This window comes from Peptostreptococcus russellii (assembly GCF_900110295.1).
Lineage (GTDB): Bacteria > Bacillota > Clostridia > Peptostreptococcales > Peptostreptococcaceae > Peptostreptococcus > Peptostreptococcus russellii_A.
Genome location: NZ_FODF01000008.1, coordinates 1 through 98,909, shown reverse-complemented (window position 1 = coordinate 98,909; position 98,909 = coordinate 1). Strand labels below are relative to the sequence as shown.

At 30.5% G+C, this 98,909-nt stretch carries 90 protein-coding genes and 2 riboswitches; of the genes, 19 read left to right on the top strand and 71 right to left on the bottom strand.

Annotation, left to right across the window (positions count from 1 at the left end):
- The 17 genes from BMY82_RS06245 to nrdD all read right to left on the bottom strand — a co-directional run.
- On the bottom strand, positions 1–1,128 hold a 1,128-nt coding region (locus BMY82_RS06245), incomplete at its 3' end, for an aminopeptidase P family N-terminal domain-containing protein (protein WP_180366749.1).
- 28 nt (positions 1,129–1,156) lie between these two features.
- Positions 1,157–2,512 (bottom strand): peptide MFS transporter, encoded by a 1,356-nt coding sequence (locus BMY82_RS06240; protein ID WP_091975701.1) that lies wholly within the window; start codon positions 2,510–2,512, stop codon positions 1,157–1,159.
- A gap of 440 nt (positions 2,513–2,952) precedes the next feature.
- A complete protein-coding gene (locus BMY82_RS06235; RefSeq protein ID WP_091975700.1) occupies positions 2,953–4,404 on the bottom strand; it encodes a carbon starvation CstA family protein in 1,452 nt (483 codons plus the stop codon).
- A gap of 241 nt (positions 4,405–4,645) precedes the next feature.
- Entirely contained in the window at positions 4,646–5,071 is a 426-nt protein-coding gene (fabZ, locus tag BMY82_RS06230; protein WP_091975704.1) for a 3-hydroxyacyl-ACP dehydratase FabZ, read from the bottom strand.
- Positions 5,072–5,202: 131 nt separating this feature from the next.
- Entirely contained in the window at positions 5,203–6,435 is a 1,233-nt protein-coding gene (fabF, locus tag BMY82_RS06225) for a beta-ketoacyl-ACP synthase II (protein ID WP_091975699.1), read from the bottom strand.
- 11 nt (positions 6,436–6,446) lie between these two features.
- Entirely contained in the window at positions 6,447–7,199 is a 753-nt protein-coding gene (gene fabG / locus BMY82_RS06220; protein WP_091975698.1) for a 3-oxoacyl-[acyl-carrier-protein] reductase, read from the bottom strand.
- A gap of 40 nt (positions 7,200–7,239) precedes the next feature.
- Positions 7,240–8,202, bottom strand: a complete 963-nt coding sequence (locus tag BMY82_RS06215; RefSeq protein ID WP_242938931.1) for an ACP S-malonyltransferase — start codon at positions 8,200–8,202, stop codon at positions 7,240–7,242.
- The gene (gene fabK, locus BMY82_RS06210) at positions 8,171–9,118 is read right to left on the bottom strand and encodes an enoyl-[acyl-carrier-protein] reductase FabK (protein WP_091975696.1); all 948 of its coding nucleotides are present in this window, start codon (positions 9,116–9,118) and stop codon (positions 8,171–8,173) included. The genes BMY82_RS06215 and fabK overlap by 32 nt, the downstream gene beginning before the upstream one ends.
- A gap of 28 nt (positions 9,119–9,146) precedes the next feature.
- Entirely contained in the window at positions 9,147–9,368 is a 222-nt protein-coding gene (locus tag BMY82_RS06205) for an acyl carrier protein (protein ID WP_091975695.1), read from the bottom strand.
- A 67-nt stretch (positions 9,369–9,435) separates the two neighbouring features.
- Positions 9,436–10,461, bottom strand: a complete 1,026-nt coding sequence (locus BMY82_RS06200; protein WP_091975694.1) for a beta-ketoacyl-ACP synthase 3 — start codon at positions 10,459–10,461, stop codon at positions 9,436–9,438.
- Entirely contained in the window at positions 10,451–10,927 is a 477-nt protein-coding gene (locus BMY82_RS06195; RefSeq protein ID WP_091975693.1) for a MarR family winged helix-turn-helix transcriptional regulator, read from the bottom strand. Before BMY82_RS06195 ends, BMY82_RS06200 begins: the two co-directional genes overlap by 11 nt.
- A 14-nt stretch (positions 10,928–10,941) precedes the next feature.
- A complete protein-coding gene (locus tag BMY82_RS06190) occupies positions 10,942–11,679 on the bottom strand; it encodes a carboxyl transferase domain-containing protein (protein WP_091975692.1) in 738 nt (245 codons plus the stop codon).
- Position 11,680: 1 nt separating this feature from the next.
- A complete protein-coding gene (gene accD, locus BMY82_RS06185; protein WP_091975691.1) occupies positions 11,681–12,529 on the bottom strand; it encodes an acetyl-CoA carboxylase, carboxyltransferase subunit beta in 849 nt (282 codons plus the stop codon).
- 7 nt (positions 12,530–12,536) lie between these two features.
- Positions 12,537–13,898 carry an acetyl-CoA carboxylase biotin carboxylase subunit gene (gene accC, locus BMY82_RS06180; protein WP_091975690.1) on the bottom strand — a complete coding sequence of 454 codons (1,362 nt, stop codon included), beginning with the start codon at positions 13,896–13,898 and terminating at the stop codon, positions 12,537–12,539.
- Positions 13,899–14,393: an acetyl-CoA carboxylase biotin carboxyl carrier protein gene (locus BMY82_RS06175; protein WP_091975689.1), complete on the bottom strand. Its 495-nt coding sequence runs from the start codon at positions 14,391–14,393 to the stop codon at positions 13,899–13,901.
- Between the two features lie 365 nt (positions 14,394–14,758).
- Complete coding sequence (gene nrdG, locus BMY82_RS06170; protein ID WP_091975688.1) at positions 14,759–15,274, bottom strand: anaerobic ribonucleoside-triphosphate reductase activating protein; 516 nt, start codon at positions 15,272–15,274, stop codon at positions 14,759–14,761.
- A 318-nt stretch (positions 15,275–15,592) separates the two neighbouring features.
- Positions 15,593–17,713: an anaerobic ribonucleoside-triphosphate reductase gene (gene nrdD, locus BMY82_RS06165; protein ID WP_091975687.1), complete on the bottom strand. Its 2,121-nt coding sequence runs from the start codon at positions 17,711–17,713 to the stop codon at positions 15,593–15,595.
- A 1,053-nt stretch (positions 17,714–18,766) separates the two neighbouring features.
- Between nrdD and BMY82_RS06160 the strand changes: the two genes are divergently transcribed.
- On the top strand, positions 18,767–19,264 hold the full coding sequence (locus BMY82_RS06160) for a prolyl-tRNA synthetase associated domain-containing protein (protein WP_091975686.1): 498 nt from the start codon (positions 18,767–18,769) through the stop codon (positions 19,262–19,264).
- A 96-nt stretch (positions 19,265–19,360) separates the two neighbouring features.
- Here the strand turns inward: BMY82_RS06160 and BMY82_RS06155 are convergent, their stop codons facing one another.
- From BMY82_RS06155 to mutS, 4 genes are all read right to left on the bottom strand, one after another.
- Positions 19,361–20,644 (bottom strand): methionine gamma-lyase family protein, encoded by a 1,284-nt coding sequence (locus BMY82_RS06155; RefSeq protein ID WP_091975685.1) that lies wholly within the window; start codon positions 20,642–20,644, stop codon positions 19,361–19,363.
- A gap of 211 nt (positions 20,645–20,855) precedes the next feature.
- On the bottom strand, positions 20,856–21,782 hold the full coding sequence (gene miaA, locus BMY82_RS06150; RefSeq protein WP_091975684.1) for a tRNA (adenosine(37)-N6)-dimethylallyltransferase MiaA: 927 nt from the start codon (positions 21,780–21,782) through the stop codon (positions 20,856–20,858).
- A 214-nt stretch (positions 21,783–21,996) separates the two neighbouring features.
- Positions 21,997–24,048, bottom strand: coding sequence for a DNA mismatch repair endonuclease MutL (mutL, locus tag BMY82_RS06145; protein ID WP_091975683.1), 2,052 nt, complete (start codon positions 24,046–24,048; stop codon positions 21,997–21,999).
- Positions 24,049–24,066: 18 nt separating this feature from the next.
- Positions 24,067–26,892, bottom strand: coding sequence for a DNA mismatch repair protein MutS (mutS, locus tag BMY82_RS06140; RefSeq protein ID WP_091975682.1), 2,826 nt, complete (start codon positions 26,890–26,892; stop codon positions 24,067–24,069).
- A 144-nt stretch (positions 26,893–27,036) separates the two neighbouring features.
- On the opposite strand from mutS, the gene BMY82_RS06135 reads away from it, so the two are divergent.
- Positions 27,037–27,603 (top strand): HD domain-containing protein, encoded by a 567-nt coding sequence (locus BMY82_RS06135; protein WP_091975681.1) that lies wholly within the window; start codon positions 27,037–27,039, stop codon positions 27,601–27,603.
- A 132-nt stretch (positions 27,604–27,735) separates the two neighbouring features.
- On the opposite strand, the gene BMY82_RS06130 is transcribed toward BMY82_RS06135, so the two are convergent.
- From BMY82_RS06130 to BMY82_RS06085, 10 genes are all read right to left on the bottom strand, one after another.
- Positions 27,736–29,601: a cell wall-binding repeat-containing protein gene (locus tag BMY82_RS06130; RefSeq protein WP_091975680.1), complete on the bottom strand. Its 1,866-nt coding sequence runs from the start codon at positions 29,599–29,601 to the stop codon at positions 27,736–27,738.
- Positions 29,602–30,187: 586 nt separating this feature from the next.
- Positions 30,188–30,907, bottom strand: coding sequence for an ABC transporter ATP-binding protein (locus BMY82_RS06125; protein WP_091975679.1), 720 nt, complete (start codon positions 30,905–30,907; stop codon positions 30,188–30,190).
- Positions 30,882–31,904 carry an ABC transporter substrate-binding protein gene (locus BMY82_RS06120; RefSeq protein ID WP_091975678.1) on the bottom strand — a complete coding sequence of 341 codons (1,023 nt, stop codon included), beginning with the start codon at positions 31,902–31,904 and terminating at the stop codon, positions 30,882–30,884. The genes BMY82_RS06125 and BMY82_RS06120 overlap by 26 nt, the downstream gene beginning before the upstream one ends.
- Before the next feature lie 40 nt (positions 31,905–31,944).
- Positions 31,945–32,706, bottom strand: a complete 762-nt coding sequence (locus tag BMY82_RS06115; protein WP_091975677.1) for an ABC transporter permease — start codon at positions 32,704–32,706, stop codon at positions 31,945–31,947.
- Positions 32,681–32,971, bottom strand: a complete 291-nt coding sequence (locus tag BMY82_RS06110) for an MTH1187 family thiamine-binding protein (RefSeq protein WP_091975676.1) — start codon at positions 32,969–32,971, stop codon at positions 32,681–32,683. Before BMY82_RS06110 ends, BMY82_RS06115 begins: the two co-directional genes overlap by 26 nt.
- Positions 32,972–33,127: 156 nt before the next feature.
- A complete protein-coding gene (locus BMY82_RS06105; RefSeq protein WP_091975675.1) occupies positions 33,128–33,742 on the bottom strand; it encodes an NUDIX hydrolase in 615 nt (204 codons plus the stop codon).
- Positions 33,743–33,808: 66 nt separating this feature from the next.
- Positions 33,809–34,384 carry a recombinase family protein gene (locus tag BMY82_RS06100; RefSeq protein ID WP_091975674.1) on the bottom strand — a complete coding sequence of 192 codons (576 nt, stop codon included), beginning with the start codon at positions 34,382–34,384 and terminating at the stop codon, positions 33,809–33,811.
- Positions 34,385–34,813: 429 nt separating this feature from the next.
- Entirely contained in the window at positions 34,814–36,433 is a 1,620-nt protein-coding gene (locus BMY82_RS06095) for an ABC-F family ATP-binding cassette domain-containing protein (protein WP_091975673.1), read from the bottom strand.
- 341 nt (positions 36,434–36,774) lie between these two features.
- Positions 36,775–38,148 carry an NCS2 family permease gene (locus BMY82_RS06090; RefSeq protein WP_091975672.1) on the bottom strand — a complete coding sequence of 458 codons (1,374 nt, stop codon included), beginning with the start codon at positions 38,146–38,148 and terminating at the stop codon, positions 36,775–36,777.
- Between the two features lie 96 nt (positions 38,149–38,244).
- The gene (locus tag BMY82_RS06085) at positions 38,245–38,913 is read right to left on the bottom strand and encodes a response regulator transcription factor (RefSeq protein ID WP_091975671.1); all 669 of its coding nucleotides are present in this window, start codon (positions 38,911–38,913) and stop codon (positions 38,245–38,247) included.
- Positions 38,914–39,103: 190 nt separating this feature from the next.
- Between BMY82_RS06085 and BMY82_RS06080 the strand changes: the two genes are divergently transcribed.
- Positions 39,104–39,394: a Dabb family protein gene (locus BMY82_RS06080; RefSeq protein ID WP_091975670.1), complete on the top strand. Its 291-nt coding sequence runs from the start codon at positions 39,104–39,106 to the stop codon at positions 39,392–39,394.
- A 340-nt stretch (positions 39,395–39,734) separates the two neighbouring features.
- Here the strand turns inward: BMY82_RS06080 and BMY82_RS06075 are convergent, their stop codons facing one another.
- The gene (locus tag BMY82_RS06075) at positions 39,735–42,026 is read right to left on the bottom strand and encodes a heavy metal translocating P-type ATPase (protein WP_091975669.1); all 2,292 of its coding nucleotides are present in this window, start codon (positions 42,024–42,026) and stop codon (positions 39,735–39,737) included.
- A 447-nt stretch (positions 42,027–42,473) separates the two neighbouring features.
- On the opposite strand from BMY82_RS06075, the gene typA reads away from it, so the two are divergent.
- Positions 42,474–44,315 (top strand): translational GTPase TypA, encoded by a 1,842-nt coding sequence (typA, locus tag BMY82_RS06070; RefSeq protein ID WP_091975668.1) that lies wholly within the window; start codon positions 42,474–42,476, stop codon positions 44,313–44,315.
- A 172-nt stretch (positions 44,316–44,487) separates the two neighbouring features.
- On the opposite strand, the gene BMY82_RS06065 is transcribed toward typA, so the two are convergent.
- Genes BMY82_RS06065 through BMY82_RS06055 form a run of 3 tightly spaced genes read right to left on the bottom strand, consistent with a single transcriptional unit; the run spans position 44,488 to position 47,990 of the window.
- Positions 44,488–45,183, bottom strand: coding sequence for a hypothetical protein (locus BMY82_RS06065; RefSeq protein ID WP_091975667.1), 696 nt, complete (start codon positions 45,181–45,183; stop codon positions 44,488–44,490).
- An 11-nt stretch (positions 45,184–45,194) separates the two neighbouring features.
- The gene (locus BMY82_RS06060) at positions 45,195–46,130 is read right to left on the bottom strand and encodes a magnesium transporter CorA family protein (RefSeq protein ID WP_091975666.1); all 936 of its coding nucleotides are present in this window, start codon (positions 46,128–46,130) and stop codon (positions 45,195–45,197) included.
- Positions 46,131–46,157: 27 nt separating this feature from the next.
- Complete coding sequence (locus BMY82_RS06055) at positions 46,158–47,990, bottom strand: tetratricopeptide repeat protein (RefSeq protein ID WP_242938930.1); 1,833 nt, start codon at positions 47,988–47,990, stop codon at positions 46,158–46,160.
- A gap of 326 nt (positions 47,991–48,316) precedes the next feature.
- Between BMY82_RS06055 and BMY82_RS06050 the strand changes: the two genes are divergently transcribed.
- The 3 genes from BMY82_RS06050 to BMY82_RS06040 all read left to right on the top strand — a co-directional run bounded on the left by BMY82_RS06050 (position 48,317) and on the right by BMY82_RS06040 (position 50,319).
- Positions 48,317–48,883 carry a chromate transporter gene (locus tag BMY82_RS06050; RefSeq protein WP_091975664.1) on the top strand — a complete coding sequence of 189 codons (567 nt, stop codon included), beginning with the start codon at positions 48,317–48,319 and terminating at the stop codon, positions 48,881–48,883.
- Positions 48,880–49,428 carry a chromate transporter gene (locus BMY82_RS06045; protein ID WP_091975663.1) on the top strand — a complete coding sequence of 183 codons (549 nt, stop codon included), beginning with the start codon at positions 48,880–48,882 and terminating at the stop codon, positions 49,426–49,428. The genes BMY82_RS06050 and BMY82_RS06045 overlap by 4 nt, the downstream gene beginning before the upstream one ends.
- A 318-nt stretch (positions 49,429–49,746) precedes the next feature.
- The gene (locus BMY82_RS06040) at positions 49,747–50,319 is read left to right on the top strand and encodes a hypothetical protein (RefSeq protein ID WP_091975662.1); all 573 of its coding nucleotides are present in this window, start codon (positions 49,747–49,749) and stop codon (positions 50,317–50,319) included.
- A gap of 224 nt (positions 50,320–50,543) precedes the next feature.
- On the opposite strand, the gene thiW is transcribed toward BMY82_RS06040, so the two are convergent.
- Positions 50,544–51,044: an energy coupling factor transporter S component ThiW gene (gene thiW / locus BMY82_RS06035; RefSeq protein WP_091975661.1), complete on the bottom strand. Its 501-nt coding sequence runs from the start codon at positions 51,042–51,044 to the stop codon at positions 50,544–50,546.
- Positions 51,045–51,098: 54 nt separating this feature from the next.
- Positions 51,099–51,200: riboswitch (TPP riboswitch) on the bottom strand.
- Positions 51,201–51,435: 235 nt separating this feature from the next.
- Between thiW and dapB the strand changes: the two genes are divergently transcribed.
- Positions 51,436–52,191, top strand: a complete 756-nt coding sequence (gene dapB, locus BMY82_RS06030) for a 4-hydroxy-tetrahydrodipicolinate reductase (protein ID WP_091975660.1) — start codon at positions 51,436–51,438, stop codon at positions 52,189–52,191.
- A 113-nt stretch (positions 52,192–52,304) separates the two neighbouring features.
- On the opposite strand, the gene BMY82_RS06025 is transcribed toward dapB, so the two are convergent.
- The 19 genes from BMY82_RS06025 to BMY82_RS05935 all read right to left on the bottom strand — a co-directional run bounded on the left by BMY82_RS06025 (position 52,305) and on the right by BMY82_RS05935 (position 68,890).
- Entirely contained in the window at positions 52,305–53,102 is a 798-nt protein-coding gene (locus BMY82_RS06025; RefSeq protein ID WP_091975659.1) for a 7alpha-hydroxysteroid dehydrogenase, read from the bottom strand.
- Positions 53,103–53,273: 171 nt separating this feature from the next.
- Positions 53,274–53,753 (bottom strand): hypothetical protein, encoded by a 480-nt coding sequence (locus BMY82_RS06020; protein WP_091975658.1) that lies wholly within the window; start codon positions 53,751–53,753, stop codon positions 53,274–53,276.
- A 193-nt stretch (positions 53,754–53,946) separates the two neighbouring features.
- Positions 53,947–54,255, bottom strand: coding sequence for a hypothetical protein (locus BMY82_RS06015; protein WP_091975657.1), 309 nt, complete (start codon positions 54,253–54,255; stop codon positions 53,947–53,949).
- 372 nt (positions 54,256–54,627) lie between these two features.
- Entirely contained in the window at positions 54,628–54,894 is a 267-nt protein-coding gene (locus BMY82_RS06010; protein WP_091975656.1) for a type II toxin-antitoxin system HicB family antitoxin, read from the bottom strand.
- Between the two features lie 300 nt (positions 54,895–55,194).
- Positions 55,195–55,458 carry a TIGR03905 family TSCPD domain-containing protein gene (locus tag BMY82_RS06005; protein WP_317316698.1) on the bottom strand — a complete coding sequence of 88 codons (264 nt, stop codon included), beginning with the start codon at positions 55,456–55,458 and terminating at the stop codon, positions 55,195–55,197.
- Positions 55,459–55,698: 240 nt separating this feature from the next.
- Entirely contained in the window at positions 55,699–56,262 is a 564-nt protein-coding gene (locus tag BMY82_RS06000; protein WP_091975655.1) for a thymidine kinase, read from the bottom strand.
- A 10-nt stretch (positions 56,263–56,272) separates the two neighbouring features.
- Positions 56,273–56,773, bottom strand: coding sequence for a DUF2628 domain-containing protein (locus tag BMY82_RS05995; RefSeq protein ID WP_091975654.1), 501 nt, complete (start codon positions 56,771–56,773; stop codon positions 56,273–56,275).
- Complete coding sequence (gene ftsH / locus BMY82_RS05990; RefSeq protein WP_091975653.1) at positions 56,757–58,691, bottom strand: ATP-dependent zinc metalloprotease FtsH; 1,935 nt, start codon at positions 58,689–58,691, stop codon at positions 56,757–56,759. Before ftsH ends, BMY82_RS05995 begins: the two co-directional genes overlap by 17 nt.
- Before the next feature lie 34 nt (positions 58,692–58,725).
- Positions 58,726–59,577: a 4-hydroxy-3-methylbut-2-enyl diphosphate reductase gene (gene ispH / locus BMY82_RS05985; RefSeq protein ID WP_091975652.1), complete on the bottom strand. Its 852-nt coding sequence runs from the start codon at positions 59,575–59,577 to the stop codon at positions 58,726–58,728.
- 181 nt (positions 59,578–59,758) lie between these two features.
- Positions 59,759–60,364: a lysophospholipid acyltransferase family protein gene (locus BMY82_RS05980; protein WP_091975651.1), complete on the bottom strand. Its 606-nt coding sequence runs from the start codon at positions 60,362–60,364 to the stop codon at positions 59,759–59,761.
- Positions 60,365–60,378: 14 nt separating this feature from the next.
- Positions 60,379–61,032, bottom strand: coding sequence for a (d)CMP kinase (gene cmk / locus BMY82_RS05975; protein ID WP_091975650.1), 654 nt, complete (start codon positions 61,030–61,032; stop codon positions 60,379–60,381).
- 115 nt (positions 61,033–61,147) lie between these two features.
- Positions 61,148–62,404, bottom strand: coding sequence for a BaiN/RdsA family NAD(P)/FAD-dependent oxidoreductase (locus BMY82_RS05970; RefSeq protein WP_091975649.1), 1,257 nt, complete (start codon positions 62,402–62,404; stop codon positions 61,148–61,150).
- 10 nt (positions 62,405–62,414) lie between these two features.
- Positions 62,415–63,065 (bottom strand): histidine phosphatase family protein, encoded by a 651-nt coding sequence (locus tag BMY82_RS05965; RefSeq protein WP_091975648.1) that lies wholly within the window; start codon positions 63,063–63,065, stop codon positions 62,415–62,417.
- 101 nt (positions 63,066–63,166) lie between these two features.
- Entirely contained in the window at positions 63,167–64,042 is an 876-nt protein-coding gene (locus BMY82_RS05960) for a MurR/RpiR family transcriptional regulator (protein ID WP_091975647.1), read from the bottom strand.
- A gap of 198 nt (positions 64,043–64,240) precedes the next feature.
- Positions 64,241–64,813 (bottom strand): tRNA 5-(aminomethyl)-2-thiouridylate-methyltransferase MnmM, encoded by a 573-nt coding sequence (locus tag BMY82_RS05955; protein WP_091975646.1) that lies wholly within the window; start codon positions 64,811–64,813, stop codon positions 64,241–64,243.
- A 9-nt stretch (positions 64,814–64,822) separates the two neighbouring features.
- Positions 64,823–65,539 carry a pseudouridine synthase gene (locus BMY82_RS05950; protein WP_091975645.1) on the bottom strand — a complete coding sequence of 239 codons (717 nt, stop codon included), beginning with the start codon at positions 65,537–65,539 and terminating at the stop codon, positions 64,823–64,825.
- Positions 65,540–65,616: 77 nt separating this feature from the next.
- Positions 65,617–66,363, bottom strand: coding sequence for a tetratricopeptide repeat protein (locus BMY82_RS05945; RefSeq protein ID WP_091975644.1), 747 nt, complete (start codon positions 66,361–66,363; stop codon positions 65,617–65,619).
- 245 nt (positions 66,364–66,608) lie between these two features.
- The gene (gene gltA, locus BMY82_RS05940) at positions 66,609–67,997 is read right to left on the bottom strand and encodes an NADPH-dependent glutamate synthase (RefSeq protein ID WP_091975643.1); all 1,389 of its coding nucleotides are present in this window, start codon (positions 67,995–67,997) and stop codon (positions 66,609–66,611) included.
- Positions 67,997–68,890 carry a sulfide/dihydroorotate dehydrogenase-like FAD/NAD-binding protein gene (locus BMY82_RS05935; RefSeq protein WP_091975642.1) on the bottom strand — a complete coding sequence of 298 codons (894 nt, stop codon included), beginning with the start codon at positions 68,888–68,890 and terminating at the stop codon, positions 67,997–67,999. Before BMY82_RS05935 ends, gltA begins: the two co-directional genes overlap by 1 nt.
- A gap of 832 nt (positions 68,891–69,722) precedes the next feature.
- On the opposite strand from BMY82_RS05935, the gene BMY82_RS05930 reads away from it, so the two are divergent.
- The 5 genes from BMY82_RS05930 (at position 69,723) to BMY82_RS05910 (ending at position 75,278) form a co-directional block, all read left to right on the top strand.
- The gene (locus BMY82_RS05930) at positions 69,723–70,589 is read left to right on the top strand and encodes a sulfurtransferase (RefSeq protein WP_091975641.1); all 867 of its coding nucleotides are present in this window, start codon (positions 69,723–69,725) and stop codon (positions 70,587–70,589) included.
- A 208-nt stretch (positions 70,590–70,797) separates the two neighbouring features.
- Positions 70,798–71,922: an efflux RND transporter periplasmic adaptor subunit gene (locus tag BMY82_RS05925; RefSeq protein ID WP_091975640.1), complete on the top strand. Its 1,125-nt coding sequence runs from the start codon at positions 70,798–70,800 to the stop codon at positions 71,920–71,922.
- Between the two features lie 26 nt (positions 71,923–71,948).
- A complete protein-coding gene (locus BMY82_RS05920; RefSeq protein WP_091975639.1) occupies positions 71,949–72,623 on the top strand; it encodes an ABC transporter ATP-binding protein in 675 nt (224 codons plus the stop codon).
- 3 nt (positions 72,624–72,626) lie between these two features.
- Positions 72,627–73,886 (top strand): ABC transporter permease, encoded by a 1,260-nt coding sequence (locus tag BMY82_RS05915; RefSeq protein ID WP_091975638.1) that lies wholly within the window; start codon positions 72,627–72,629, stop codon positions 73,884–73,886.
- Between the two features lie 120 nt (positions 73,887–74,006).
- Positions 74,007–75,278, top strand: a complete 1,272-nt coding sequence (locus BMY82_RS05910; RefSeq protein WP_091975637.1) for a dihydroorotase — start codon at positions 74,007–74,009, stop codon at positions 75,276–75,278.
- Positions 75,279–75,372: 94 nt separating this feature from the next.
- On the opposite strand, the gene BMY82_RS05905 is transcribed toward BMY82_RS05910, so the two are convergent.
- On the bottom strand, positions 75,373–75,888 hold the full coding sequence (locus tag BMY82_RS05905; RefSeq protein ID WP_091975636.1) for a rubredoxin-like domain-containing protein: 516 nt from the start codon (positions 75,886–75,888) through the stop codon (positions 75,373–75,375).
- A gap of 315 nt (positions 75,889–76,203) precedes the next feature.
- On the opposite strand from BMY82_RS05905, the gene BMY82_RS05900 reads away from it, so the two are divergent.
- Positions 76,204–77,127 (top strand): polysaccharide deacetylase family protein, encoded by a 924-nt coding sequence (locus BMY82_RS05900; RefSeq protein WP_091975635.1) that lies wholly within the window; start codon positions 76,204–76,206, stop codon positions 77,125–77,127.
- Positions 77,128–77,182: 55 nt separating this feature from the next.
- On the opposite strand, the gene BMY82_RS05895 is transcribed toward BMY82_RS05900, so the two are convergent.
- The 3 genes from BMY82_RS05895 to BMY82_RS05885 all read right to left on the bottom strand — a co-directional run bounded on the left by BMY82_RS05895 (position 77,183) and on the right by BMY82_RS05885 (position 80,230).
- On the bottom strand, positions 77,183–78,166 hold the full coding sequence (locus tag BMY82_RS05895; protein ID WP_091975634.1) for an ornithine cyclodeaminase family protein: 984 nt from the start codon (positions 78,164–78,166) through the stop codon (positions 77,183–77,185).
- A 24-nt stretch (positions 78,167–78,190) separates the two neighbouring features.
- The gene (locus BMY82_RS05890) at positions 78,191–78,982 is read right to left on the bottom strand and encodes a TrmB family transcriptional regulator (RefSeq protein ID WP_091975633.1); all 792 of its coding nucleotides are present in this window, start codon (positions 78,980–78,982) and stop codon (positions 78,191–78,193) included.
- A gap of 192 nt (positions 78,983–79,174) precedes the next feature.
- Positions 79,175–80,230, bottom strand: coding sequence for a DUF2232 domain-containing protein (locus BMY82_RS05885; protein ID WP_091975632.1), 1,056 nt, complete (start codon positions 80,228–80,230; stop codon positions 79,175–79,177).
- A 136-nt stretch (positions 80,231–80,366) separates the two neighbouring features.
- Between BMY82_RS05885 and BMY82_RS05880 the strand changes: the two genes are divergently transcribed.
- Positions 80,367–81,239 (top strand): NAD(P)-dependent oxidoreductase, encoded by an 873-nt coding sequence (locus tag BMY82_RS05880; RefSeq protein WP_091975631.1) that lies wholly within the window; start codon positions 80,367–80,369, stop codon positions 81,237–81,239.
- A gap of 84 nt (positions 81,240–81,323) precedes the next feature.
- On the opposite strand, the gene BMY82_RS05875 is transcribed toward BMY82_RS05880, so the two are convergent.
- Positions 81,324–81,731: a type I restriction enzyme HsdR N-terminal domain-containing protein gene (locus BMY82_RS05875; RefSeq protein WP_091975630.1), complete on the bottom strand. Its 408-nt coding sequence runs from the start codon at positions 81,729–81,731 to the stop codon at positions 81,324–81,326.
- 243 nt (positions 81,732–81,974) lie between these two features.
- Positions 81,975–82,442 carry a type I restriction enzyme HsdR N-terminal domain-containing protein gene (locus BMY82_RS05870; protein WP_091975629.1) on the bottom strand — a complete coding sequence of 156 codons (468 nt, stop codon included), beginning with the start codon at positions 82,440–82,442 and terminating at the stop codon, positions 81,975–81,977.
- 204 nt (positions 82,443–82,646) lie between these two features.
- Between BMY82_RS05870 and BMY82_RS05865 the strand changes: the two genes are divergently transcribed.
- Complete coding sequence (locus tag BMY82_RS05865; RefSeq protein ID WP_091975628.1) at positions 82,647–83,687, top strand: DUF1002 domain-containing protein; 1,041 nt, start codon at positions 82,647–82,649, stop codon at positions 83,685–83,687.
- A gap of 209 nt (positions 83,688–83,896) precedes the next feature.
- On the opposite strand, the gene BMY82_RS05860 is transcribed toward BMY82_RS05865, so the two are convergent.
- From BMY82_RS05860 to BMY82_RS05825, 8 genes are all read right to left on the bottom strand, one after another.
- The gene (locus BMY82_RS05860) at positions 83,897–84,712 is read right to left on the bottom strand and encodes a MetQ/NlpA family ABC transporter substrate-binding protein (protein WP_091975627.1); all 816 of its coding nucleotides are present in this window, start codon (positions 84,710–84,712) and stop codon (positions 83,897–83,899) included.
- Between the two features lie 191 nt (positions 84,713–84,903).
- On the bottom strand, positions 84,904–85,557 hold the full coding sequence (locus BMY82_RS05855) for a methionine ABC transporter permease (protein ID WP_091975626.1): 654 nt from the start codon (positions 85,555–85,557) through the stop codon (positions 84,904–84,906).
- Positions 85,547–86,515, bottom strand: coding sequence for a methionine ABC transporter ATP-binding protein (locus tag BMY82_RS05850; protein ID WP_091975625.1), 969 nt, complete (start codon positions 86,513–86,515; stop codon positions 85,547–85,549). Before BMY82_RS05850 ends, BMY82_RS05855 begins: the two co-directional genes overlap by 11 nt.
- Positions 86,516–86,582: 67 nt before the next feature.
- Positions 86,583–86,678, bottom strand: a riboswitch (SAM riboswitch).
- A gap of 70 nt (positions 86,679–86,748) precedes the next feature.
- The gene (locus tag BMY82_RS05845; protein ID WP_091975624.1) at positions 86,749–87,138 is read right to left on the bottom strand and encodes a hypothetical protein; all 390 of its coding nucleotides are present in this window, start codon (positions 87,136–87,138) and stop codon (positions 86,749–86,751) included.
- A 146-nt stretch (positions 87,139–87,284) separates the two neighbouring features.
- Positions 87,285–88,589, bottom strand: a complete 1,305-nt coding sequence (brnQ, locus tag BMY82_RS05840; RefSeq protein WP_091975623.1) for a branched-chain amino acid transport system II carrier protein — start codon at positions 88,587–88,589, stop codon at positions 87,285–87,287.
- A 667-nt stretch (positions 88,590–89,256) separates the two neighbouring features.
- Positions 89,257–91,848 (bottom strand): ATP-dependent chaperone ClpB, encoded by a 2,592-nt coding sequence (gene clpB / locus BMY82_RS05835; RefSeq protein WP_091975622.1) that lies wholly within the window; start codon positions 91,846–91,848, stop codon positions 89,257–89,259.
- A gap of 147 nt (positions 91,849–91,995) precedes the next feature.
- Positions 91,996–92,586, bottom strand: coding sequence for a hypothetical protein (locus BMY82_RS05830; RefSeq protein WP_091975621.1), 591 nt, complete (start codon positions 92,584–92,586; stop codon positions 91,996–91,998).
- Between the two features lies 1 nt (position 92,587).
- Complete coding sequence (locus tag BMY82_RS05825) at positions 92,588–93,040, bottom strand: replication/maintenance protein RepL (RefSeq protein WP_242938929.1); 453 nt, start codon at positions 93,038–93,040, stop codon at positions 92,588–92,590.
- Positions 93,041–93,339: 299 nt separating this feature from the next.
- On the opposite strand from BMY82_RS05825, the gene BMY82_RS05820 reads away from it, so the two are divergent.
- From BMY82_RS05820 to ispG, 3 genes are all read left to right on the top strand, one after another.
- Positions 93,340–94,500, top strand: a complete 1,161-nt coding sequence (locus BMY82_RS05820) for a 1-deoxy-D-xylulose-5-phosphate reductoisomerase (protein ID WP_091975702.1) — start codon at positions 93,340–93,342, stop codon at positions 94,498–94,500.
- Between the two features lie 102 nt (positions 94,501–94,602).
- Complete coding sequence (gene rseP, locus BMY82_RS05815) at positions 94,603–95,610, top strand: RIP metalloprotease RseP (RefSeq protein ID WP_091975619.1); 1,008 nt, start codon at positions 94,603–94,605, stop codon at positions 95,608–95,610.
- A 198-nt stretch (positions 95,611–95,808) separates the two neighbouring features.
- Entirely contained in the window at positions 95,809–96,864 is a 1,056-nt protein-coding gene (gene ispG, locus BMY82_RS05810; protein WP_091975618.1) for a flavodoxin-dependent (E)-4-hydroxy-3-methylbut-2-enyl-diphosphate synthase, read from the top strand.
- A 73-nt stretch (positions 96,865–96,937) separates the two neighbouring features.
- Here the strand turns inward: ispG and BMY82_RS05805 are convergent, their stop codons facing one another.
- Entirely contained in the window at positions 96,938–97,717 is a 780-nt protein-coding gene (locus tag BMY82_RS05805; protein WP_091975617.1) for a phosphatidate cytidylyltransferase, read from the bottom strand.
- A 9-nt stretch (positions 97,718–97,726) separates the two neighbouring features.
- The gene (locus tag BMY82_RS05800) at positions 97,727–98,458 is read right to left on the bottom strand and encodes an isoprenyl transferase (RefSeq protein WP_091975616.1); all 732 of its coding nucleotides are present in this window, start codon (positions 98,456–98,458) and stop codon (positions 97,727–97,729) included.
- Positions 98,459–98,909 lie beyond the last annotated feature (451 nt).

Sequence of the window (98,909 nt, the reverse complement as noted above, 5' to 3'; positions counted from 1 at the left end):
GTGACACATAGCTGCATGTTCACCATATGAGCTTATTGGAGCAAAAGACTGCCACTTGTAACTTGGATGTTCTTTTCTCAATGATTCAAGCTTATCACTTGCGCTCATTTCTGTTGCACCTTCCTTAAGGGCATCATTCTTTAACCAATACATAAATTTAGCATGTGTTATAGAGTCCATAACTTCAGCCTTCTTTATGTTTTCTATTTCTACTTCATTCTTCATTGCCTTAAATAAAACTGTAGGGTTCATTTCTTCCACTACCTTAACATCCTTTGAGATGTTGTTATATAGGGCATAGTTAAGTCTTCTAGGGTCTATAAGTATTGTGTCTCCCTTTCCAAATTCCTTAACATCTTCATATATATCATTGTAAGGTCTTAATTCTACATTGTCCTTTGCAAGAATTGCCTTTATTTCATCACTTACCTTTGATTCTTCTATGTAAAGTATAGCCTTATCTTCAAGAACCATTGAATAACATAATATTAGAGGGAAGAATTCAACGTCATTTCCTCTTATGTTAAATAGCCAACCTGAATCGTCAAGAGTAGCTATAATATGAGCATTTGCTCCATTTTTAGCCATTACTTCTCTTACTCTTTTAAGCTTATGAGCTGTAGATTCTCCTGTATATTTTTCTTCAAGATAGAATATTGGTTCTTGAGAAAGAGGAGGTCTATCTGTCCATATTTCAGCGATAAAGTCGTTTTCATATGAAATTTTACCGTTCTTTCTATTTATTATTCCATCGTATTCTTCACCTTCACCAACAGATACTACTCTACCGTCAAATCCGATAGTACCACCTTCAGGAAGGACACTTTCTATGTATTCTGTTACAGTTGGAACTCCTGGTTCACCCATTTTTCTTAGTTCTACTCCAGTTCCCTTCATCTGCATTTCAGCCTGTATAAAGTATCTTCCATCAGTCCACATCCCTGCTTCGTCCTTTGTAAATACTGCTGTACCTGCAGAACCTGTAAATCCAGTAATAAATTCTCTTGATTTAAAATGTTCTCCAACATACTCACTCTGATGATAATCAGCAGATGGAACAACATATACGTCTATGTTCTTTTCTGCCATTTTCTTTCTAAGTACATCAACTCTTTCTGAAACTTTCATAAAAAACCTCCATTAACTTAAATATTTTCTAATCCTCAACCAATGAAGACAATCGTTTATCTAGTAAAAATAAGAGTATTGCTGATGCAAAAGCTATTGCTGCAACTATAAAGCAAGCTGTAGTAAATTTAAACTTACCAGCAAATAGATAACCATATGCGTATCCATATAGTTTAGCTGATATAAATACTGCAATTCCCCACATTGACATCATTAAACCAAGATACTTACTTGGAGAATATTTACTTATAAATGATGAGCCCAGTGGTGAGAAGAACATTTCTCCTAAAGTAAGAAGTAGTGCAAATACTATCAACCAAAGCACACTTGCCTTTGCTCCGTGACGCATAATATCTATCATTGCATAGAATATATATCCTACACCTATAATTCCTATTCCTATACCAGTTTTTCTAAATAAACTCATGTCACCCTGTGGTCTTTCAGCAAGCTTCATCCAAAGAACTGCCATTGTTGGTCCTAGTATAACACAGAACAGTGAATTTGCTGCATCAAACCAAGTAGCAGGAATCTGATAACCAGCTATTACCCAGTTCATGTTTTCTGACCAGTAATAGTATACTGGTAGATATGCAAGATACCAGAATATCCAGAAAATTATTGAAAAAATTGAAGCAAGTATAATTGCACCGATTCTTTTCTTTTCCCTTGTAGTAAGAGGTCTATTGTCTTTATTCTTGAAAGCTTCTTCTTTTTCTAATTCTAATTCTTCTTTAGTTTTTTCCATCTTAAACGGACGTGTACCGACTTTTCCCATAGCTTTCCAACAAATAGTTGCATAGTAAATAGCTCCTATTATCATTACAAGAGCTGCGAGCTTAAAACATGGAGCAAAACCATATACTCCGTTTTTAGCAAAAACATCCTTGTATAGGATACCAACTGCAAAAGTCCCTATTAGAGCTCCTACATTTACTAATGTATATCTAATTGAAAAAGCAGAGTCCATTTGTTCTTTGTCTGTGATAATACGACCAAGCAATGGTCCGTTTTTAAATAGACCAAGACCGACACTTACAAGAAGTATCATAAGATATATCTGCCCTATTCCAGTTGCTATAGCACCCATATAATAACCTATACCTGTTATTACCATGCCAACTGGAGTTGTATATTTAGCACCTATAAACCTATCTACTATCACAGCGCCAAATATAGAACCTAAATATGAAAATGCAGTTAAATTGGCTTGCATATTTGCTCCTACTTTGTCAGACAAGCCTAAACCACCATTCACAACTGCTGTAGTTATAAATATCAGAATAAGTGATCTACCTAAATAATAAGACAGACGCTCAAAAATTTCTGAACAACTACACAGCCAAAAAGCCTTTGGAAAACCTTTTCTTATACTTTTTTCCATAATTGATAAAAACCTCCATTAATCTTATAATTTATAATAAGCAATTTCTTGCTTTATTATCTAAGAGATTGAGAATTACTACAATGGTTATTTTTTTAACTTTTGATATTTTATTTCTTGAAATTTATATATTAAAAACAGTATTAGGATATGTATTAATAGCCTATACTATGCTGTATCTTGCATTATTAAATTTGTATTTTAAAGAATTTTCTAAGTGAATTTTTTTACTCCTCTAATATAACATATTGTAAAGGCAATTTCAACAAAATTTATTAAGTTCTGATAATTTTGTTGAATAACCCGATTCTAAATTATAAAAAAATAATTATAACCCTTGCTATAACAAGCAAAAGTTATAATTATTCTCAATGCTATATATTTATATAACAAAATTTATTATATAGGAATTATTTATATGAAATAAACAGTTTAATTTTTTATGCTAATCTTTCTTTATTTTCTAGAGCCTTTTTCCCAGTTCTTATAATGGCGATTGCGTATATTAGAGCAAATATAACTCCAATTACATTTGCTGTATTCTGTGGAAGATTGAATCCAATCTTAGCTCCTAATAAGTATGCTGATATTACATATGCATAGAACATACCAGGTATTAATGTAATCATATATGGTTTCTTTAACTTATATAGATAAAGAGTAATCATAGCAAATGCAAATATTGCTATCGTCTGATTTGCCCATGCAAAATACTGCCATAATATATTAAAACCTTCTGGAGAAAGTTTTGCAAATACAAGTATAAGCGCCACTGGTAGAAATATACAGATAGATAGCTTTATTCTATTTGCAGGTTTAGATTGATCGTATCCAATTGCATCTGCAATCATCAATCTTGCTGCACGTAAAGATGTATCTCCTGAAGTTATAGGAAGAACTATAATACCAAGAACAGCTATTAGTCCACCAATCTTACCAAGCATATCATATGCTACTATACCAATTACTTGTGGCTTACCTACAAGTTGTGGAGCAACACCTTTGTTGTATATTCCCATTGCAGCTGCAGCCCATATCATAGCAATAAAACCTTCTAATATCATCATATCATAGAAAGTCTTTCTACCTTCTTTTTCATTTGAAACAGATCTACCTATCAAAGTAGCCTGAGTTGAATGGAATCCAGAAACTATACCACAAGCAACTGTTACAAAGAATACTGGTAATAGAGGTACTTTATTTGGGTGAACACCCATCCAATTTGTAGAACTTAAATTAGTTAAGTGATATCCTCTTACAAATAATCCAAAGAAAATACCAACAGCTGATAATAAAAGTATTATACCAAATATAGGATAGATTTTTCCTATTATTTTATCTATAGGAAATAATGTGGCCGCTAGATAGTAAGCAAAAATACATCCGTAAACAAGCCAAACAACAGGGTTATTTACAACTGACTGCTGCTTTAAAAGACTACCTACTATAAGATCTCCTGGTGTATATATAAATACTGCACCGACAAGTATCATTAAGAATATAACGAATATATTGTATACTTTGTAAACCTTTGAACCAAGATGATCTTGAATAAGTGCGGGCATCTGCTTTCCACCGCTTCTAATAGATATCATTCCAGTTAAATAATCGTGTACAGCACCACCTAGTACACATCCAATAGGTATTAATATAAATGCAATTGGTCCAAAAAGAATTCCCTGTATCGGTCCAAGAATTGGTCCTGTTCCTGCAATATTTAGTAATTCAATAAGTGCGTTTTTACGTTCTTTCATAGGTACATAGTCAACTCCGTCATTGATTTCTACGGCTGGAGTTGGTCTGTCATCTGGACCGAAGATTTTTTCAACGAATCTACCGTAAAGTATTCCGCCAATTAACAAAATCGCAAGTCCGATTAAAAATGTAATCATAATATCCTCCAATTTAAATATGAATTTTTAAAACTGTATTTCTTAATCCCTATTTTTAATATTATACACAAAATTATGTATTTGTAATACATAATTTTGTGTATTTTTTTCTATTTTTTTAAAACTCTAGTTTTTTCAAGGCTTGGAGAATTGAATTTTTTTAAACTTCTAAACCGCGAATACAAAAGATAGCGGAGTACAAAATATATTGTTCTGTACTCCGCTGTCTGAAATATACATATTATTCTCCAAGAAAGAAGCTAATTTCTCCTTCAACACACAATTCTCCATCGGAGTATATCTTTCCCTCTCCAACTCCAAACTGCTTCCTCATTTTTATTATATTTACAAAAATATCAATCTTATCTCCTGGACGAACTTCTTTTCTAAACTTAGCATTCTTTATTCCTGAAAAAAATGCAATTTTACCCTTATTTTCCTCAATAGACAAGATAGAAACTGCACCTGCTTGTGCCATAGCCTCTATTAACAAAACTCCTGGCATTACATTGTACTCTGGAAAATGGCCCTGAAACCAAGGTTCTGTAGCAGTTATGCACTTTACGGCATGACAGCTCTTTCCTATTTCCATATCTACAACATTATCTATTAGTAAAAATGGATACCTATGTGGTATTATCTTTTTAATTTCTTCTATATTAAGCATTTCTACTCCTTCATATTCCATAAAACTAAAATCACTAATATAATATTTTTTGTATACATTATCAAATAGCCTTTAAAGTTTTTAAAAAGCAATAACGTTTTTTAAAATTTTATCATTAGGGAAAATAGTGTTTATTCAAATTTTTTAAATAATAAAGATGAATTATGACCACCAAATCCTAGTGAATTAGATAGAGAATACTTGATATCTTTATATCTAGTTCCTTCAACTACATAATCTAAATCACAATCACTGTCTTTTTCTTTATAATTTATTGTAGCTGGTATAAAAGATCTATTTAAAGCATAGCAGCAAATCAAAGCTTCTATAGCACCAGCTGCACCTAGCATATGACCAGTCATACTTTTTGTAGAGGAAATTGCTAGATTATAGCTATGCTCTTTGAATAATTTTTTGATAGCTTCTGTTTCAATTGAGTCATTCATTTGAGTACTTGTGCCATGTGCATTAATATAATCTACATCTTCTACTTCTATACCTGCCTCTTCAATTGCATATTTCATAGAATACATTGCACCTTCTGCATCTGGCCTAGGTGCTGTAATATGATATGCATCACTTGATTGACCAAAACCTACTACTTCACAAATTATATTTGCATTTCTTTCAATGGCTGAATCTAAAGACTCTAAAAGCAGTACTGCTGCTCCTTCTCCCATAACAAATCCATTTCTATCTTTGTCAAAAGGAATTGAAGCTCTTTTAATGTCATCTGAAAAGCTCAAAGCTGACATAGCCTCAAAACCTGCTATTCCCAAATCACATACACTTGCTTCACATCCTCCTGCAAATACTAGATCCTGATATCCATCTTTTATTAGTCTATATGCATGACCTATAGAATCTGTACCTGTTGCACATGCAGTAACACTAGATGTACATACCCCTCTAGTTCCAAGCTCTATTGAAAGATGACCTGCAGCCATATTTATAATAGCCTTCGGTATAAAGTGAGAAGAAACTTTCTTAGGTCCCTTATTCATAAATTTTTCAAATTCACTTTGTATGGTAGCTAGTCCACCTATTCCACTTCCCATTACTATACCTGTTCTGTGTTTATTGCTTTCATCTATTACAAGTTCGCTGTTTCTCAATGCTTCTTTTGATGCAGCTATTGCAAATTGGACAAATCTGTCCTTCTTTTTGGAAGCATCTACTCCATAATCTTTGGGATTGAAATTTTTCACTTCTGCTGCTAGTTTAGTTTTATATTGAGAGTTGTCAAATAGGCTTATATAGTCTATTCCATTTTTACATTTAATAATATTTTCTATAAAATCTTCAACATTATTTCCTACTGGAGATATTACTCCAGCACCAGTAATTACTACTCTTCTACTCATAAACATCCTCTCTATATTGCAGATAAACCACCATCTATACTTATAACTTGTCCAGTTATATATCTTCCTGAATCACCTACAAGAAATGAAACAGCATTTGCAATATCTTCTGGATAACCAATAGATTTAAGTGGTATCGAATTAATAATTTTTTCTTTTATATTGTCTGATAAAACATCTGTCATATCAGTCTTTATAAAACCTGGTGCAATTGCATTTACAGTTACACCATAAGATCCAAGCTCAGCTGCCAAGGTTCTAGTAAGACCTATAACTCCAGCTTTTGATGCTGAATAATTTACTTGACCTGGATTTCCAACTATTGCAGATATTGACGATATATTTATTATTCTACCATTTTTTTGTCTCATCATTTTACTTGCAACTTGTTTAGTGCAATTAAATGTGCCTTTAAGATTTATATCTATTACATCCTCAAAATCATTTTCTTTCATTCTAATAAACAACTTATCTTTTGTTATACCTGCATTATTAACCAAAACATCTATAATTCCTATTTCATTTTGAATTTTTGAAATAGCACTTTCTGTTTCTTTGTAATCACCAACATCAAATTTAAGACAAAAAGCATCAATTCCATTTGACTTTAGTTCTGACACAAATTCATTGGCTTTTTCTTCTGAATTAACATAGTTAAAACCAACTATAAATCCATCTTTGCCTAATTTTTCTACTATTGCTCTACCTATGCCTCTTGAACCGCCTGTTACAAAGGCAATTTTTTTATTTTCTAACTTATTCATAAATCCTCCTTATGAACTCCTTTACAAATTATCGTGTAATTTATAGCTGATAGTTTTCTATATCTTCTATATTTTGGATATTATAAACATTAGCTTTACGATCAATTTTTTTAACAAAGCTTTTTAAAGTTCTACCTGGTCCTATTTCGATAAAATCATTTACTCCATCTTCAAGCATGTTTCTAATTATTTTTTCAAAATATACTGGCGAATACATCTGTTTTTGTAATTTTGACGAAAACTCAATAATTTCTAAATACTCTTTAGCATCATAATTTGAATACACCTTATATCTAGGCTTTTTATATTGAATTTTATCAAGAATTTTAGCAAATTCAACAGAGGCTTCTTTTAAAACTTCTGTATGAAAAGGTCCTTCTACATCTAAGTCTATTATAGACTTTATTTTACTTTCTAGACACTTTTCTTTAAACTTTTCAAGAAGATTAAACTCTCCACCTACAACTATCTGTGCTGGAGAGTTTAGATTACAAATATCGATTACTCCCTTGTTTTCTTTTTTAACTTCTAATATTATATTGGAAACAGTTTTAAAATCAGATTTCATTACTGCCAACATTCCACCTTTTCCTGAAGCGGCTGTTTCCATTATTTTACCTCTTTCTTTTATTAGATTGATACCTTCTTCAATATCAAATACTCCACTTGAACAAATTGCTGAGTATTCTCCTAGACTTAATCCTGTTGAGCTTACTACTTCAATATGCTCACCATATCTATTCATAAACTCATCGCACAATAATACACTATCTAAAAAAATTGCTAATTGTGCATATCTTGTTTTAGATAAATCTTCTTTTTTGGCATCTAATATTATTTGAGCAGTCTCCATATCTGTCAGTATGTCCAACTTCTTATATATATTAGCTATTTCTAGATTAGAGTTGATTATATCCTTTCCTATGCCCTCATACTGAGATCCTTGACCAGGAAAAAGAAGGGCAACTTTTTTAGTCATTGATTGATATAACCGTCCTTTCATACATATTTATTAGATCTTCTATAATAGCCTTACAAGACTTTCTTTCTTTCACTAGCCCTGCAATTTGTCCTGCCATTATAGAACCATTATCTATATCTCCTTCTACTACTGCTCGTCTTAGGCTACCTGAACTGAAAGCTTCAAGTTTCTCTATGTCTGCATTTTCATCTTCCATTTTTTTAAACTTTTTTGCGAATTTATTTTTTATTACTCTAACTGGATGACCTGTTGAGTTGCCTGTTACCATTGTAGCTGTATCTTTTGCCTTAAGAACTTTTTCTTTATATGAATCTGCTGCATTACATTCATCTGCAACTAGAAATCTAGTTCCAACTTGAACAGCAGATGCACCCAAGCAAAAACTTGCTGCCATCCCTCTTCCATCAGCAATACCACCTGCTGCTATTACAGGAATATTTACTGCATCTACAATTTGAGGAATTAAAGACATAGTATTTGTTACACCTATATGACCTCCAGCTTCAGCACCTTCAGCTATTAGTGCAACTACTCCATCATTTCTTTCCATTCTTATAGCCTGAGCCACAGAAGGTACTACTGGTATTATTTTTACACCATGTTCGTTTAGTTTTTTAAAATACTTACCAGGATTACCTGCACCAGTAACTACTATTTCTACTTTTTCTTCTATTACTGCATCTACAATATCCTCTACAAAGGGACTTAATAGCATTACATTTACTGCAAAAGGTTTGTTAGTTTTGGCTTTTGCCTTTCTTATCTCTTCAACGATCCATTCTTTTGGAGCATTTCCTGCAGCAATTATTCCTAATCCACCTGCATTTGAAACTGCTGCAGCTAAATCGGCATCTGATACCCATGCCATCCCTCCTTGAAAAATAGGATACTCAATACCTAACAAATCACATATATCATTATTCTCTATTTTTCCCATATCATACTCCTTATCTTTTGAAAGCTCTTTACTTTCTCTTTAAATATTCTTCAATTTTTGCGGGAGTTCTAAGATTTTCAATTTCCTCATCTTCTACTTCTATATCAAACTCTGCTTCAATTTCAGTCATTATATCCATAACATCTAGAGAATCTGCTCCTAGATCTTCCTGAATATCACTATTATCTTTTACTTCCTCTAATTCAACATCTAACTGTTCTGCTAATATTTCTTTGATTTTTTCTAACATTTTATTACCTCTTTTCTAAGTTTTTTATAAATAAATATTTATTAATATAGCCATCTATTTTTAATAGCTAATTAATTTTCAACAAAGACGCTCCGTAGCTTAAACCGCCACCAAAAGCCAATATAATAATATATTTTCCTTTATTACTTTGAAAATCAAATTTCCCCAAAGCTTCATCAAGGGCTATAGGAACACTTGCAGACGAAGTATTTCCATACTTTTCCAAGTTTACAAACCATTTTTCAATTTCTATTTTACTTTTAATCGCTAGTGTTTCTATTATTCTTTGATTTGATTGGTGTGGTATTATCAAACATACATCTTTTTTATCAATATTGTTTTTTAATAACAATTCCTCTATAACTTTCACACCTATTTCTGTAGCAAATTTATATATCTGTCTACCATTCATTCTAATAAAGCTATCGCTATCTTTCGGGCTTAATTTTGAACTAATAGTTAGATATCTATTTTGATCATATTTGCCACCTAATACACTATCTATAAGTTCTAAGGCTAACTTTTTATCTGAAATATTGTCTTCTTCATTAACTTTGTTATCTCGCTTATTTAAATTCTTTTCATAGCAAGTATTTTCTAAAATTGTACAACCTGCTCCATCACCGAATAATATACAGGTAGATCTATCTTTCCAATCAACATATTTAGATAGTCTCTCTGCACCTACTAATATGGCATACTTTATATTTGTAGATTCCATAAAAGACTTTGCAACTGCCAAAGAATATACAAATCCACTACAAGCTGCATTTAAGTCAAAACATACTGCACTTTCAATACCTAGTTTCCCTGATATTGTAAAAGATGATGATGGAACTACTGTATCGTTTGAAATAGTAGAGCTAATTAACAAACCCACCTCATTTATATCGATATCTATTTTATCAAGTGCATTTTTACAACTATTATAGGCAAGTTCTTCTGTAGTTATATCTTCAGCAATATATCTAGTTTCTATTCCTGTCCTTTCTACTATCCATTGATTGTTTGTATCTACCATTTCAGATAACATATGATTGTCTAAAACTTTTCCTGCAACATATGAACCTATTGATATTATTTTAATAGACATTTTTACCTCCATATTCTTTTAGGAAAAATTCATTGATATTTTTTAAAGCGTTAATTAAAGCCTGATCCTCATCTAATTTTAAATCAACCATTACATGATCAATCATTTCATCATGGAAGTTTTTGTGTATTTTATCAACTAATTCTCCTTTTTTTGTCAAACTTGCCAAGACTACTCTCCTATCATTAGGATCTTTACTTCTATAAACATAGTCTTTACTTTCCAGTCTATTAATACTTATAGTCAGTGTTCCCATTGTAATATTAAGTGCTTCTGCAATTTCTGACATAGTTTTGTAGCTACCTTTACCAATAGCTTCAATTGTATGTATTTCAGTCATTGAAAGATCTCTTATACCTCTGTTTCTCAAAGACCTTTCTTCTATAGTTAAAATATTTTTAAAAAGCTCAACTATTATATCATTAATTATTTTTCTACTATTTTCATAGTTTAACTTATCATCCAATTCATTCACCTCCACTAGCCTAAGATTCTTCTGTATTTATCATATCTTTTCTTTATATATTTGCTTGCAGAAAGCGAAGAATATTTTTCCAAATATTTTAAAATTTCAATTTTCAAGTGGTATATTTGTCCACCATCTTCTTTAATTATCTTGTCTATAAAGCCATCCTCAAGTAAATCATGGCTAGTCATTCTCATTAATTCTGCTGCTTCTTCTTTTCTACTTGGGTCCTTCCAAAGAATACTAGAAAATCCTTCTGGTGATAAAATAGAATACACACTATTTTCTAACATCCATATTTCATCTGTTACTCCTAAAGCCAAAGCCCCACCACTGCCTCCTTCACCTATCACAATTGATAATGTAGGAATTTGTAGATTAGCAAACTCTAATAAACAGTTTGCAATTGCTACAGACTGTCCTCTTTCTTCTGCCTCTATGCCACAGCCTGCTCCTGGAGTATCTATAAGTGTTATCAAGGGGAATTTATACTTTTCTGCATATTTGGCAAGTCTAAGAGCCTTTCTATATCCTTCTGGATTTGGCATTCCAAAGTTTCTATCTTTTTGTTGAGCAATAACCATTACAGAATACTCATCTATCATAGCAATACCAGCAATTATAGTATCATCATCAGAATATAACCTATCTCCATGAAGTTCTATAAAAGGCTCACACATATATTCAATATAATCCTTAGCTTTTAGTCTTTGAGGATGTCTCGATGCTCTAACTTTATCCATTGCTTTCATATTATTTCCCACCCTTTTTCTGCCTATTATGGATTTTCAATATATTGCTCAAAGTTTCTTTAAGTTCATCTCTTTTTACTATCATATCTATCAATCCATGTTCTAATAAAAATTCTGCTCTTTGAAATCCTTCAGGTAAGTTTGTACCTGTAACCTGCTTGATTACTCTTTGCCCTGCAAATCCAATTAATGCACCTTTTTCTGCAATAATAATATCTCCAAGATTAGCAAAACTTGCACTTACTCCACCAGTAGTAGGATCTGTCATCACAGAAATGTATAACAAATCTTTCTCTTTTTGTTTGGCAATAGCTTGAGATGTCTTTGCCATCTGCATTAGAGAATACATTCCTTCTTGCATTCTAGCTCCACCTGATGCAGTAAATATAATTAAAGGCAACTTTTTCTTTATAGATAATTCTATACTTTTAGTTATTTTTTCTCCTACTGTACTCCCCATACTTCCCATCATAAAATAGGGATCCATAACTGCAATTACAACTTTATGACCTTCTATTTTACCTATACCGCAAACTACTGCTTCATCATTTCCAGTAGTTTTTCTGAGAAGATTCTGCTTATCTTTATATTCTGGAAAATCAAGAGGATCTCTAATTTTCTTTTCTTTAAAATATTCAACAAAGCTTTCACTATCTAATAAACTTTTTATTCTCTCTTTGGCAGTCATTTTCAAATACTTATCACAAGAGGGACAGATTTTAAAACTTTTTGATACATCATTTTTTAGTATCATACTTCCACATTCTGGACACTTGGTCAACATATCTGCTTGTATATTTATCGTTTCTACAGGTTTATATTTTTTTCTTTTAAAATGCTCTAATATCATATAATCACTATTCTCCTTCTCTTCTCACCTTATCTTCTAAAAATGAAGTAGAATAATTATTTTGAATATAGTCAATGTCGTTCATTATCATTTTGTTAAACTTAATATTTGTTTTTACACCCTCAACTATAAATTCATCTAAGGCTCTGTCCATTATATTAATAGCCTCTTCCCTTGTTTTACCAAAGCAAATTACCTTAGCCAACATTGAATCGTAAAAAGGTGAAATATCATAACCTTGGTATATAGAACTGTCTACCCTTACTCCATATCCTCCAGGAATATTCAAGCAATCAATTTTTCCTACACTAGGAATGAAGTTTCTATCAGAGTCATATGCATTTATTCTACATTCTATTGCACAACCTTCTATTTTTATATCATCCTGTTTGTAAGATAACTTCTTTTTTGAAGCAATATTTATTTGCTCCTTTACTATATCAATACCTGTTACCATTTCTGTTACTGGATGTTCTACCTGAATTCTAGTATTCATTTCCATAAAGAATACTTCATTGTTTTCAGACACCAAATATTCAATTGTACCAACATTGCTATATCCTACATATTTAGCGGCTTTTATAGATATCTCATAAAGTTTATCCATTATTTCTTTTGAAATAGCAGTTGGAGGAGCTTCTTCAATTACCTTTTGATGATTCATCTGAATAGAGCAATCTCTAGCACCTAAATGAATAACATTTCCAAACTCATCTGCCAAAATTTGAACTTCAATGTGTCTCGGTTTTACAATATATTTTTCAATATACAAAGCTCCATCACCAAATGCGTTTTCAGCTTCTTTTTTAGCAGCTTTAAAACTATTTTCCAACTCATCTTCGGAATTTATAATTCTCATTCCTTTTCCGCCACCACCAGATCTTGCTTTCACAATTACTGGGTAGCCGATTTTTCTTGAAATTTCCTTTGCCAAAGCAACTGTTTCCACAATCCCATCGCTTCCAGGAACAACTGGAATATCTATACTTTGCATCATCTTTTTAGATACATCTTTATTGCCCATAAGTCCTATTACCTTACTGCTTGGACCTATAAATTTTATATTATATATTTCACACAGCTTAGCAAATTCAGGATCTTCTGCTAAAAATCCAAAACCAGGATGAATTGCATCTGCACCAGTAACAATTGCTGCATTAATAATTTGTATTTTATTTAAATAACTTTCTTTTGCATTTTTAGGACCAACACATATACACTCATCAGCAATTCTAGTATGAAGGGACTCCCTATCTACTTCTGAAAATACAGCCACGCTCTTTATTCCCATATCTTTTAAGCTTCTAATTATTCTTACAGCTATTTCGCCTCTATTGGCTATCAACACTTTTTTTATTTTATTCGGCAACTAAATCACCTTCACTTCAAATAGAGCCTGTCCAAACTCAACTACTTCCTCATCATCAGCTAAAACCTTCTTTATTTCACAATCAAAGGGAGACTTCATCTCATTTAATAATTTCATTGACTCTATAATTCCTATGACATCACCCTTTTTGACCTTGCTTCCTACTTTGACAAACTCTTCTTCATCAGGGGCTGGTTTTCTATAAAAAGTTCCTATCATATTTGCTGTTATTTTTTCTGTATCTAGACCTATATCTAAATCTTTCTTTAAACTAAAATCCACTTCTTCATTTTTATTTTCTATAGCATTTACTGAAGCAATATCCACCTTATCATTAGAATCACTTTGACCCTTAAAATGTTTTTCATTTTCATGAGCTTTTACTTCAATATTCTTTACCAATCTAATTCTTTCATTACAAGAACTATACTCAAGTTCTTGTATATTCTTGTCATTTAATATAACTGCTAATTCATTTATAAAATCTATATCCATAAAATCCTCTCCTTTTTATTTTGAGTATCAAAATATTCTAATTGGATTATAATACCTAAGAAAAAATATGTCAACCTCTATTTTTATATTTTAAAATATGTTTTTATTAAGTTCTAATTAAGATTTCATTTAGATAAGCCTTTATAATCTAGAGCTTACAAGGATTATAGAGTTTTGATTAATATATTCTATAAAAATATATTTTACATATTATTTTTAATCATATATTTAAAAAACAAATTAAAAATAAATCGCTTCACAGAAATAGTTTTGTTAGCAAAGTATTCTTAGAAAGTTTTTATAAAATCAAAAAAATAGTAGAGATAAAATAATTACTTCTATCTCTACTATAAAACAATTTATATTTATACATTTTCTTTTACTTTATAATTTACTATCTCACCTTTTTTAAGTGTTTCCTGAACATCTATTACTCTCTGGTTTTCAGATCCTCTGTATTTCAATTTAATATTTCTCAGTTCTTTTTTAAATGGTCCATCTATTAATACGTCTACATACTCTATAATCTTTTTCTTTTTATCATTTTCCATAGCTTCTTCAAATAAATCTCCTGTCCATAACCAGATAGTTTTTTCTGGAAATTCTTTTTTTATTCTTTTAAGAAGCTTTACCAAACTGTCGTCCATAGTCTGTTGTAGTGGCTCTCCACCAAGAACATTTATTCCAACAACCATTGGATTGGAAACATACTTTACAAATTCATCTTCTGTTTTATCAGTCCACAAATCGCCATGTTCAAAATCCTGAAGTTCTTTGTTAAAACAATCTTCACAGTTATGAGTACAACCTGAAACAAAAATAGTAGTTCTTACTCCTGGACCATTTGTAACATCATATTTTCTTATTTTACTATATCTCATCTAAATCCCCCTAAGTTAAAATCGGATAAAATTTTTATCTGATTTTTATACCTTTTAATTATATGTCAACACTCTTTTTGCTAAAAGCAGCAAGTTAAACGCATCTTTCTAGATTATACCATGTCTTTTTAAGATTTTTTTTCATTTATATTAATTTCAAATAATATTTATAGTAATACTTTTAGCAGGCATGGTATTTTTCATATGTAAAAAGGGTACCTCGTTATTAAACTCTGTACCCTTTTTGTTAAATTTTCTTTGTTCTTTTAAGTTTTTGTTTTTCTATTCGCTATATTGTTCTATGTTTTTTAATCGTTTTTATAAGTGAAGTACTCTATCTCCTATTTCCTGAGTACGTCCCTTGTTCCAGAAATTAGTTCCAATATATCCACAAGTACGTCTCATAACCTGCATTTCATCTGGATTTCTATTTCCACATGAAGGACAATACCATTCAAGATTTTCATCTAACTGTATTTCACCTGTATATCCACAAGAGTAGCATACGTCTGGCTTAGTATTTATTTCAGCGTACTGAATATTATGGTATATAAAGTTAATTATCTGTTCTACTGCGTCTAGATTCTTACTCATATCAGGTACTTCTATATATGATATACAACCACCAGTAGATATACCATGGAAAGGAGCTTCAAACTTAAGTTTACTGAAGGCATCTATTTCTTCACATACATTTACATGATATGAATTTGTATAATAAAGTTTATCTGTTACACCTTCTATTTCTCCAAATCTTGCTTTATCTATTCTACAGAATCTATATACAAGTGATTCTGCTGGAGTTCCGTATAAACTAAATCCAAGTCCTGTTTCTGTTCTCCATCTATCACAGGCATCTTTCATATGCTGCATTACATCCATTGCAAATTTCTGTCCTTCAGGAGTTGTGTGGCTCACTCCAAGCATTGAGTACACCATTTCATAAATACCTACATAACCAAGAGATAAAGTTGAGTAACCGTCCATTAGAAGCTTGTCTATTTTTTCACCCTTATTTAATCTTGATATAGCTCCGTGTTGCCAGTGTATAGGAGATACATCTGATAAAGTTCCTTTTAGCATATTATGTCTGCATAAAAGTGCTTCCTTACACAATTCTAGCCTTTGATCAAATATATTCCAGAACTGTCCCATTTTACCATCTGATAAAATAGCTATCTGAGGAAGATTTAAAGATACAACCCCCTGATTGAATCTTCCATACCACTTGTAGTTTCCGTTTTCGTCCTTCCAAGGTGAAAGGTGTGATCTACAGCCCATAGGTGGGAATGTACATCCTGCATAGTTCTGTCTCATTATCTTTGCACTCTGATAGTCTGGAACTAATCTCTTAGCAGTACACTCTGCGGCTAACTTTGTTATATAGTCATACTTTCCACCTTCTAGACAATTATTTTCATCTAATAGGTAAACTAACTTAGGAAATGCCTCTCCGACATTTTGTCCCTTATAGTTTTTCATTCCCTCTAGTCTCTGGCGTATCATTTCTTCGCAAATAAGTGCCATTTCTCTTTCATATTCACTACCTTCTTCAATTTCAAGATATATAGTTGCAAATGGTGCTTGACCATTAGTTGTCATTAAAGTAGATAGCTGATATCTTATTGTCTGAACACCGTCTTTTAAATCTTTGAACATCATGTCTTCAGATATTTCTTCAGCTAATTTTTCATCATTATATTTCTCAAAGTATAGTTTATAAAACTTTTCTTTTGTTCTTCTTAGATAAGGGGCAAGATGCTTGATAGTGATACTCTGTCCACCATACTGATTACTTGCTACCTGAGCCATTATCTGAGTAGTTACAGTACATGCAGTAGAAAATGACTTTGGGCTTTCTACCATTTTTTCATTTATTACTGTACCGTTATCTAACATATCTTGTATATTTATTAAACAGCAGTTAAATATAGGCTGTAGTGTATAGTCCATATCATGCCAGTGTATAGCACCTTCATCATGAGCTTGAACTATATGTGGTGGTATTAACTTTCTTCTAGCAATGTCCTTAGATACTTCCCCTGCAATTAAGTCTCTCTGTGTAGAACATATTACAGCGTTCTTGTTAGAATTTTCCATCATTATGTCTTCATTTGATTTTCTCATTAGTTTCATAATTGATTCGTCAGTAGTATTTACTTGTCTTTTAAACTGCTGAACAGCTCTATAACCTTCATATGCTCTAGCTGTTTCACTATGATCATAGTGAATTAGTCTATCGTAAACATATCCTTCTATTTTATATATTGTAGGTGTTTCATTTAGCTCTAAAAAGTGACTTTCGCAATCTCTTGAAACAGCATCTGCTATGTCTGGATGATAAAGACCACTCCCATTTTTCATAGCCTTCTCTACTGCTATTCTTATTTTAGACCTGTCAAAAGGAACAGAAGTTCCATCTCTTTTGATTACATACATTAATACTCACTCGCTTTCTTAAATACTTATGGCTGCTTTCAAATTTTTTATAAAAGTTAATAATTGCATATTTTTTGAAAGCATATTCATTTTTGTTTTTATATTGATATTTTAACTTTTTTTGTAAAAATAAATCTTATTTTTTACATGTTAATAATTCATAATAAATGAAAACACTCTTACAGCTATTTTACGCTTAGATACCATCAAAATGCCCATGGTATGTGTTGTCAACTATTATGAAGCACTACACAATATATAGAAGATTTTTCATCTCTCAATACAATATGTTGTGTCTCTACGCTATTAAGTATACGTTATTTTCTAGAATAAAACAAGAGCGTTTTTTCCAATTTTTCATTTGACAAAACCTAAAAACTTAATCTATATGGTATCAATATTATATGAACATATAGTATTAAAGATATATCCCTTTTTAGACCTTAAAATACATAAGAAAAATAACTTCAAAAAAAAATAAAAAATTTATTTTAAACTTTTACACATATAGTGGCTCTTAATATAAAAAGACCAGTTATCAATACTATATATAGTTTTATGCAAAAATATATCCCTTTGATTTTGCCATCTTATTAGCAATGTGTGTATATTTTGAATAAACACACTACTTATAGATATTTTGCAAGTTTATTTTTAAATCTTTCATTTTTACACTTATAATTTTGCATAGATTTGTTCTTGCTTGATTATAGCATTATTTTACAGATCCCTAAAATCTGTTTTTTACTATCTTATAATACATATATATATTTTTACCCAAAAATTAGAACTTTATAGTCAAAGTAGACTTTTAGCTATAATAGTTGTATATTCTTAGAAAAAACTGTTATTTATCCAACATTTTTTCAAAAGTATTTACTAAATTTTATCTTATAATATATACTATTTTTCTCTATTTCGATAAAAATACATAGCTTTTTATGTGGTTTAGAGTTAATTTTCTTCATTGTATCTTATAATGCAATATGTTATAATTTCATTATAAGTAAAATTTAACAAAGTAATTATTAATTAATTTATAGGAGGCAATACATGGAAATTTTAGAAAATGAACAAAAAGTTTATGATAAGCTCGATGAACTTGGTATCGAATACTCTGTTATCGAACACGATCCAGTTTTTACGGCTGCTGAGTTAGAGTCTATTAAAGATAGAACTCATGGTATACACTGTAAAAACTTATTTCTAAGAAATGCAAAAGGAAATAAGTATTACCTTATAACTGCAGAAGATACTGCAGAGGTTGATATCAAAGATGTAAGAGACAAAATTGGCTCTACTAGACTATCTTTTGCATCACCAGAAAGACTTATGAAGGTACTTAATCTTACTCCAGGATCTGTAAATCCATTTTCTCTGATTAATGATACAGAAAAACAAGTTACTTTTTATTTAGATAAAAATGTAATGAATGGAGAGGATTTAAATTTCCATCCTAATGTTAATCACAAAATGGTTACCATATCTTTAGATGGTTTAAAGAAATACCTTGCAAGTATTGGAATAATAATAAATCCGATTGAGTTATAAAATTTTAAAACCATATAAATCAATAAAAAGCCGATTATTTGTTAATCGGCTTTTTATATATTAATTAATAATTAAAGCTATAATTAAATTCATAATTTACTCTTTGTCAAGTATTCCCATTCTTTCAAGTGCTTTTAAAGAACCCATCTTAGAGTGATCATATGTCATACCACCTTGGAAGTATACATTATATGGTTCTCTTATAGGAGCATCTGCACTAAGTTCTATTGAAGAACCTTGAACAAAGGCACCTGCAGCCATTATTACCTCATCATCATATCCCGGCATAGCCCATGGAATAGGTGTAACGAATGAATCCACTGGCGCTGCTGCCTGTACTCCCTCACAGAATTTAATAACTTCTTCTGCACCATGAAGCTGAACTATCTGTATAATGTCACTTCTTTCATCATCGTACTTTGGATTTACCTTATATCCTAATTTTTCATACAATCTAGCACAAAATACTGCTCCCATAACAGCTTGAGAAACTACATACGGAGCTTGGAACAAGCCCTGTAATATGTTTCTTGTTGTACCAAACATTAAACCACATTCCTTACCAATACCTGGTGAAGTAAGTCTATATGAAATTAATTCTACTAATTCCTTTTTACCTACAATATATCCTCCTGCAAGAGCTAGACCACCTCCTGGATTTTTAATTAAAGATCCAGCGATTACATCTGCTCCTACATCTGTAGGTTCTTTTGTTTCAAGAAATTCACCATAGCAATTATCTACCATTACAATTAAATCTTCTCTTACTGATTTTACTGCCTTTATTGCTTCTTCAATATCTTTGATACTTAGTGATTTTCTCCATGCATAACCCTTTGATCTCTGAAGTATAACAAGTTTAGTTTTTTCATTAATAGCAGCTTTAGCTCCTTCAAGATCTATATTTCCATCTTCTAAAAATTCTACCTGTTTATAAGTTACTCCAAACTCTTTAAGACATCCTACTTCTTCTCTAATACCTATTACTCCCTGAAGAGTATCATAAGGTGCAGATGTAATTGAAAGAATCTCATCTCCAGGTCTCACAATTCCCTGTATAGTAAGAGAAAGAGCGTGAGTACCATTTACTATCTGAGGTCTTACTAAAGCATCTTCTGTGTGAAATACCCTTGCATATATCTCTTCAACTTTTTCTCTACCTAAGTCATTATAGCCATATCCAGTAGTCCAGTTAAAGTGATTGTCACTTAATTGAGCTTCCTGCATTGCATTTAAAACCTTAAGCTGATTATACTCTCTTATCTCCCTCATCTTATTAAACTGAGGCTGTATATCCCGATCTACTTCCTTAGAAAGTTCAAATATATTCCTATCTATTCCGTAATTTTTCAATAATAATTCTTCTGTTTCTTTAAGCATTTTTATCCCCTTTTATCTTTATTTCGGCTTTAACTTTATTTTTGCATGTCTAAAATTCCTAAACAATACATCAAATATAAAAATACAATGTAATACTTAGGAATTTACTTTATTTATATGTATAAATAATATTTGCCGATTTTCTATTTATTTTGACAAAATTAAGACTTATAGGTTTTCCTATAAGCTTAATTTATCAATAACAAAGCAATTACTTTGCTATATATTCTTTTATTAATTTTATTTCTTCTTCAATATCTGTTATTTCATCTAAATCTATACAAAGAGCATCTTTATACTTTCTAAACCAAGTTAACTGTCTTTTAGCATATTTTCTTGAACTCTGTTTAATAATATCTTTTGTAGTTTCTAAATCTGCTTTTCCATCAAAGTAATCAAGTACTTCCTTGTACCCTATACCCTTCATTGAAACCATATCTTGAGTATATCCCATATCTTTTAACTTGCTTACTTCATCTAATAGTCCATCTTCAAACATAAGATCAACTCTTAAATTTATTCTTTCATATAAAATCTTTCTATCTCTATTTAATATTACTATCTTAGCATCTATTTTATCGTTTAATCTAAGGTCTTTTGAAAAGTCCCCTAATTCTCCGCCAAGTTTGTATATTTCAATGGCTCTGATAACCCTTTTAACATTATTGGGATGTATTCTCTCTGCTGATTCTGGAGAAAGTTCTTTAAGCATATTATGCATATATTCTTTCCCATTTTCATCATACAGTGCATACAGATCTTCTCTTAACTTTTCATCAGAATTAGAATTTCCAAAATCCATATCATATATAAGCGCATTTAAATAAAGACCTGTACCACCTGTTATTATAGGCAAATGACCTCTATTATGTATTTCTTCAATTAATCTTTCAGATTGCTCTTTAAAATCAGAAACTGAAAATTCTTCATCTGGATCGATAATATCTATCATATAGTGCTTTACACCTGACATTTCATCTTCTCTTACTTTGGCACTTCCTATATCCATATGCCTATATATCTGCATAGAATCCGCTGAAATAATTTCACCATCCAGTGCCTTTGCAAGCTCTACTGACAACTTTGTTTTTCCAACAGCAGTAGGTCCTGTTAATATAAGAACCGGTATCTTATTCATATTATCACCATCCTTTCTTATATATCTCCACTTTTATATTTTACTACATTTTTAAACTTTTACAATCCATTTGCCAAATTTCATAAAAACAATATATTTTTAGCTAAAATTAATATGTATATTGGATATATTTATCTATATTAAAATAGCAGCTTTTCTTCTTAATTTATAAATATATAAGCTATTTAAACATTTTTCTTATTTATAGTACTGTTTACATTTTTCTCTTAAACATCTTTTCAATATCGTATTTTGTCATCTTTACCATTATAGGTCTTCCATGCGGACAAGTATATGGATTGTCGCATTCTTTAAGTTGATTTACAAGTTCTACTGCTTCTTGATAACTAATTTTATCATTTGCTTTAATAGCTGATTTACATGCAATTTCAGCAATTTCATCATATTTAGTATCATAAATACTGCCTATTTTTTCTATATTATCTATAATTTCATAAATAAATCTCTGACTTTCAGGATTGCCAAACGTATTTGGAACCCCCCTTATACTAATATTTCTATGACCAAACTCTTCGATTATAAACCCAAATCTTTCAAAAAGATCAATGTTTTTTACTGTAATTGCCATATCACTTGGAGATAACTCCATAATAATCGGCTCCATAAGCATTTGTATACTTAAGGTATTACTTTTGAATTTTTCCATATATAGTTCAAATCTTATTCTTTCATGTGCAGCATGCTGGTCCATCATTATCATATCATCGCCTTTTGTAAAAAGAACATAAGTATCAAAAGCAATTCCCGTAAATTTAAGATTTTCAAAATCAGTATTTTTAGCAGCTTCCTCTTTAATAAAAGCTAACTGTTCTACTTCTTCTGAAGATTCTTTTATATCTTTCTCAACTTGACCATTTAAATTAACAAGTTTCTTTGTTTGATTTTCTAAATCAAAATCTGTAAATAACTCAGAATTGTCTTTATCAAACAATTCTTCTTTTTGGATTTTATTTTCATAATCAGAAAGACTTGTAAAACTATTGCTTTTTATTTCGGATAAATTCTCTATTTGCCCTTTTACTTCTTCATTTAAAAGATCATTTTTTATATGATTTTCAGTACTGCTATTTATATTTTTAGTATTCTTTGTTTCTATAAGGCTTTCTTCCTTACAAAGTTCATTAACTTCCTTTTTAGGGGTTACTAAAGTATTTATCTTTTCGTCTACACCACTATAGCTAAAACTATTAAAGCTTGCAGCCTTCGAGCTTGGACTATAAAGCCCGCTTTCTGACTTATTATACTTGCCTATAAGACTATTTTTCAACAAAACTCCCCTTATATAATCTTGTAATTCTGATAAAATCTCATTTTCCTTATTAAATTTAACCTCTAATTTATTAGGATGTATATTTACATCTATTGTTCCAGGATCCACTATTATATTTATAAAATATATTGGGAACTTATTTATAGGTATAATTGCCTTATAAGACTCATTTATTACATTCATTATGTTATTGCTTTTCACATATCTGCCATTTATAAAAATATGTTGTAAATTTCTATTTGAACGATACACATTATTGTTAGCAATATAACCCTGTATTTTAAAATATGTAGATTCATAATCTAGTTTTATAACATTGCTACTTACATCTTTACCATAGATTAGTCTAATCAAGTTAAAAAGACTTCCATCTCCAAGAGTTTCAAATACAGTTTTTTTATTGTTTATATACTTAAACCTTACTTGAGGATTACCTATAGCTAATTTATTCATAAGATTGGTTATAGCTAAAGCTTCAGATTGATTGGATTTTAAAAATTTTCTTCTTGCTGGTGTATTAAAAAATAAAGATTGAACACTTATTTGAGTTCCAGAATTTGCAGCTATAGCTTCTTTTAAACTGATTTTTCCGCCTTCTAGTATTATCTTTGTCGCTAAAAGAGCATCTTTTGTTTTTGTTATCATCTCTAATTTAGAGACAGCTGCTATAGAGGCTAGTGCCTCACCTCTAAATCCAAGAGAGTGAAGATCATAAAGATCTTCAGCTCTTGAAATTTTACTAGTTGCATGTCTCATAAAAGCCTTATTTATATCGTCATGCTCAATTCCACATCCATTATCTATTATTTTTATTAAATCTTTCCCACCATTTTCTATTTCTACAGTTATAAAATCAGCTCCTGCATCTATTGAGTTTTCTACAAGCTCTTTTATAATAGATGAAGGTCTTTCTATTACTTCACCTGCTGCTATTTTATTTATAGTACTATCATCTAAAACATTAATTTTCGGCATATATCCTCCTTAATTCAATTAATTACTAGATATTTCCTTTGCCTTTTTCTGCAAAGCATACATTTCGTTCATAATATCCAGTGGAGTTGAGTTCATCATATCTATAGAAAGTATTTCTTCTACAAACTCTTTATATTCTTTGTTTCCATCTGAACAAATTTCTTCAAAACTTATCTGCATTTCATTTACTTCAGCTTTCTTCTTTGCTTTTGTAGATTTCTTTTTATTGCTATCTTCAAATTTATCTATTTCTTTATTTTTTTCTTCTTTTTTCTCAAATTCTTTAATTACTTCTTTTCTAATATCTTCTTCTATTTCTTTTCTTATAGATTTTTTCAAACTTTCTATTCTATCAGCTTCTTTTTTATTTTCTAGAAGATGCGACTTTTTCTCTTGCTTTGAATTACTTATGCTAGATGAGTTTGATATATGATTTTTTTCTAGCTCTGTAAGTATGGAGTCTGCTCTATCTAAAACTTCATCAGGAAGCTTTGCAAGCCTTGCTACATAAATACCATAACTTCTATCTGCTGCAGACTGAACTATCTTTCTTAAGAAAACTATATTTTCTCCATCTTCTTTAACTTCTATAGAGTAATTTTTTATGGTGTCATATTTTCCCTCTAACTCAGTCAATTCGTGATAGTGTGTTGCAAATAGAGTTTTAGCACCTATTTTATCATGTATATATTCAACTATAGACCATGCAAGAGAAATACCATCATATGTACTTGTCCCTCTTCCAACTTCATCTAAAATTATTAAACTATTCTTGCTAGCATTTCTTAAAATATGGCTTACTTCATCCATTTCTACCATAAATGTAGACTGTCCCTGTGACAGATCATCACTTGCTCCTACTCTTGTAAAAATCCTATCTAGTATTGGTATGTCTGCATCACTTGCTGGTATAAAGCTTCCTATATGAGCCATAAGAGCTATTAGTGCTGTCTGTCTCATATATGTTGACTTACCCGACATATTAGGTCCTGTAATAATATTAATTATATTGTCTTCTGTAATTTCAGTATCATTTGATATAAAATTTTCTGAACCCATTATCTGTTCTATAACTGGATGTCTACCATCTTTTATCTTTAGTACACCTTCTGTATTTATTTTAGGTTTAACATAATTATTTTTACCTGCTACAATAGCATTTGAAAGATAAACATCTAATTCTGCTATTATAGCTGCAACTCTTTGTATTCTTTCTATATTATTATATATAATTGTTCTTATTTCTTTGAACATTTCATATTCTAAATTCTTTATTTTTTCTTCAGCATTTATTATCTTATCTTCTATTTCTTTTAATTCCGGTGTTATAAATCTTTCTGCATTGACAAGAGTTTGCTTTCTTATATAGCTTTCATCTAGCTTGGCTTGAAGAAGAGCTGCCTTAGTAATTTCGATATAATATCCAAATACTTTATTATATCCTATCTTAAGAGCTTTTGCCCCAGTTTTTTCCTTTTCTCTAAGCTCTATTTCTTTTATCATAGATGCACCGTTTTGAGAAATATTTCTAAGCTCTGAAAGTTCTTCACTATATTCACTCTTTATTATATTACCATCCTTTAGATTTAATGATGGTTCTTCCAAGATAGCCTCTTCTATTACTTGATAAATATCAACTAAGGGATCAATAGTTTCTGTAAAATTCACAAGAATTTCTGAACTAGAATTTTTTATAGTTTCCAAAACAGGCGGAATCATATTTATACTATTTTTTAAGTTTATAAGATCCTTTGGAGAAACTCTATCATAAGCAATTTTTGCACAAATTCTCTCTAAGTCAAATATATTAGATAGTCTGTCCTTCAGCTCTTCTCTTAATATAAAATCATTTTTTATAGCATCAGTTATCTCAAGTCTATAATCTATTTTTTTCTTATTTGTAAGAGGTTGTTCTATAAACTTTCTCAACATTCTCGCTCCCATTGGAGTAGACGTACTGTCTAATACCTGTAAAAGAGAGCCTTTTTTCTTTGAGCCTCTCATAGTTTTTGTAAGTTCCAAGTTCACTCTTGTAAACATATCTAGCGTCATATAATCACTAGAATTATAAACACTTATACTATTTATATTAGTAGAATTCAACATTTGAGTTTCTTTTATATAGTTTAAACATATGGATATTGATTTCTCTAACAACTCATCTCCTAAAATATCTTTTTTCTCAAGATAGTCGTCTTGAAAAATATCGTGGAGTACCTTTGTATCAAGTAGTCTATTATTAAAGTTTTCATTTCTAAATATATTTGCCATTTCACAAAGGCTTTTTATATCATCTATAAATATTTCGTCATTAGAAATAATTTCTGCGGGAGAAACTTTTGCTATTTCATCTTTTACTTTTTCTTTCTTTATCTTTGTTACATTAAGTTCTCCTGTACTAATGTCCACATATGTAATTGCAGCATCATTTTCTTTAAAGTAGACACTCATAAGATAGTTGTTTTGAGACTTTTCTAAAGAATCGTCATCTAATAATGTTCCTGGCGTTACTATCTTTACAACTTCTCTCTTTACAATTCCTTTTGCAGTTGCAGGATCTTCTACTTGTTCGCCTATTGCAACCTTGTAGCCTGCCTCTATTAATGTAGTTATATATGAAGATGCAGAATGGAAAGGAACTCCACACATAGGTGCTCTTTCTTCCAAACCGCATGCTTTTCCTGTCAATGTAATATTAAGTACTTTGGAAGCTAAAAGGGCATCATCAAAAAACATTTCATAGAAATCACCTAATCTATAAAACAAAATACAATCCTCGTACTCTTCCTTTGTTTCTAAATACTTCCTCATCATAGGAGAAAGCTTGTCTTTATCTATGTTCATCCTCTACCTCCGTATAGTTTATCTCGATATTATATTATACCATATAAGGGCAAACTAAATCACTTTGCTATGTTTAGAACTTGCTTTTATACTTGTCTTTGGTTTAAACTATTATATATAATTAAAATTTTGGAGGATAACTTTATGAAAGCCAAAAAACTACTTGAAATAGTAAGTTTAGCTGAAAAACTTAAAAACACCACTCGTCATTGTTATACATCTAGTGGTAGACATGAAAGTGTAGCAGAACACAGTTGGATGATGACTTTAATCGCCTTTTTTATGAAAGATGAATTTCCAGAAGCAGATATAGATAAAGTTATAAAAATGTGTATTATCCACGATTTAGGAGAATGCTTTATAGGTGATATTCCAGCATTTGAAAAGTCAAAAAATCAAGATAAATTAGAAGAAGACCTGTTATTTGACTGGCTAGAAAGCCTTCCTAGTGAATATAGACTAGAATTGAAAGAGCTATATACAGAGATGATTGAAAGAGAGACTATTGAATCTAAAATATATAAGGCAATAGACGGAATAGAAGCTGTAATACAACACAATCTATCTGATTTGTCTACATGGACCCCAGAAGAATATGATTTTAACCTTACCTATGCTAATGATAAAGTTGAATTTTCCAAATATATGATTGAATTAAGAACTTTAATAAGAAATCAATCTATTGAAAAAATTAATAAGGCAAAAAAATAAAACGGAAACTTTGATATGTGCTATCTTTACTCTATAAATTAGTTTAGATAGTGCATACTTTCAAATATCCGTTTTATTTTTATAATTTTTTTGTATTTTGTATATGAGCCTTGCTTTCTATAATAGATACTACTAAAGTTTATATAAAGATGATAAATCTTGATCAACTCTATCTATTAATCCCTCAGAATATGGATCATTTTCAACAACTAACATTTTCTTTTCAATGTCGCTTTCTGAAATTTGTGATAAGTCATTATGATCCATCTCACACCAGTTTGTATAGCCAGAAACATTAAATACTTCCCACTGTCCATCACAATATATCATAGTTTCCATATGACCTACACCATCTATATCTGTTCCCTCTATCTGGTATGCAGGTATTCCTAATAATAACATCGCTTGATTGTAAGTATATGTAAAAGCTTCACATACTCCAGTTTGGTACTTTGTTATTGAATATGGACTTCTTGCTCTTATATGATCGTGTACGTCTTTATTATATGGATATTTAACCTTTAGATATTGAGCAAACCTTACTGCCTTTTCTCTATCGCTTTTAAGATTTCTAACTCCAGAGTTATCTATTAAAGTCGCTACTTTTTCCATATTTCTAGCATATTCGTCTTTATCATACTTTTCTTTTGTATAATACTCCTGTCTAACTGACATCTTAATACTCATTTTATTAAATTGATCATGACCTTCGATTAATTTTTGTTTCATAGTAAATCCCATTCCATCTACTATTCTTTCAAGATTACTATTCGGTCTTATAGAATTAGTTACAACTACTTCGCCTGTTTCTAAGCCATTTTTTAAACCATTGAATATATATCTATTGTATTCATCTTGATTATTTAATACTATAATATCTTTTTTTGCTACATAAATTTTATTTAGAGTGTTATCAGATTTTAGATTTTTAATTTGATTTACGTCTGATACAAGTTTGTACCCACTCGGTAAATTACTTTCTATTTCTTTTAAATTATTATTGTAAACTTCAAATTCAGAATTTCTTAAATGTGCTCCAGATATATCAATAAAAACACACTTATAATTTGTTCTTGCTCCTTTTAAAAGTATACTTCCTTTAAAATTTCTTGCTTTTTCTATTTCTGATATTGTTTCATTAGATAATTGTCCACCTATTATATACTTAGATTGTATATTCGATAAATATCGTTCCTGATTAGGACTTAAATCCTTAACTAGCATCAAAGATACCTTTCCCCCAGAGTTGACTAGATTAATAGCTGATAAGGCATCGGCATAGTTCTCCCCTGTTGTAAGAGCTACTTTTTCAACACCATCACCCAGTTCCTTATTAATTACTTCACTAGTCGCGTATCTATTGTCTCCAGCCAGTCTTTTCCCGCCATTTTGTTTAACAGAATTCTCTCCGCCATAAGTATATACGACTTCTCTTTTCACCTTATATGGCTTTGAACCATCTACTAATTGAAGTCCTAAACCCTTATTTTTCAAAAGACTTGAGGCTGCTAAAGCATCTGGATAGTTTCTTCCATCTGCCACCCCTACTTTGGTATAATTAGCCTCTTTAAGAGTTTTTTCATTAGTCTCATATCTGTTATTCCCAGAAATTCTCACAACATTTGACACACTATTACGAATATTGTCTACAACGTGACCTCCCAGTGAGGCCTCTCCGCCAATTAAATACACTTTTTCAGGCTTAACATCGTCTAACAAGCCTGTTAAATCTGTGTTGTTACTTACTAAAATCAGCTTAGCATTATGACCGCTGGCAATATTATAAGCACTTAATGAGTCTGCAAACGAATAGGCACTGGCAACTACCATTATCTTTGAATCAACTAACTTAGAAGACTCAATAGAAGTTTCCACTCTTCCTTTTCCCCGTATTATTGAAGTACTTGAATCTGCATTTACACAGTTTCCAAATACAAGCACAGAAGTCATGGCAAGCGTTAAGGTCAAAACCTTTACAATATTTTTACTAACTTTCATCAACCTTCCCCCCAATTTTAACAAACATAATATAAATCTGATCAATTCAAGTTGAATAACATGTAGCAAAACATTAAGTAATTAATTTTATTAATTTCTATATTATAATATTTATCTAGCTTTTATGATTAAATTATAACATTTTAAAATTGAACTTTCAAGCTGATTTCCTATTTTTTTAAAACATATTGATGTTTTTGTTTTTGAATATATAGACATATTGCAATATAGCAATATTTATACATTTTAATTTCTTATTTAACTTAATATATTTATATATTGTAATATTGTACATTGAGATATGCTTTGCTAACACTATAATCTTTATTAGTCTTATTAATCATTTTTTTAAATATATTCTGATATTTTTTACAAATTTTAATTTAATTATAAATATTATTTTTTATTAATTAAAGATACTCACCTTAAACTTTTCTTCTAATCATCGATACTTGAAGATTTATTTATTTTTATATATGCCTATACTCTCTGCTATAAATTGTAATTAGAAAATAATTACTATATTTTTAACATAGTTCTTTGAAATAAAAAAGCAACCCATCATAACATAAGGGTTGCTTTTTAACTATTTAAGTAGTTCAATTATTTCTTCTTTTAATTTTTCTTTTTCCAATATATCTTTTTTATTAATATCTTTTACAAGATTAAATTCTTTTTTTACTGATGCTGGCTTACTAGATAAAACATATATTCTATCTGACAACATTATGGCTTCTTCGATATCATGAGTAATTAAAAGTATAGTTGAATTTACTTTCTTTCTTATATCTAAAAACCATTTTTGCAATGACATTTTTGTTATAGAGTCCAATGCCCCAAAGGGTTCATCTAGAAGCATTATGTCATTAGAATATACAAAAGTTCTTAAAAAGTTGGCTCTCTGCTTCATTCCACCTGATAGTTCATGTGGATAGCTATCTTCATAGCCTTCAAGATCGAAACTTTTAAAATACGGTCTCAACTCTTCCCTTGCAGTTTTCTTCTTAACTCCCTTTATTTGAAGGGGGAGTGCTACATTATCTAATATGCTCTTGTAAGGAAGAAGAAGATCCTTTTGATACATATAGCTTATCTCTCCGTCTTTTGAAAGCTCTCCTGATTCATATTCTGTAAGTCCAGTTATAATATTAAAAACAGTACTTTTACCGCATCCAGAAGGGCCTAGCAAAGAAACTAGTTCCCCTTCTTTCAAGCTTATATTTATGTCTTTTAATATTTCAGTATCTCCATATTTCTTACATATATTTTTTAATTCCAGTTTATTTCTGTTCTGGTAAGAATTCATTCGTAAATGCCTCTTTTATATTTAGATCTTTCTTTATTAATCCATTATCCTTCATGAACTTAGCATAGTTTTCCCATACAGAAGCCTTCATTTCACCCCATCTTGGAGCATCTGCCTTATACTGAGTAGATAAAAATTCCTGACTTGGTATTACAAGATTCTTATCCAGCTCTGGTACTTCCTTCATTAAAATCTCAGCAGATTCCTTTGGATGTTCTATTGCAAAATTATATCCTTCCGCAGTTGCTTTCATGAACTTCTTAACTAACTCTGGATCATCCTTTATTAGCTTGTCACTTGTTATAATAATTGGTGTGTAATAATCAAGTGCAGGATCTATATCCTTAACTGGTATATAATTTATAGGTTCATTAATTTCCTTAGCCTTAACACCATCCCAACCTTCAAATATCCAAGCTAAATCAATATTTTTCTTAGTCGCTGCAAAAAAATCATCTTGCCCAATATCTACTCTCTTTAGCTTGTTAAAGTCAGCTCCGTTTTTTTCCATTGCAAGCTTAATTATTGCTTCTTCAGATGGAGATCCCCATCCACCATATGTCTTTCCTTCAAAATCCTTAGGAGTTTTTATATTCTTTGATTCTGGTGAAGCAAATCCTGAAGTATTATGCTGTATTATTGCGGCTATTGCTGTTATAGGAAGCGGATCCTTTTCTCTTGTAAGAGCATAAGTAACGTCTTCCTGATAACTTACACCAAAATCAGCCTTTCCACTTGCAACAAGTGTAGCTGAATCACCATCAGAAGGTTGTACTATTTCAACATCTAAACCTTGCTTTTTATAATATCCCTTTTCTTTTGCTACATATATTCCTGTATGATTAGTATTCGGAGTATAATCTAGCATCAAAGTAACTTTCTGAAGCTTTTCAGGAGCCTTTTCTGATGCCTCCTCCTTATCGCCTGTACACCCTGATAATAATGAAATGCTCAGGACTCCTACTAAAGCTAATGATAACATCTTTTTTATCTTCATTTTTTCCTCCTCGAAATATTACACATATTTATTTTTATAACTAATATTTTTTCAAAAGTAACTTTTTAAGCACTTTTATAAATACTACAAAAATCAAACTAAACGCCACTACCAGTATAGTACATGCAAAAACTTTATCCAATGCGTATGAACTTTTTGCTCTTACCATATACACTCCAAGACCAGCACTTCCTCCTAGCCATTCAGCAACTGTTGCTGCAACAAATGCGTATGTAGAAGAAATCGTAAGTCCTGTAAATAGTTTATCCAATGACATTGGGAATTTAAGATGAATAAAGGTTTTCACCTTGCTTGCTTTCATTATCTTAAAAAGATTAAGATAATCTCTGTCAATTCCATCTATACCATCTGTAAAGTTAATTAATATTGGAAAGAAACACGTAAGGACTACACATAAAACTTTTGATTTTATTCCAAAACCAAACCATATTACAAGAAGCGGTGCTATTGTAATAGTAGGAATCATCTGTGTTATATACATTAAAGGATATAAACACTTTTTTACAATCGGTATAAAATCCATAATTGTTCCTATAATAAGTGCTATTGCCACTGAAATAGATAAACCAATAATAGTTTCAGTTAGGGTTACCTTGCTATGCATTAAAAGAACCTTCCAATCCGATTGAAACTCCTTTATGATATCTAGTGGAGTTGGGATTAAATACGAAGGAACCTTCATAGCCGTTACAGAAATCTGCCATATTATAAGAATCGAAAAAAATGTAGCTATAGGGTAAAGACTATCTTTTATCCTACTTGTGATTCTTAAGTTTTTCATCTATAGTAATTCCACCCTTTTTCTGGTCAACTCTGAATATAGTAATTACTCTCTCACAGCCCAATTCAAATGGAAGTTGATGAACCTTTTTGCAAAGCTCAAAAACATCATCTAGTTCTCCTTCTACTGTAGTGCTATTAGCACCTAGTTCACTTTTTAGTCCGCTTTTTTCTATTAGTTCTATACAAGCATCTACGACCTTGTACATTTCTTCCTCACTTCCATAAGGTCTTAGCGGCATTACAGCTATATCTGCTATAACCATTATATCATCTCCTATTCTTTTTTGTTATAAAATAAAATGCCCCACAAGTGTGAGACATATAAATTCCTACACTGGCATTATCCAATGGGTTTAAGGGTCGAAAAAATTCCTCTCAGCAAAAGCTCCCCTATTTGTTTAATTTTTATACCAAGCCTATTATAACATAGAATTTAATTTTTTAACAAAATTTCTAGCTATATTTGCAGTTATCCCCCATATTAATTTGTTTTCATATTCATAAAAATATACTGGATAACTTGGAGTTCCCCATTTATAAGCTTGTGGTATACTCATTCTATTGTATGGAAAATCATCGTCTGGCATAACTGTTACTTTATTTGTATATTCTTCTGGAACTGTTTCAAGAAAATATTTTAATGGGACACAGAAAATAGAATCTACTTCATCATTTTTTACATTTAAATCAATGCTATTATCTACTTCTGCAAGAAAACAATGTATCAAAGCTCTTGTAGGAGAAAGATAGGTGTCTATTTCAGATACTATTCTAAGTTTATCTTCACTACACATCAATTCTTCGCAAAACTCTCTTATAGCTGCATCTTTTGCCCTCTCTCCACTTTCTATTTTACCTCCAGGAAAAGATATTTCTCCAGGTTGATGTCGCAACTTTTTGGATCTTACTTCAAAAATAAAGTTACATACTCCATCTATATATATTATTGGAACAACTACAGATGCATGTATTACATTGTCAGCCCCTATCAAAGAAGGAACATATTCTCCAAACAAAACATCAAAGTCCACCATAAAATCACCTCTATATTTAAAAATAAAGGACTAAAATATTCATTCCAGTCCTCTAAAATTACACTATTAATCATTATTAATTTTTTTTGCCTTTTTAGCTCTTATTAAAGTACTTTTGGAAATACCCGTCATTTCTTCTACTTTTCTATATGAATATGAGTTAAGCATATTAAGTGCTTCATCTATAGTTTCTTGAGAATACTTTTTAGGTCTTCCTTCTCTAAAACCACTTGATTTTTTAGCTTTATTTTTTCCAGTTTGAATTCTTTCAACAAGAAGTGCTTTGTCAAATTCGCTAATTGCAGCAAAGGTATCATAAATGACATTTCCTAAAATTGAATTATCTATAAGTCCTATATTAAGAATATGAAGATCTACATTCTTCTCCCTAAGTTCTTTTACTATTTTACAAGCATCCTCTATTGATTTTGCAAATCTATCAAGACTCGTTACTACTAAAGTATCCCCCGATTGTATTTCGTCCATAAGCTTTTCAAACTCAGGTTTTATATTCATATCTAAAGTTTTTTCATTATAAATGATACTGTCAAAGTATCTTTCTTGAATTCTATTTTTTTGATCTTCCAAATAGCCTTGCTCTATCTGCTTTGGTGTAGTTGCTCGACAATAACCATAAATCATAAGCTTCACCTCCAGTTCTTGTGTTCATTAATTGTATCCATTAGTGTCACTACATGATTTTTAAAGTTATGTACTAACTTTTACATAGTTTCAAAAGTAATGACTTGTGATACTTTTTATTATACCATATATAAAAGTTATAAAACAGATGTAATTATTAAAAAAACTTTTTTCTAATCTGATATCCTATCACTTTATAATCGTAACTTATAGTCATATATTTATAGAGTTTTAGATTATAAAATTTTTAAAAACTTTACTGCTAAAGATTTCTTTTAAAAGCTTTTAAATAAAGATTTATATTGGTATCATAAATTCAATTATGATACTATATATCTATATCTATCTTATAAGCATTCTTTAATAGATTCTATTTGCTATAATCAAAAAGAGAGGTTTTAACCTCTCTTTTATTATTCTATTTATATACTAAGCCTGAACTATTTTCTTTAATAGACCCTGTATATCAGCACTTTCGATGAAATCATCAAAGTTCATCTTTCTATCTAATATACCATTATCTCCTATAAATATTATTCTATTTGCTATAGAAGATATAAATTGATGATCATGAGAAGTAAATAATATTACTCCTGTAAAGTCTTCTAATGATTTATTCACAGAAGTTATAGATTCAAGATCAAGATGATTTGTAGGGTCATCCATAAGAAGTACATTTGCATTAGATAACATCATCTTTGAAAGCATACATCTAACCTTTTCTCCCCCGCTTAATACACTTGCCTTTTTAAGAGCTTCATCTCCACTGAAAAGCATTCTTCCAAGGAAACCTCTTATATAACTTTCTATCTTTTCTTCAGAGTATTGTCTTAACCAATCTACTAATGAAAGATCACATCCATCAAAGTACTCATTATAATTTTTAGGCATATAATTTTGTGAAGTTGTAACTCCCCACTTAAATTCGCCTTCATAATCTGTATCTCTTCCTGATAATATTTCAAATAAAGCTGTTGCTGCCATATCATCACCCATGAAAACAACCTTATCATCATTATTTAATCTGAAACTTACATTATCAAGAACTTTTTCACCATCTACTACTTTTGTAAGATTTGTAACTTCAAGAACTTCATTTCCTATTTCTCTTTCTGGTTTGAAAGCAACATATGGATACTTTCTTCTTGAAGGCTGTATTTCTTCAACATTTAATTTTTCAAGCTGTTTCTTTCTAGAAGTAGCCTGCTTTGCTTTAGAGGCATTAGAACTAAATCTCGCAATAAATTCCTTTAACTGTGCTACCTTTTCTTCAGTCTTTTTATTCTGATCCTTCATAAGCTGAAGAGCTAGCTGACTTGATTCATACCAGAAATCATAGTTACCAGTATATAATTGAATCTTACCAAAGTCTACATCGACTATGTGAGTACATATTGTATTTAAGAAATGTCTATCATGTGATACAACAATTACAATAGTGTCATCTAATCCCATTATAAATTCATTAAGCCACTTTATTGAAGCATAATCTAAATGATTAGTAGGCTCGTCAAGTAAAAGAATTTCAGGATTACCAAATAATGCCTGTGCAAGAAGAACTTTTACCTTATCTCCACCAGACAATTCATTCATTAGTGAATAATGGTGTTCCTTCTCTATTCCCAATCCCATTAAGATCTTTTCTGCATTTGTTTCAGCATCCCAACCATCAAGTTCTGCAAATTCTCCTTCAAGTTCTGCAGCCTTGATTCCGTCTTCATCACTGAAATCTTCCTTCATATATATAGCATCTTTTTCTTTCATTATTTGCCATAGTCTTTCGTGCCCCATAATAACTACATCTATTAGATTAAAGTCATCATATTCGAAATGGTCCTGCTTAAGAACTGACATTCTTTCCTTATCAGTTATTGAAACTACACCAGTATTTGGCTCTATTTCTCCTGATAGTATTTTTAAAAATGTACTCTTTCCAGCACCATTAGCTCCGATTATTCCGTAGCAGTTTCCTTTTGTAAATTTTAGGTTTACATCTTTGTATAATTCTTTATCACCAAATCTTAAACCTACATCTGTTACCTGTAACATTAGCATATTTCCTTTCTCATTTTATTTCTTTTAATTTTTCACGCCTGACGCACTACTTTTTAATTTATACTTATTAATCTGCATATCCTCTGCATGAAAGATTTTTAATCAACTATATCGCTTAAACTATATCCACTAAGCAATATTACTAGCTATTTAAAAATATCTATTATCAACTATTCCTTAAATATTAAATTTAAGGAATTCTTTACCTATAGCGTTAAAAAAGGACTATTGATCTTGATCACAATAGTCCAATTTCACTACTAATTATATAGTAACTAAATTCCACGTAAGTTTCAAGGCTTTTTGCCAAAATACGCGATTTATTAATTTTTCTTTTATAACATTAACAACTTTATTAAGAATAAAATTGCAAGAACAATCATTACCATAGATACTGGTTCTCTGTCTTCCTTCTTTGCAAATAGATTGTAAATAAGGTTTATTATAACATATGAAAGTATACCTATTGTAAGTCCATCACCTATACTGTATGTAAGAGCCATACTTACAACTGTTATAAATGCTGGAAGTCCTTCTGTTATGTTGTGAATATCTATCTCGTGAATTGAGCTTATCATAAGATATCCAACATATATAAGTGCAGGTGCAGTTGCACATGCAGGTATTGCTATAAATATTGGTGAGAAAAACATAGCTATAAGGAATAATATACCTACTGTAATTGCAGTATATCCAGTTCTACCACCAGCTATAACACCTGTTGAAGATTCAACATATGTAGTAACTGTTGAAACACCAAGTAAAGCACCAAAAGTAGTTGCTATAGAGTCAGCTAAAAGAGCTCTACCAACATTAGGAACTCTACCCTGTTCATCAAGCATATCTGCCTTTGAACAAACTCCTACTAATGTACCAACTGTATCAAAGAAGTCTACAAATAAGAAAGTACATACTATTACGAAGAAGTTTCCTATATCCTTTGGATGTGCAAGAAATTCAAAGTCAACCTTACCTGCAATAGGTTTAATTGATTCATATTTAAATATACCATCTGGAAGAAATATTCCTAACTTTGCCGCAGCTTCAGGATTCATTGAAGCATATATCCAAGCAAGAATTGAAGAAACTGCTATACCAGCAAGAATTGCACCCTTTAATCCTTTTTTATCCATAACACCTATTACTAATAATCCTATAAATGCAAATAAAACTGTTGGTGTCATACTTCCCATACTAACAAGTGTTGCTTCGTTTGCTACTACAAGTCCACATCCCTTTAATCCTATAAACGCTATAAATATACCTATACCTGCTGTAACAGCATGTTTCATGTTAAGTGGAATTGAGTTTACTACCGCTTCACGAACTTTAAATAAAGTAAGTAAAAGGAAAATTATACCTTCTACAAAAACTGCTGTTAAAGCAACCTCCCAAGGAACACCGCCCTTAAGCACAACTGTATATGCAAAGAATGCATTTAGTCCCATACCTGATGCAAGTGCAAAAGGAAGATTTGCAATAAATCCCATAATAAAACAACCTAAAGCTGCTGCAAGACAAGTACCTGTAACTAATGCACCTGCATTCATACCTGTTGCTGAAAGTGTTGTTGGATTTACCGCAATTATATACGCCATTGTTAAGAATGTAGTAATTCCGGCAACTATTTCTCTCTTCATATTTACATTTTTCTCGGCTAGAAGAGGAAATGCTTTTTGAATACCGCTTAATTCCTGATTTGAATTCATTTAAAACCTCCATTATTTAAATAAAATTTATAAATTTATATATAATAGCCACGTCTTTACGTTGCCACTTATAACATATTAAAATTGCTAAAATATTTACTTTTTATCAAGAGTATATCCTATACCTTTTACTGTTTTAATATATGGTAACTTTATTTTTTTTCTTATATTCTTGATATGAGCATCTATTATTCTAGTATCCCCATAAAAATCATAACCCCATATATTGTCAAGAAGATTTTCTCTTGTGATTACCTGTGGATATTTTTCAATGAGCATCTTCAAAATATAAAATTCCTTTAAAGTAAGCTCTACAGACTCTCCAGAGATTGTAACCGAATAAGTTCTAAGTCCAAGTACCATATCTTCAAATTCAAGCGTATCAGAATCAATTAATTTAGATGTTCTCTTTAAAATTGCTTCAATTTTTTTTGCTAGTACATTAAATGAAAATGGCTTTACAATAAAATCGTCACAACCACAATCATATCCCTTTATTTGTGTCGCTTCGTCATTTTTTGATGATATAAACACTATTGGTACCTCGGACATCTTCCTTATCATTTTACAAACTGTAAAACCATCAAGATTTGGCATTGATATATTTAAAAGAACAAGATCATATTTTTTCTCTTTAAACTTTTGAATACCTTCTAGTCCATCCGATACCGAATCTACAAAAAAATCTCTAGTCTTTAAGGATTCTTCTATAATCTCTTGAGTATTTTTATCATCCTCAATGATCAAAATATCATATCGGTTCATTATAAATTCTCCTTTTCTCTTGAATTTTTAACAACTTCATCATTTATACGAATGATTATAACATAGAATTCAAATTGGGGCAATTTAATTTTCCATTGAACAATTTTATTTTTTTAAGAAAAAATGTATGTATTTTTTTCTTTATTTAGTGTATAATTAAAGAAACAGATTATTTATATGGAGGTATTACATGAAACACATTGTATTATTTAAATTTGAAAGAAACAAAAATTACGAAAAACTTTCTAAAATTCTCACTGGTACGTACGATAAACTTGAAAAGGAGTGTAATGTTATCAAAAACTATGAATTCAAGGTGAATTGTCTAGAGAATGAAGCTAATATGGATATTATTTTATTTGTTGACTTAGGAAATGACTATATGTTAAAGGATTATATAGACCATCCAGTACACCAAGAATTCATTAATGCCTTTAAAAATGAAGGTCTTTCATCAAAGTCAGTAATTGATGTTGAATAAAAGCATTTTCATATTAAATTCAAGTGCTTATTCACTTTATCGAACGTTTATGTGTTTTCTTTAAATGAATGTACTTTTAAATCATTGACAAAAATCTATATATTATACGAACAATACACCCTTTTATTCACATGTATTATTCGTAATATATCGAATGATTTAAACTAACTATTTTATTGTAAAAATATAAAGGACAGTTTAAAGGTATTTTTACCATAAACTGTCCTTTTTGTATACTTTTTATTTAGTGCTCAATCTTTTAATAAACTCTATTTAAAATACACTTATTTGAAATGTAAGTTCAAAATCTTTTACTATATCTTTTTATAATATATTCTCCTTACTTACTTTCTTTCTTACTTTCTTCTTGCTTGCTGTCATATGGTTTAAACTTTCTTAATCTCAATGCATTTGAAACAACACTTACAGACGAAAGACTCATTGCCGCAGCTGCTATCATTGGATTCAAAAGAGGTCCACCAAATATATATAATACTCCAGCTGCAAAAGGAATACCTATAATATTATATCCAAAAGCCCAAGCTAAGTTTTGTTTTATGTTTCTTATAGTTTCTTTACTCAATTTAATTGCATTTGCTACGTCCATCAAGTTATCTCTCATCAAAACAATATCTGCAGATTCTATTGCAACATCTGTACCATTACCTATTGCAATTCCAAGATCAGCTTGTGCAAGAGCAGGAGAATCATTAATACCATCTCCAACCATAGCTACAAATTCTCCCTTTTCCTGTAATTCCTTAATTGTATTTGACTTCTCTGATGGAAGAACCTCTGACTTAACTATATCTATACCAACTTGATTTGCTATTGCCGCTGCTGTGTTTTTATTGTCACCTGTAATCATTGCTACTTTAATACCTAATTCATGTAGCTTCTTTATAGTTTCTATACTACTGTCTTTTATTGTATCTGCAACTGCTATAATAGCTATAAACTTATTATCTATTGCTATATACATCGGAGTCTTTCCCATTTTCGCATATTCTTGTGATATATTCTCAGACTTTTCATCTACTTTTGCATCAATGCTTTCCATAAATTTTTTATTACCAAGCAAAACCTTACGAGTATCTACAGTTGCCTCAATACCCATGCCTGTGTAACTCTTAAAATCTATTGCTTTTTCTATTTCAATATTTTTATTTTTAGCAAATAAGGTTATCGCTTCTGCCAAAGGATGCTCTGATCCAGATTCTGCAGAGGCTATAAGCTTTATTATTTCACTTTCTTTAAAACTTTCTTCTACTATATGCAAATCTGTAACTACAGCTTTTCCATTTGTAATAGTACCTGTCTTATCAAATGCTATAGTAGTTACTTTGTGAGCAGATTCAAGTGAATCTCCTCCCTTTATCAATATTCCATTTTCTGCTCCCTTACCAGTACCTACCATTATTGCAGTCGGTGTTGCAAGTCCAAGAGCACATGGACAAGCTATTACAAGAACTGAAATAAATATTGTCAAAGTAAATTCAAAATCAGCATGACCTACAAAGTGCCAAAGGAAAGCTGATACTATAGCAATAGTCATTACAATTGGAACAAAGATCCCTGAAACTACATCTGCAAGATTTGCAATTTCTGCTTTTTTATTTTGAGCATCTTCTACTAATTTAATAATTTGATATAAAGTCGTATCCTTACCTACTTTTTCTGCCTTAAACTTAATATATCCGTTTTTATTTATACTTGACCCTGTAACTGCATCTCCTACTGACTTTTCAACTGGAATACTCTCGCCAGTTAGCATTGATTCGTCTATGGATGTATTCCCATATATAATTTTTCCATCTACTGGTATTTTTTTCCCAGGCTTTACTATTATAGTATCTCCCTTTTTTACATCTTCTATGCTAACTTCTTTTTCTTTTCCATCTATCTCTAAAATAGCAGTCTTGGCTTGTAACTCCATAAGAGATTTAATTGCCTCTGAAGTCTTGCTTTTACTTCTAGCCTCCAAAGTTTTACCTAACATTATAAGTGCTATAATCATAGTTGCACTTTCATAATAAATAGGAACATGTGCATGAAGCTCAATTATTTTTGCAAGAAACTCACTATCAAACAACATTCTAAATGTGTTGATTAAACTATACAAAACTGCAGCTGTTGTAGATACTGCTACAAGAGAATCCATATTCGGTCCTAAATTAAAAATAGCCTTATACCCATTAATATAAAACTTTCTACCTGCTATTAGAACAGGTATCGTTAAAAGTAATTGTAGTAAAGAATAGTTTTGAGGATTGTGTGTGGGAGATATGATATTAGGAAGTTTTAATCCTACCATTGGTCCCATTGATATAATAAAGACTAAAAGAGCAAATATAGCTGCCACTAGAAATTGTCTCTTTGTATTATCATCTTTTTGAAGAGTTTTTTTCTCCTCCTCTGCTATATGAAAACCTACCTTTTCTACTGAATGCTTTAAATCTTCAAAACCACAAATAGATGGATCATATTCAACTATCGCCTTTTCAGTTGCAATATTTACTGATGCAGAACTAACTCCATTTGTTTTTTTAAGAGATCGCTCTGCCGATTTTGAACAAGCTGCACAACTCATTCCTTCGATTTTAAAATCTATTGTTTTAATATTTTTACTCATAATCTTTCCTTTCTTCTATTATAATGTTATTTTAATAATTTTAAGATGATTTTTTCAATTTGATAAATCAATCCTTTGACTTTTAAAAAAATCTTAAGTATACTAATGTTTCCTAGCTTCATTTACATTTTCTGAAAACATTTATCATATAGTAATTATTATACACCTAATATTTAATTTTTCAATATAAAACCACACTATCTTTCTACAGATTAGATTGACTATACTCTTCATATGATTAATCTGCAAACTTCAAAAAAATAATAATGCCTATTGATTATATACCCTATTTTTGATAAAATTCTTTAAAATAAAACGATTTCAAGAGAAATACGTGTATACAATACTTCTATTATTTGTTATAATATAAAAGTTGTTATAAATAATTACAAGATGTATTATTACATCTTTGATATTAGATTTTAGATTTTTAAAGGAGCGATTTAAGTGACAAATAAGCGTAATATAATTAACATTGCAGTTATTGCCCATGTTGATGCGGGTAAATCCACTCTAGTAGATGCATTTCTTAACCAGAGTGGTGTTTTTAGAGATAATGAAGTCATCAGAGAACGTATAATGGATAGTGATGACATTGAGCAAGAAAGAGGTATTACAATATACTCTAAGAACTGTTCTATAAGACACGGAGATTATAAAATTAATATAGTTGATACTCCTGGACATAGTGACTTCTCTTCTGAAGTTGAGCGTGTACTAAAGACAGTAGACACAGTTTTACTTCTTGTTGATGCTACAGAAGGTCCTATGCCTCAGACAAGATTTGTTCTTCAAAAGTCATTAGAACAGGGGTTAAAGCCTATTTTATTTATAAATAAAATTGACAAAAAAGATCAAAGAGCTGAAGAAGTTGTAAACGAAGTATTTGACTTATTCGTTGAGTTAAATGCAAATGATGAACAGTGTGACTTCCCTATCGTGTACGGTATTGCCAAGGAAGGTATTGCCAAGTTGGAATTAGATGACGAAGGAAAGGATTTAAGTCCTTTATTCGAAACAATCATAAATCATGTTGATGCTTATCCAGATTATGATGATGAATCACTTCAAGTTCAGATATCTGCACTTGCATACGATGATTATATCGGTAGACTTGGAATAGGTAGAGTGTTTAAAGGTAAACTAAAATCATCAGAACAGATAAATATTTGCTCCGAAGGTAAGGAACCAAGAAGAGGTAAGATTTCAAGAATTTCTGTATACGAAGGTCTTAATCAAGTTCAAGTTGATGAAGCTGAAAGTGGTGAAATAGTTGTTCTTGCAGGTATTCCTGATATAGAAATAGGTGAAACAATATGTGCTGAAGGTCAGAATCTTCCACTTGGAGCTATACTTATAGAAGAACCTACTCTATCAATGAACTTCATGGTAAATGATTCTCCATTTGTAGGTAGAAGCGGAAAGTTTGTTACTACTAGACATATAAGAGACAGACTAGAAAAAGAATTAGAAGTAAATGTAGGTTTAAGAGTTGAACCTCTAGATACTACAGACGGATATAAGGTAAGTGGACGTGGTGAACTTCACCTTTCTATATTAATAGAAAATATGAGACGTGAAGGATATGAATTAGGTGTATCTAAGCCACAAGTTCTTATGCATAAGAATGAAGAAGGAAAGACAGTTGAACCAATAGAAAGAGTTATTGTAAACTGCCCTGAAAGCTATTCAGGAACTGTTATAAGCGAGCTAAACACTAGAAAAGGTATGATGGAATCAATGGAAATAGTTGACGGTGGATACGTTAAGATTGAATTCCTTGTTCCTACTAGAGGTCTTCTAGGATATAGAAGTGAATTTATAAATGTTACTAGAGGTGAAGGTACTTTATTATCTTCATTTGAGAGATTTGAAGAATATAAGGGTGAGATACCTTCAAGATTAAATGGTGTTCTAATTTCTCAGAGTCCTGGTAAAACTATGGGTTATGCCCTAAATGCACTTTCTTCAAGAGGTACTCTATTTGTTGATCCAGGTGTAGATGTTTACGAAGGTATGATAATCGGTATGAACTCTAGAAAAGAAGATATGGTTGTTAATCCTACAAAGAATAAGAAGATGAGTAACGTTAGAGCATCTGGTTCAGATGATGCTATCAAGCTTGCTCCACCTAAAATCTTCACACTTGAAGAATCTCTTGAATTTATAGATGACGATGAACTTGTTGAAGTAACTCCAGATTCTATAAGATTAAGAAAGAAAGTTCTTAATGAACAGGATAGAATAAAATACAACAGATCTATGGCAAGTAGAGCTATTGTAGAATAATAATATATAATATATCCGCACTGCGAAGCAGTGCGGTGTTTTTTATGCGAAATTTATTTATAATCTATTAATGGATATTTATAACTACTTAATTAAAAAATTCCTTTTAATCAAAATATAAAATCTATTTATAATAAAAAAGCCGTCTGCCTAATTAAAGACAGACCGCTTTTTATTTTTTATTTTTACATATAATATTTTCTTGATATATTATTGTTTTTATATCAATATTAATTACACATTCATCTTCTAATCTATTGTTTCTTTCGCCAAATCTATAAATTGCAAACTTCTCTCTTGGATCCCTATCACTTTCATCTAAAGAAATGTCCATTACATGCTGAAATGCTGTTTTCCTCTCTAGGAAGGCTATGTAATCCATAGATGGATAATATAGAATAATGTCCACTTCTCTATTGTTCAACTCTACAGACTTAATTATTTTATTTACAATTCCTATAAAAATATTCACTGAAAATGGATTGAAAAAATAAAACTTATTTTCAAATTTGCTAATTTCATATTTTTCAGCATAATTATTCACATAAAAAAGTCTTCCTACTGCTTTAGGATTTCTTTTTATATAGCTATCATAATTTTTTAATGCTTTTTTGTGAAACTCTTCTACTATCTCGACACTTGTACATCCTGAATTAAAAAAGTAATTCACAAAAAAAGAAAATCTTCCTTTACCTGAACCGAAGTCTACAAAAAAATCTTTATCATTGATTTCATAATGTTTAAAGAGTTTTTCTAATGCAGAATATGGAGTTGGCTCGTATCTGTTATAATGCTTGATTCTATCCATCCTAGTTTCCGACTTAGATGTTTCTATTCTAAGCATTTTTTCAATAATTGACTCTTTCATCTCAAAATCACCTACAAGAATTTCTTTCTAATAAGATAGATTGTAGATAGAGTACAAAGCACAACTGATACTACTACAACCATCCAGAATCCTCCAGGACTTTTCTCAAATGGAATACCTGGAACGTTCATCCCCCAGAAGCCTGACAATATCGTAGGCACCGCCATTATAATTGTCACTATTGTAAGATATGTCATTACATTATTCTGATTATTACTTATTATCGCACTAAAAGCATCCATTATTCGACTTAATATATCCCCATATATTCTAGCCATCTGAAGAGCCTGTTTATTTTCTATAATAACATCCTCTAGCAAATCCTCATCTTCTTCATAGTGTTTTATAATATTAAGCTTTAATAATCTATCTAAAGTAGCCTCATTGGCAGTCAAAGAAGTAGAGAAATATACCAAGGATTTCTCTAACTGTAAAAGCTGTAAAAGCTCTTTATTCTTCATTGACTGATAAATCTCTTTTTCTATAAGATTTGTAGTTTTATTAATTCTTCTCAGATAAAGTAAATAATATGTAGCATTTCTGTATAGAATCTGTAAAATAAATCGGGTTCTCATAAATGTATAAAAATCTTTAACATGTCCAACTATAAAGTCATTTAAAATTCTAACCTGTTTTGAACAAACAGTTACAATTCCATCATTGCAAAGTATTATTGCCAATGGCACTGTTATATAACTTGAAGATTTTGAATCTGACATATCAAATGGAATATCTATCAGTATCAATGTGTAATCATCATCAGACTCAATTCTTGAACTTTCCTCATCGTCTAATGCTGCTGTTAAAACATCTATATCGAGGTTTAGCAACTGACTGATATCCTCAAGTTCATTGGAAGTGGGTTCTGTTAAATTCACCCAGCATCCCTTTTCATAATTATCAAGTTTTTCCAACTCAAGGTTTATTGACTTATAATATCTTATCAATAGCATCACCCCTTTGTTTTTAAGCGCTTATACGTCTATATTTTCGACTTCCCCCTGATCTAAAGCCATCCAATTTTCACGTCCTTCAAAATACTTTGTAATATCTTCATCTATATCCAATATATAAAGTGGTTCTATATTTTCCTCAAATCCCTTGAATTTCATAGGACTTATATCAAAATCTGTTAAAAGTAAGTGATCGTCTATAAAATTTAAATGCTTTACATCATGAACTAATTCAGCCGAATTCTCATAATTTAAATTTGCCAAAGATTTGAACATGTCCATAGACTTTCTAAAATAAAAAGCCGCAAGGAAGTATTCACATCTCTTATTGCCCTTTTCTGTTCCCATTTTAAGGTAACTTTCCGCCTTTTCAAACTCATAACTTCTAAATAAAAGCTGAGCAAGGTTATACATTGATTCTGTGCATCCTTTTTCAATAGCCTTTTCATAATACTCTCTAGCCTTTTTAGGCTCATTTAAAAAGTTATCGTACAATATACCTAGAGTATTCAATGCATATACATTCCCTAATTCTGCAGGTTTTATAAGGTATTTTTTTGTTTCCTCATAATCGCCTTGATTGAATAACAGTCTTGCAAGATACAGTTTAGCTAAATCGTGGTCGCTTTCTGACGCTATTTTATAATATCTTAAAGCCTCTTTTTCCCTGCCAGTTCTTTCAAATAAAGTTGCTACTTTAAAAGCAGATTCTATATCTCCTGAGTCAGCTGCTTTTCTATACCAGTATAGCATATTATCTAAATTAGATTTTCTCTCATATAAATTCGCAATCTTAATTTGACATGTGACACTATCAGGTGCGACTTTGTAATAATAAATAGCCTTGTCATAGTCTTTTAAAGCCCTACACAGATCTCCCATGTTCTCAGCTGCATTTACACAACCTTGATTTATAGCTTCATCAAAATACTTTCCTGCTTCTTTATAATTTTTCTCCTCGAAATAAATTCCAGCTAAGTTATTTTTTGCTTCACTTATTCCGTCATCCGCTGCCATTTTGTAATAAATTCTGGCATTATCTGTATCATTATTTCTATTATATATATTTGCTAATCTGTATTTTGCAAGAGAATGATTCTGTGCAATAGCAAGTTCATAATAATGTATTGCATCTGCAGTTTTATTTTTTTTATCAAGTAGATACCCTAATCTATACTGTGCTGTAACATTACCTTCATCAGCTGCTACTATATAGGCTTTTTCAGCTTCTGTAGAATCACTAGATAACTCATAAAGTATACCTAAGTTTATACAAGCATTTATATGTTTCTTTTTTACTAATTTCTTGTATAAATCCATAGATTCTACATAGTTGCCTCTATCCATTTCAATTACTGCCATATTGTATATAGCATCTTCATCGTTTAGTTCAGCACCTTTTCTATACATTTCTTCCGATACATCTTCTACATCAAGTTCACTATTTAATAGTCCTAAGTTGAAATAAGATTTTGCAAAACCTTCACTTGCTGCTTCTTTTAAAACTTTTTCAGACATTTGATAGTCTTCTAGTATGTAGTAAATTACGCCCATATTGTTTTTAGCAGCTAATATTCCCTTTTCTGCTGCTTTTTCATACCAATATAGCGAAGTGTCATATATTTCATTATTATAGTACATATTACCAAGATTAAAAGCTGCGAAATCAACACCACTATTAAAGGCCGATTTATACCAGTTTTCAGCTTTTTCTAGTTCACCTGCACTATCATACAACTGTCCCAAAATTAGCTGAGCTCTGTCATATCCCGCCTCGGCTGCTTCGACAAATTTGCCTACTGCCAACTCGGATTTTCCTATTTTTTCATAGAAATTTCCTTTCAAGTAATCCATTTTTGGATTTTGTGACATCTGATTCACCCCTTCAATACTTAAATAAACATAATTACACGTATATTATTATACCACAGTTTATAAAGTATAGGCAAATAATGTTACATCTAGTTAAAAGCATTGATTCTACTGTACTTGCTTTAGTTTTCATTTCTTACTTAACTATATATCAACAATTAATATATTATATAAATTACATAGTAAATAGTACAAATTTATTACTTTACGATTCTAGCTATTTTCATTTTTGTCAACTTCTAATAAAACTTCCCTTCTTGTGATATAATTTAATTATATTTATATTCTTAAATTTAAGGGGTGATATTATGGATTCTAAGAAAATAAGTTATAAGTCACTTTTTATAACATTCTTTAAAATAAATATGTTTACTTTTGGTGGTGGCTATACTATTGTACCTGTTATACGCGATGAATTTGTAAATAAAAAAAAATTAATAGATGATGACGAAATGCTTGATATTGTGGCAATCGCACAATCAGGTCCAGGACCCATGGCTATAAATACTTCTATTCTTACAGGTTACAGATTAATCGGTTGGAAGGGTGCTCTCGTATGCCTTTTGGCTTCTGTTTTACCTTGTCTAATTATTATTTCGATTATGTACTATGTTTACAATACTATTTCTAAAAATAGCATTGTAAAGGCTGCTCTAGGATGTATGAGTGGTGCAATAAGTGCAGTCTTGTTTATTACAGTTTTCCAAATGGCAAAAAAAGCTCTTGTAAAACATAAAATTTTTGGATCGATACTAATGTTTAGTGCTTTTTCTGCAGCATATTTTACTAACATAAATACAATATATATTATATTGCTATCTGGTATGATTGGCTTGATTGTATTTTCACTTGTTGAGGAGGATAAAATAAAATGATAAACAAGCTTTTACTTCTTTATATTACTTTTTTAAAAATAGGAGCCTTTGCATTTGGTGGTGGTTATGCAGTTTTACCGCTTATTCAAAGGTATGTTGTAAATGACATGAAATGGCTTACAATAAAAGAGCTTACAGACCTTGTTTCTCTTTCTCAGATTACGCCTGGTCCAATAGGAATCAATTCTGCTACATTTATAGGTACTAAAGTAGCTTCTGTACCTGGGGCTATTGTGGCAACTATTGCAGAAGTTACACCTTCCTGCATACTGATGCTACTTTTAGGCTATTTTTTATTTAGAGGAAAGAAGATTACCTTACTTGATAGAGCTTTAAAAGGTCTAAAGCCTGCAATACCTGGTCTTATATTAATAGCTGCCATTGATATGTTTAAATCCTCTATTTTTTCTCCTGAGGGAATTAAATACATTGGTGTTATTGGCTTTATAATTGGTGGAATCTTATTTATGTCAAAAAAAGTAAACATAATAAAGATAATAGTCATAAGTGCAACTGTAGGAGTTTTATTTAGCTTTATTATTTAAAAAAACAGTTATATCTTTTATCAAATTTTCTAAAAGATGTATTATTTGTATCATTATATGTATTATACTTATATGCAAAAATAAATTTATAAAAATAAGCAAAATTAGTAATTTTTATAAAAAATATAAATTTATAACCTAGCGTTAAAAGAAATTTTGCTATTTATATGGTTATTGATAAATCTATATGATATAATAAAGAGAATTGATTTATAATTAAAAGTCAAATTTCCTTTAGGAAAACTTTTTTAAAAATAAATCTAATGTTTTTAAATATGTATTTCTTTTAGTATTAATATATTATTCAGGAGAAGAATTATGATAAAAAAATCTTTAATTGCATTAATAACAGTTGCTATTATAGTGCTTGCAGGAGCCATGTTTTTAGACAAGGCATTTATACCGACTTCTGAAGAGAATCGTAACATCACAAATACTGACACATATTCGGATTTAAATATCGAAAACGATAAAAGAGATGCTATTGTTCGAACTTTCAGTAGACAGCAGTTTGAAAAATTTGTAAAAAATGATAGAATGAAAATTATAGAAAAAACTTCAGGTCAAACAGATGGTGATATTCCAAATATTGATTTTTCGAAATCGCCTAGAGTAAGTGTTACTTTCTATGATAAGGATAAGAATATTATCTCTGTAAAGAATCCGAAATTGGATATTTATGATACTCAGTTTACACTTTCTAATACAGGACGTGAATTTAAAATATCTGGTGGTATTCATCTTGAACAAGATGGTGATTCCTATATAATACCATTGAATTCAATAGAAAGTGCTTCTAAAAACAATTACGGAACTCTTACACTTGGTATTACATATGGATACAATAACAACAGTTATGTTTCATATACTGCAGTAACATATTCAAAGTAAAATAATAAATTTTGACCTTGTCTATTTTTTTAATATTTAATATATAGAAAGGTTATCAAAGTTTAATCAATTGTTAATTAAAAACTCATATTGTTTTTATATGAACTTTAAAAGCCATAACACTAAAACTTAGTGTTATGGCTTTTTTATTTATAAATAATATTTCTATATTCTTTAAATCCTTCTATTTCTATTTTTTATAAATTCTATTTACACTATCGTCCTTATACACTTCCCCAATTTAGTGCTTTAGATTTTGCAAGAGAAAATACTACAAGCCCTCCTATTGTTGATCCCACAACAGTAGATATTAAAAACGGAGTTACATATACAAAGTATCCTAGTTCAGCTGCATTCTTCCCCATAAATAATACTGCTATTGGATAGGCACAAAGACCACCTATTATTCCTGTTCCAAAAGCCTCACCTATACAAGCAGTCAGTATACTTTTAGTATTTCTATATAAAACTCCTGCAATAAACACGCCAAACATACTTCCTGGAAAAGCTAAAATCGAACCGAGCCCCATCATATTTCTAAGCAAAGATGAAAAAAAGGCTATAGCAAGCCCAATCCAAGGTCCCAAAATTATTGCCGCTATTACATTTACCATATGTTGAACTGGTGCACACCTACTTCCTAGCACAGGAATAGATATGAAGCTACCAGCTACTGCCAATGCACAAAATAATCCTGCTAATGTTAATTTTTTTATATTACTCATAATACCTCCTAAAAATAAAAAAAGTGTGCCAAAGCACACAATCTTAAAATACTGACATACACGTCATAAGATTTCCCTACGTTGGCGTTATCCAAATCAGGTTATGGGTAAAGCTTTCGCTACTCTCAGCCCTTCCGAGCTCCCCTTTTTGTATATTATAATTTGATTATATCACTTTGAACTATTACTTACAAGAAACTTAATAAACCTTATTTTATTAATTATTCCCTAAATCCATGTTTTCGGAATAATTATCTTTTTTTATTTCAAGATAAAACTATAAATATTTTAAAATAGCAATATCAAATCCTATGTTAAATTTTTATACTATGCTATAATAATGTTAATAGAATTATTATTATTTAATATTATTATAGATCTGGAGGTTAACATGAAAATTGCAATAGTTGGTTATTATGGTAAGGTTGGAAAATCAGTTATCAAAGCTGTTAATGAAGATAGCGGTTGCGAAATTGCTTTTGGTGTATCAAGATCTGCCAAAGAAAATGATACAAAAGATGGAATAAGAGTTTTTAAAAATTTTGAAGCTGTAGATATGAAATGCGAAGGCATAATAGACTTCTCTCATAGAGATAATATAGAATCTATGCTTGATTATGCTGTAAAAAACAATGTTCCTGTAGTTATAGGTACTACTGGGCTTAATGAAGATGATGAAAAAAAGGTTGAGGAAGCTTCAAAGAATATTCCTATTCTTTTATCTCACAATACCGGTTTTGGTATAAACATTATGCTGGGAATATTAAAGAAAATGGCAAAGGAATTAAAAGAATTCGATATAGAAATTATCGAAAAGCATCATAATAGAAAAGAAGATGCTCCTAGTGGAACAGCAAAAATGTTATTTGATTCTATGAAGGAAGCAAGACCAGAACTATATCCACAATACGGCAGAGATTCAGTACTACAAAAAAGAAAAAAAGAAGAAGTTGGATTCCACTCAGTAAGAGGTGGAAATATAATAAGCGACCACGATGTTATTTTCGCAGGTGAAGATGATGTTTTAACATTAAGTCATCAGGCATTAACTGATGCATCATTTGCAAAAGGAGCTCTAAGAGGAATTAAATATCTTAAAAATCAAAAAAATGGACTATTTAGCATGGAAGATGTAATTAAAGGATAAACTTAAAAAGACCAGCTTTTTTTAGCTGGTCTTTTATACAATTTATATACCAAAATTTTATTATTAATTTTATTTATACTAATTAAGTTTCTGATACTGATACACTTTTAATATTATCTACTTGTCAATGATTCTGATAAGTCACCAAATATCGGTGTAGCAAGACCAAATCCACCTGCTACTGCCATTACTTGACCTGTTGTGTATGCTGCTGCATCTGTAGCAAAGTAAACAACAGCTTGAGCTATTTCCTCTGGTTCTGCCATACGCTTAATAGGTGTATTCTTTAAAAACATATTCTGGAAATTTTCATTTAAGTTATCCTTCACTCCATCTGTGGCAGTCATTCCTGGAGCAACTACATTACAACGAATATTGTTTCTAGCTTCCTGAACTGCTATCATCTTTGACATATGTATTATACCTGCCTTACTAGTTCCATAAGCAATCTGAGATATATCTGGAACTATTCCACCTATTGATGATATATTTATTATACTTCCGCCACCGTTTTCCTTCATGTGATGAATTGCAGCTTGCGAAGCTATAAATACACTTGCAATATTTAGATCTACAAACTTTAAGAAATCATCCACTTTTGTATGTTCTATATCAAGATCTTTCTTAGGATCTGATGTACCAAAGTTGTTTACTAAAACATCTATTTTACCCTCTTTTTCAACTACTTCGTCTATCATAGTTTTAAAAGTTTCAGGTTTAGTAGCATCATTGTATACAAACTTTACTGTATATCCCTTTTCTGTAAACTCTGCAATTCTTGCATTTGCTCTTTCTTCATTTCTAGCAGCCATATAAACTATTGCCCCTTCAGCTGCACAAGCTGAAACAATCGCATAACCTATTCCTCTAGTAGAAGATGTGACTAATATAACCTTATCTTTTAATCTCATTACTGTTTCCTCCTTTATTAAATTATAGAGTATCTTATAACAGAAACCTTAATAAATCCATAGTTTTTGAATTTATTTTTAGTATTATAAAATTTATAAACATTTTTATATAATTTACATCAATAGCTATATTCAATTCCTAATGAAGTTGTTTTTTAATTAAATGAATTTTTATAGATTTTCAATATTTACTATTTTATAGCTGCTATTTATAGTCTTTACCATAGTGAATATTTTTTCCTTTTTTTCTTGATCCTTTTCTGAGTTTTTATATTTTATTATATAGCTTACCTTTACAATACTCCCCTTTAGGTAGAGTTTGCTCTTACCATCTTTTAGGTATATTTTTTTCGGCTTAAACTTCTTAACTTTTTCCATGGAAATAAATTTTATATATCTTACAGAAATGTTTTCCTCACCAGCATTTAAAAGATTAAACTTTCTATAATCGACATCTTTTAATACATATTTTTTTGAGGCAGCCAAATCATTATCACTTATAGCTTCAATATAACCTCTTACAGTTGTTAACTTCATCTTTTGATTACTTTGTATATTACCATTAGATACTGCAATTGCTACTACGATTAACATAATTACCGACAATATTGCTTTAAGAGTATTCTTTTCTAAGATTGATTTTTTCTCCACTTAAGTCCTCCTATTTAGAAATATATTTATATAAAATTTTTTCATTATAAAAGTTCTTTTATTACTTATATATCCATAATATAATATTTTTAACCAATTAGAATCTTTAAAATAAATAAAATTCCCCGACACCTATTGATGCCGGGTTCAATTGACAATTATTATTTTGTTACTATATTATTAGACTTATTTCCTAAAAATTTTCACCTGATTGATTCTCTTCTAAGGAATCTGCTATCATTTTTGCTTCTACAAGGTCAAGTTTTTTCATATTCTTTAATATTTTAACTGCCCTAACTTTTTCTCCACTAGAGATCAATGCAACTAGATTCTTTTTTACTTCAGGCTCAATATAATATGGACTTTTTTCTGGATTTCCAGTACTCCTAGCCAGCTCATCGAGTTCTTTTCTTGTGTTTTTAAGCTCTTCCTTCACTTTCTTGCTATCATGACTAAAGCAGAAATAAATAGCTATCAACACAAGAAGATAAAAATAATTCATAGCTCCTCCTTAAATTAATTCTTAATTAACATTATACCTTTTAAAAAGCATTATTTAAAGACTTTTATACTAATTAATATATCTTTTTAATTATATATAGTTAATATAAAATAAATCAATAATATCTAATGAATCTTTTGAATTATGATTATTTTTATCAAGAAAAATATACATATTATATAATAATATAGCTTTTCTAGCATCAACCACTGTTTTTTATGCTTTTTAATTTTAATTATATAAAAAACACTTGATAAATAAATCATCAAGTGTTTTGCTATTTTTTAAACAATTAAAGCTAAAATATTATACTAATATATTAAAATACTAATCGATTGTTACTTTTCAATCTTCTATTATAAATAATGCAGTTTAGCTCATTAAATCTTTAAAATTAATCTCAACCAAGGTCAATATATCATCTTTATTATGTTCAAACTTTTTAGAATGCGGGTAGGGGATCTTTATTCCTTCTTTGTTGCATTTTAAAACCATTTTTTTAATAGACTCTTTGACTATAGACAACGCACTCGCTATATCTCTCCCCTCTTTTTCAATGTTTAAATCTGGAACAAATACGCTGTAACCACTTTCTGTTTTCTTTAAAATTGTTGGATAGGCTCTGCTTGCACCATTCATAACTCTCCCTCCACTTCTGAAATATTATAGAATTTAAAATATATCTTTACTTCATATCTATTATATAAATATGAAATATTATATCTTTATTTTTGATAATTATTTATCTTAATTTTAACATGAAAATATAAATATAGGCTTAATTTATTCCACCTAACTATTTTAATAATAACATATTTTTATTTTAAATACAATGTTTCTTTTTTTAATATTATCTATATTTAGTTTTTATTAATCGATTTAAATAAAAAATGTATCCTCCTACTTTTGAATTAAGTAAAAGAATACATTTTTATATGACTATATTAATTCTTCTGATAAAGCCTTCTTTAAAGCTATTGAAAGCTGCGCAGGACATGATGTAGTCTTATTACCACATGTTATATGCTCTAATCTAGAAGCTACCTCTGAAGCGTCCTGTCCCTTAGCTAGAGAACTTATTCCTTCTGTATTTCCAGGACATCCTCCTACAAACTTTAAGTTTTCAATTTTGTTATCATCTGTTAGTGTTATCTGAAGTTCCTTACAGCATACACCTTGTGGATTGTATATTATTTCCTTCATTACCCATTCCTCCTATTTAATTAACTTTCCAACTATTTATTCTATCACAAGTAGTCATGCTTAACAATACTTTTTATATAGTATTTATTTTTCCAATAATACTACACTTTATTATTGTAGTTACATTTATTTTTTGTTAAATTAATTCCAATCCAAGTTATCTATTTATTTTCTAAAAATTTTATTTTAGATGTGTTATACTATAAAAAAAGAAATGGCTAAATAGCCATTTCTTTTTTATTACTCTCCAAAGTTTCCTTCTTTGTAATGCTTTCTACATAAAGCTATATACTTGTCATCAGCACCTAGTTCTATTTGCTCTCCTTCTCTTACAATACCATTTTCATTATACCTAGCATTGCAAGTTGCTTTTGCACCGCACCAACAAACTGTCTTAACCTCTTTTATTTCATCTGCTATTGTTATCAGCCTCTCAGAGCCTTCGAACAGCTGATTCTTAAAATCAGCCCTTAGACCATAACACATAACCGGTATCGAAAGCTTGTCAACTATATCAGATAGGAAGTCAACTTGCTCTTTTGTAGCAAATTGTATTTCATCTACAATTATACAGTCATACTTCTTTATTTCATCTTGACTGTAAGCAATGAAATTAGACATCAACTCACACTGGTGTTCAAGACCTATTCTGGATTTCAAAATATGTTTTCCATCTCTTAAATCCACATCCGGCTTTACCAATAATGCTTTCTTGCCCCTTTCATGATAGTTATAATGCACCATAAGGGCATTTGCAGTCTTAGAGCTTCCCATCACTCCATAGTAAAAATATAATTTTGCCATTTATATCTCCTTACATAAACAGCGCAAATGCATATATAATTATTGAACCTACTATCCAACAAACAGTCATATATACATCTACACCTGATTTGTCTTTAAGGAATCGATCCTTAAATTTATCATCAATGTTATTTGAATCCTTCTTTAGATCCTGTATTCTTTTATAATAATCGTAATTTCCATAAAATGCTGTTCTCAAGTATATTAAAAAAGACGCTATATAAACTCCTATCCATAAAGGTGTCCTTAAAAAATATGCTAAAGTTGCCAGAATAACTTGGATACCAATTATAAAAGCTCCAGTAAAGGTCATCTTTCTATAAATATACCAATAAGGTGCTATGAATAAAGATGGAAGGTTAAAAGTTCTTTTTTTTCCATTTTTTTCAAAGTCCTTGAAAAGAGGCTCATAGTATTCAAAGTTTTTTCCTACAAATTCTTTTTCAGAAATCTTTATATTATTATTTATCTTCTTTTTTTCTTCATTTGTTTTCTTATCGAACAACTTCATCTTCTTTACCACCTGCTGTTTCATCTTCTTTTACTTCAGTTATTGGTCTAGGTGTTATTTCATACTTATTATCTAATATATCCATAAACTCCTCACCAGTAATTGTTTCATTCTTTAATAAGTATTTAGCTATTTCATGAAGCTTGTCTATATTTTCATTTAATATAGTTATAGCCTTACCATGGCATTCTCCAATAATTTTGACTACTGCCTTATCTATTATTGTAGATGTCTCAGGAGAGCATGCAAGTGAAGAATCTCCTCCAAGATAGGCATTATTTACTGTTTCAAGAGCTACCATTCCAAAATCATCATCCATTCCAAATCTTGTTACCATTGCTCTTGCTATCTTTGTAGCCATTTCAATGTCATTTGATGCCCCTGAAGTCTTTATATTAAATATTACTTCTTCAGCAGCTCTACCACCTGTATAAGTAGTAATCTTATCTAAAGCTTCGTTTTTAGACATCAGTACCTTTTCAACTTCATCTACCTGCATTGTATATCCAAGAGCTCCTGAAGTTCTAGGTATTATTGTAATCTTGTGTACAGGAGCAGAATGCTTTCCTGTTGCTGCAACTAGGGCATGACCTACCTCATGGTATGCAATTATCTTCTTTTCTTCTTCGCTAATTACTGCGCCCTTTCTCTGATAACCTGCTATTACTGTTTCAACTGATTCTTCTAAATCCTCTTGAGTAACAACATGTCTCTTCATTCTAACTGCTCTAAGTGCTGCTTCATTTACAATATTTGCAAGCTCTGCACCAGATGCTCCTGATGTAGCTCTTGCTACTTGATTATAGTCTATATTAGATGCAGTCTTTACATCTTTAGCATGAACCCTCAGTATTGATTCTCTACCCTTTACATCAGGTAGTTCAACAGGTACTCTTCTGTCAAATCTTCCTGGTCTTAAAAGAGCCTTATCCAAAGATTCAGGTCTATTTGTAGCAGCAAGTATTACTACTCCTATTTCATTTTCAAAACCATCCATTTCACTTAGTAGCTGGTTAAGAGTCTGTTCTCTTTCATCATTTCCACCAAAGTTTGAATCTCTCTTTTTACCTATAGCATCAATTTCATCTATAAATACTATACTCGGTGCCTTTTCCTTTGCTTGCTTGAATAAATCTCTTACTCTTGAAGCACCCATACCTACAAACATCTCAACGAACTCTGATCCTGAAATTGAGAAAAATGGTACAGAGGCTTCTCCTGCAACAGCCTTTGCAAGAAGTGTTTTACCTGTTCCTGGAGGTCCTACTAATAGAGCTCCCTTAGGCATCTTAGCACCTATAGACTTGTATTTTTCTGGATTGTGAAGATAGTCCACTATTTCACTTAAAGCTTCCTTTGCTTCATCCTGTCCTGCAACATCATCAAAATTAACTCCTGTTGATTGAACATATGGCTTGGCATTGCTCTTTCCAAAAGACATCATGCCTCCTGGACCACCCATTTTCTTACCCATATTCCTCATTAAGAATCTGCCTATCATATAGAATAGGAAGAATGGGAATACCCAAGTCAATATAAAGTACATTATAGGAGAGTTTTCAGATGGTATTTCTTGCTTATAATTCGCACCTGATTTTTCAAGTTCTTTTACAAGGTCTGGGTCATTCATAACACCTGTTACGAAGTTCTTCTTATCTTCTTTTCCCTTACCTGTGAAAAGTATCTTCTTGTCGTCAATTGTAACATCTCCTACTTCTCGTTTTTCCAACATTTCTATAAAAGTGCTATATTCAACCTCTGTAGCTCTTTTCTTTTCCATATTGGGAATAAAAGTTCCATTAAGCAATATAATCGCTATTAAAAGCACACCGTAAAACCAGAAAAAATTAGGGTTTGGCTTACGATCATTGTTATTGCCATTGTTTCCATTGTTATTTAGATTATTGTTTTGATTCAATCAAATCACCTCCTCAGAAATTTGAGTACTTATACTAGCAAGTTTTTAAAAACTCAATTGCTTCTTCTATTATCCAATCCGGTGTAGAAGCTCCTGCTGTTACACCAATTTTATTATAGCCACTAAAATCTACATCTTTCATATCTTCTTTTGTTTCTATAGATATTGTATCCACAATTTCGCTACATATCTTGACTAGCTTTTGAGTATTAGAACTATGCTTACCACCTATTACTACCATTACATCTACTTTTTGAGAAAGCTCTCTTGCAGCTTGCTGTCTAACTCTTGTAGCTGAACATATAGTATTTTTGACACTAAGTTTTAATCCTAGTGTTTCTAAATACTCAATAATATTATCAAAGTTTTTCTCATTCATAGTTGTTTGAGAAACTACTAAATATTCCTTTGTTTTATCAAAGTCATAGTCTTTCACTTCTTCTAATTCTTTAAATATTATTGCCTTATCCTTGCACCATCCATTGATTCCAATAACTTCAGGATGGTTGCTATCACCTAAAAGAATTATACTTTTGTTTTCTTCTTCACCTTTGCTTACTATATAATGAATCTTTTTTACAAATGGACAAGTTGTATCAACTATATCTATACTTTTTGACTCAGCTTCATCATATGTTATTTTTGGAACACCGTGAGATCTTATAATCATTTCTGACTCTAAGTTTTGATTTACATCATCTATTTTATCTATTGTTATTAGTCCCATGTTTTCATATTTTTCTACAGCTTGCTTATTATGTATTAATGGTCCTAATGCATAGACAGAAATATCCTTTTTTTCTTCAAGTTCCTTTTGAGCCATATTCATAGCTCTCTTTACGCCGAAGCAAAAACCGGCATTTTCTGCTATTAATACTTCTTTCATACATCTTCCTTTCGTATCATATTTTAATTTTAAATTTTACAATTTTAAAATTTAATTATAGTTCTATTATTACCCAAATACTAACTTTTGAACCTTATAAAACTTTATTTTTATATTATATACAGATTTTAACCTAGTTAGTAATTGTTATTTTATTTTTTTACAATAATATATTTTAGAGCTATAGTATTCCATCTTTATTTTCTTCGTAGTTGACCTCTACTGCATCCATCATAGTTTGTGCCATTTCAGCATAGTCTTCCTTGCCAATTTTTCTTTCATAGTAACTTGTCATATCTACAGCTTCTCCAATTACAATTTTAACTTTTGAAAATACCCTATATTTTGTTACTATGCTCATAGGTATTATTTGAGACTTAGTTTTTGCAGCGAACAATCCTACACCTGGCTTTGCAGGTAAAAATTTGTCCATAGAACTTCTTGTTCCTTCTGGAAATATTCCCAAAATTCTTCCACTTTTTATTTGCTTTAATATTTCTCTTATTGTGGATAGACCAGGATTTGCCCTGTCAATAGGTATAACTTCCAATTTCTTCAGGATATGCTTTAAAATTGGTACATCAAATAATTCTTTCTTTGCAACTGGTATTATTCTTCTATTTCTTACTGCAATCATCATAAAAACAGGATCTAGAAAACTTTTATGGTTTGCAACTATTATGACATTCCCACTACTTGGTATATTTTCTTGACCTGTAATTTCAACTCTGTAAAATATTTTAGATAAAAATCTTAACAGACCGCATATAAAATTATAAAAACCCATTTAATCACCTTAATTTAACTTTCTTTTACTTTTTTTACTATATAGTCTACAACCTCATCTATAGTCATATTAGTAGAATCTACTTCAATAGCATCCTTTGCCTTTGTCAATGGAGCTACTTCTCTTGTAGAATCTATATAATCTCTTCTTTCTATATCTTTTATTATTTCTTCTAAGACTACATTTTCTCCCTTTTCTTTAAGTTCTAAATATCTTCTTCTTCCCCTTTCTTCAGGAGAAGCATTTAAATAAAATTTATACTTTGTATCTGGAAAAATACAAGTTCCTACATCTCTTCCGTCTAAAATAACATCACTTTTCTGACCTATTTCTCTCTGCTTTTTAACCATTATTTCTCTTACTCTAGCTATTTTAGCAACATTAGAAACATTTGCACTTACTTTTTGCATTCTTATCTCTTTATCAATACACTTTCCATCAAGATAAATTCTATTATCTATGAAGTCTACATCTGATTCTTCACATATTTCTATTACTTTTTTTTCATTAAGAACATCGACTCCTTTTTCAAGGCACTTATATGTAACCGCTCTGTACATAGCCCCTGTATCGATATAATTAATTCCAAGTTTCTTAGATATTTTTTTAGAAATGGTACTTTTACCTGCTCCTGCAGGACCATCTATAGCTATTACAAGATTGATCATTTCTTACTCCTTTATTTCTTTTTTAAGTTCATTTTTTGAAAAATTCTCTGCTATATACATTGTATATTTATTTTCTATAATTAGCCTTAATTAAAAACTCATGTCTTTATACATATCAGATATTTAAAGCCGCCAAATATCCCGTTGAAAAGGCTATCTGTAGATTGTAACCACCAGTCAGTGCGTCAACGTCTATTAGTTCTCCTGCAAAGTAAACACCTTTATGAATTTTTGATTCCATAGTACTAGAGTCAATATCAGAAACACTTACTCCACCAGATGTTACCGTAGCTTTTTCTATTTCACATAATGCCTTTGGAGTCATTTTAGATTTTTTCAGAAGTTCAACTACATATTCAATTTCTTTTTTAGACATATTTGCACTTTGATCTTCAAAAAAATCAAACTTGCTTTCAGATAAAGACTCCGCTCTTTTAAGGACAAGTTTTAAAAAATTATTTGGCAAAATATCTTTCAAATTGTTAAATACAGTTTTTTTAGGATACAACTTAGCCTGCTCGTAAATTTCATCAGCATCCATATTGGGAATAAAATCTGCTTCTATATAAAAAGAAGCTAAGTCTCTATTTATATAAGAAGATGATTTTAAAGCTGCTGGTCCTCCTATTCCTTTGTGTGTGAAAATTATATCTCCATTAATAATTTTTTTAGCTCTCTTTTTCTTAGAGTATTTCTCATAGATATAAATATCTATTTTTTCTAATGAAATTCCAGCTATCTCTCTTAAGAATTTTTCTCTTATTTCAATAGGTGATAAAGCTGATACTGTTTCAACTATTTTATATGAGTTTTTTTCTAATATCTTAAAAAGACTACCGTCTGATCCAGTTTGTGGGTAGCTCTTTCCACCAGTAGATATTATTATTTTTTCACTTTCAAGACAACTGTTTTCTAAATATATCTTTTTGCTATTTCCTTCAAATTCTATATTTTTAACCTTGCTATTTAGAAAAACTCTTACATCATTTTTCTCTAATTCTTTTTCTAGAGCCTTAATAAGTTCCATAGAATTTCCACTTTTAAGATATATCTTGTCATCATTATTATTTTCAACAATATATTCTAACCCTAATGCTTTTACAAATGCTTTCATATCTTCATTAGAGAAAGTATATAATGCCGAATATAGAAATTTTTCATTTCTCACTGTATTTTCAAAAAAACAAGAGATGTCTTTGTTATTTGTAAAATTACATCTTCCACCACCTGTAATTCTAAGCTTTTTGCCAATTCTATCACTAGCTTCAACTATACAAACTTTTTTATCTTTATTTAGTCTTTTCGCTGTTAAGGCGGCCATTATTCCTGCTGGGCCGCCTCCTATAACCAATATATCAAACTTTTCATTCATTTTTTTCCACCTATTCAAGTGCACTCATACTTTTATTAACGCCTTTAGTCTTATCTTTCTTAAGATGTCTAGTATCATTCATCTTCATAATTACTGGGCCATAGTTTCTATACTCTACTATATTTAGAGCTGTATTATCCTGCTTAATTCTGTATATATTTCTCACGTGAGATTCTAAAAAACTCAAAAGCATTACTCTTACAGTGACAGAATGCGATACCAAAAGTATGTGCTTATTTTTATACTTTTCATTTAATTCTTCTATTAGTTTATCCTGTCTTTGCTTTATCATATCAAGTGTTTCTCCACCTTCTATCTGTACCTTTTCAGGTTCATTTCTCCACATCTTAAATGATTCAGGATATATCTTCTCAATTTCTCTTAATGGCATACCTTCCCATACTCCAAATCCCATCTCTCTTAGAGATTCTGTTGGGTGTATTTCAATATTCAATTCCTTGCCTATAATTTCCGCTGTTTCAACAGCTCTACCAAGATCACTACAATATATAATATCTATTGGATACTCCTTCAGTGCTTCTGCAAGATCCTTTGCCTGCTGTATTCCAAGCTCAGTTAAAGGAGAGTTTCCATGCCCCTGAGTCTGTCCTAGAGTATTCCAAACAGTCTGACCGTGTCTAACTAAATAGTATGTATTCATATTTCCTCCAAAATCTATTTATTTATATTATATTATTTTTATTTCAAACACTAAAAAGTAAAGTAACCTAATATGAAGTATCATACCAGGTTACTGTTTTCCTATTCATATATCTCAAATTTTTCCCAAATAGCTTCTAATTGATTGAAGTATGACATTATATCTTCCTTCTCTCTCATTGCTACTCCTATAACCAAAGCATTTGCTACGCTAAATGCAGGTACAAGAGAGTCTACAAAGGAAACCATATTGTTTCTAACTGTCACAACTACATCTGATATTTTAGCAGTTGGGGCATTATTGCTATCTGTAAGAGCAATAACCTTTGCACCTCTATTTTTTGCGAATCTGGCAACCTGAATAGTTTTTCTTGAATATCTCGGGAAGCTAATTGCTATCAAAACATCTCCCGGTCCAAGTTTCATCATCTGTTCAATAGGTTCACCCATATCCATTCTTATAATTACTACGTCATCAAGGATATAGTTCAAATAGTAACCCAAATACTTGGCTACATAAATAGAACTTCTAAGACCCATTACATATACCTTTTTTGCAGAAATCATAAGGTTTATTGCATCTTCATATGATTTCTGTTCAAGACTATCCATCGTTTCTTTTATGTTGTCTATATCTGTCTTTAAAACATTTTCCAGAATTTTAGAATCTGATGAATAATCTCTATTTGCCATTTCAACTCTTTCAACAGTTGTTAATTTAGTTTTTATCAATTCTTGAAGAGCGTCTTGGAATTTGGGATATCCTGAAAAACCAAGTGCGTTAGCGAATCTTACAACAGTAGATTCACTCACTCCAACAGTTTCGCCAAGCTTTGATGCAGTCATAAACGCAACCTTGGGGTAGTTTTCCATAGTATATCTGGCAAGTAATTTCTGGCCCTTGCTCATTGTTTTATACTTTTCGTTCATTATGGCCATTAATCCATCTTTTTCATTTATATTTACATCTTCATTCATAATAAGTCTCCTCGTACGTATACTACTTAATATTACTACTACATTATAACTCATGATGCCTATAATTTCAATCTTTTAACTGTATCAATAGCTTTTTTTATTTAAAATACCTTATTTTATTTTTTATTGATATTTTTTTTACAATTTTATAACTTGAATATACTTTTTTACATATAACTAGCTCTCAACTAGCTCTATTTATTTAATATGTCTTCTTTCAATTAAAATCATTTTAGGAGGATTATTAACTTGATTAATAAACTCAATTTTCATTACGTTAAACTCCCTTTGATTAATGTTTTTTGTGTACTCTAAAATCTTTAAATACTCATCCATTCCACCTTCATGACCTAGATATGCAGAAATTACTATAACTCCCTCTTCTTTGAGTATTTTTTTTAGTTTTTCTATAGATTCTATAGTGCTACTGGCTCTTGTAATAAGACTGTGATCAGCCTTGGGAAGATATCCTAAATTAAAGACTGCAAGATCAATTTTTTCATTAACATATCTATCTATATTTTCATGACCATCATGTATTAATTTAAAATTGTCTAAGTCTTTATTTTTTGAAAGTCTTTTTTGGGTATTATCTATGGCTATTTTCTGAATATCAAATCCATATACAAAACCTTCTTTTCCAACTTTTTTCAAAATAAACTCTATATCATTTCCATTACCTACAGTTGCATCTACCGCTCTATCACCATATTTAAGTTTTTCCGACACAATCATTTTAAAAATACTGTTGACATTATTAAATATTTCCATTTTACTCCCCTAACAATTTTTTAAATACTTCAATTCACTTTCTGTGAGTTTTCTGTACTTACCAACCTCTATTCCCTTAACATTTATCTTACCCAAAGCGACTCTCTTAAGATTCATTACTGGATGATCAATTGCTTCAAACATCTTTCTTACCTGTCTATTATGACCTTCATGTATTACAGCCTTACATACAGAATAGTTTTTTTCTTTATTTATTTTCATAACTTTTAATTCAGCATTTGCTGTTACATAATTCTCTATTGCCAAGCCACTTTCAAAGCGTTTTATTTCACTTTCATTAGGTATGCCTCTTACTGAAGCTATATATGTCTTTTTAAATTCATGACTTGGATGAGTCAACTTATATGTAAGATCCCCATCATTTGTCATTAAAAGTAGTCCACTTGTTTCATAGTCAAGTCTACCTACTGGATACACACGTTCTTTGACGCCAGAGATTAGATCCATAACGCTCGGTCTGTCGAATTGTTCTTTAGCTGTTGTAATATATCCAGCGGGTTTGTTTAAAAGTATGTAGACTTTCTTTTCATCTTCTACACTTATTCTTTGACCATCAAATTCAACCAAATCATTTTCAATATCTACTTGATATGACAATTCTTTCATAACCGAACCATTGACTTTAATTCTACCTTCTTCTATATATTCTTCTGCTTTTCTTCTTGATGCAACACCTGATCTTGCTATAAATTTATTTATTCTCATTTTTTCTCCTAACAAAAAGCTATTTCTTGTCGAAATAGCTTTCTAAAATACAATTCAATTTTTAAAGAGCTATTTGATTAATTACCAGCTCCCTGTGTTTGTCCTTGACCTTGCGACTGACTTTGATGAGTCCCACCAGTATTTGGTGTTGTTTGTCCCTGATTGCTTCCAGTATTAGACTGATTGCCAGTAGCTGTATTATTTTGCCCTTGAGCAGATCCACTTCCAGTATAATTCTGATTGTTGTTACCATTGTTATTGTAATTATTTCCAGAATTACTCTGTGTTCCGCCTACATCGGATTTATCATTACTTTCTTTAGTATCATATTGCTTATATCCATAGTCATATTTTCTTTGACTATATATGCCAGAATTATATGTTGTCCCACTTCTATAATTATTTTTATTTTCTTCTGCTGACTTTTTAGCATTTTCTTTTCTTGTTATAGTAGCTCTGTTTTGATTCTTTAAAGACTCTTGAGCTTTTGCAAGCATTTCTTCAGCCTGACTTCTAACCTTGGCAGAACCTGAATTATCATTTAAAAGATCTTGCAATTCCTTGATTTCCTGCTCATAGTCTTTTCTATCATTACACTTTTTTGCCTTTTTTAACTTCATGGCCTGGTAGTACATTCCCCTCGCCTCTGAATTCGATTCATCCTCATCTAAAACCTTTGATAAATTTGTCATAGCCTTATCATACTCGCCATTTTCAATGAACTTTCTAGCCCCTGTCATAAGCTCACTTGATTCAGTAAAGCCACAGCCTGAAAGTGTTATAGCGCATACTAAAACTATAACCGAAAAAATTTTCCTATTCATATTAACCTCCTATAAAGGTGTATATTCTAAAAGTAAAATATAAATCCATTATTTACCTTTTTATTATATCATATGACTTTAAATCAAGCAAACAATTAAAAAATGCTATTTTTTCCTTAGTCTTTTAATATCGTAATTAAACAAATACCTAATAATTGCCCAATTGCGATATTAAAAGAATTTTTATTAAGGGGGCAAAACGCCCCCTTAAAAATATACTATATACTTATATTATTGTTATAGTTTTATAAATATTTTTCTCTTAAATACTTATCCATAGCAGCAGCTGCTGTTCTACCTGCTCCCATAGCTGATATAACTGTTGCTGCACCTGTAACTGTATCTCCACCAGCATATACACCTTCTAATGAAGTTAATCCATCTTCATCAGCAACGATGCATCTTCTCTTATTGATATCAAGACCATCTGTAGTAGATGCTATTAGTGGGTTTGGCTTTGTACCCAATGACATTATTACCATGTCAACATCTAGATCAAAGTCAGAACCTTCTATTTCAACTGGTCTTCTTCTTCCAGAAGCATCAGGTTCACCTAATTCCATTCTCACACAAGTCATTCCGCAAACATTTCCATTTTCGTCAACGTGTATTTCTTTAGGATTTGTTAAAAGGTCAAACTGGATTCCTTCTTCTTTAGCGTGATGAACTTCTTCAACTCTAGCTGGAAGTTCTTCTTCACTTCTTCTATATACTATATGAGATTCAGCACCAAGACGTAGAGCAGTTCTTGCTGCATCCATTGCAACGTTTCCTCCACCTACTACTGCTACCTTATTTCCTACTCTAATAGGAGTATCGTAGTCATCTCTATATGCTTTCATAAGGTTTACTCTTGTTAAGAATTCATTTGCAGATAAAACTCCATTAGCATTTTCTCCTGGTATCCCCATAAATGATGGTAAACCTGCACCAGAACCTATAAACACTGCCTTAAAGCCTTCATCTTCAAACATTTCTTCTATAGTAATAGTTCTACCTACAACTACATTTGTTTCTATCTTTACTCCTAAATCCTTGATTGAGTTTACTTCATAATCAACTACTTCTGATTTAGGTAGTCTGAATTCTGGTATTCCGTATGTTAAAACTCCACCTGCCTTATGGAAAGCTTCGAAGATAGTAACATCATATCCTAGCTTGGCAAGGTCTCCTGCACAAGCTAGTCCTGATGGTCCAGAACCTATTATTGCAACTTTTATTCCGTTCTTTTCTATATTTCCACTTAAATCTATTTTATGTTTTCTTGACCAGTCAGCTACAAATCTTTCAAGCTTACCAATTGATACTGGTTCACCCTTTATTCCAAGAACACACTTACCTTCACACTGAGATTCCTGTGGGCACACACGACCGCAAACAGCTGGCAGTGAACTACTCTTTGCTATTATTTTAGCAGCTTCTTCAAAATTACCATTTTTTACTTCATTGATAAAATCAGGTATATTTATACTTACAGGACATCCTTGTACACATCTTGGATTCTTGCAGTTAAGACATCTTTGTGCTTCCTGCATAGCTTCCTCTTCATTATATCCATAACAAACTTCTTCAAAATTTGTTGCTCTTACCTTTGGATCTTGTTCTCTTACTGGTACTTTTGTCTTTGATGCCATTAGTGAGCACCTCCTATCTTACAATCAGGACTAGAATGTGTCTTTCCATCCTGCTTTCTTAATGCTTTTCTTCCTTCTTCAGTTTTAAACATTCTCTGTCTGCTCATAGCTTCATCAAAGTCTACTTTCCATCCATCAAATTCTGGACCGTCTACGCAAGCAAACTTGATTTCATCACCTATTCTAACACGACAAGCACCGCACATTCCTGTACCGTCAACCATTATAGTGTTTAAACTTACTGTTGTAGGTATATTAAGCTTCTTAGTTGCCATACAAGCGAACTTCATCATTATCATAGGACCGATAACGATTGCTTCATCATATTCCTTCCCTTGATTCTGTACTAAGTCATCTAATAACATAGTTACATTTCCATGGAATCCGTAAGTTCCATCATCAGTACACATATAAACATTTTTAGCTACAGTTCTCATCTTATCTTCAAAGATAACGATATCCTTACTTCTAGCACCTATTATAACATCTACATCTACACCGTGTTCATGCATCCACTTAACCTGTGGATAAACTGGAGCAGCTCCTACACCACCAGCGATAAAGATTATTTTCTTTTTCTTTAGTTCTTCAACATCTTCGTGAATAAAATCACTTGGTTGTCCTAGCGGTCCAACAAAATCTGCTACACTTTCTCCTACTTCAAGCTTGCTTAACTTCTTGCTTGAATCACCTACAACCTGGAATACAATACTAACTGTACCTCTTTCCAAGTCGTAATCTGCAATTGTTAATGGAATTCTTTCGCCCTTTTCGTCGATAATAACAATAATGAACTGACCTGGATTTGCTGACTTAGCAACTCTAGGAGCTTCAATGTCCATTAAGTAAACAACTTCATTAAGTTGCTTCTTTTCAACTATCTTATAGCTCATCACTATATCCCCCTTGTACCTTATTACAATAAAATAATATAATCACACTACTTCAGAATGGCCGTAATTTTGATATCATTATATCAATGAATAGAAATATTAATCATTTGATTTTTTAAACACTACTAAAATAATATGATTGGTATTATTATACACCAAATCGAAAGTAATTTATAGATATTTATTAAATTATTTTTAAAAAAATTCTAATTTTCTCTAAGTTTTGCGAAAGATTTTTTTAAAGTTCCTTTTTTTAAAAAAAGTAAAATATCTTTATTTTTTATTTTACTTTATTTAATTATTCTATATTAAAGCATGTTTCTATTTTAAAAAACTATTATCAAAAAAGATAGTCAAAAAATAAACACTATCTTTTTCTTATTTTTTTATTTTTATTTTATTTGTTTTGTTTAAAAAAACTTTTTGTTTATTACTCGCATTTATGAAAGACTTGCTATCACTTGCAAAAACTGTTTTCTTAACAACATTTACCACTTAAATATTTACAAACTAATTTTATTTACTATATATAAAATGAAGATAAAAACCTCTCTATTTTTGTTAGTTTTAATACTTTTTTAAAAACCTACATTATAATAATATACTACGCTCTTCCAAATGTACATATACATGAATTTAGCCTTGTGGTATACTTATTATAATATCTTGTGATATACTTATTATAATATAATATAAAAAATCTTCCTTTATATACCGTAATATTTATACCGTAATATTTGTATTTTAAAAGTACTATGATTTACTCTATTATATGTGTATTTAGGAGCTTGAATTTTATATTATATGATATTTATACAAGGAGTGATTAAACATGAAGAGACTAATTAATGTAAATGAACTTTTCGATATTGTTAATTCTGGCAAAGATTATATTATTTTGGATTGTAGATTCGATTTGATGGACAAAAATTATGGTCCTGATTCATATAAAAAGGGGCACATTAAGGGAGCCTATTTGATTGACTTAGAAAATCAACTTGCAGATCCTAAAATGAAGCATGGCGGGAGACATCCTTTTAAAAACCACAAGGATTTAAAGGAAATTTTAGAAAGTTTTGCTATTACAAATGATACAATTGTAATAGCTTATGATGATGGAGATATGCAGGGAGCTGCTAGACTTGTTTTTCAGCTTAATAATTTAGGGCTTTATAATGTTTATGCCCTAGATGGTGGTTTGCTATCATATAAAAATCATGGTGGCAAAGTTGAAAATAAAATAAACACAGCTAATTTTGAAAAAAGTAAACTAGATATAAATATAGATAATAGTTTTATTGTAGATATGGATTATGTAAAATCAAAGCTTTATGATGAAAATACCGTTTTGATAGATTCAAGAGCAAAAAATAGATATTTAGGCCTTGAAGAACCTGTCGATAATGTGGCAGGACATATCCCTAGTGCTAAATCATACTTTTTTATGGATGTTTTAGATACTGAAAAAATGTCTGATTCAAACTTTAAATCTTCTTTCAAATCTGTTGAATCATTAAAGGATCACTTTTCAGATATAGAAGCTGATAAGGAGATTATAGTATACTGTGGATCAGGAATATCTCTTATGGTCAATGCACTAGCTCTTGATATAATAGATAGACCTTATAAAATCTACCCTGGTAGCTTCTCAGACTGGATAAGTTATGAAGAAAATAAGATAGAAACAAAAGATGAATAACTCGATTTAAAGCACAAAATATTATATTTTGTGCTTTAAAAAAGTTTTTCTTTCTAAAAAATATTTTTTGGTATTTATTCTAACTATTTTATCCATTTCATTAAATATTATTGCAATTATTCTTATTTTAATGTAAAATTAAGTTATGTTTATATTGAAATTTAGATGTTTTTGAGTAAAGTCAAAAATTAACATATAGGAGGTTGGCATGTCTTTTAAGGAAAAGATTAATAATGGTTTAAGTAAAATTAAATCTGACAAAAAAATACAAATTTATTTGGGTATCGCTATAGTTGCAGTTATTGTAATTGTGGCAAGCGGAATTGTAATAAGCAATAAACAGCATGAAGAAGAACAAAATGCTATACACACTTACACAATCCCAGAGAACGAAAAAATATTTATTAATGGTCTTATAGTACCAAAGCAAAGCAAGGATATAATGGGTCCTGCAAATGGAGTCACTCCTGATATTAGAGTTAGTAACGGTCAAAGTGTTAAAAAAGATGACGTGCTATATATAGTAAAAGATGAAGCTGCTATAGAAGAAATAGCAAGCATCAAAACTCAGCTTAAAAACTTAATATCTGAGAAAAAGGGACTTAAATCAGATGACCCAGCTATAACTGCTATAAACGGACAGATTGCTACACTAAATACCAGTCTTTCTGCTGCTAATGCTAAGGCTTATACAAAGGTCAAAGCACCGTTTGATGGAAAGGTATATTTAAATAATAACCAGAATCAAACATCGGATTCAAATATTCTCATGACAGTTCAAACTACTGATTATGTAATGAACGGTCAAATAAGCGAACAAGATTTATCAAAAATAAAAAATGATATGACTGCTGATATAACTATCCTTTCAACTGGAGACACTGTAAAAGGAAGAGTAAGTTATATATCAGATAGACCTATTGCCTCTTCTGCTCCACAAGCAAGTGCTGCTGGCGGAGATGCAAATTCTTCTGAATCAATTTCTTTCTACAACATAGTATTCTCTCTTGATACTCAAGAAGGTATAGTTGATGGATATCATGCACAGTCAGTAATAGAAGTAAATACAGATAAACATAAGGTCCCTTCAGAAGCAATTATTAATGATGGTAATGAAGTCTATGTATTTGTGGAAACAGAAGGTTATTTAAAGAAAGTTAATGTTGAAATACTTTCAGAAAGTGGACAATACGCTATAGTTACAGGCGATTTAAAGCAAGATGATGTTATCGTTAAAAACCCTACTAAAAAAATGAAAGATGGAGACCCTATCCCCCAGCAAGGAGATAAGGACAAATCCAAAGACTCTTCTAAAGAAAAGTCCGATAATTAATGGACACACATAAGAGGGTAAACAATATGCAGATTATTTTAGATAATGTGAATAAATATTATAAAGTAGGGAAAGAAAAAATTCATGTGCTAAAAGATTTAAATTTAAAAGTTGAGTATGGAGAATTTCTTATGATAATGGGTAAGTCTGGAAGTGGTAAAACTACCATGCTTAACATTTTAGGTTTTCTCGACAAGCTTGATAGCGGAAAGTATTACTTTGACGGCAAAGATATTAGTAACTTAAGTGAAAATAAGAGATCTGAGTATAGAGCTCATTATGCTGGTTTTGTTTTTCAGCAGTTTAATCTTATAGACACACTTACAGTTGCTGAAAATATAGAAATACCTCTTATCTACTCTGGTATGAAAGATAAGAATAAAAGAATGGAATTAGTTAATAAGCGTTTAGAAGAGGTCGGCTTGAAAGAAAAGGCTAATAGCTACCCTAACCATCTATCTGGTGGTCAGCAGCAAAGAATAGCAATAGCTCGTGCCTTAGTAAACAATCCAGAGATTATATTTGCAGATGAGCCTACAGGTGCTCTCGACAGTGAAACTGGCGAAAATATTATGGCCTTACTTACTGAGTTGAATAAAAATGGTACTACTATTATCATGGTTACTCATGACCATGATATGACAAAGTATGCTACAAGGGTTGTTTCTCTAAAAGACGGCTGTTTTGTAAAGGGGGTTTAATTTATGGTTGCATTAATAAAAAATTCCCTTGCAAATTTAAAGGGTCACAAATTAAGACTTGTGATAGCATTTATATGGATAATAATTGGTATTACTTCTGTTGTATTCGTAAGTGCTGTTGGTAATGGTATGTCTGCTCTATTTAAGAGTACGTTCCAAACTATAGCACCAAGAACTGAGATATTTTATTTTGAACCTAGTGACAAGCAATTAGGTGCTAATCAGGTTCTTTTAGCTCCTTTTCTGAGATCTGATGTTCAGGAAATCAGCTCTATTGAGGGAGTTGAAAAGGTTGAGGCTTCTAAGAAATTTCCGGAGCTTATGCCTGGTTCAACAGAAAACTCTTATTCATCTGGAGTTTCTTTTTTCGATAAGTCTACTAATACAGCTATAAAAACACCTGAAGGTGCACATTATAAGATTATAAAGGGACGTGCCCTAAATGAAAGTGATGCAGGACAAAGAGTTATCGTGCTTACCAGTGATGCTGCTAAAGACTTATTTGAATCAGATGAAGACAAACAAGATCCCATCGGAAAGGGTGTAACAGTTTCTAACTTAACTTTTGAAGTTGTTGGAATTTCTGACTCAAATGTAACCTATGATAAGGTCGATAAAAAATTCAAGAAATCTGGACCTTTCGATGTAGAAGAACCTTTTTCTGTTATACCTCAAGAGGCATATGATATTTTAACAGGTGCTAATGTGAAAAGTGGTGCTATAAATACTATGGTAGTAACTGTTAAAGAAGGTCACAACATGAATAAAGTTGCTGATTCTGTAAAGGAAACTCTTAATGAGTTGCATCCAGGAATAAATGGTGAATATAAGATGCAAGATCAAAGCACAATTCAGAAGTCTACTGAAGCTTTTACAAAGGGAATCGATAAATTTGTAAAAGTCATAACTGTAGTTGCTATGATTGTAGGTGGAGTCGGAATAATGAATATAATGTATGTTTCAGTAATGGAAAGAAATAAGGAAATAGGTATAAGAAGAGCTTTAGGTGCTAAACCAAAAACTATACTATTCCAATTCCTTATAGAATCTGTGTTCATTACTTCTATTGGTGGTATTTTAGGTGTAATAGTTGGATATGCTGTTACAATCTATTCAAGAGGAATAATGCCATTTAAACCTATACCTAGTTTCAACAGCTTTGTTTATGCAGTAGTCACAATAATACTAACAGGTATTATTTTTGGACTAGTTCCTGCATACAAAGCATCAAAAGTTGATCCTATAAAAATTATATATAAGTAAAAACTTAAAAGATTAATTCATATGAATTAATCTTTTTTTTATAGAAATTCAAATACTTTGATACAAAAACACTATAATAAAAAGAAAGGAGATTAGAGTACTAAAGTACTCTACTGGAAAATGAAAAATTCACTTTTAATAAGAAATGGACGAATTATAAATCCAGCCAATTCAATGGATGTAATTTCTGATCTATTGATTATAGACGGAAAAATAAAGAAAATAGAAAAAAATATGATAAATGATAAAAATATTGAGGAAATAGATGCTTCAGGGTATATAGTTTCTCCTGGTCTAATAGATATTCATGTACATTTTAGAGATCCAGGTTTTACTCATAAAGAAGATATTTTATCTGGAGCTAAAGCTGCAGCTGCAGGTGGATATACTTCAGTAATATTGATGGCGAATACAAATCCTAAAATAGATTCAGTCGACTCTTTGAAATATGTACAAGAAAAAGCAAAATCAGCTTGTATCAATGTCTTTCAGGAAGCTGCTCTTACATATGATTTCAAAGAAGAGTTAGTAGATATGAAAACACTATTTGAAAATGGGGCTGCAGGCTTTACTAATGATGGTGTCCCTGTAATGAACACTTCCCTACTTAGAGATGCAATGCTTGAAGCTAAAAAATTAGGTGCAATTATCGCTCTTCACGAAGAGGATAACAAGCTAATTTCTTGCCACGGTATTAACGATGGCAAGGTATCAGAAGCAATGGGGCTTGCAGGTGCACCTAGAGTATCTGAAGACGTAATGGTTGCTAGAGACTGTATGCTTGCTTTGGAAACTGGAGCTACTATAGATATTCAACATATCAGTTCTAAGAATTCTGTTGAAATAATTAAACAAATTAAATTAATGGGGGGTAATATTATTGCAGAAGTAACTCCACATCACTTTACACTTACTGAAGATGCTATTTTGGAACATGGAACTCTTGCTAAAATGAATCCACCTTTAAGAACAGAAAGCGACAGACAAAGAATCATACATGGATTAAAGGAAAATACAATTGAAATAATAGCAACTGATCATGCTCCACATGCTGATTATGAAAAAAATGTTGAGTTTAAAAAAGCGCCTAGTGGAATAATAGGACTTGAAACAGCACTAGCTCTTACAATAAGTGAACTGGTAAAGAAAGATCATCTTACTATTATGGAGGCGTTGGAAAAATTAACAATAAATCCTTCAAAATATTACAAACTCAATAGAGGTGATATTTCAGAAGGAAATATTGCAGACATTTGTATATTTAATCCCGATGAGAAATTCCAGGTTAAAAACTTTAAATCAAAGTCTTCCAACTCACCTTTTGTTGGCAAAGAACTTTACGGAAAAGTTAAATATACTATTTGCTCAGGAAAGCTAGTCTATTCTGATTAAAAGTATATTTTAAAAAATATATTTTAATTTTTCAAAAGACCTGCGTAGCAGGTCTTTTGAACCTAATACTATTTATTATTCTAAAATACTATATCTATTTCAATTTTTCTAAAATCTCTATATATCTATTGTTTTCCTTTTCTAAAGTGGCTATATGTTCATCTATTCCATCTTCTTCAAAAGATTTTATCATTTCCGTATTTTTCTCGATTGCTTTTTCAATTTTTCTCTCAAGGTTTTCCTTGTTAGACTCAGTATTAAATTCCAAGAATTCACCAAGCATCATAGCAGCTACAGAAGATTCATCTAATAAATTTCTTGCTACTTCTGAAAAAATCTCAGATTCTTCTTTTGATTCTTCCTTTGCTTGTTTTGACATAGATAGTGAAACAGCTGCCAACTCAGTAAGATAATCAAACTTCTGTCTTAAAAGTTTAACAGTATTATTTCCTGCATCATCCAACATTTCAATATATCCACTATTTTCTGAGCTAGAAGAGTCCTCCATTTCATAAAATACTTCAGCATCGAATCCACAAACAGGACATGTAGTTGGTGCTTCATCACCTATATGTATATAACCACATTCCTTACACTTAAATCTTTTCATCTTTACCTCCTTTTAACCGTTCGCAATAGTCTTATATTATATAAGAATACCCCTTTATTATATTTTTATACAAATTAAATTGATTTTATAGAAGTTATTTTATTTAAAAATTACTTCTTTGGGTATTTAAGGGTATATAGCTTTTAAATATACTATCTATTACTTTTATTTTCTTTATGTGTTCATTTTGTAACTTATTAAATATATTGTATCAAAATTTTAACCAAATGACTCGTTTTATAATATATTGTTTACAATTTTGATGTTTTATTATTAGTAGTTTTATAGTAGAATATAATTTGAGAGGAGGTTATTATGAAAAGTAAAAAGAGATCAAAGAGAAATAATTCAAGAAAGAAAGCTTCAGGTTTTTCTTTTAAGAAAATATTGCTTTTTGTTATAATCATCGCCTGTGTTGCAGGGGGCGTAAAAATTGGTCTTGCATATAAGGAAGAACAGCAGGCTTTACAGAATCAGAAAGCCCAAAAAGAACAATTGGCAAAGGACGTTGAAGAAAAGGAAAAAAATCAGCCTGTAGTTGGTCAAAAACAAAAATACAAAGAAATGTATGGTGTGGACTCCCAAAAAGTATGGAATGCACTTAACACTTATGACTATGACAATGGTGGGAAGAAAGAAATTTTCCTTACATTTGATGACGGTCCTTCTTTAACAAATACTCCAAATGTTATTAAGGTATTGAATGAAAACAATGTCAAAGGAACATTCTTTGTAATTGGTAAATCATTGAAAATAGATGGAGCGCCTGCCATTTTGAAACAACTTTATAATGATGGTATGGCTATAGGAAATCATTCGTATTCACATGATTATGCCTACCTATACCCAGGCAGAGTTTTAAATATCAACAACTTTACTTCTGATTTTAATAAGAATGAAGAATTAATTAAAAAATCTTTAGGAATGGAAAACTTCTCAACAAGAGTTATAAGATGTCCAGGTGGTCAGATTTCATGGAAAAAAACAGAACCACTTAATGAATACCTTATAAAGCATGATATGGCTTCTATGGATTGGAATGCCCTTAACGGAGATGCAGAGGGTCCAAAGAAGAATGCAGAACAACTTTATCAAGAAGCTGTAAAATCTGGAGAAGGTAAAAATCTGATTGTACTATTAATGCATGACACATATGGCAAGGAAGAAACTGTAAAGGCTTTAGATAAAATAATAAAGCACTATAAGGAATTAGGATACCAATTTAAAACTTTAGTATAAGTTTATAAGCAAAAAGTCGGAAAGCAATAATGCTGTCCGACTTTTTTATTTATTATTACTTGTTATTTTTTTCTTTATATTTTCTATAAATTACTTCTCCTGCAACTATATCTAGAACTGCTGATCCAGTTGTTTTAAACCAAGTTATCTCTGAATCATTTTCTCTTGCTTTTTTCTTTCCTAAAAGAAGTTCTCCTATTTCTCCTGTTATATTTTCCTTTGAAAACTCACCATTTTTAATAGGTATAATAACATCCCCAGACTCCTCAATAACACCTTCATATGTATCAAAATATATTTTTGATGACTTTTTAAGAACTTCAACTGGTGTTTCCTGCATAATCGGTGTATATGAGCCAACGCTATTTATATGAGTCCCTTCTTTAACTAATTCACCATCTATTACTGCTTCATTTGAAGTTGTAACAAGAGTAATTATATCTGCTTCAGCCACATGTTTATTTGCATCATCTACTGCTATAAATTCTACCTTATTCTTATACTTTTCTTCCATAAACTTAGAAAATTCAAGGGCTTTTTCTAAAGATCTACAAGATACATAGACTTTCTTTATATCTCTAACGCTTAAAACAGCATCTACTTGTGTTTCAGCCTGTCCACCTACACCAACCTGTAAAAGAACACTTGAATCTTTTCTAGCCAAGTATTTACTTGCTAGTCCAGACAAGGCACCTGTTCTAAGTTGAGTTAAATAAGTACCGTCCATAATACAACTTACTTCTCCTGTTTTAGGATTTTGAAGAATCATTGTAGCAGGAACTGCTGGAACATTGTATTTTTTAGGATTGTCTGGATATACAGTTACTATCTTTGCACCAAGTGCTTCTATTTCACTGTTTTTTGCATATCCTGGCATATACAAGCTTTGACCATTATTAGCCTCTACATTTACGTTTAATCTTAGCGGTATAACTGCTCCACCTTCTGAATATATTTTTAGAGCCTCTTCATTAGCCAATATTATGTCTTCAATTGAAACTACATCTTGCATTTCCTCTTTTGTTAACGAAACTACCATAAACTTCCTCCTTATTTTAATATATTAAATATCTCTAATATTTTTTATTTTTTCATTTCCCATATCTATTTCTTCAACTATTTCAATCATTTTTAGGCAATATATATCATGTCTAATATATTCATTTGCAAAAAATACCATACTCTTATTCTTAGTGTAGATACCACTTACATCAATATTATTTTTCTTTGAGCCATAAAGCATTGTATCATTGTCAACCACAATGTTTATCCATCTTCTTGAAAGTTCATTTATTTTTTCTTCTTCAAAACCATGCTTATAAACATACTTTAATTTTGATGTATATTTTTTATCAGAATCATAAAGAACCATCTTAACATTTATGCCTTCACTTTCTCTTTTTAAAAGAAGCTTCTCTATTTCGTCATTTAATTCTTCCTGCCATATTTGAAGGTATATATCCTTTTGGGCAGACTTTATTAGCTCCTTTAATTTATACATAACCGTTCCACTCTCTGTAATATTCCATATAGCTTCATCATCTACAGGCTCTTTATATTTTTTAAATAAATCTTCTAATAGATCACAATCATTGTGTACGCCCTCTTTTAAAAGAACAATTATTTTTTCTGGTCTCTCAGCCTTATAAGTCGTAGATTTTTCTCCTGAAGCACTTAAAACAAGTCCCTTATTTTCAAGATTTGCAAGGATACCATAAACTTTTGACCTTGCAACAGATGATTTTTTTGATGCTTCATATCCATTAAGAGGTCCATAACTAAGAAGTGTTGTATATACTTTTATTTCAGATTCTGAAAATCCATATTTTTTTAGTATTCCATAAATTTTTTCCATATTACCTCCATTAAAATAGTAGCTACTTACAGTAACTATTATATATATTATTTTTTAACAAGTCAATAGAAGTTCATTATTTTCATGATATATTTTTAATTTAATACATCTCAAAGTAAATATTAAATTCTTTCTCCTACTAGTTTTATTTATCAATTTTATTTAAAAATAAAAACAGTGCCTAGGCACTGTTTATTGGGATAAATTATTTTCTAAAGCTTTTCTAAAAAGATTTCTATACTTTCCATCTTTGTCATTAATTATATAGTTTATAATTGCAGCTGCATACATTAATTTTGCATTAACTAGCAAGGCTATAATCATAAAAACCCTATATAATCTAACAGTTTTTAGGCTGCCACTTTCTGCTATCATCTTATTCTCTACTATTACAACAGCATCTTTAAAAGTGAAAATCATAAAAATATATTCTAATGAATAAATTATACCATCTAAATAAGACAAGCCAGTCTCAAATTTAATTGCTTTTAATATTTCTGCTAATAAAATATAGATTATCATAGCCATAAAAGACTTTCTTCCAGAAAAAATCAATCTTATATTTTTCTTTAAGGAAGACACTAAATTAAGCTTATATGAGTGTTCCTTTATCGTCAGTTTAAGCTTTTTAATTAAAATAAGGCTTAAAAAATACACTATAAATCCATTTCCAAATGACATTAACCCAAAATTAAAATAAAATACTTGCTTTATAAAATCTGATCCTATCATGGACTTATAACTTTCCAAAAATGATATAGCTTCTTTATTAGTACCCTTTTCTCCAACTATTTCTATAGCTGTATTTATTACTTGAGCCATTTCTTTTGAAAACTCACCAAAATTTGATACTATGGATACATTTGTAAAAGCCCTCAGTATAAAATCAAAAATAAATAATATAAATAAACTTACAACTGATGTAAATACAATTTCATCTCCTATACAATCAAACTTTGTAAGAGCTACTCCTACAGCAATTCCTAAAAAAGCACCCTGAATAACCATTATTGGACTTATAGGATTACCTAATACAAATAAAAGCACCACTGCAGATACGACTACACTTAGAGCACTATATTTCCAATTTGTCTTTACAAACATAATTGCAAAAAATACTGGCACAAGAAAGTCATAGTATCCTAAAAATCCCAATCCAAGCCCATTCGATATCAAGGTCAATACTATAAATATTGAAGTCAATATACTGGCATCTATCATTAATTTGCTACTATTTCTTTTGTTCATCACAACCTCCAATAATACAAAGTATACCAAAATACAATTTTTAAATCAATCATCGCTATGGTTATTTATTTTAAAAAGTGTTACAATCAATATAAGAATAATTAACTATTCTGAATACTTATATGGAGGTGTTTTTATGCAAAAGATTGCATTTATTGGTGCCGGAGTTATGGGTAAAGAAATGATAAAGAATTTTTTAAAGAATAATGTTGAGGTGTATTTTTATACTAGAACTAAGGAAAAGGCGCTTGATCTTATAGATTTAGGTGCTATATACTGTGATAGTGTCATTGAGTGCATTTCAAACTCAAAAATAATTATAACTATGCTAGGATTCCCAAAAGATGTAAGGGATGTCTACCTTGCTGATAACGGAATTATTAAAAATGCCCAAGAAGAATCTTATCTTATTGATATGACTACTACAGATCCTGATCTTACATTAGAAATATCTAATGAAGCTAAAAAAAGAGGCTTGCACTTTCTTGATGCTCCCGTATCAGGAAGTGACATCAAGGCAAAAGATGCTAGCTTGACTATTATGGTTGGTGCAAACCGAGCAGATTTCGATAAATGCTATCCTATATTTGAATGCATTGGCAAAACTATTATTCATGAGGGTCCAGTTTCTTTTGGACAACATACAAAGATGGCTAATCAAATAGCAATATCTGCTAACATATCAGGAGTATGCGAAGCCTTGTATTACGCAAATAAGGTTGGTCTAGATGAAAATAAAACATTAATCACTATTAGTTCTGGTGCAGCTGCAAGCTTCCAAATGGACAATATGGCACCTGAAATATTAGATGAAGATTTTGAAGCTGGTTTCTTTGTTAAGCACTTTGTAAAAGATATGAAAATTGCTTTAAAAGAAGCAAAGGAAAATGACGCAAATCTACCTATACTTGAAAATGTGCTTAAAAATTATGAAGAGCTTGAAAGCAAGGGCTACGGCGATTTAGGTATACAGGCTCTGTATAAATTTTACGAAGATGATGATAATTAAAATATCTATAAATTATAAAAATACTTTTAACACAAAAACTCCAATAGAAATCTATTGGAGTTTTTAGTATAGTTTTAATTTAGTTTATTGCTTATTTTGTACTTCCTGAAAAGTTTTTACCATCTGACTATATGTTGGTATCTCACCTTCATTATCTGGATCAGTAGCACCCCAATCAGCATACATCATTTCCTCACCATTTGTAAGTATTATTCTTCCCACATTGGTTACATTATCTATATGCTCTAAAACTTGAATCTGCTTTTCTATAACAGCTTCACTCATTTCTCTTTCATCATCTAGACACTGAACTACCATTAGAGGTACAACTGCATCTTCCCCATCTTCCAAAAGAACTGTAATATCTATTTCTCCCTCTTCTCCATCCTCATAAACTGAAAGTGGAGTATCTATTTCTATCATTTCCTCTGGTACTTCAAGCTCTTTTACCAAATATCTTATCACTGCTTCTTTTACTAATTCTTTTGACATAGTAATACCTCCTATTTTGAACTTTTCACATTAACATTATATCACTGCTTTTTTATAAAGTAAATTTCAAATTAAAATATTTTTATTTTTTCAAGTGTATCAATTATAAAATGTATCAATTATAAAAAGTTCTTCTTAAATCTTTTTAATCTCTATAAAACATATGGCAAGTGAAAATTCACCTGCCATATCTTATTTATCAAAATAAACTCTAAATTTATCTTTCTATTTATATGCTGATACCTAGTGTTCGTGATCACAGTTTTCATCACAAACATGATCTGGATATTCTTCAAGATATTCCATATATTCCTTTTCTGTATCCTTGAAATCCTTAACCATTTCTTCATATGTAGGTAAAACATCATCTTCATCTAGTTCTGTTCCATTCCAATCAGCATACATCATCTGATCTCCATTTGTAAGAATCATTCTTCCAACATTTGTTGCTGAATCAATAGTTTCAAGAATATCCATATACTTTTCAGCTTCCTCTTCATTTAATTCCTTGTCATCATCTATACACTGAATTACCATTAGAGGTACTAAACAATCTTCACTATCTTCTACTACTATCGTAATATCCATTGTTCCTTCTATACCTTCTTCGTATTCTGATAGAGCTACATCTTCTTCTATCATATTTTCAGGAACTTTTAATTCTTTTATTAAATAATCTATGACTCTTTTTTTGACATCCATTTTTGACATTGCAAATACCTCCGATTTGTATTATTTTTCTATGATAACATTATACCATTTGCAAAATATAAAGTAAATAGCTGCCTTTGTTTCGATTTTCTGATATTTGAAAATTTAATATTTATTACTGCTAAGGATAAATTAAGAAATTTAGTATAATCTTGGATGTATACTCTATGTATAATTAGTATTCAGATTTTTTGGAGGTAGAATATGAAAAAGAGTAAAAGAATACTTTCATTCTTAATGTCTTTAGTAATGATGTTTGCAATGTCAATTTCTTCGCATGCTGACTCTACTGGAGAAGTAATTACGTTAGGTGCAAATCTTAATAAACAGCAGAAACAGGAGATTCTAAATTACTTTGGTGTTGATGAAAATAACCCCAATATAATTTATGTTAATAACCAACAGGAAAGAAAGTACCTTTCAGGAGTTGCCCCTGAAGCACAATTAGGACACGTTACAATGTCTTCATCATATGTTGTTCCTACAGGAAGTGGTGGTATAAATGTCAAAACATCTAACATCACTTGGGTTACAAGCTCTATGATTGCTTCAACACTTGCTACAGCTGGTGTTGAAAATGCAAATGTAGTAGCTGCTGCTCCATTCCCTGTAAGTGGTACTGGTGCTTTAACAGGTATAATCGTTGCATTTGAAAAGTCTTCAGGAGAAAATCTTACTGAAGAAAAGAAACAGCTTGCAAATAAGGAGCTTGTTACTACTGGTAACCTTGCTGAAGAAGTGGGTAAAGATAAGGCTTCTGGTATTATAAATGATGCTAAGAAGGAAGTTATTCAAAAAGATATGAAAGATCCTCAGCAGATTGAAAAAACTGTTCAGGATGTTGCAAACAAGTACAATGTTACTTTAAATACAGGAGACATTAATGTTATTGTCAATCTTTTAAAGGACATTGGAAATCAGAATTACAACTACAAAGATATGAAAGATACACTTGATAATATAAGTGCAAATGTTGGATACAATTTAAAGGAAGCTGGAGAAAAAATCGATATTGATGGTATTTTCAATAAAGCTAAATCTTTTATAAAAAACAACAAAGAAGCAAATCAATTTTTCAGTCAGTTTGATGACTCTAAACTGTCAAATGACGCTGTTGTAAGTACAACTGCATCAGGTGTAGATAGTGCTGAAAAACTTGCTGGTAATTCAGATTCTACACAAGAGAATCAAAGTCCTAGCATAATAGACAAGATTGTCGCTTTCTTTAAATCAATATTTAACTAATATATTTACTTATTGATAATACACTAAAAATTAAGCTTCTAACTATAAAAAGCTCATGTTTTCACATGAGCTTTTTATTTAATATATCTAAAAAATAGATCTATTAAAATACTAACTTATAATATACTACTGAACTTTAGATTAAAATAAATTCTTACATACTACCATACTACTACTCAGTCTATAACTTTTATAAAAAACATCTTACTCTAGAATGATGGTATTATCGCACCCTTATAAGTATCTTCTATATATTTCTTAACCTCTGGAGAAGTAATTGCCTTGTTTAAAGCCTTAATCTTTTCTGAATCTTTATTATCTGGTCTCACTGCTATTACATTTGCATATGGAGAATCCTTAGATTCTAATGCTATTGCATCTTTTGTAGGGTTCAATTTCGCCTGTAAAGCATAGTTAGAATTTATTACTGCTATATCTACATCCTTTAAAGCTGTCGGTAACTGCTCTGCTGCTAATTCCTTAATTTCTATCTTCTTTGGATTTTCTGTAATATCATTTTTTGTTAATAACTTCTTATCTGCTACCTTTATTATATCTTCTTTTGCTAATAACTCTAATGCTCTAGATTCATTAGTAGGATCGTTTGGAACTGCTACTACTGCTCCATCCTTTAATTCGCTTAGGTTCTTAATCTTATCTGAGTATATTCCCATTGGCTCTAAGTGAACCTTTACTGTATACTCAAGATCAGTATTATTCTTCTTATTGTATTCTTCTAAATAAGGAACGTGCTGATAGTAGTTAGCATCTAGTGATTTTTCTGATAGTCCCTTATTAGGTAACACATAATCATTAAATACCTTTACATCAAGTTTATAACCTTCTTTTTCAAGAGCAGGTTTAACTGCATTATTTAAAATCTCTGCATGAGGATTTGCTGATGCACCTATAACTATAGTCTTATCATCTCCTGCGCTCTTTTCTTCTTTGTTAGATCCACATGCCACTAAACCTAATGATAATACAGCAACTGCTGCCAATGTTAATAATTTTCTTGCCTTCATAAATAATACCTCCAATAAATGTAATTTTCTGTCAGATAACTCTAATATGAATTTTCTGTATATTTTAAAGAAGTACTGTTATTATTTCCTCTTAATAACAGTATTTCTTTGAAATTTTTTTATTCTAAACTTGCCTTGTCTCAAGTAAAGAAAGTCTTTCTATGTTTAAAATTAAATTTCCCTATATTTTATTACTTTAACTTTCTATATAAAAAGTCTCCTAAGCTCTGAATTATTTGAACTATTATAACTAATGCAATTACAGTATATGCCATTACATTTTTATCAAATTGCTGGTAACCATACATCAAAGCTACATTACCCAATCCACCTGCTCCTACAGCACCTGCCATTGCCGTATATCCAAGTATTGATATGATCGATAAAGTAACTCCTGTCACAATTGCAGGTGTAGCTTCTTTTAGCATTACCTTGAATATAATTTGTGAATTTGTTGCACCAAATGACTTTGCTGCCTCTATTAATCCTTTGTCTACTTCATCAAGAGCATTTTCTATTAATCTTGCTATAAACGGTGCTGAACCCACTGTAATAGGTACTATAGCAGCTGTTTCTCCAATACTTGTTCCTACTATTGCTCTTGTAATTGGTATCATTGCCACTATAAGTATAATAAATGGAAAACTTCTTAATATATTAACTATAAGTCCTAATATCCTATTTATATTTTTATTTGGTTTCAAGCCTCCATCTTTTGTTACTACCAGAATTACTGCTATAACAAAACCTATGGCTGTTGCTATGATAGTAGGAACTACTATCATATATAAGGTCTGAATCATAGCTGCTGGAAATAAATTTGTCATAAAATCACTAAAGCTCATTTTTTACCTCCTGCCATCTCATTCCATGCTTATCAAGATAAGCTACTACATCTTCTATATGCCCCTCTGGAATATTAATTATTAAAGATCCCAACACATCTTCTCTGAATTTTTCAAGCTTTCCGAATATTATAGATACATCTATATTCAATTCTCTAGCCATTCCTGTGATTATTGCATCGTTTGATCTATCATTTGTAAATAAAAGTTTTATGTTTAAACCTTCTGGTAAAACTATATTATCTTCACCAAGAAGCTTTCTGAGTGCTGGTGGGCTGTTTAGGAAAATTTCTTCAGTTTCTCCAATTTCCAAAACCTTACCTGCATCCATTATTGCTGTTCTTGTGCATATCTGCTTAATTACTTCCATCTGATGTGTAACTACTATAATAGTAATTCCAAGTTTGCTATTTATTTCTTGTAAAAGAGATAATATAGCACTTGTTGTTTTAGGATCTAAAGCTGAAGTAGCCTCATCACATAATAAAACAGATGGATTCATTGTAAGAGCCCTTGCAATTGCTACTCTCTGCTTCTGACCTCCACTTAAATTTTTAGGTCTAGAATCCTTCTTTTCTAATATTCCTACCAAATCTAGAAGCTCAGTTACTCTTTTATTTATTTCATCCTTACTGTATCCGTGACACTCCATGGGAAGTGCTACATTTTCAAATACCGTTTTTCTTTCAAGAAGTGAAAAGTGCTGAAATATCATTCCTAGATTTTTTCTCAATTCTCTTAACTGCTCATTATTTAAATCTTTTACCTTCTTACCCTTAACGATTATTTCACCTGAATCGAAAGTTTCTAATCTATTGATACATCTTAAAAGCGTAGATTTTCCTGCTCCACTATGTCCGATTATTCCAAATATTTCGCCTTCGTTAATTGTAAAGTTGACATCTGAAAGAACTTTGTTACTTCCATATGACTTGCTTACTTCTTTGATTTCTATCATCTTTTTCCCCTTTCTTTCCTGTATACTAAAAAATGTCTGAGTAAATAAACCCAGACACAGGAATTTCTACTCATCTTTCAGCCTAAGCTGCTGGAATTAGCACCTTGATTTCTCAGGTTGCCGGGCTTCATAGGGCCAGTCCCTCCGCCTCTCTCGATAAGAGATTTAAAATTGTTATGTATTAATGATATATCGTATATTAATATTTGTCAATAGAAAAAATATATTTTTTTCTAAATATTCCCTTTTATTAGCATAAAAGCGTTGTAAATAATACCAGCTAAAATAACTAAAAGCATTATATAGTCTATGATTAAGTTACCTTTTGAGTATTCTTTTTTACCTTTACTATTTTCAATTTTACCTTTATGAATTTTAATATAATTAAATACTCCATAACCCATTACACCAAGCCCAAATATGAAGACTAGCCTTGATGATAGTTCCATAACAACATATCTTGAATACATTATAATCAAAAATCCAATGCAGATCATAAATGTTGTATTTGTAAACATGTTATTTTTTTTCATATTTTTTTCAACTATCTTATCTTTTCTTAGTTCCTTTTCATAGTATGCTTTTTCTTTTTTCTTCTTGATCTTTTTCTTTTTTTTAGCCATAGTCAATACCTCCACCTAAGGCATATTATAATATACTTTTATCTTTTAATCAATAAAAGACGACGGTAAAACCGCCGCCTATTTTGAAAACTTATTAATCGTATTTAATCTTTTTTACACTTTAAATTTAATTTTTATTTTAAATTCTATCTACAGCTTCTACAAGGTATAAACTTTCCTATTAGTCCTGCAATTATTACTGGTATTAACCAGAAGAATCCAAAACTTCCTCCAGGCCAAGTATTCATCATATCTACAAAGCTTACAATTGATTGGAACTTTGAAAATGTTGGTATACTTGGTAATACTGAAATTACTCCTAGTGTTAATGCCACCCAAATAGCAAGTCTGAATACATTATTATTTTTTATCTTGTCATTTGCAAGACCCAAGAATATATATGTAACTACTGCTGGATATATCATGCCTAGCACTGGTGCCGCTATTTTTATTATCTGATCTACACCAAATACTGATACTACTGCTGAAAACACACATACTGCAACTACTGTGAGTTCATATTTTATTTTTCCATTTGTCAAATCTCTAAAATAGTTTCCACATGAAGATGTAAGACCTATAGCTGTTGTCAAACATGCAAGTGTAACTATTATCGCCAATATTACCTTTCCAGGATGCCCAAGAATAGACTGTGTAATAAATACAACTAAACTTGTTCTTTCAACATTGGCATCAAATTGAGAAGAAACTGTTGCTCCTAAATAAGTCAAACCACCATAGACAAGTGCTAAACCAATTACAGCCACTATTCCAGCTAAAATTGTAGCCTTTGCCATAGAGTTTTTGTCTGTATAACCCTTTTGAGTCACCGAGGCTATGATTACTCCTGCAAATATACAGGCAGCCATAGCGTCCATTGTTTGATAGCCATCATTTATGCCGCTTACAAATACATTATCTACTAAAACTCTATTTATTGGTTGGTCTATTGGGTTCACAATTCCTTTAATTATGAGAACTGCTAAACATATTATGAGTGCTGGAGTAAGAAAAGCCCCTACTATATCTACAACCTTAGAAGGTCTAATTGTAAGAACAAATACTACTATAAAAAATATTATTGCAAAAATTACTGGATTTATGGCTGCTCCTGCCAAAGGTTTTATACCTATTTCAAAAGTTGTTGCAGCTGTTCTAGGAATAGCTAAAAAAGGTCCAATACATAAAATCATTAGTGTACCTATTATAATTCCTATTGCTTTACCTGCTCTGGTAAATAATTGTTTCATATCCCCACCGGTTCTCGTAAGTGCTACAACTCCAAGTAGTGCTAGACCGCCGTCTGCAAATAAAAATGCTATGAATCCTATAAACCACTTAGTTCCTGATGTTACACCTAGATACGGAGGGAAAATCAGGTTCCCAGCTCCAAAAAACATTGCGAACAGTGCAAACCCGATTACTACGATATCCTTAAATCTGATATTCATTAAGAACGCCTCCTTTTCTAATATAATAAATTTTCAATATTAAGTATACCTATAGTTTTCAGTATTGTCAAACAATTCTTTAAATTAGACTTTTTTATAACAAATAAGTCATTTTAGCTTTTTTTATTGTGTAAACGTATTTATTTTTTTATTTATTTGATTTTACAAAAGTTTTTTAATAAATTACTTGTTTTTTCAATAATATATATGTTTTTTATATTTTTAATTTTTTTTTAAGATAATTACGAAACATTTGAAAATAAGGTTTTCATAAAATACTTCTCAAATAAAATTTAAAATTTATACTTTTTTGTTATTTTTTTATCATTGCGATCTCATAAAAAAGACAACTTTTTCTATGTTTTTTTGTTAAAATAAAAATATTTTTTCTTTTTTATTTATCTTATTATTAAGATAAGTTACTTTTTTGATTCATATTTCAAAATTTAAATATATGTATAAAAGGATAATTTTTCTTACTATAGAATATTTAAAAGAATTTTTAATATTTATTAAGTTAAGGAGGATATAGATTTTTAATTAATAATATATTAGTTTTCTACTGCTATTTCAATAAGTTTTTTTGATAGTCATTTATTTTTTTGCATTTTTATATATTGTTACAAAAAAAACTGGTGGTATTTACCACCAGTTTTTCATTTTCAAACTATTTAATTACAATTTGACCATCTTCACAAACTATCTTTAAGCTATCCCCATCTGAGATATTCCCTGCAATAATTCTCTTTGCTATCTGAGTTTCAAGAGTATTGCTTATATATCTCTTTAGTGGTCTTGCACCGTATACTGAATCGTATCCGATATCCACAATCATATCCTTTGCTTCATCTGTGATTTCAAGAGATATGTTCTTTTCAGCAAGTCTGTCTATTACCTTTCTCATGAAGATATCTATTATCTTCTTAATTTCTTCCTTCTGAAGAGGCTTAAACATTATTATGTCGTCTACTCTGTTAAGGAATTCTGGTTTAAATCTTAATCTCATCATCTCATTGATCTTTGATGTTACTTCTTCATTTATGTCTCCCTTAGCTTCAAGTAGAACTTCACTACCTATATTAGAAGTCATTATAATAAGAGTATTTCTAAAGTCTACTGTCTTACCCTTATTGTCTGTTAATCTACCATCATCAAGAATCTGAAGGAACATATTAAATACATCACTATGAGCTTTTTCGATTTCATCAAATAGTATTACTGAATACGGCTGTCTTCTTACAGCTTCAGTAAGCTGTCCACCTTCTTCATAGCCAACATATCCTGGAGGTGGTCCTACAAGTCTAGACACACTGTGTTTTTCCATATATTCAGACATATCTATTCTTATCATATTATCTTCGCTATCAAATAATTCTCTAGCCAAAGTCTTAGCAAGTTCTGTCTTACCTACTCCAGTTGGTCCCAAGAATATAAATGATCCAATAGGCTTGTTCATATCTCCAAGACCTGCTCTTGATCTTATAATAGCATCAGATACTGCCTTTACAGCCTCATCCTGTCCTATTACCCTCTCATGAAGCTTATCTTCTAATTGTAAAAGTTTATGCTTTTCAGATTCTACAAGCTTTGTAACTGGTATTCCTGTCCACTTTGAAACAATATCAGCAACTTCATTTTCAGTTACTTCTTCTTTCAATAGTGTATTTTCATTTTCATGCTTTGACATCTTTTCTTCATACTTTTTAATTTGTTCTTCTAAAGCTGGAATCTCACCATATTTTACTTCGGCAGCCTTGTTGAAGTCATATTCTCTTTCATATCTTTCAGCTCTGCCCTTTGCATCATCTAGCTTTTCTTTTAGCATCTTTATATCCATTATCTTGCTTTTTTCTGACTCATATCTTGCTGTTAATTCGTCATTTTCTTCCTTCAAATCTGCAAGTTCTGCCTCAAGTTCTTCTAGTCTTGCCTTAGATTTTTCATCATTTTCCTTTAATAAGGCTTCTCTTTCAATTTCCAATGTAAATAACTTTCTTCTTACTATATCCAATCCAGTAGGAAGAGAATCTATTTCACTTCTTATCATTGCTCCAGCTTCGTCTATAAGGTCAATAGCCTTGTCAGGAAGATATCTGTCTGATATATATCTATCTGACAACTTTGCTGCAGCAACTAAAGCATTGTCATGTATTCTAATACCATGATGTATTTCAAATCTCTCCTTCAAACCTCTTAGTATTGATATAGTATCTTCTACAGTAGGTTCTTCTACTATTACTGGCTGGAATCTTCTTTCAAGAGCCTTATCCTTTTCTATATATTTTCTATATTCATCAAATGTTGTTGCGCCAATACAGTTTAACTCACCTCTAGCAAGCATAGGTTTAATTAAGTTTCCTGCGTCCATAGATCCTTCTGTTTTACCTGCACCAACTATATTGTGTATTTCATCTATAAAAAGAATTATCTTTCCATCTGAACTTGATACTTCTTTTAGTACAGCCTTTAATCTTTCTTCAAACTCTCCTCTATACTTAGCTCCTGCAATTAAAGCCCCCATATCAAGAGAGAAAATTATTTTATTTTTCAATCCCTCTGGAACATCGCCCTTGACAATTCTTTGAGCAAGCCCCTCAATTATAGCTGTCTTACCAACACCTGGCTCACCTATAAGAACAGGGTTGTTTTTTGTTCTTCTGGATAGAATTCTAACTGTTCTTCTTATTTCCTCATCTCTTCCTATTACAGGATCTAACTTATTGTCTTGCGCTAACTTAACAAGATTAGTACCATATTTTGCAAGTGCATCATAAGTTCCTTCAGGATCCTGAGTGTCAACTCTTTGATTTCCTCTTACAGATGTAAGTACATTTAAAAATTCTTGTTTAGTCAATCCAAACTGATTAAATATTCTTCCTATATTGCTATCCTTTTCAATATCGAATATAGCAAGCATTACATGTTCAACACTTATATAAGAATCTTTGAAATCCTCTGAAATCTTTTCTGCCTTTAGTAACACTTCATTTATCTTTCTAGTAGCTGTAACTCCCTGTGAACTAGCTCCATCTCCTGTCACTCTAGGAAGTTTTTTCATTTCATTTTCTAAACTATTTTTCAAAGCATCTACGCTTATATTCATCTTATCTATTATATTAGGTATCAAACCGTCCTCTTGATTTACAAGTGCATATAATAGATGTATAACATCCACCTGTTGATTGTGATTCTTTACCGCTTCTGCAAAACCATCATTAAGAGCATTTTGAACTCTTAAAGTCATTTTTTCTACATTCATATATAGCACATCCCTTCTTTATTTATATATTTTTATATTTCACGCTTAGAAATATCTATTTTAAATAAATTTTTTATCAAGCTTACCTATTATTTTTATAAATTATTTTCCTACTTTAAACAATGTTTGTCTTCTGACTAATAAATTTTACTCTGATATAATTATTGATTTTCTTAAATCAAGTATACTATCTAAAAGGTCTTCACCTTTTTTAGGATCAAAACTTAGATTCAATTTGAAAGTCTTTGCAAAATTATAAAAATCGAAATTCTTATTTGATAAAGGTGTCAAGTACAAATCTTCATCTATTACTCTCTTTTCGCCAATCTGTAAATACTTACACTTTCTAATAAACTCATCATTAAAATCCATATAGTAAATTCTATCAATTGGATGGTATGTATAGTTAACAACATTATTTAGTATTTTAACTATATATTGATTAACAAAATCATATATCCTATCATCACTATAAATGGATATCTGATCGTATATGTACTCCCCAAAAAATGGATGTACATTCTTTCTTAACTTAATTACATAGTTTTCAGGAATTGAAAATTCTAATCTCCAATAATCAGAGTTTTCCTTCTCCAAAATTATTAAGTTATCTGTTCTTTTCTGAGGATCAAACTCCTGCATTGAGCAAAGAAAGTTATTTACGTTGAATATATCAATCTGATCCTCGAAAAATGAATCAAACCACTTCATTATCTCTCTGTCAAATCTAAAAGCCATATCAATACCCTCTTTCTCTATTATTTTTATTTTTTATAGCATTGTACTCTTCAACAAGTTTATCTCTTTCATATTTAGAACCCTTATATGAAATCAAGGGATTTATCATATATACACCGTTTCTTTCCTTTATCATAAACTCATTTTTTCTAAGCTCACCAAATAAAACAGACAAACTCGTTTTTGGATAATCCATTATTTCAGATATTTCATCCAAAGTCATCATTATCTTATTATTTCTATCCATGATACTTATCAGCATCATAGGTATCATAGATTTTTTTGAACTCATATCCTTCATTGTCTTCAAGTAGTTTCTGGGAGATATATTTAAAAATCTACTGGTATTTTTTATATAATCGACATTTCTACTTTCAGTGTACTCTGTCTGGTCTATTTTCCTTTTATTCTTACTTATTTCAAACACCCTACCACTCCCTTCAATCTTCAACACTAATATACAACCTTAAAATACAAGTGTCAACAGTCTGACGGCAATAAGTTTAGCGTTTTAATAAACTTTTTTTTACCTTATAGCTAAACTTAATTTTTACGAATGCCTTTATTTATCTTATCTATAAACTTTTTATAAAATTTTTTTTATTTTTTTTTATTTTTCTTTTAAAGTATTCTCTATATCATTTCTTTTATTGATATATCTTTATTAATGGCTTTAACTTAAGAATTTTTTATGTTTTTATGATATAATCAATAAGGTAATATTTATTATGATAGGATGTGAAAAATTTGAGTATAAATAAAAAAGTAATTTCTATTCTTGGTTCTACAGGTTCTATAGGAACTCAGACCCTTGATGTAGTTAGAAAAAATCCAGAAATGTTTAAAATAGAAGGTATTAGTACAAATAAAAATATAGAACTTTTATCTGAACAAATACATGAATTTAAGCCAAGTATAGTAACTATCTTCAACGAAGAAACATACAAAGACTTTCTTAATAAAAAAGAAGATTTTGGCTATGATTTTGAAGTTCATACTGGACTTGACGGTCTAGTAAAAATATCTTCTTCAAAAACAATTGATACCCTAATTACTGCAGTAGTAGGTATGATAGGTCTTGTTCCTACAATACAAGCTATAAAGAATTCTACTACTATTGCTCTTGCAAACAAGGAAACTCTTGTTACTGCTGGGAAAATAGTAATGAGCGAAGCAAAGAAACACAATGCTTCAATAATACCAGTTGATAGTGAACACAGTGCTATATTCCAGTGTTTAAATGGAGAAAATGGCAATAAGATAGACAAAATACTTCTTACTGCTTCAGGTGGTCCTTTTAGAGGTAAGAAAAGAGCTGAATTGGAAAATGTAAGCAAAAATGATGCTCTAAAGCATCCAAACTGGACTATGGGACAAAAAATAACTATTGATTCATCTACTCTTATGAATAAGGGACTTGAAGTAATAGAGGCAAAATGGCTTTTTGATGTTGATGCTGATGATATTATAGTACATGTTCATCCACAAAGTATCATTCATTCTATGGTTCAATTTCAGGACTCTACTGTAATGGCACAACTTGGTTGTCCTGATATGAGAGTCCCAATACAGTATGCTCTTACCTACCCTAAGAGAATAGAATCTTCTTTTGAAAGACTTGATTTATTTGAAATAGCGAGTCTAACTTTTGAAAAAGCAGACATGGAAATCTTCCCTTGTCTAAAACTTGCATATGATTCTTTAAAACATGGTGGTACTGACTGTACTGTACTAAATGCAGCAAATGAGATTCTTGTTCAAATGTTTTTAAATGATGAAATAGGTTTTTATGATATACCTAAGTATATTAAACTTGCAATTGACAAACATCAATTTATAGAAGATCCTAGTCTTGAAGATATTTTAAATACAGACAAATGGACAAGGGATTTTATTAAAAAAACTTTAAAATAATTTCTATTCTTATACAAAAGTTGTTAATTTAGCTTTTTCTAAGATATATAGATTATAATAAAACTTATTACCCCTTGGGGATTTATAAAAAGGAGTGAATATATGAATATAATAGCAGCAATACTGGTGTTTGGTTTCATAGTATTTATACACGAACTTGGACACTTTTACTTTGCAAAACGTGCAGGTGTTACTATACATGAGTTTTCAATCGGTATGGGACCTAAGCTATTCGGTTTTGAAAAAGATGGAATTGTCTACAATGTAAGACTTTTTCCAATAGGAGGATATGTAGCAATGGAAGGGGAAGATGAAGATTCTGATGACCCTAACTCTTTTGAGAAGAAATCTATAAAAGAAAGATTCCTATCTATTGTAGCTGGTCCACTTGCAAACATACTATTATGTATAATTCTTTTTATACCGTTTTTTGCCATACTAGGTACTCCAGGTACTACTTTTGAAAAAGTACTACCTAAATCACCATCAGCAGTTGCAGGAATAAAAGCAGGAGATAAAATTGTTGATATAGATGGAAACAAAATAAATAGCTTTAATGAGTTAACAAAAACAATAGTAGATAGCAATGGTAAAAAGCTCGATATTACTATTGAAAGAAACGGAAAAGAATTAGAAAAAGTAGTTAAACCAGAAAAAATGTCTGGAAAATACATGATAGGTATACAACCTAAATACGAAAGAAACTTGCTTAAGGTAATACCTCATGCAATATATACAACATACGATATTTCAAAGACTATGTTGAACTTTTTATGGCAACTTGTTACTGGACAATTATCAGGAAATGTAATGAACTCGCTTTCAGGACCTGTTGGAGTTATAAAAATGGTTTCTACAGCTGCAAGTACAGGTTTCCTAAATCTAGTATACTTTACAGCCTTAATAAGCTTAAATATCGGTATATTTAACCTTTTACCTATTCCAGCTCTAGATGGTTGGAGAATATTGGTTCTTTTCATCGAATTTTTAAGAGGTGGAAAAAAATTACCTTCTAAAGTTGAAGGTTATATTAATGGAGCTGGTCTATTTGTTTTACTAGCTTTCATGCTTTTTATAACGTATAAGGATATTTTGAGAATATTTTTTTAGCTAAAATTTTTAAATAGCTAGATATTTTTTATAGATGTATGGGTATATCCTATACATCTATAAATTTATGTAAAGATTAATTAAAGTATTTTTATTCAATGCTTTTTAACTGTACAATATATAATAGATAGCATTTTTATAAATGTTTATAATAAATTAAATTAAGAAGATATATTTAAATATATGAAGGAGTAAATTATGAGTTACGAAAGAAGAAAGACAAGAAAGATAAAACTTGGTGATATATTTATAGGTGGAGATGCACCTATTTCAGTACAGTCAATGACTAATACAGATACAAGGGATGCTAAAGCAACTATTGAACAAATTAAAAAATTAGAAGCTGCTGATTGCGATATTGTAAGAATTGCAGTTCCAGACATGACAGCTGCTAAAAATATTTCCACTATAAAAAAATCTATTTCTATACCATTGGTAGCAGATATTCATTTTGATTATAGACTTGCACTTGAAGCTATTGAGCAAGGAGTAGATGGTATTAGAATAAATCCTGGAAATATCGGTAGTGAAGATAGAACTAGACAGGTAGTCGAAGCTTGCAAAAAAAATAATATTCCAATTAGAATTGGTGTAAATGGAGGCTCACTTGAAAAGGAACTTCTTGAAAAATTCTCTGGTCCAACTCCAGAAGCAATGGTAGAGTCTGCAATGAAGCATGTTAGAATACTAGAAAATTTAGGATTTTTTGATATTGTAATTTCATTAAAGAACTCAGATATTAGAAAATCGATAGAAGCCTATAGACTTATGTCAAAAAAGGTAGACTATCCTCTTCATCTAGGTATAACAGAAGCTGGTGGTGTAAAGAAGGGAACTATTAAATCTTCTATCGGTGTTGGTTCACTTCTTGTAGATGGTATCGGTGATACAATCAGAATTTCACTTACAGGTGATCCTACTGAAGAAGTAAAGGTCGGAAAAGAAATACTTAGAAGCATTGGGCTACTTAATGATAAAATCAAAATAGTATCATGCCCTACTTGTGGAAGATGTCAAATAAATCTAATTGAACTTGCTGGTAAAGTAGAAGAAAGAATTGAAAATATAGAAAAAGATATTACAGTAGCCATAATGGGATGTGCTGTTAATGGACCTGGAGAGGCTCGTGAAGCCGATATAGGGATAGCTGGTGGAGATGGTATAGGATTGCTATTTAAAAATGGTGAAATTGTAAGGAGAGTCCCACAAGATAAAATTGTCGATGAGCTAGTAGAAGAAATAAATAAACTTTAACACAAAAAAGCAGAAGTAAATTTACTTCTGCTTTTTTATATTTAAAATTTCTCTCATTTGTATTTTTTAGATATTACTTTATAAAATACACCAAAACTAAATATACATATGGTGATACCAAAAGTACACTATCAAATCTATCCAATACTCCACCATGTCCTGGAATTATTTTGCCGAAATCTTTAATACCGACATATCTTTTTATTGAAGAAGCTATTAGATCTCCCATTTGAGCAACTATACTTCCCACTAATGAAACAAGTATCATAACCATTATCGGTAGTTTAAAAGCGATACCGAATATTACACTGAAAATTACACTAGCAGCTATGCCACCTAGACTTCCTTCTACTGTTTTATTAGGACTGACACTCGGTATTAATTTGTTTTTACCAAACCTTTTACCAACCAAATAAGCAAAAATATCTGTAGCAAATGAAATTATAAATATTAGCCACACAAATATTTTTCCATTATTTATATTGTTTACAGTCATTATAATATAGTTGAAACACATACATATATAAAAAATCCCGCAAAAAGTTAAGCATATATCGATAACATCTGACTTTTGTGCAAGTACAAATAATATAGATATTATAAAAACAAGAAATAGTCCAAAGGAATATGCCTCTGTTGTAAATCCATATAAATTGGCAAAAAATACAAATATTGCATAGGCATAGCCTAAAATTTTTATCGGGTGATAGTCTATATTTTCAAAGGCTGAATAAAATTCGTGTAAGGCTATCAACATCAAAATTGCTCCGCCAACATAAAGAGGAACTCCCCTTACTATTAAAAGTATTAGTAGTGGAAGCATTATCATTGCCGAAATAAATCTTTTTTTCATAATTACCTCCTATTTTACACCACCGAATCTTCTATCACGTTTTTGGTAATAGTATACTGCTTTTTGAAGTTCTTCTTCATCAAAGTCTGGCCAGTGTATGTCTGTATAATAAAATTCAGAATAAGCAACTTCCCAAAGAAGAAAATTACTTAATCTCTGTTCTCCACTTGTTCTTATAACTAGATCTGGATCTATTATATCCTTTGTATCTAAATATTTTGAGAATAAGTCGTCATCAATACTATTTATATCTAATTTTGAACTTTGCACAGCTGCGCATATGTTCTTTACAGCATCAATTATATCTGCTCTTCCACCATAATTAAGTGCTAGAGTAAGAACCAATGACTTATTATCTTTTGTTTTTTCTTTAGACTTTTCAAGTTCTTCAACGCATACTTGAGGTAACTTTGAAATATTACCAATTGTGTTTATCTTTACACCATTTTTGTCAAGTTCTGCAAGTTCTTTTCTAAGATAAGTAACTAAAAGCTTCATTAGAGCAGAAACTTCATCTTTTGGTCTTTTCCAATTTTCAGTTGAAAAGGCATATAGTGTAAGATACTTAATCCCTAGTCTCTGTGCCTCTTCTACTACCTTTCTTATAGTTTCAACTCCCGCTTTATGACCATAAGTTCTAGGCATCATTCTAGATTTCGCCCATCTTCCATTACCGTCCATAATAATTGCTATATGTTTTGGTACTTTCTCAAAATCTATATCGTAGTACATTTTTTCCATGTTAACTATTTCTCCTTACTATAATAATTTTCACAAGTTAAACGAAATATATTTGTTATGTTTATAAGTAAATTATACCATATTAAAAAAAAATAAACAATTCAAGGGAGCTTCATATATTTTTTAATATATTATAATTATATGCAATATAAAAGGCTCTATAATATTTAGTGTTGATGGCAATAAATAATCCATAAACGTCGTAAGACGAAAATGGATAAAATTGCTATCAACACTATTTTTTCAAAAAAAAGATGAACACATACGAAATCCATTGTATAATTTAATCACCACAAAAAAATAAGAAAGGATTAATCATATGTGTTCAAATAATAGTATAACAAAAATTTTAGGAATTAGCGATAAAAATTTAAAAATTATAAGCAGTGACTACAAAAATATAAAAGGTATTAGATATATGGTTATAGATGCTCAAATTACTTATATTCCA

Coding starts and splice junctions, on each gene's coding strand:
- BMY82_RS06240 (WP_091975701.1), bottom strand. CDS start 2,512: ATGGAAAAAAGTATAAGAAAAGGTTTTCCAAAGGCTTTTTGGCTGTGT.
- BMY82_RS06235 (WP_091975700.1), bottom strand. CDS start 4,404: ATGATTACATTTTTAATCGGACTTGCGATTTTGTTAATTGGCGGAATA.
- fabZ (WP_091975704.1), bottom strand. CDS start 5,071: ATGCTTAATATAGAAGAAATTAAAAAGATAATACCACATAGGTATCCA.
- fabF (WP_091975699.1), bottom strand. CDS start 6,435: ATGAGTAGAAGAGTAGTAATTACTGGTGCTGGAGTAATATCTCCAGTA.
- fabG (WP_091975698.1), bottom strand. CDS start 7,199: ATGAATAAGTTAGAAAATAAAAAAATTGCCTTTGTAACAGGCGGTTCA.
- BMY82_RS06215 (WP_242938931.1), bottom strand. CDS start 8,202: ATGAAAGGACGGTTATATCAATCAATGACTAAAAAAGTTGCCCTTCTT.
- fabK (WP_091975696.1), bottom strand. CDS start 9,118: ATGGGAAAAATAGAGAATAATGATATATGTGATTTGTTAGGTATTGAG.
- BMY82_RS06205 (WP_091975695.1), bottom strand. CDS start 9,368: ATGTTAGAAAAAATCAAAGAAATATTAGCAGAACAGTTAGATGTTGAA.
- BMY82_RS06200 (WP_091975694.1), bottom strand. CDS start 10,461: ATGTCTATTAAAATAATATCAATAGGTTCATATGTTGCAGGAAAAGTT.
- BMY82_RS06190 (WP_091975692.1), bottom strand. CDS start 11,679: ATGAAAGCAATGGATAAAGTTAGAGCATCGAGACATCCTCAAAGACTA.
- accD (WP_091975691.1), bottom strand. CDS start 12,529: ATGATATTAGAGCATTTTAAAAGAAAAAAATATAAACCTGTAGAAACG.
- BMY82_RS06175 (WP_091975689.1), bottom strand. CDS start 14,393: ATGGATATAGATTTTATAAATGAATTAGCAGTTATATTAAATGACAAG.
- nrdG (WP_091975688.1), bottom strand. CDS start 15,274: ATGAGATATAGTAAAATAAGAAAATATGATGTTACAAATGGTCCAGGA.
- nrdD (WP_091975687.1), bottom strand. CDS start 17,713: ATGTATGTAATCAAAAGAGATGGAACTTCTGTTCCTTTTGACAGGTCT.
- BMY82_RS06160 (WP_091975686.1), top strand. CDS start 18,767: ATGGAAATTTTAGAAAATGAACAAAAAGTTTATGATAAGCTCGATGAA.
- BMY82_RS06155 (WP_091975685.1), bottom strand. CDS start 20,644: ATGCTTAAAGAAACAGAAGAATTATTATTGAAAAATTACGGAATAGAT.
- miaA (WP_091975684.1), bottom strand. CDS start 21,782: ATGAATAAGATACCGGTTCTTATATTAACAGGACCTACTGCTGTTGGA.
- mutL (WP_091975683.1), bottom strand. CDS start 24,048: ATGCCGAAAATTAATGTTTTAGATGATAGTACTATAAATAAAATAGCA.
- mutS (WP_091975682.1), bottom strand. CDS start 26,892: ATGAACATAGATAAAGACAAGCTTTCTCCTATGATGAGGAAGTATTTA.
- BMY82_RS06135 (WP_091975681.1), top strand. CDS start 27,037: ATGAAAGCCAAAAAACTACTTGAAATAGTAAGTTTAGCTGAAAAACTT.
- BMY82_RS06130 (WP_091975680.1), bottom strand. CDS start 29,601: ATGAAAGTTAGTAAAAATATTGTAAAGGTTTTGACCTTAACGCTTGCC.
- BMY82_RS06125 (WP_091975679.1), bottom strand. CDS start 30,907: ATGAATTCTTACCAGAACAGAAATAAACTGGAATTAAAAAATATATGT.
- BMY82_RS06120 (WP_091975678.1), bottom strand. CDS start 31,904: ATGAAGATAAAAAAGATGTTATCATTAGCTTTAGTAGGAGTCCTGAGC.
- BMY82_RS06115 (WP_091975677.1), bottom strand. CDS start 32,706: ATGAAAAACTTAAGAATCACAAGTAGGATAAAAGATAGTCTTTACCCT.
- BMY82_RS06110 (WP_091975676.1), bottom strand. CDS start 32,971: ATGGTTATAGCAGATATAGCTGTAATGCCGCTAAGACCTTATGGAAGT.
- BMY82_RS06105 (WP_091975675.1), bottom strand. CDS start 33,742: ATGGTGGACTTTGATGTTTTGTTTGGAGAATATGTTCCTTCTTTGATA.
- BMY82_RS06100 (WP_091975674.1), bottom strand. CDS start 34,384: ATGATTTATGGTTATTGTCGAGCAACTACACCAAAGCAGATAGAGCAA.
- BMY82_RS06095 (WP_091975673.1), bottom strand. CDS start 36,433: ATGTTACAGGTAACAGATGTAGGTTTAAGATTTGGTGATAAAGAATTA.
- BMY82_RS06090 (WP_091975672.1), bottom strand. CDS start 38,148: ATGAATTCAAATCAGGAATTAAGCGGTATTCAAAAAGCATTTCCTCTT.
- BMY82_RS06085 (WP_091975671.1), bottom strand. CDS start 38,913: ATGAACCGATATGATATTTTGATCATTGAGGATGATAAAAATACTCAA.
- BMY82_RS06080 (WP_091975670.1), top strand. CDS start 39,104: ATGAAACACATTGTATTATTTAAATTTGAAAGAAACAAAAATTACGAA.
- BMY82_RS06075 (WP_091975669.1), bottom strand. CDS start 42,026: ATGAGTAAAAATATTAAAACAATAGATTTTAAAATCGAAGGAATGAGT.
- BMY82_RS06065 (WP_091975667.1), bottom strand. CDS start 45,183: ATGAAAGAGTCAATTATTGAAAAAATGCTTAGAATAGAAACATCTAAG.
- BMY82_RS06055 (WP_242938930.1), bottom strand. CDS start 47,990: ATGGATTACTTGAAAGGAAATTTCTATGAAAAAATAGGAAAATCCGAG.
- BMY82_RS06050 (WP_091975664.1), top strand. CDS start 48,317: ATGGATTCTAAGAAAATAAGTTATAAGTCACTTTTTATAACATTCTTT.
- BMY82_RS06045 (WP_091975663.1), top strand. CDS start 48,880: ATGATAAACAAGCTTTTACTTCTTTATATTACTTTTTTAAAAATAGGA.
- BMY82_RS06040 (WP_091975662.1), top strand. CDS start 49,747: ATGATAAAAAAATCTTTAATTGCATTAATAACAGTTGCTATTATAGTG.
- thiW (WP_091975661.1), bottom strand. CDS start 51,044: ATGAGTAATATAAAAAAATTAACATTAGCAGGATTATTTTGTGCATTG.
- dapB (WP_091975660.1), top strand. CDS start 51,436: ATGAAAATTGCAATAGTTGGTTATTATGGTAAGGTTGGAAAATCAGTT.
- BMY82_RS06025 (WP_091975659.1), bottom strand. CDS start 53,102: ATGAGATTAAAAGATAAGGTTATATTAGTCACATCTTCTACTAGAGGA.
- BMY82_RS06015 (WP_091975657.1), bottom strand. CDS start 54,255: ATGAATTATTTTTATCTTCTTGTGTTGATAGCTATTTATTTCTGCTTT.
- BMY82_RS06010 (WP_091975656.1), bottom strand. CDS start 54,894: ATGAATGGTGCAAGCAGAGCCTATCCAACAATTTTAAAGAAAACAGAA.
- BMY82_RS06005 (WP_317316698.1), bottom strand. CDS start 55,458: ATGAAGGAAATAATATACAATCCACAAGGTGTATGCTGTAAGGAACTT.
- BMY82_RS06000 (WP_091975655.1), bottom strand. CDS start 56,262: ATGGCAAAATTATATTTTTACTATGGAGTGATGGGAAGCTCTAAGACT.
- BMY82_RS05995 (WP_091975654.1), bottom strand. CDS start 56,773: ATGAAGTTGTTCGATAAGAAAACAAATGAAGAAAAAAAGAAGATAAAT.
- ispH (WP_091975652.1), bottom strand. CDS start 59,577: ATGAAAGAAGTATTAATAGCAGAAAATGCCGGTTTTTGCTTCGGCGTA.
- BMY82_RS05980 (WP_091975651.1), bottom strand. CDS start 60,364: ATGGGTTTTTATAATTTTATATGCGGTCTGTTAAGATTTTTATCTAAA.
- cmk (WP_091975650.1), bottom strand. CDS start 61,032: ATGATCAATCTTGTAATAGCTATAGATGGTCCTGCAGGAGCAGGTAAA.
- BMY82_RS05970 (WP_091975649.1), bottom strand. CDS start 62,404: ATGAATGAAAAGTTTGATATATTGGTTATAGGAGGCGGCCCAGCAGGA.
- BMY82_RS05965 (WP_091975648.1), bottom strand. CDS start 63,065: ATGAATACATACTATTTAGTTAGACACGGTCAGACTGTTTGGAATACT.
- BMY82_RS05960 (WP_091975647.1), bottom strand. CDS start 64,042: ATGAATGAAGATGTAAATATAAATGAAAAAGATGGATTAATGGCCATA.
- BMY82_RS05955 (WP_091975646.1), bottom strand. CDS start 64,813: ATGGAAATATTTAATAATGTCAACAGTATTTTTAAAATGATTGTGTCG.
- BMY82_RS05950 (WP_091975645.1), bottom strand. CDS start 65,539: ATGAGAATAAATAAATTTATAGCAAGATCAGGTGTTGCATCAAGAAGA.
- BMY82_RS05945 (WP_091975644.1), bottom strand. CDS start 66,363: ATGAATAGGAAAATTTTTTCGGTTATAGTTTTAGTATGCGCTATAACA.
- gltA (WP_091975643.1), bottom strand. CDS start 67,997: ATGGCATCAAAGACAAAAGTACCAGTAAGAGAACAAGATCCAAAGGTA.
- BMY82_RS05935 (WP_091975642.1), bottom strand. CDS start 68,890: ATGAGCTATAAGATAGTTGAAAAGAAGCAACTTAATGAAGTTGTTTAC.
- BMY82_RS05930 (WP_091975641.1), top strand. CDS start 69,723: ATGAAGAGACTAATTAATGTAAATGAACTTTTCGATATTGTTAATTCT.
- BMY82_RS05925 (WP_091975640.1), top strand. CDS start 70,798: ATGTCTTTTAAGGAAAAGATTAATAATGGTTTAAGTAAAATTAAATCT.
- BMY82_RS05920 (WP_091975639.1), top strand. CDS start 71,949: ATGCAGATTATTTTAGATAATGTGAATAAATATTATAAAGTAGGGAAA.
- BMY82_RS05915 (WP_091975638.1), top strand. CDS start 72,627: ATGGTTGCATTAATAAAAAATTCCCTTGCAAATTTAAAGGGTCACAAA.
- BMY82_RS05910 (WP_091975637.1), top strand. CDS start 74,007: ATGAAAAATTCACTTTTAATAAGAAATGGACGAATTATAAATCCAGCC.
- BMY82_RS05905 (WP_091975636.1), bottom strand. CDS start 75,888: ATGAAAAGATTTAAGTGTAAGGAATGTGGTTATATACATATAGGTGAT.
- BMY82_RS05900 (WP_091975635.1), top strand. CDS start 76,204: ATGAAAAGTAAAAAGAGATCAAAGAGAAATAATTCAAGAAAGAAAGCT.
- BMY82_RS05895 (WP_091975634.1), bottom strand. CDS start 78,166: ATGGTAGTTTCGTTAACAAAAGAGGAAATGCAAGATGTAGTTTCAATT.
- BMY82_RS05890 (WP_091975633.1), bottom strand. CDS start 78,982: ATGGAAAAAATTTATGGAATACTAAAAAAATATGGATTTTCAGAATCT.
- BMY82_RS05885 (WP_091975632.1), bottom strand. CDS start 80,230: ATGAACAAAAGAAATAGTAGCAAATTAATGATAGATGCCAGTATATTG.
- BMY82_RS05880 (WP_091975631.1), top strand. CDS start 80,367: ATGCAAAAGATTGCATTTATTGGTGCCGGAGTTATGGGTAAAGAAATG.
- BMY82_RS05875 (WP_091975630.1), bottom strand. CDS start 81,731: ATGTCAAAAGAATTAGTAAAAGAAGCAGTGATAAGATATTTGGTAAAA.
- BMY82_RS05870 (WP_091975629.1), bottom strand. CDS start 82,442: ATGTCAAAAATGGATGTCAAAAAAAGAGTCATAGATTATTTAATAAAA.
- BMY82_RS05865 (WP_091975628.1), top strand. CDS start 82,647: ATGAAAAAGAGTAAAAGAATACTTTCATTCTTAATGTCTTTAGTAATG.
- BMY82_RS05860 (WP_091975627.1), bottom strand. CDS start 84,712: ATGAAGGCAAGAAAATTATTAACATTGGCAGCAGTTGCTGTATTATCA.
- BMY82_RS05855 (WP_091975626.1), bottom strand. CDS start 85,557: ATGAGCTTTAGTGATTTTATGACAAATTTATTTCCAGCAGCTATGATT.
- BMY82_RS05850 (WP_091975625.1), bottom strand. CDS start 86,515: ATGATAGAAATCAAAGAAGTAAGCAAGTCATATGGAAGTAACAAAGTT.
- BMY82_RS05845 (WP_091975624.1), bottom strand. CDS start 87,138: ATGGCTAAAAAAAAGAAAAAGATCAAGAAGAAAAAAGAAAAAGCATAC.
- brnQ (WP_091975623.1), bottom strand. CDS start 88,589: ATGAATATCAGATTTAAGGATATCGTAGTAATCGGGTTTGCACTGTTC.
- clpB (WP_091975622.1), bottom strand. CDS start 91,848: ATGAATGTAGAAAAAATGACTTTAAGAGTTCAAAATGCTCTTAATGAT.
- BMY82_RS05830 (WP_091975621.1), bottom strand. CDS start 92,586: ATGGCTTTTAGATTTGACAGAGAGATAATGAAGTGGTTTGATTCATTT.
- rseP (WP_091975619.1), top strand. CDS start 94,603: ATGAATATAATAGCAGCAATACTGGTGTTTGGTTTCATAGTATTTATA.
- ispG (WP_091975618.1), top strand. CDS start 95,809: ATGAGTTACGAAAGAAGAAAGACAAGAAAGATAAAACTTGGTGATATA.
- BMY82_RS05805 (WP_091975617.1), bottom strand. CDS start 97,717: ATGAAAAAAAGATTTATTTCGGCAATGATAATGCTTCCACTACTAATA.
- BMY82_RS05800 (WP_091975616.1), bottom strand. CDS start 98,458: ATGGAAAAAATGTACTACGATATAGATTTTGAGAAAGTACCAAAACAT.